This is a genomic window from Mesorhizobium vachelliae, assembly GCF_033977325.1.
In the GTDB taxonomy this organism is placed as follows: Bacteria; Pseudomonadota; Alphaproteobacteria; order Rhizobiales; family Rhizobiaceae; genus Mesorhizobium; species Mesorhizobium vachelliae.
Genome location: NZ_JAVIIR010000017.1, coordinates 1 through 115343, shown reverse-complemented (window position 1 = coordinate 115343; position 115343 = coordinate 1). Strand labels below are relative to the sequence as shown.

Here is a 115343-nt window from a genome sequence, read left to right as displayed (position 1 = left end):
GGGCTTGCCCGTGCCGGGTGAGAGTTGCATCGCGCGACGGGCCATATCGATACCTGTTCAATGAACCTGTATAATCCTGTTCATTAGCGTATCTGAAATGAGGCGTCAACGGGCTCCAGCCCGACGCTCGTTGGGTGTCAGACGAAGAAGAATTCCTCGACGCGCTGCTTGGCCTGCCGCAGCACCGGCAGGATGTCGTGCTCCATTGCCTCGAGCGAGAAACGCGCCGACTGCGTCGAGACGTTGATGGCGGCGACGGTACGGCCGGCGCGATCGACGATCGGCACTGCGATCGAGCGCAGGCCAAGTTCCAGTTCCTCATCGACGAGGGCGAAGCCGTCCGCCCTCGCCTTGTCGATGGCTTTGCCGAGCGCGGCGCGGCCGGTGATCGTCTTCGGCGTCCGCCGCTCGATGGACGCTTCAGCAAGGAAGGTCTTCAAGTCATCCGCCGGCAGGCCCGAAAGCAGCACTCGACCCATTGAGGTGCAATAGGCCGGCAGCCGCGTGCCGACATCGAGCGCGACGCTTAAGATGCGCCGTCCAGGGATGCGCGCGACATAGACGACGTCCTCACCCGATAGCACGGCCGCGTTGCAGGCTTCGTCGAATTTGCCGGCCACCTCGCGCATGATGGGCGCCGCGAAGGTCCAGAGCGATGCGCCGCCGAGCCAGGTCCGCGCGACAGTCAAAAGGCGCGGCGACAGCGAAAACAGCCGGCCAGATTGCGTCGCATAGCCCGTGGCGACCAGCGTCAGCAGAAAGCGGCGGGCGCCCGCGCGGGTGAGATCGGCCTCCTCGGCCATCTCGGTCAGCGTCATGCCGGCCGGATGGCGCGCGAGGATCTCCATCACCGCCAGGCCGCGTTCCAGCGAACCGACATGGTCGCGTGAAATGGCTTCCTCTTCCACGAACCTCTCCAGGGCTGACGTTGACTCAATGCGAAGGCTGGAGCTAAGAGTATCTCATACAAAACAGATGTTCGCAATGCGAACTTTTCAGGGAGCCTTGAGATGGTCAAGTTCCTGCCGCTGAAAGAGGCGGTCGCGGAGAACCTGCACGACGGCGACACCGTTGCCTTCGAGGGCTTCACGCATCTCATCCCGACCGCCGCCGCGCATGAGGCGATCCGCCAGGGCTTTCGCGACCTGACGCTGATCCGCATGACGCCCGACCTGATCTACGACCAGATGATCGGCATGGGCATGGCGAGAAAAGTCGTCTTCTCCTATGTCGGCAATCCGGGCGTCGGCCTGCTCAGGCGCGCCCGCGACGCCATCGAGAACGGTTTTCCGCGCGCCATCGAAGTCGAGGAGCACAGCCACGCCGGCATGGCCAATGCTTATGAGGCCGGCGCCGCCGGCCTGCCCTGCGCGGTGTTCCGCGGCTATCGCGGCGCTGGCCTTGCCGCGGTCAATCCCAACATCAAATCCGTCACCTGCCCGTTCACCGGCGAGGTGCTGGCCGCTGTTCCCGCGATCCGGCCGGACGTCACCTTCATCCATGCGCAGAAGGCGGACCGGAAAGGCAATGTGCTGGTCGAGGGCATCATCGGCATCCAGAAAGAAGCCGCTCTTGCCGCGAAGCGCGCCGTGGTGACGGTCGAGGAAGTGGTCGACAATTTCGACGACCTCCATCCCAACCTCACGGTGCTGCCGAGCTGGACGATCGCGGCGATCTCGGTCGTGCCGGGCGGCTCGCATCCCTCCTATACGCATGGCTATTACGAGCGCGACAATGCCGCCTATCTCGAATGGGACGAGATCGCCGCCGACCGCGACCGCTTCCAGGCGTGGATCCGGAAGAACGTCATCGAGAGCAGCGCTGACGACTTCGCCGGCCGCGTCGAGCATCTGAGGAAAGCCGCATGAGCGACGCGAAGAATATGGGCTTCACCCCGAACGAGATGATGACGATCGCCGCCAGCCGCGCGTTGAAAAGCGACGATGTCTGCTTCGTCGGCATCGGCGCGCCGTCGGCCGCCTGCAACGTCGCGCGGCTGACCCATGCGCCGGATATCACCTTGATCTATGAGAGCGGTACCATCGGCACCGCGCCGGACGTGCTCCCGCTGTCGATCGGCGACGGCGAATTGTGCGAGACGGCGGTCACCACCGTCGCGGTGCCGGAGATGTTCCGCTATTGGCTGCAAGGCGGCCGCATCTCTATCGGCTTCCTGGGCGCCGCCCAGATCGACAAGTTCGGCAACATCAACACCACCGTCATCGGCGACTATGCGCATCCCAAGACCCGCCTGCCCGGCGGCGGCGGCGCGCCCGAGATCGCCACCTCGTCGAGACAGGTCTACATCACCATGGCCCAGTCGAAACGCGGCATGGTCGAGAAGATCGACTTCTTCACCTCCTTCGGCCATGGCGACGGCGGCGATCATCGCCAGCGCCTCGGCATCGACACCGCCGGGCCGACGCTTTTGATCACCGACCTCGCCATCTGGAAGCCGGACCCGGTGACCAAGGAGTTCACCGTCGTCTCGTTGCACCCGGGCGTCAGCCGCGAGCAGGTGCAGGAAACCTGTGGCTGGACGGTCAAGTTCGCGGAGGCCCTTGACGAGACGCCGGCGCCGACGGAACTCGAGCTGAAGACATTGCGCGACCTGCAGGCCCGCACCAAGGCTGCGCATCAAGGAACCGCCAAAGGGAAAGCTGCTTAGATGACCGAAGCCTTCATCTGCGATTACATCCGCACGCCTATCGGCCGCTTCGGCGGCGCGTTGTCCGCCGTCCGCGCTGACGATCTCGCCGCCATCCCGTTGCGGGCGCTCGTGGAACGCAACAAGGGCATCGATTGGGCAGCGATCGACGACGTCGTCTATGGCTGCGCCAACCAGGCGGGCGAGGACAACCGCGACGTGGCGCGCATGGCGCTGCTGCTTGCCGGCCTGCCGCAGGACATTCCAGGTTCGACCGTCAACCGCCTGTGCGGCTCGGGCATGGACGCCGCCACCATCGCCGCGCGCGCCATCAAGGCCGGCGAGGCCGAGCTGATGATCGCCGGCGGTGTGGAATCGATGAGCCGCGCGCCCTTTGTCATGCCGAAGGCCGACGCCGCCTTCTCGCGCAATGCCGAGATATACGACACCACCATCGGCTGGCGCTTCGTCAACCCGCTGATGAAGAAGCAATACGGCGTCGATTCCATGCCGGAGACCGGCGAGAACGTCGCCGAGGATTTTTCGGTATCGCGCGCCGACCAAGATGCCTTCGCCGTGCGCAGCCAGGACAAGGCGGTGGCGGCACAGGCCAATGGCCGGCTGGCGAAGGAGATCACGCCGGTGACCGTCCCGCAAAGGAAAGGCGACCCAGTCGTCGTTTCCAAGGACGAACACCCCCGCGCCGGCACCACCATCGAGGCGCTGGCCAAGCTGCCGACGCCGTTCCGCCAGGGCGGCACGGTGACGGCCGGCAACGCCTCCGGCGTCAATGACGGCGCGGCCACCCTCATCATCGCCTCCGAGGCAGCGGCTAGGAAGCATGGGCTGACGCCGATCGCCCGCATCCTTGGCGGCGCCGTCGCTGGCGTTGCGCCGCGCATCATGGGCATCGGACCGGCGCCGGCCACGAAGAAGCTTTGCGCCCGCCTCGGCCTGACGCCAGACCAGTTCGACGTCATCGAATTGAACGAAGCCTTCGCCTCCCAGGGCATTGCCGTGCTCCGCCAGCTCGGAATTTCCGAGCAGGCGGAGCATGTGAACCCCAACGGCGGCGCGATCGCCCTCGGTCATCCGCTCGGCATGTCCGGCGCGCGCATCACCGGCACGGCGGCGCTCGAGCTGCGCGAGCGCGGCGGCAAGCTGGCTCTGGCCACCATGTGCATCGGCGTCGGCCAGGGCATCGCCATCGCGCTGGAGCGCGTTTGACGGTCGATCAGTAAGGCAGTCCGACATAGTTTTCGGCAAGCGCCGTCGAAGCGGCTTTCGAATGCACGAGATAGTCGAGCTCGGCTTCCTGGATGCGTTGGCCGAACTCGCCGGTCTCGGGGAAGCGGTGCAGGATTGTCGTCATCCACCAGGAAAAGCGCACCGCTTTCCAGACGCGCGCCAGCGCCTTGGCCGAATAGGTGTCGAGCCCGGCTTGCGACCTTTCGCGGTAGAATTCGCGAAGCCCGGCAAAGAGATAGCGCACGTCGCTGGCAGCGAGGTTGAGCCCCTTGGCGCCGGTCGGCGGCACGATATGGGCGGCGTCGCCAACCAGGAATAGGCGGCCGAAGCGCATCGGCTCGGCGACGAAGGAGCGCAGCGGCGCGATCGACTTCTCGAAGGATGGACCGGTGGTGACGGCGGCCGCTATCTGCGGCGGCAGGCGGCGGCGTAGCTCGTCCCAGAAGCGGTCATCGGACCAGGCCTCGACGCGCTCGTCGGAGGGAACCTGCACATAGTAGCGGCTGCGCTGCGGCGAGCGCATCGAGCAGAGCGCAAAGCCGCGCTCGTGATTGGCATAGATCAGCTCGTGGTCGGCCGGCGGCACCTCCGCCAGCACGCCCAGCCAGCCGAACGGATAGTGCCGCTCGAACGACTTCAGCGCGCCCTCCGGCACGGAACGCCGGCTGACGCCATGATAGCCGTCGCAGCCCGCGATGAAGTCGCAGTCGATGCGATGCGTGGCGCCGTCCGTGTCATAGGTGACGAAGGGAGACGCGCCGCCGAAATCGTGCAGCGCGACATTCGACGTTTCGAAGACGGTCGGAAGCCCTGCCGCTTCGCACTTCTGCATCAGATCGAGCGTCATCTCCGTCTGGCCATAGACGGTGACATGCTTGCCGCCGGTCAGCGCGGTCATGTCGATGCGATGCGCGCGGCCGTCGAAGGCGAGCGAGATGCCGGCATGCGGCAGGCCCTGGGCATGCAGCCTGTCCGCCGCGCCCGCTTCGCCGAGCAGATCCACGGTGCCTTGTTCGAGCACGCCCGCGCGCACGCGGCCAAGCACGTGCTCGCGGGTCGATCGTTCGAGGATGATCGTCTCGACGCCGATCGTGGCGAGCAACTGGCCGAGCAGCAGGCCCGACGGCCCCGAGCCGACGATGACGACCTGCGTGCGCATCAGTGTCCGAGGCTCTCGATCTGTCCGGCCAGTTCGGCCGCAAGCCTGAGCGCGGCGGCCGTCGCCACCACCATCTGCGGCAGGATGAGCCATTCCAGCGTCCAGGCCGACCCCGAGCGTTCCTGCTCATGCACCAGCGCCTGGTGCATCCCTGAAAGCTGAGTGGCATTGAACCGCGCCAGCGCCACCAGGACTTCCGCCTTCACCGGGTTCTGCTTGTGCGGCATGGCCGACGAACCGCCGCCCCCGGACAGCCTGATGTCGGAGCCGACTTGCGCCATCAGCGCAACATCCTGCCCGAACTTGCCGAGGCTGCCGGTCACGAGCGAGAGCCAGCCGGCGAACTCGGCGAGCGCGTCGCGCTGGCTATGCCATTGCGGCGCGTCGGCAAGGCCGAGTTTGGCTGCAAGCGCCGCGCGCACGGCCGGCGCCTTGTCGCCGAGCTTGTCGAGCGTGCCGGCCGCGCCGCCGAATTGCAGCACCAGCAGCCGGCCGGAAAGCTCGTTCAGGCGCTCCTGGTGATGTTCGAGCGGAGCTCGCCACGAGACGATCCGACCCGCAACGGCAATCGGAACCGCCGGCTGCATGCGCGTCATCGCCATGAGCTCGCGGCTCCCGAACTCCAGATCCAGGCCGGTGAGACGCACGACGTTCTCGCCGAGCAGCAGGCCGATATGATCGACAACCTGCCGCAGACGCAGCACAAGCGAGGTGTCGATCACATCCTGACTGGTGGCGCCGAAATGCACATATGCGTCATGCGGCGCGGCGACGGCGGCTTTGATCTGCCGCACCAGTTCCGGCACCACGACGCCGTCCTTGGCGACCCCTGCCCTCAACTTGGCCGTATCCGGCCGGAACGGCCCCAGCGCCTTCTCGATCGCTGCCCAGGCATCGCGCGGGATGACGCCGCACTCGGCTTCCGCCTCGGTCAGCGCCCGCTCGAAACCAAGCATCGCGTCGATATCGGCTTCCACGGAGAAATGCCGCGCCGCCTCTTCGTCGCCGAGCAGGCCGGAAAGAAGCGGGTGATCGAAGGGCGAAACGGTCATGGCGGCCACGGTCAGCTGTCGAAGAAGACCGTCTCCTTTTCGCCCTGCAGATGGATGTCGAAGACGTAAGTCTCGCCCTGGCGCTCCGCGATCAGCGTCGGCACGCGCAGGCGATGCTCGATGCGGGCGAGGATCGGGTCCTCGGCATTGGCCTTCTCCTCATCGGAGAAATAGAGTCTGGTGTTGAGGCCGATATTGATGCCGCGCGCCACGATCCACAGCGTGATATGCGGGGCCATCAGCCGGCCGTCGCGAAACGGCACGCGTCCAGGCTTGATCGTCCGGAACAGGCAGACGCCCGTATCCATGTCGGTCGGCTGCCGGCCCCAACCCTGGAAGTTGGGATCGGCCGCGCCGCGCAATTCGGTCGCTGAATTGTAGAGGCCCTCGGCATCCGCCTGCCAGATCTCGATCAGCGCATCCTTGAGCGGTGTGCCGGTGCCGTCGAGCACGCGGATGCGCAATTCGATGCGCTCGCCCTTGGTCTCGCCGTTGACCATCGTCGAGCCGAGGTCGCTCGCATAGACGCCGCCTATGCCGCAGAAATTGGGCGTCAGTCCGATATGCACATAGGGTCCAGCGGTCTGCGAAGGGCTTTCCTTCAGCCGGTCGAGCGACTGCGCCATCAATTGCCCTCCGGCCTGTTCTCGAACAGCGTCGAGCGCCGCCCGCGCAGCACGATGTCGAACTTGTAGGCAAGCGCGTCCATCGGGACCGTCGAGTTCATGTCGAGCGCCGCGATCAGCGCCTCGACCGCCTCCTTGTTGGAAATGCCGCCGACGATCGGGCAGCGCCAGATCAGCGGATCGCCCTCGAAATACATCTGCGTGATCAGCCGCTGCGCGAAACCGTGGCCGAACACGGAAAAATGGATATGCGCCGGCCTCCAGTCGTTCGGACCGTTCGGCCACGGATAGGGCCCAGGCCTGACGGTGCGAAAGGCATAGCTCCCATCCTCGCCGGTGATGGCGCGGCCACAGCCGCCGAAATTCGGATCGAGGGGTGCCAGATACCCGTCCTTCTTGTGGCGGTAGCGCCCGCCGGCATTGGCTTGCCAGAACTCAAGCAGCACGCCGGGCACGCCCTTGCCGCGCTCGTCCAGCACACGCCCATGGACGATGATGCGCTCGCCGATGGCGCTCTCGCCGGGCCTGGCGAAATTGTGGATCAGGTCGTTGTCGAGCTCGCCCAGCACCGCATGCCCGAACACTGGGCCGGTCAATTCCGACAGCGTGTTGTCGAACGACAAAAGCGCTTTCTGCGGCGAGCGCAGCACCGAACTCTTGTAGTTCGGCGTGAAGGCCGGCGGATGCCACTGGCGGTCGCGCTGGAAGAAGGCGCCGGTCTCCGGAGAACGGTTCGAGCCTCGCTCAGCCATGGGCCGTCTTTGCTCCGTCCATCTGCGCGAACACCTCCTTGGCGATCTTGAAGGCGCGGTTGGCGGCTGGCACGCCGGCATAGATCGCGACATGCAGGAAGGCCTCGCAGATGTCGTCACGCGAGGCGCCCGTATTGGCGGTCGCGCGCACATGCATGGCCACTTCCTCGTCATGGCCGAGCGCCGCAAGCAGCGCCAGCGTCACGATCGAGCGCTCGCGCTTCGACCAGCCGGGCCTGGCCCACACCGTTCCCCAGGCGGCTTCGGTGATCAGCTGCTGGAACGGCCGGTCGAAATCGGTCGCGGCGTCCTCGGCGCGGTCGACATGCGGATCGCCGAGCACGGAGCGTCGGACCTCGAGACCAGTCCGGTAGCGGTTCTTCGTGACATCATCCATGAGCAGGCTTTCCCTCGGGCAACGAGGCGACGAAATCGCGGATCAACGTGACGAGCGCTTCGGGCTGCTCGATGCACGGGATATGCGCGGCATTGCGGATCACTTCGAAACGCGCGCCGGGGATCAGTCCGGCGAGCGACCGGACAAGATCCGGCGGCGTCGAACCGTCCTGGTCGCCGACGACGCAAAGCGTCGGCACCGCGATGCGCCGCGCGCTGTCGGTGAAATCGGCATCGCGCACCGCCTTGCAGGTGCCGATGTAACCAGGCAGCGCCTGCCTGGTGAGCATGTTGCGGCAGCCGGCAAGCTCCGCCGCCCGCGCGGCATGGAACTCCGGTGTGAACCACACTTTCATGATGCCATCGGCGATCACCTCGATTCCGTCGCGCTCGACAGTCGCGATCCGAGTGTTCCAGCTTTCGGCAGTGCCGATCTTATGTGCCGTGTCACTGAGGACCAGCGCCTCCACGCATTTGGGGTGGCGGGTATAGAGCCGCTGGGCGATCATGCCGCCGACGGAGAGGCCGAAGAGCACGACCTTGTCGAAGCCGAAATGGTCGATGAGGGCTGCCAGATCATCAACATGGTCGTCGATCGAGCGTACGCCGCCACCGATGTCCGACAGGCCGTGGCCGCGCTTGTCGTAGACGAGCATCGGCATTTCCCCGGCAAGCCGCGCGACGACGTCGTCCCAGATGCGGAAGTCGGTGCCCAGCGAATTGATGAAGATGATCGGACGCGACGTGCCGGCCGCCTCGATGAAGCGGTGATGCAGCGTGACGCCGCCTATGCTGATGAATGGCACGATTTCAATCCTCCAAAGCCACATTGCACCAGCGGTTTGGTTCGGTAAAATGATATTTTGCGGCGTTTCATTAACTCTGAGGTTATCGAACCATGGCCGAAAGCCGGATCCGCTTCCGCCATCTGCAGGCGTTTCTCGAGGTCGCGCGGCAAGGCAGTGTCGCGCGCGCGGCCGACTTCCTGCATGTCAGCGCGCCGGCCGTCACCAAGACCTTGCGTGAGCTGGAAGAAGCGCTGGGCGTCGCGGTGGTCGAACGCGATGGCCGCGGCATCCGCGTCACGCGTCTCGGCGAGATCTTCCTCGGACATGCCGGCTCGGCGATTTCGGCGCTGAAGCGCGGCGTCGATTCCGTGCGCCAGGACGGCGCCCTCAATCGCGACCCGATCCGCATCGGTGCGCTGCCGACCGTCTCGGCGCGCGTGATGCCGCTCGCCATGAATTTGTTTCTCGAGGAAAACACCGGCGCCGCGCTCAAGATCGTCACCGGCGAGAATGCCGTGCTGCTCGAGCAACTGCGCGTCGGCGCGCTCGATCTCGTCGTCGGCCGGCTCGCCGCTCCTGAGCACATGACCGGCTTCTTCTTCGAGCACCTCTATTCGGAGCAGGTGCTGTTCGTGGTGCGGGCCGGGCATCCCTTGTCCGAGCCGGACGCAGACATCTTCGCCCGGCTCGACGAGTTTCCGGTGTTGATGCCGACAAGGGAATCCGTCATCCGGCCTTTCGTCGACCGGCTCTTCATCACCAATGGCATGACGGCGCCGGCCACGGAAATCGAAACCGTTTCCGATTCCTTCGGCCGCTCCTTCATGCGCCAGAGCAACGCGGTGTGGATCATCTCGGCCGGCGTCGTCGCCAATGAAATCGCCAGCGGCGCCTTCGTCGCCCTGCCCGTGGAGACGGCGGAAACCAAGGGGCCGGTGGGCCTGACCATGCGCACCGACACCGCGCCCTCGCCCGCTTTCACCATCCTGTTGCAGACGATCCGCGAGGCGGCGCAGCATCACGCTTGACGGTCATGGTCCGGCAGATTTCGAATTAAACGACCTGCGCTGGGTGATGATCGAGGATCCGGGCCAGCACTACCCGTTCTGATTTTTCCTTCTCCCCCCTGTGGGAGAAGGTGGATCGGCGCGATAGCGCCGAGACGGATGAGGGGTGTTCCAGCGGAGTGAGACGATGGCTTTCGCTGGAACACCCCTCATCCGACCTCGCTTCGCGAGGCCACCTTCCCCCACAAGGGGGGGAAGGAAGAAGCCAGCTCACCCCAGCGTCAGCCCGGCCTTCTTCGCTTCCTCGCGCAGGAACGGCAAACCGACCTCGATCACGTCACGCGGATCCCCGGCCACGGGGCGCCATACGGCGAGTCCGCCGGCGATGTCGACATCGACATGGTTCATGCTTTCGAGCGTGATGGCGCCCTCATAGCCGATATCGGCGATCGCCTTCATGCAGGCGGCCCAGTTCAGCATGCCGCGCCCTGGCACGCCGCGATTGGCCTCCGACACATGCACATAGCCGAGATAGGGCGCCGCCGCCTCGAAACCGGAAGCAAAACTCTCCTCCTCGATGTGCATGTGGTAGGTGTCGAGATGGATGAAGATGTTGTCGGCGCCGACCCGCTCGATGATCCGCGCCGCGTCGATGCCGCGGTTGATCAGATGCGTCTCGTAGCGGTTGCAGGGCTCGATGCCGAGCTCGAGGCTGCGCGACTTCGCCGACTTCGCCGCGCGTTCGAGGAAGCGGCACATGCCGTCGATCTCGCGCTGCGTCGGCGCCCTGCCGGTGGTCTTGCCGATCGTGCCGTAGGTCACGCCGCCAAGCGCCTCGGCGCCCACCTCGTTGCAGACCTTGAAGGCCGGTTGCAGGAAGTCGAGCGCTTCCTCCGGCCGCTCGACGACATCGAGCGCGCGCGGCAGGCCGAGCGAGGGGATGAGCTGGACGCCATAATGGCTGGCAAAGCCACGCGTGCGCTTGGTGTCGATCTCCTCGGGACGCAGCAGCGGGATTTCCATCAGGCCGATGCCATGCTCCTTCAGCCGGTCCATCTGCGGCTCGATGCGGGCGAGGTCCCAGACCGGAGCGATGGCGAAAGTGTGCAGTCCGAAGGTGTTCATGTCAGCCTCGTTCTTCATGCGCCGCCGCTGCGGCTGTATCGCCGCCGCCGACGATGCGGCTGACGACTTCGTTCATGTTGGTGTTGGCGGTGACGAGATCGGCATCCGCCCTGCCGTGGCGCAGCACCACGATACGGTCGGTGACCGACAGCACGTCGTTCAGCCGGTGCGAGATCAGGATGACGGCTATGCCTTCCGACTTCAGCCGCCGAATGAGGTCGAGCACGCTCTGCACCTCGCGCACGGCGAGCGCCGCGGTCGGCTCGTCCATGATGACGAGCTTGGGATTGAAGGTGAGCGCACGCGCGATCGCCACGGTCTGCTGCTGGCCGCCGGAGAACGAACCGACCGACCGGTTTATCGACGGCAGATGCGCGCCCAATCGCTCGATCATCTTCGACGCCTGGCGATCCATCTCGCTTTTGTCGACGAAGCCCGGGAACAGGCCGAGCAACTTTTTCGTCGGTTCTCGCCCGAGGAAGATGTTCGAGGCCACATCCTGCTGCTTGGCCAAGGATAGATCCTGGTAGATCATCTCGATGCCGAGCCGGCGGCGTTGGCCGGGGTCCAGCGCCAGGATATCCTTGCCGTCGAATTCGATCGAGCCGGTGTCGGCCCGGTAGATGCCGGTGATGGTCTTCATCAGCGTCGACTTGCCGGCGCCATTGTCGCCGACCAGTCCGACCACCTCGCCGGCCGCGACCGAAAGGTCGACGCCATGCAGAACGTCGACCGCGCCAAAACTCTTGCGGATGCCGCGTAGCGAAAGCAGGGTCATACGCGCGACTCCTTCCGCACCTGGTACTGGTCGATGAAGACCGCGAGGATCAGCACCGCGCCGATCGCCATCTGCTGATAGTAGGATTGCACCGCAAGCAGGGTCAGCCCGTTCTGCAGCACACCCATGATCAACGCGCCGATCATCGTGCCGAGGATCGAGGCGCGGCCGCCGAACAGATTGGTGCCGCCGATGATCGCCGCCGTGATGGCGGTGAGCTCGTAATTGATGCCGGCGGTCGGATCGCCGGCATTGACGCGGGCGGTGAAGAGCAGGCCTGCCAGCCCGGCAAGCGCGCCGGACAGCGTATAGATGATGCGGCGATGATGCTCGACGCGGATGCCGGCCGCGCGGGCAGCGCCTTCACTATCCCCCAGCGCCAGTGTGTGGCGGCCGAAGCGCGTATAGGCGAGCACCGCATGCGCGACGATCGCGGTCAGCACGAAGATGATGACCGGCATCGGGATGCCGAACGGCCGCCCCTGCCCGATATAGACGATCTCGGGCGGCAACCCGTAGATCGCCCTGCCCTGCGAGATGACGAGCGCCAGGCCGCGCGCCAGGCCAAGCATGCCGAGCGTGACGATGAAGGCCGGCACGAAGGCACGGGTGACCAACTGCCCGTTGATGTAGCCAGCGATAGCGCCCGCGAGGATGCAGGCGACCACCGCGAGCACCGACGGCCAGCCGAGATTGACCGCGACGAAGGCGCCCGCGACGCCGGCCAGCCCCATCACCGAACCGAGCGACAGGTCAAGCCCGCCGGAGCCGATGACGAAGGTGGCGGCGATCGCCAGCACGCCGATCGTCGAGGTGGCGAGCAGGATGTTGAGGAAATTGCTGAGCGACAGGAAATAGGGCGACAAGAGCGCCATTGCCGTGCTCAGCGCCAGAAGCACCACCAGCGACTCCAGCCTAATGTGGAGCCTTTCGACGGATGCGCGCTGCACCCGAGCCCAGAAACCGGGCTGCGTCGTTTCGGAAGCCATATTGCCTCGCTATTGCAAGAAAGTTGGCTGGCGCAGGGTAGACCCGCGCCAGCCCGTCCGGGAGGACTATTTCACATACTGCAGCATCGGCTCCTTGCCGGCATCGATCACGTCCTTGGTCAGCACCAGTGTCGGCACGGCGATGCTGTCCTCGACCTTCTCGCCGGCCAGCGCCTTCTTGACGTTCTCGACCGCCTGCTTGCCGACCAGATAGGGGAGCTGCGCCACCGAGGCGTTGAGGCGGCCTTCCTTGATCGACTTCACCGCGTCCGAATTGCCGTCGACGCCGATGATCGTCACTTGCGGACCCTTGCCGGCCGCATAGACCGACTCCACCGCGCCGAGCGCCATGCCGTCATTGGCGCAGAAGATGGCGACGAGATCGGGATGCGCGGTCAGCGTGTCGGTGGCGATGGAAGCGGCCTTGCCGCGATCCCAGTCGCCCGGCAGGGAGGCGACGATCTGGAGTCCAGGCGCCAGTTCCTTCAGCTTGTCGGCGAATCCCTTGGCGCGCTTCTCGCCGGTGATGTTGCCGGAGAGGCCTTCGATGACCAGCACCGGACCCTTGGCGTCCTTGCCGAGCTTGTTGGCGAGATATTCGGCGCCCTGCGCGCCGGCGGCTATGTTGTCGGAGCCGATATGGAAGGTGACCTTGACGCCTTCCTTGTCGAGCACCGCCTGGTCGAGATTGTTGTCGAGGTCGACGATCTTGACGCCGGACTCCTGCGCCGACTTAAGGCAGGGCAGAAGATTGGTCGAGTTGATGGCGGCGGTGATCATCGCCACCGGCTTGCGCTCGAGCATCGTGTTGCACAGGTTGAGCTGCGGCTCGGCCGCCTGGTCGCTCTCGGCCGCCTGCTGGAAATATTTCACCCCGGCTTCCTTTGCGCCGTCCGCGACGCCCTGCGCCATCGCGCCCCAGAACGGATTGGCCAGCGTCTTCATCAGCACGCCATATTCGCCGTCCTCGGCCTTGGCCCCGCCGACGACGGAAAACGCAAGCGCGACGCCCACGGCAAGTGTAAATCGATTTATCTTCAAGAAATGCGATATCATTCGATCCTCCGTTTGATCCTTGGCGCCGGATGCCTCGGCCAGGGCCGGCGCATGCTTCCGTTCACGACAATGGGGGCTGTTGTCGGTCTCCTCCCCCGGAATGCGGGCCGCTGCCTGGCGAGCCAACGGATTCCCGCATCAACACCTGGCAGGGTTCGAGCCGCGCCGTGGGTGGTCCCATGGCGCCCTCAACCCTGCGAAACAGAAGGTTCATCGCCTCGCTGGCGATCTGGCGCACAGGCTGCACCACGGCTGCGATCGCCGGCCATGTCACCTGCATCCATTCCGCATCGTCGAAGCCGACCAGCGAGATGTCGTTCGGGCAATGCCAGCCGCGCCGGCGGAACTCGGACAGCGCGACAAGCGTGCCCTTCAAAAGCAGCGAATAAACGGCGGTCGGCCGCTCTCCCCTGGCAAAGTAATCGCGCAGCGAAGCCCTGAGCGGCTCGACACTGACTTCCGAGGTGATGACATCGATGCGCACCGACGGGTTGAGCGCCAGCGCCTGGGTGCGAAAACCTTCCAGGCGCGCCCGCACCGTCGCCGCCTGCTCGGCAAGGCCGATGACCAGTATATGGCTGTGCCCATTGCCGACCAGCATCCGCGCCACTTCGGCGCTGGCGGCGGCGCTGTCGGCCGATACCGTATCGAACGCGTCGTCGGAGAGCACGCGGTCGATCAGCACGCCGGTCATGCCGTTGGCTTTCATGAAGGCGGCCGCCGGCCCGTGCTCGTTGCGCACCGGCGCCAGCACCACGCCGGCAACGCGCCAGTCATGCATGCGGGCAAGGATCTCTTTCTCGCGCGCTTCCGATTCACGGCTCGACGCCGCGACCAGCGTGTAGCCGCGCTGCTCGGCGAGGCCTTCCAGCTCGGTGACCATAGAGCCGAAGAACTCGCTTTCGAATTCCGGCATGATGGCGCCGATGATGCGGCGTTTGGCCCTGCGCATGTCGGAGGCCAAAGGATCGACGCGATAGCCCAGGCGTTCGACGGCATCGAAGACGCGCTGCGCGTTTTCCGGCCTCACCGTGGTGACGCCGGCCAGCACCTTGGAGACGGTGGCCGCGGAAACGCCGGCATGGCTTGCCACGTCGTGGATCGACGGACGCCGCTGCTGGACTTCCCGTTGCGTCATTGAACCTCCTCCCGAGGGCAGGCAGCCAGTTTTGCTACTTCGCTAATCTAATCGATAAATCGATTTTTCGTTCTTGTAAATCGTTTCACCGGGAGTAAGACTGGAAAGATGTGATTGACGCGATCCAATCGTGTCCCGGGAGGAAAACATGTCCGACAAGACCTTGCCGCTGGTGATCAGCGCGCCCGAACCGCGCACGCTTGACCTGATCTTCACGCCGCCGCAACTGGCGTTGTTTCGCAAAAAATATCGCATCGTCGAGACAACGCCGGAAGGCGTCGCAAAGTTGCCGCCGGATGTGCTGGCCGAAGCGCGCTACATCGTTGGCCAGCCACCCATCGCCTCGGAAACGCTGCAGAAAATGACGGCGCTGCGCTGCGTCTTCAACGTCGAGACCAACCTCCTCAACAACATGCCTTATGAGACGCTGTTCGCGCGCGGCATCCATGTCGTCACCACCGGCCTGGTCTTCGCCGAACCGGTGGCGGAGCTTGGCCTCGCCATGGCGCTGAACCTTGCCAGAAACATCGTCGACGCCGACCTCGCTTTCCGCCAGGGCAAGGAATTGTGGGGCGGCGACGGCAACCAGACCGCGCGGCTGCTCTCCGGCGCCGATGTCGGCATCATCGGCTTCGGCGATCTCGGCCGCGCCCTCAATCGCTTGCTGACCGGCTTCCGCACCCGCACCAGGGTCTATGACCCATGGCTGCCGCCATCGATCCTGGTCGACAATGGCGTCGAGCCGGCATCGCTGGACGAGGTGTTGTCGCAAAGCGATTTCGTCTTCGTCGTCGCTTCCGTCACCAGCGAGAACCAGGGTTTTCTGGGTGCCGATGCCTTTGTCAAAATGCGCAAGGGCGCGGCCTTCATCCTGCTCAGCCGCGCCAGCGTCGTCGATTTCACAGCATTGATGCAAGCGGTGAAGAGCGGCCACATCGTCGCGGCCAGCGACGTCTTCCCGGAGGAGCCGCTGGCTAGGGACCATCCCGTCCGTGCCCTCCCCGGCTTCCTGCGTTCGGCGCATCGCGCCGGCGCCCTCGACATCGCCTTCAAGCGCATGGGCGACATGGTGCTGGAGGACATGGATCTCATCGACCGCGGCCTGCCGCCGCTGCGCTCCAAGCGCGCCGAACGCGAGACGGTGTCGCGCATGCGCTCCAAGCCGGTCGACAGGAACTGAGCACGGACTGCGTCTAAAGGGTGCCGAGCCGAAGCGCGCCGCGCGCGATTTTCCAGGCCGTCTCCACATGCCGCCGGGCCGCGGCCTCCGCCGCCTCCGGCTTGCGTGAGCGGATCGCATCCATGATCGCATGCATTTCGGCGATCGCCGGCTCGCGGCGGTTCTGCGACAGGATCGTCATCGAGCGCAGCTGGTTGATGCGGACATTGAGACCGGTGACGATCTCCCAGGCGATGCGCTTGTCGGCGGCTTCGAACAGCACCTCGTAGAAGCTGGCCGTCGCCCGCATCACCTCGGCCGGCACCCCCACCGCCCACGCGTCGAGCAACTTCGCCAAAGCCGCATCGAGCAGCGCGATCTGATCGTCAGTGGCCGAGGTGGCGCAGGCCTTCGCCGCAATGCCTTCCAGCAGCGCGCGCAGCTCGTAGATCTCGTCGGTCCGGCCAAGATCGGGCTTCGCCACGGCAGGCCCATGCCCGGGTATCATCTGCACAAGGCCTTCGGTCTCAAGCTGCCGCAACACCTCGCGCACGACCGAGCGGCTGACGCCGAGCTGATCGCATAACGGCCGCTCGACCAGCCTTTCGCCGGGCTGGAAATGGAAATCCATGATCGCCTCGCGCATGCGCTCCAGCGCCAGCGTCCTCAACGTCTTGGCGGAGCGGTCGATGCGAAGCGTGTCGTCAGCCATTTTCCTCAAATCCCTAGCCTCGCCACAAAAACAGATTCCATGACCGATTGACAAGGCTCGCGGTACTCCATAGCATGGTATACCATAAGACGATACAGAAATTGATGCAGCCGCGAGCGGCTCCATCCCGAGGAATTCCATGCAGCCGGCCATCCGCAAGATCGTGACCTATACCGAGAACACGCTGATCGAAGGCGGCAAGGCAGCGCCCAGACCATTGCGCCTGATCGGCGTCGCCGCTGTGCTCGCCAACCCGTGGGCAGGCCGCGGCTTCGCCGAGGATCTCTCTCCCGAGATTCGCGCCTTCGCGCCGGTGCTCGGCGAAACGCTGACCAACGAGATCATCGGTATCGCAGGTTCAGGCGACGCGATCGAAGGCTACGGCAAGGCCGCCATCTGCGGCACGTCGGGCGAGGTCGAGCATGCCTCGGCGCTCATCCACACGCTGCATTTCGGCAACCATTATCGCCGCGCCGTCGGCGCCAAGACCTATCTCGCCTTCACCAATCTGCGCGGCGGTCCCAACACACCGATCATGATCCCGCTGATGGACAAGAACGACGAAGGCCGCCGCTCGCATTACCTGACCGTGCATTTCCAGATCGGCGATGCGCCCGCGCCTGACGAACTGGTGGTGGCGCTCGGCGCGTCGATCGGCGGCCGCCCGCATCACCGCATCGGCGACCGCTATCAGGATCTGAAGGGGCTCGGAGACCTGCATGGCTGACGCCGGGACGATCCGCAGCAACGCCCCCGACGGCACCGGCTTCATCCGTGCCGGTTCGGGCGCGCCGGTCCTGCTCATCCACGGCGTCGGCATGAGCGCCGCGATCTGGCAACCGCAGATCGCCGCCATGCAGGACCGCTTCGACGTGGTCGCCATCGACATGCTCGGCCATGGCGTTTCGCCCCTGCCTCCGGAGAATGCTCAGCTGTCCGACTTCGCCGATCAGGCGATCCGCCTGCTTGATCACCTCGGCCTCGACCGCGTCGCCGTCGTCGGCCACTCGATGGGCGCGCTGGTGGCGCAGGAACTCGCGCTTCGCGCGCCCGCTCGTGTCAGCGCCCTCGTCTGTCTCAACACTGTCTTTCGCCGCCCTCCGGATCTCGCGCAAGCTGTACGTCAGCGGGCGGCCGCACTAGGCGGACCCAGCGATCCCTCGGCCATTGCCGCGACGATCGCCCGCTGGTTCGGCAATCCGATCCCACCGGCCCTGTCAGACGCAGCCGCGACGGCCCGCGCTGCGCTCGATAGCGTCGACGCCGAAGGCTATGCGCGCACCTATCGCCTGTTTGCCAACTCCGATACCGCGCATGCCGATCGGCTGGCCGATCTTGCCGTGCCCGCGCTGTTCATGACCGGTTCGGACGATCGCAACTCGACACCCGCCATGTCGGCCGCGATGGCGCGGCTGGCGCCTGCCGGTCGATGTGTGGTGCTGAGCGGCGAAAAGCACATGATGACAATCGCTTCGCCGCAAAAAGTGACTCAACGCATCACGGCCTTTCTCGACCAGGTGGCAACTGTTCCCGCGAGCGTCGAGGCGAGTCCGGTGTTCGACGCTCCCGCATTCGATGCCATGGAGTTCCGGCGCGCGCTGGGTTCCTTCCTGACCGGCGTCACCATCGTCACCACGATCGACGAGGCCGGCGATGCGCGCGGCTTCACCGCCAACTCCTTCACCTCCGTTTCGCTCGAACCGCCGCTGGTGCTGGTCTGCATCGCCAAGAAGGCGCTGGGGCATCAGGCCTTCTCGACTTCGCGGGGCTTTGCCATCAACATCCTGTCGGAAGCCCAGAAGGCGGCATCCGGCACCTTCGCATCGAAGGCCCCTGACAAGTTCGCCTCCGTGGCATGGCAGCCGGGACAGACCGGCAATCCGCTGATCGACGGATCGGTCGCGGTGTTCGACTGCGGCATGGAGCAACTGGTCGATGCCGGCGATCATTCGATCCTCATCGGCCGCGTGCACGACTTCAGCCACAATGGCGCGCAGCCTCTCGGTTACTGCCGCGGCGCCTATGTCACGCCGGGTCTGAGCCAGGAAGCGCTAGCCGCCGCCGCTCCGCCCGGGACCGAGGTCGGCGCGATCCTCGAGAACGAAGGTCGCGTGCTCTTCTTCGAGACCGCCGAGGGATCATACCAATTGCCCGCCGGGCACGGACTGGGCGCCGCGAACGAACCGCGCAGCCTCAGGGGAAAACTTGCCACCAGGGCGATCGATGCCGAGCTCGGCTTCCTCTATGCGGTGTGGGACGATGCGAAAGACGCCGCGCGCACGCATGTCTATTATCGCGGGACGGTGGACGCCCCGGTTTCCGGCGACGGTCAGATCCGCTTTGTCGAAATCGAGCGCATCGCCGAGTTGAAGATCGCCGACCCGGCTGTGCGTTCGATGCTCGCCCGCTACGCGCGCGAGCGCGCTGAGGACACGTTCGGCGTCTATGTCGGCAACGAGGTCGAAGGCGAGGTCCGGCCGCTCGCCAAGCCGGCGCGGTCGGCGCCAATCCATTCCGGCCCAATCCATTCCGGCCAGCGGTGAGATCGATGAAATTTTCGCTTTTCGTCCACATGGAGCGTACGGATCTCGGCAAGCCGCATTCCGAGCTCTTGGCGGAACTGGAGGAACTCGTGCTGCTGGCGGAAGAAGCGGGCTTCGAGACCGCCTGGATCGGCGAGCATCACGGGATGGAATTCACCATCTCGCCGAACCCGTTCATCAACATCGCCTATCTTGCCGCCAAGACGAAAACCATCCGCCTCGGCACCGGCACGATCATCGCGCCCTTCTGGCATCCGATCAAACTCGCCGGTGAAGCGGCGATGGCCGATGTGATCACCGGCGGCAGGCTGGATCTCGGCATCGCGCGCGGCGCCTACAGCTACGAATATCAGCGCGTCTTCCCGGGGCTGGATGCCTGGGGCGCTGGCCAGCGCATGCGCGAGATCATCCCGGCGATCCGAGGCCTTTGGGATGGCGACTACGAGCACGCCGGCGAGTTCTGGCAATTCCCGCCGACGACCTCCTCGCCCAAGCCTTTGCAGAAACCCTACCCACCGATCTGGGTGGCGGCGCGCGACCCGAATTCGCACGACTTCGCGGTGGCCAACAAATGCCAGGTGCAGGTAACGCCGCTTGCCTCCGGCGATGGCGAGGTGGCGAGCCTGATGGAGCGCTTCAACGCCGCCTGCCAGGCGCATCCGGACATAGCGCGGCCACAGATCATGCTCTTGATGCACACGTTCGTGGCCGAAGACGCCGCCGACGCCGATCGCCTGACGCAGGACCTGTCGCAATTCTACTGCCAGTTCGGCGCCTGGTTCCAGAACAAGAAGCCCGTCCGCCAGGGCGTCCTGGAGCCGCTGACCGAGGAAGAGATCGCGGCGATGCCGCAATACGCGCCGGACAATATCCGGCAGAACCTCGTCATCGGCGAGGCCGACGAGGTGATCGCCAGGCTGAAGACCTACGAGGCGCAGGGCTACGACCAGTACTCGATCTGGATCGACAGCGGGCTTACGCACGAGCGCAAGAAGAAGTCGCTGCAGCTGTTCATCGACAAGGTCATGCCCGCCTTCCAGAAGGCGGGGTCACGATGAGCGGCACCGCCTTCAGGAACTACATCGACGGCCAGTTCGCTGAGCCCGCCTCCACCTTCGACAGCATCGATCCGTCCACGGGCCGACCCTGGGCGACGATGCCGGCCGCGTCCGTTGCCGATGTCGACCGCGCCGTGGAGGCCGCGAACCGGGCGCTGCGCTCCGGCCCCTGGGCGGCGATGACCGCGACGGCGCGCGGTAAACTGCTGGTCAAGCTTGGCGATCTCGTCGCCGCCAATGCCGGCCGGCTGGCCGAGCTCGAAACGCGCGACACCGGCAAGATCATCCGCGAGACGCGGGCGCAGATCGCCTATGTCGGCGACTATTACCGCTATTATGGCGGGCTGGCCGACAAGCATGAAGGCGCCTTCATCCCGATCGACAAGCCCGACATGGAAGTGACGGTGCGGCCAGAGCCGATCGGCGTCGTCGCGGCCGTCGTGCCGTGGAATTCGCAGCTCTTCCTGTCGGCCGTCAAGCTCGGCCCGGCGCTGGCCGCCGGCTGCACTGTCGTGCTCAAGGCCTCCGAGGACGGCCCGGCACCGCTGCTCGCCTTCGCCGAGTTGGTTAGCGAAGCCGGCTTTCCAGCCGGCGCTGTCAACATCATCACCGGCTTCGGCCATGATTGCGGTCATCGCCTGACCAGCCATCCGCTGGTCGCCCGCGTCGCTTTCACCGGCGGTCCCTCGACCGCGCGTCGCATCGTCGCCAACACGGCCGAGAACCTCGCCTACACGACGCTGGAGCTCGGTGGCAAAAGCCCGGTCGTCGTCTTCGCCGACGCCGATCTCGACAGCGCCGCCAATGCCGTCGTCGCCGGCATCTTCGCGGCGACCGGCCAGAGCTGCGTCGCCGGCTCGCGGCTGCTGGTCGAGCGTTCGGTCAAGGACGATTTCCTCGCGCGGCTGAAGCGCAAGGCCGAGGCCATCGTCATCGGCGACCCGCAAGACCCCGCGACCGAGATGGGTCCGCTGGCGACCGCGCGCCAGCGCGAGAAGATCGAGGCGATCGTCGCGGAGAGCGTGGCAGCCGGCGGACGGCTGGTTACCGGCGGCGCGCGGCCGAAGGACAAGGCCGACGGATACTATTACGCGCCGACCATCATCGAGGCGCAGGACCAGGCTCTCGCCTGCGTCCGAGAGGAGCTGTTCGGCCCGGTGCTCAGCGCTATTGCCTTCGACAGCGAGGCGCAAGCGCTCGCTTTAGCCAACGACACGCCCTTCGGGCTCGCTTCCGGCGTCTTCACCTCGAATCTCGCCAAGGCGCATCGCATGGCGCGCGGCATCCATGCCGGCGTCGTCTGGGTCAACACCTACCGCGCCGTCTCGCCGCTGGTGCCGTTCGGCGGCTACGGCCTCTCCGGACTCGGCCGCGAAGGCGGGCTCGACGCCATCCGCGACTACACGCGCTCGAAATCGGTGTGGATCCGCACCTCGGACGACCCGATCCCCGATCCCTTCGTCATGCGCTGAAGACGAAGGTTGGACTGACAAGAACAAGAAATGGAACAACCAATCAGAGGAGAATGACATGAAACTGATTTTCGCCGGCATCCTTGCCGGATTGATGGCGACCACGGCCGCGAAGGCCGATGAGATGGTGTTCACCAGCTGGGGCGGAACGACCCAGGAAGCGCAGACCAAATCCTGGGCCGAGCCGTTCTCCGCTTCGTCGAGCATCAAGGTGCTGCAGGATGGGCCGACCGATTACGGCAAGCTGAAGGCCATGGTCGACGCCAAGAACGTCACATGGGACGTCGTCGACGTCGAGATGGACTTCGCCATCAAGGCGGCCAAGGACGGCCTGCTCGAGCCGATCGACTTCGCCGCCGTGCCGAAGGCCGATCTCGACCCGCGCTTCTCGAATGAGAATGCCGTCGGCAGCTTCTACTATTCCTTCGTGCTCGCCTGGAACAAGGGCGCCGTCTCGGGCGAGCCGGCAAGCTGGGCCGACATGTTCGACACCAAGAAATTTCCTGGCAAGCGCACCTTCTACAAATGGTCGGCGCCGGGCGTGATCGAGATCGCGCTGCTCGCCGACGGCGTGCCGGCCGACAAGCTCTATCCGCTCGACCTCGACCGCGCCTTCAAGAAGCTCGACACTATCAAGTCCGACATCGTCTGGTGGGGCGGCGGCGCGGAATCGCAGCAGCTGATCGCCTCCGGCGAGGCCGCCTTCGGCCAGCTCTGGAACGGCCGTGTCTTCGCGCTGGAGAAGGACGGCGCCGACGTCGGTGTCTCCTGGAACCAGAACCTCACCGCCGCCGATGTGCTTGTCGTGCCGAAGGGCGCCAAGAACAAGGACGCCGCGATGAAGTTCCTCGCAGCCGCGACCAGCCCGACCGGCCAGGCGAAATTCGCCGAAGCGAGCGGCTACGCGCCGATCAACACCAAGGCCAAGGCCGAAATGCCGGCCGATGTGGTCAAGGGTCTGCCCGACGCCCATGTCGACGGCCAGATCAACCTCGACATGAACTACTGGGCCGAGCATCGCGACGAGATCGCCAAGCGCTGGTACGCCTGGCAGGCGAAGTGACGCCCGCCCACAACGTTAGGGACGGCACTGGCCGTCCCGAACCACAATCCGGGACAACCGTCATGTCGGTGGAAGCACAGCAAGGGATCGCAACCCCTCGGATACCGGCAGGCCTCGGCGGCCTGCTTCCGGCGTTGATCCTGATCGGGCTCTTCTTCGTCGTGCCGGTCCTGGCGCTGTTGCTGCGCAGCGTCACCGACCCTGCCCCCGGGCTGCAGAATTATGCGACGCTGCTGGGTGACGGCACCTATGCGCGGGTGTTCTTCAATACGTTCCTCGTCGCCTTCGTCGTCACCGTCGTCACCGTGCTTGTCGCCTTCCCTGTCGCCTGGATGCTGGCGATCATGCCGCCGGCGCTCGCCTCGATCCTGTTCGGCATCATCATTCTGTCGATGTGGACGAACCTGTTGACCCGCACCTATGCCTGGATGGTGCTCTTGCAACGCACCGGCGTCATCAACCGGACGCTGATGGGCGCTGGCATCATCGATCAGCCGCTGCCGCTTATCAACAACCTCACCGGCGTCACCATCGGCATGGTCTACATCATGCTGCCCTTCATGATCCTGCCGCTGGTCGGCACCTTGCGCGCTATCGACCCGATGACTTTGCGTGCGGCCGCCCTTTGCGGCGCGAGCCCGCTGGCCGCCTTCCGCCGCATCCTTTTGCCGCTCTCGCTCCCCGGTATCGCCGCGGGCGGGCTGATGGTTTTCGTCATGTCGCTCGGCTATTTCGTGACGCCCGCGTTGCTCGGCGGCACGTCGAACATGATGCTCGCCGAAATGATCGCGCAGATGATCCAGTCGCTGCTCAACTGGGGACTGGGGAGCGCTGCCGCTTTCATCCTGCTCGTCGTCACCATGGCGCTCTACGCGCTGCAGCTGCGCCTTGTCGGCGCCAGACGCACGGCGGGAGGGGCCTGACATGCTGCTCGACTATGATCGCCTCGGCTGGCTGAAGGTCGCGCTGCTCGCCCTCACAGCGCTTGTCGCCGCCTTCCTGCTGCTGCCCGTGGTCTTCATCGTGCTGCTTTCCTTCGGCTCCTCGCGCTGGCTGGCATTCCCGCCACCCGGCTGGACGCTAAAATGGTATCAGGAACTGTTTGCCGATCCGTCCTGGATAGAGGCCGCCCTGACCAGCGCCCGCATCGCCACGATGACGGCAATCCTCGCCGTCGCCATCGGCCTGCTCGCCTCCTTCGCGCTGGTGCGCGGCCAGTTCAGCGGCCGCGAGATCCTGCGCGGGCTGCTGCTCACGCCGATGGTCCTGCCGGTCGTCGTCTTTGCCATCGCCATCTATGCCTTCTTCCTGCGGCTTGGTCTCGGCGGCACGACCATCGGCTTCGTCGTCGCCCATACCGTGCTTGCGCTGCCCTTCGCCATCATCCCGATCGCCACCGCGCTCGAAGGCTTCGACAAGTCGATCGAGGACGCAGCCATCGTCTGTGGAGCGAGCCCACTTCAGGCCAAGCTTCGCATCACCCTGCCCTCGATCCGCATCGGCATCTTCTCGGCCGCGATCTTTTCCTTCCTGGCCTCCTGGGACGAGGTGGTTGTGGCGATCTTCATGGCAAGCCCGACCTTGCAGACCTTGCCGGTCAAAATCTGGGGGAGCCTGAGATCCGACCTCACCCCCGTCATCGCCGCCGCTTCCAGCCTGCTGGTCGCGCTCACGCTGGCCCTGATGATCGTGACGGCACTCTTGCGCCGAAAGCTGCAGACATGACCCAACCCTTTCTCTCGATCCGCAAACTGCGCAAGGCATTCGGCGCCTTCACGGCCGTTCGCGATGTGACACTGGATATTCCCAAGGGCGAGTTCCTGACTTTCCTTGGACCGTCGGGCTCGGGCAAGTCGACCACGCTCTATGCCATCGCCGGCTTTCAGGACCCGACCTCCGGCGACGTGCTGCTGCAAGGCAAGTCGTTGCTGTCGGTGCCCTCGCACAAGCGCAACATCGGCATGGTCTTCCAGCGCTACACGCTGTTCCCGCATCTGAGTGTCGCTGAAAACGTCGCCTTCCCGCTCCGCGTACGCCGCCGGCCCGATGCCGAGGTCAAGCGCAAGGTAGCCGACATGCTCTCGCTGGTGCGGTTGGAAAGCTTTGCCGAGCGTCTGCCCGCGGCGCTCTCGGGCGGCCAGCAGCAGCGCGTCGCGCTCGCCCGCGCGCTGGCCTATGATCCGCCGATCCTGCTAATGGACGAGCCGCTCTCGGCGCTGGACAAGAAACTGCGCGAGGAGATCCAGGCTGAGATCCGCCGCATCCATCGCGAGACCGGCGTCACCATCCTTTACGTCACCCACGATCAGGAAGAAGCGCTGCATCTGTCGGATCGCATCGCGCTCTTCCGCGACGGCCGTATCGAGCAGATCGGTACCGGCGAGGACCTTTACCTGAGGCCCGCCACCGATTTCGTAGCCGGATTCATCGGCAACTCGAATTTCCTCGCCGCCGAGCATCTGGAAACGGTGGGCGGCGCCTCCACCATCCGCCTCGCCGACGGCGCGCTTGTCTCCGGCATAAATGCCAATGGCAGCTTCGCGCCCGGGCAGAAAACCAGGCTGATGGTCAGGCCGGAGGCATTCCGGCTGGAGCGCTCGCCGAACAATGCGGAGCTTTCGGTCGAGATCGTCGATGTCGCCTTCTATGGCGAGCGGAGGCGCATCGTCGCGCGTACCGGTGCCGGACAGGAAATCGACATTCGGCCGACCTCCGCGGCACTGGCGGCACAGGACGTCGCACCTTGCCATCGCCGGGTGTTTTTCGATCCCGGAGCGGCTTTCCTGTTTCCCGCCTGAGCAGTTGATTGTCGCTCCTGGTCGAGCCCGGACTATGAACAAATTTTGATTTTGCCGCGATGTGACGGTCAAGGCGGCCTCACGCATCCTTGAATGCCGCAGCGCAACATGACCGATCTGTAAGCTGACAGCGCCGGGTCATCATATTACCGTTCACTGATCGACGAGGTCGACCACGACCTCCAAACCATCCTGAAGAGGCTTGATATTCTCGCTCGCCAGGTGGACGGCATCATGACCATTTCCGCAATACGGCAAGCCAGCCGCGAACAGCCCGGGCGCTCCCGGCGCATCGTTTTGTTGGCCGTGCTCCTCTTGCTCGGCGGCGGCTACGGCATATGGCGCAGTCATGGCGACGAAGCAGCAAAGGCAGCCGCGAGCGCGGCGGCGGCACAGCCGCCCCCCAAGGTCCCGGTCACCGCCGCCACCGTTCGGAAGGCCGATTTTCCGCTTTACCTCTACGGCCTCGGCACGGTCACGCCGCTGAACAGCGTCAGCATCTCGAGCCGCGTCGCCGGTGTCGTCGACAAGGTTCCGGTCGAGCAAGGGCAGATGGTCAAGCAAGGCGACCTGCTTGCCGAGATCGATCCTCGCCCCTATCAGGCGGCGCTCGACCAGGCCAAGGCCAAGGAAGCGGAGGACGAAGCGACACTCAAGAATGCGCAAGTCGTCCTCAAACGCCTCTCCACGCTTCTGCAAAAGACGTTCGAAACCCAACAGGACGTCGACAATCAGCAGGCGGTGGTCACGACAACCGCCGCTACGATCGAAGGCGACAAGGCCGCGATAGAAGCGGCCCAGCTGAACCTAGATTATACGAAGATCACCTCGCCGCTGGCCGGCAAGACAAGCTTCCGCACCATCGACCCCGGAAACATCGTTCAGGCCGATCAAAGCGCCGGTCTGTTCACGGTCGTGCAGCTTGAGCCGATCTACGTGTCGTTCACGCAACCGCAGGACGAGGTTTCGACCATCAACAAGGCGTTCGCGGCCGGACCGGTTTCGATCGATGTGCTGAGCTCCGATATGAAAACCGTGCTGGCCAGCGGCAAGTTGGATGCCGTGCAGAACCAGGTGGACCAGGCATCCGGCACCATTTCGCTCAAGGCCGCCTTTCCAAACAAGGATCAGGCGTTGTGGCCGGGCCTTTCGGTCAACACCCGCTTGCGCGTCGGCATGATCGCCGGGGCGACCCTGGTCCCCGACGAAGCCGTTCAGCACGGTCCGGACGGGCTCTTCACCTATATCGTGGGGGACGACGGCAAGGCCCATCGTCAAACGATCAAGACAGGCCCCTCCGACGGTGGCAACACTGTCGTCACGGATGGTTTGAGCCCTGGACAGCGTGTCGTGGACACCGGTCAATACCGGCTGGTCGACGGCACGAGTGTCGATGCGCAGCCGGCGTCCGCCGGTGCGGCGCAGCAGCCCAAGGGAGCAAGCTGATGGCAGCCACGGGCGTTTCCGCGCCTTTCATCCGCTACCCCATCGCCACGTCGCTGTTGATGGTAGGGGTGCTGTTCGTCGGCGTGGTTGCTTATTTCAACCTGCCCGTCGCGCCGATGCCGCGCGTCGACTTTCCGACGATCCAGGTATCGACCAATCTGCCGGGTGCCGACCCGATCACCATGGCGTCCTCGGTGACCCAGCCGCTCGAGACGCAGTTCGCGCAGATTCCGGGCATTGCCGAGATGACGTCGAGCAGCCTGTCCGGTTCCAGCCAGATCACCTTGCAGTTCGATCTCAGCGTCGACATCGCATCGGCAGCCGGACTGGTGCAGTCCGCGATCAACGCCGCCGGCGGCCAATTGCCGAAGAATCTCCCCAATCCGCCGACTTATCGGGAGGTCAATCCCACCGATTCCCCGATCATGGTGATCGGGGTAACCTCGACCGACCTACCGCTGACGACGGTGAGCGACGATACCTACACCAAGCTCGCCCAGGTGATCAGTCATGTGAAAGGTGTCGCCCAGGTGCTGGTCGGCGGCCAGCAGACACCGTCGATCCGCGTCCAGCTCGACCCGGCCAAATTAGCCGCAAGGGGCCTGTCGCTGGAAGCCCTGCGCACCTCGCTGTCGAACAATACCGTGGACTTGCCCAAGGGCAACATCGAGGGGGACGTCAGGTCTTTCACCATCTTCGCCAACGACCAGATGACCGCCGCAAGCGACTGGAACAATGCCATCATCGCTTATCGTAACGGAGCACCGGTCCGGGTGAAGGATATCGGGCAGGCGGTGCTCGCGGCGCAAGACTACACCCAGGCGGCCTGGGCCGACACCACACGCGGGGTCGTTCTGATAATTTTCAAGGAACCGGGCGCCAACATCATCGATACGGTCGACAAGATAAAGGCGGAGCTGCCGATGCTGACCGCATCCTTGCCGGCTTCGCTGAAGGTGCAGGTGCTTTCCGACCGGACCCAGACCATTCGTGCCTCGGTGGCGGATGTACAGTTCACCCTGATGCTCACCATCGGGCTCGTCGTGATGGTGATCTTTCTCTTCCTTCGCAATGTCTGGGCAACAGCTATCCCTGCCTTCACGGTGCCGCTTGCCCTCTTCGGCGCATGTGGGCTGATGTGGTTTGCCGGATATAGCATCGACAATTTGTCGCTGATGGCGCTGACGATCTCGGTGGGCTTTGTCGTCGATGATGCCATCGTCATGCTGGAAAACATCGTTCGCCACATCGAGCGCGGTGAAAAACCGATGGACGCTGCGATGATCGGCTCCCGAGAGATCGGCTTCACCATCATCTCGATCAGCATCTCGCTGGTGGCGGTGCTCATACCCTTGCTCCTGATGAGCGGTATCATCGGCCGCCTGTTCAAGGAGTTCGCGATGGCCCTGGCCATGACCATCCTGGTTTCGGCCTTCGTCTCGCTGACGCTCACCCCGATGCTGGCATCACGTTTCATCAAGCCGGCCGCCGAGGCGCATCACGGCCGGCTGTACCAGTGGAGCGAACGCTTCTTCGAGGCAATTCTCAACGCCTACGAGCGCGGACTGGACCGCGCATTGCGACATCGCTTCATCACCTTGCTGGCGTTTCTCGCCTGCGTGGCGCTGACCGGCTATTTCTTCATGATCGTTCCGAGCGGCTTCTTCCCGCAACAGGACACTGGCATGCTTTACGGGCAGGCGCTCGCCGGGCAGGACGTCTCCGCTCCTCAGATGCAGTCCTATATGAGGCAATTCGCGGAGATCGTGATAAAGGACCCGGCGGTTGCGCATTTCGCGGCAGCGACCGGTGGCGGTGGAAACACGCAGAACACCGGCCGCATGTTCATCCAGCTGAAGCCGCGAAACGAGCGCGACGCTTCGGCCGACCAGGTGATCCGCCGGCTCCAGCCAAAGCTTGCGGTGGTGCAGGGCGCGCGCCTGGTCATGCAGGCCTCGCAGGACGTGCGTGTCGGCGGCAAGCTGTCCGCGTCGCAGTATCAATACGTGTTGGAAAGCGCCGATGTCGATGCGCTCGATCAATGGGCGCCCAAGCTGTTGAGCGCGTTGCAGCGTCTGCCTGAGCTGGCGGCCGTCACGACCGACCAGATGAGTTCCGGAACGACGCTGACGCTGCAGGTCGATCGCGACCAGGCTGCCCGCTACGGCCTGACGGCCAACGACGTCGACAACACGCTGAACGACGCCTTCGGACAGCGCCAGATCGCGCAGTATTTCACCCAGCTCTCGACCTACAATGTGATCATTGAAGTGCTGCCGTCGCTGCGCGGCGACCTCAAGGCCCTCGGCCAGATATACATGACGACGCCGAGCGGTTCGCAGGTGCCGCTTTCGGCCATCGCCAAATGGACGACGGCGCCCGTGCAGCCGCTGATCATCAACCACGAAGGCCAGTTCCCCTCCGTGACCATCAGCTTCAACCTGCCGCCCAACATCGCCTTGGGCCAAGCCACCGCGGCGATCGACAAGGCAGCTGCCCAGATGAGGCTGCCGGCGACCATCCAGACCATGTACACCGGCACGGCGCAGGCTTTCAACGAGTCGCTCTCTTCGGTGCCGCTGCTCATCTTGGGTGCCCTGGTCGTGGTCTACCTGATCCTCGGCATCCTCTATGAAAGCTACATCCACCCGTTGACCATTCTCTCTACCCTGCCCTCCGCCGGCCTGGGCGCGCTGGGCACGCTGCTCGTCTTCCATATGGAGTTCAACCTGGTCGGCCTGATCGGCGTCATCCTGCTCATCGGCATCGTGAAGAAGAACGGCATCATGATGGTCGACTTCGCCATCGCGGCCGAACGGGACCAGCATCTGAGCTCCCTGGAATCGATCCGCCAGGCTTGCCTGCTCAGGTTCCGGCCCATCATGATGACCACCATGGTCTCGATGCTGGGCGCGTTGCCGCTGATGCTGGAGAACGGCACAGGCGCAGAAATCCGCCAGCCGCTCGGCTACACGATGTTCGGCGGACTGCTCGTCAGCCAGGCGCTGACGCTCTTCACCACGCCGGTGATCTATCTTTACCTCGACGGCCTTTCGCATTGGCTGAGCTCGTTCGTGAAGCGCGAGGAAAGCCAGGACGAGCCGGAACTCCCGCTGGACGAGGTCAGCCTTGCCCGACGCAAGCTGGCGGCGGAGTAAATCGCCACCTTCCGATTGCACTTTGCGTCAATGCAACGTGATCGTTGACAAGGTATCATTTCGCCAATAAGTTCGGTGACAGAACGAATTAATCGAGGCGTATGTGAGCGACCTGCCGCGTATTTCCCGCCAGTTCTCCCAGCGCTCCGTCATGGAAGCGATCGTCCAGGGCGGGCCCATCTCGCGGGCCTCGATCTCGAAGCTCACCGGCCTCTCGAAGCAGACGATCTCGGAGATCGTGCGTGGCCTCGAGCAGGAAGGCTGGGTGCAGGAGACCGGACGCACCAGCGGCCATGTCGGGCGCACCGCCGTCACCTATGAGCTTGTCCATGACGCCGCCTACATCATGGCTGTCGACCTGGGCGGCACCAAGGTGCGCGTCGCGCTGACCGACCTCGCCTGCCAGATCTTCGCCGAGGCGGCGACGCCGACCGATCCGCGCGGCGGCCAGTTCGTCATCGACCAGATCGCAGCACTTGCCTTCCAGGCCGCCGCCCGGGAGCGCATCCCGCGCAAGAAGATCCGCCTTGCCGTCATCGGCGCGCCAGGCGCGCCCGACCCCACGACCGGCCGCATCCTGCTTGCGCCCAACATCGCCGGTTTCGACGCCATGAACGTGCTCGACGCCTTCGAGAAGGCGCTCGGCGTCGCGGTGATGATCGAAAACGACGTCAATCTCGCCGTGCTCGGCGAGAATTGGCTGGGCCAGGGCCAGGGCATCGACAATCTCGCCTATATCGCGCTGGGTACCGGCGTCGGCAGCGGCCTGATGCTGGGCGGCCACCTGGTGCGCGGCGCCACCCATGCGGCGGGCGAGATCGGCTTCATGCCGATCGGCGCCGATCCGTTTGCGGCGGAATCGCTGCGCACCGGCGCGTTCGAGCGGGCGGTCGCGACGCACGCGATGACCGAACGCTACAGATCCCTGACCGGCATCCAGGTCGCGGTCCCGGCAATCTTCGAGAATGCGGCCGCAGGCGACAAGGCCGCGCTCACCGTGCTCGACGAGACGGCGCGTTACCTGGCGCAAGGCATTGCGGCGATCGCCGCCGTCGCCAATCCGGAAAAGGTCATCCTTGGTGGCTCGATAGGCCTCAGGCCGGAGATACTCTCGCGCGTCAAGGCCCTGATACCGCTGTGCTTCCCCTACCCCGTCACCGTCGAGGCCGGCGAGCTGGGCGCGCGGGCGGCGCTCATCGGCGCGGCCGCCATCGGTCTCGGCCAGTTGCACAACACGCTGTTCGGCGTCGACGCGCCGGACGGCCGGATTTCACTTCCCACCGCCCAGGCGGCTGCCTTGAAGGAGGTCGTGCTGTGACCAGCGATATCACAACCCGGCTGCGCGCCGCTCTCGATCCCGACCAGACGCTGGCGCTGTTCAGGGGCGCGATCGGCCGTGAAAGCATCACCGGCAACGAGGCGAATTTCGTCGGCTTCCTCGAAGCGAAAATGCGCGAGCTGGGACTGGGCGGCTTGAGCCGGACGGATTTCCTGCCCGGCAGGCCGAACATCTGGGGCGAGCGCAAGGGTGTCGGCAATGGCAAGCGCCTGCTCTTCATCGGCCATACCGACACCGTTCATGTCGACGGCTGGCGCGAGCATTGGCCCGGCACCGAGCGCGAGGACCCGTTCGGCGCGCCCATCATCGACGGGGCGGTCTGGGGCCGCGGCTCCGGCGATCTGAAGGCCGGCATCACCGCCTCCTTGGCGGCGCTCTCGCTGCTCGACAAGGCCGGCATCCGCCTCAAGGGCGACGTCGCCTTCGCTTTCGTCGGCGACGAGGAGAGCGGCCAGCCCGGCACCGGCGTCTCCGCTGGCATCAAGCATTTCGTCGGCCGCATCGAGGCGAAAGAGGTCGAGGCGCCCGACTTCACCGTCTATGTCGAGCCGACGCGGCTTGCGGTCTACGCCGCGCAGATCGGCTTCTTCATCACCGACATCACGATTACCGGCAAGTCGGCCTATTTCGGCGTGCCGGAGCTCGGCAAGGATGCGTTGCGCGCCGCCCATGCCGCCATGACGGCGCTGTGGAAACACTCTGACGAGGTGGCGGCCCGCGCCGAGCACAAGCTGACCGGGCGCGGCTTCCTGCTGATCACCGGCCTCACCGGCGGCGGCTACATCGCCGTGCCCGAGCAATGCACGCTGTCGCTGATCCGCAAGCTCCTGCCCGGCGAGTCCCTCGACACGGCCGCCGCCGAGATCGAGGCCGCGGTGCGCGGCGCCATCACCGACCCCGAGATCACCGTGGAATTCGCCTATCCGGCCGGCCGCGACCATAGGCTGGGCGGCACCGCTGCCGAGATCGACGAGACGCGCGCCGAAGTCGCCATGCTTTCGCAATCGATGGCTAAAGCCATGGGCGGACGCGGCGCGATCGAGGGCGCGCCCTTCTGGTCGGAATCCTCGTTCTTCGTCAACCGGCTCGGCATTCCCGCCGTCTATTGCGCGCCGGGCGACATCCGCAACTGCCACACTTTCGAGGAGCACGTCGATGTCGAGGAATACCTCGCCGGCATCGTCGGCTTCGCAGCCTTCATGGCCCGCTATTGCGGCGTGGCCGACTGAGCGACCAACGAAGCAGAAAATGGGAGACTGAAACATGCTGATGAAGAGATGGATTGGCGCCGCCCTAGCCGGCGGATTGATGCTCGCCGCCGGCGCGACTCAAGCGCAGACGGTCGGACCGCAGGGCGAGACCGCCACGCCGAGTTCCAGCCTGACGCTGAGCGATGCCGACATCGCGGCGCTGAAGGACAAGGGCTACAAGGCGGCCCTTCTGTGGCACACCTCTTCCGACTTCACCAATGCCGTGACCGCTGGCGCCACCGACGAGTTCGCGCGCGCCGGCATCTCGATCGCCGTCAAGACCGACGCGCAGTTCGATGCCGCCCGCCAGCGCAGCGACATCGAGACCGCTCTCGCCGCCAAGCCGAACGTCATCCTGGCGCTGCCGCTCGACCCGGTCACTTCCGCCGAAGCCTTCCGCCAGGCGGTCAAGGACGGCGTCAAGCTGGTGTTCCTGTCGAACCTGCCGAAGGATTACAAGCAAGGCACCGACTACGCTTCGATCGTCACCGACGATCTCTACCAGATGGGCAAGCAGGCGGCCGATGCGATGGCCAAGGCCATCGGCGGCAAGGGCAAGGTCGGCTACATCTTCCACGATGCCAACTATTACGTCACCAACCAGCGCGACCAGTCCTTCAAGAAGACGATCGAGAAGGACTATCCCGACATCAAGATCGTCGCCGAGCAGGGCATCTCCGATCCGGCCCGCGCCGAGGAACTGGCCAATGCCATGCTGCTGCAGCATCCCGATCTCGACGGCATCTACGTGACCTGGGCCGAGCCTGCCGACGGCGTGCTCTCGGCGCTGCGCGGTGCCGGCAACAAGCACACCAAGATCGTGACGCTCGACCTTGCCGAGCCGGTCGCGCTCGACATGGTCAAGGGCGGCAATGTCGCCGCACTCGTCGCCGACAAGGCCTATGAGCTCGGCCGCGCCATGGCCGCCTCCGGCATGAAGTCGCTGTTGGCCCAGCAGACGCCCGCCTTCGTCGTCGCGCCGGCTCTGACCGTGACCAAGGAGAACGTCTCCCAAGGCTGGAGGGACTCGCTCAACCGCGACGCGCCGCAGTCGGTGCTCGACGCTGCGAAGTGAAGCCGACGCTCCGGCCCGGCTTGCCGGGCCGGATCTCTCTTCCTGAACAAAAAGGGGAACCGACATGCGCAAAGCATTGGGTATCATGACCGCTTTGGCGAGCCTGGTCGCCGCTCACGCCTTCGCTGCCGAAGGCGTCACCACCGGCCCAAATGGCGAGAAGCCGGTTCCGGCAGCCTCGCTGACACTGACGGCGGCGCAGGAGCAGCAGATCAACGCCGGCAAGTTCACCGCGGCCCTCGTCTGGCACGAGATGAGCGAGTACACCAACGCCGTCAATGCCGGGGCGCGCGACGAGTTCAAGCGCCTCGGCATTGAGGTGGTGGCGCAGACCGACGCGGGCTTCGACGCAGCGCGCCAGAAGGCCGATGTCGAGACGGTGATGGCCAAGAAGCCGTCGATCATCCTGTCGCTGCCGGTCGATCCGGCGACCGCTGCCTCCGTCTACGATCCGGCCCGCCAGGCCGGCGTCAGGCTCGGCTTCGTCGACAATTGCCCGGCCGGCTACAAGCAGGGCACGGACTACGTCACCATCGTCTCGGACGACCTCTTCCAGATGGGCAACAAGGCCGGCATCGCCATGGCCGAGGCGCTCGGCAAGAAAGGCAAGGTCGGCTACATCTTCCACGACGCCGATTTCTACGTCACCAACCAGCGCGACGGCGCCTTCAAGAAGACCATCGAGCAGGATTATCCCGACATGAAGATCGCCGCCGAGGCCGGCATGGCCGACCCGGCGCGCTCAGAGGATATCGCGCAGGCGATGATCACCCAGCATCCGGATCTCGACGGCATCTATGTCACCTGGGCCGAGCCGGCGCTGAGCGTGCTCTCCGCGCTGCGTGCCGCCGGCAACACGCACACCAAGATCGTCACCCTCGACCTGAACGAGCCGGCCGCGCTCGACATGGTCAAAGGCGGCAACATCGCGGCCCTTGTCGCCGACGAGGCCTACTCCATCGGCGTGACGCTGGCGCGTGCCTCGGCAGGTTCGCTGGTCGGCCTGAAGGCCGAGCCTTTCTACGCGGTCGATTCCATCGCCGTCACCAAGGAGACGGTGAAGGACGGCTGGAAGAAGTCGCTTAACAAGGATGTGCCCGCGACCATCGCGGACGCCATGAAGTAAACGGCATGGCAGGCTGCGAAGCACGCACCATCGGAGATCGAACATGACCAGCGCCAACACCGGCACCGAGGTGGGAAGCTTCGCCAGCCGGTTCAATCTGCAGCAATATGTCGTCTATCTCGGCTTCCTGGCGATCTTCCTGTTCTTCGCCTTCATGCTGAGGGACAGCGGCTTCCTCACCGTCCGCAACCTCTCCAACATCGTGCTGCAGACGGCGCCGGTAACGATCATGGCGATAGGCCTTGTCTTCGTCATGTCGGCCGGCGAGATCGACCTTTCGATCGGCTCGATCGTGGCGGTGGCGGCGCTCGCCGCCGCCGTCACCATTGCCTCCTACGGGATGGCGGCGGGCATCGTCGCCGGCCTGGGCGCCGGTATCCTGATCGGCCTCATCAATGGCGCGCTGGTCGCCTATGTGAGGCTGCCATCCTTCCTGGTGACGCTGGCGACGATGGGACTGTTCGCCGGTGTGTCGCGCTCGATGACCGATCTGCGTTCGATCTCGGTCACCAATGAGACCTTCACCGGCTTTTTCGGTTCCGGCTCGCTGCTCGGCGTGCCGTCGCTGATCTGGTGGACGGTGATCGCCATCGCCGTCGGCCACCTCGTCTACCGCGAGACGCGTTTCGGCGCGCATGTGCTGGCGACCGGCGACAACGCCCGCGCGGCGAGCGTTTCGGGCATCAGCGTGCCGAAAATCAGGCTCGCCGTTCTCACCATCAGCGGCGGACTCGCGGGGCTCGCCGGACTGCTTTACGCCGGGCGCCTGCAAGCGGCGAAATACACGCTCGGCGAAACGGATCTGATGACGGTGATCGCCGCCGTCATCGTCGGCGGCACGCTGCTCAATGGCGGCAAGGGCTCGATCGTCGGCGCCCTCGTCGGCTCGCTGATGATGGGCATGCTGAACAACGGCCTGATCCTGATGGGCCTTTCGGTCTCCGACCAGATGATCGTGCGCGGCCTGATCATCCTCACCGCTGTCGCTGTGTCGCTGCGCGACAAATCCCGCTGAAGGAATCCTTCCATGTTTCTCGACGTTCTGCGCCGCCGCAACCCTGCCTTCATCGAAGCCGCGATCGGCCTTCATCAGCAGGGCAAGCTGCCGGCCAACACCTATGTGCTCGATCTCGACACGGTCGAGCGCAATGCAAAGCTCCTCAAGCAGGAAGCCGATCGGCTCGGCCTGAAGATCTTCGCCATGACCAAGCAGGTTGGGCGCTCGAGCTCATTCTGCAAGGCGGTGATGCGCGGCGGCATCGAACGCGCGGTCGCGGTCGACATGGCCTGCGCGCGCGCCACCCGCAAGGCCGGTATGAAGCTTGGCCATCTCGGCCATCTGCAGCAGATCGCGAGATTCGAAGCGGATGCGGCGGCAAGGACGTTCAAGCCGGATTACTGGACCGTCTTCAACGACATCAAGGCCGAGGAAGCAGGCAAAGGCGCCAAGGCGGCCGGCTATGTCCAGGGCCTGCTCGCCCGCATCGCCGCCGAAGGCGATATTTTTTACCGCGGCCATGAAGGCGGCTTCGATGCAGGCGAGATCGTCGCCGTCGCCGACCGGCTCGATGCCGTTCCGGGCGGCCGCTTCGCCGGCATCACCACCTTCCCTGCCCTGCTCTTCGACCATGCCGCGCGAAAAGTGCTGCCGACACCCAATCTGGCGACCCTGAGCAAGGCCGCCGAGGCGCTGGCCAAGGCGGGCCGCAAGGAGATCGAAATCAATGCGCCGGGCACCACGTCGAGCGTCATGCTGGCCGCGCTGGCGCAAGCCGGCGCCACGCAGTGCGAGCCCGGCAACGGCCTGCACGGCACCACGGCGCTGCATGTCATGGAAGACCTGCCGGAACTGCCTGCCATGCTCTACCTGACCGAAGTGTCGCATCTATCGGGCGGCAAGGCCTACTGCCTCGGCGGCGGCTTCTATATCGATCCGATCTTCCCCGACTATGACGTCAAGGCGATCGTCTCGGCCGAGCCGACCACCGCCGCGTCGGCACTGAAAAGCGTCGAAGTGCCGCCGCCTTCTGCGATCGACTACTACGCCATGATCGACGCTTCCGGCGCCAGCGCGCCGAGGCCCGGCGACAGCGCCGTCTTCGGCTTCCGGGGCCAGGCCTTCGTCACGCGCGCCTATGTCGCCGGCGTCTCAGGCATCTCGAAAGGCAAGCCTGTGGTCGAAACGATCGAGAACGGCTTCGGCGAGCCCTATGCCTGGCCTGTCTAGAGCATGATCCCGAACCGAAGGACCGCGTCAGCGAAAAGTGGGAACCGGTTTTCGGACAAGATCATGCTCCAACGAACGAGATGACGATGAGCGCCCCCATTCTTCAGCTTCAGGACATTCGCAAGAACTTCGGCGGCATCACCGCGATCGAGAACTTCTCGCTCGAGGTCCTTCCTGGCGAGATCGTCGCGCTTGTCGGCGACAATGGCGCCGGCAAGTCGACGCTGGTCAAGATCATCTCCGGCGTGCACACCCCCTCCTCGGGCACGATCACGATCGAGGGCAAGCCGGTGACGATGTCCAACGCCACCATGGGGCGCGCGCACGGCATCGAGGTGGTCTATCAGGACCTCGCTTTGGCCGACCAGCAGACGGTCTATATGAACATGTTCCTCGGCCGCGAGCCGCTGAACCGCTTCGGCCTGCTCGACCGCCGCCGCATGATCGCCGAGACGGAGAAACTGGTGAAGGAGCTCGACGTGCGCATCCCTTCCGCGCACGCCACCATCCGTGACCTCTCCGGTGGTCAGCGCCAGGGCGTGGCGATCGCCAGGGCGACGCACTGGGCGAGCAAGCTGATCCTGCTCGACGAGCCGACGGCCGCGCTCGGCGTTGCAGAAACCGCCAAGGTGGAGGCGATCGTTCAGTCGCTCAAGCAGCGCAATGTCGGCATCCTGATCATCAGCCATAGCCTCGACCAGGTGTTCAAGCTCTCGGACCGCATCTGCGTGCTGAGGCGCGGGAAGCAGATCGGCGTGCGCGAGACGAAGAAGACCGACAAGAACGAGATCATCGCCATGATCACGGGCCTGCAGCAGCAGTAGCCGCCAGCGCCTTGCTCAGGCAACGAGATTGCGGCTGGCCGTTTGCGTGGCCGGCTCCGCAAAATTGGCTTCGAGCCAGGCGAGAGCGCTGGCGACATCCTCGATGGCGAAGCGGGCAGCCGTCTCGCCCTGCGGTTTGACGCGGATCGAGATCCCGCCGGCGGCATTGACCGTGTCGAAGCCGTTCTCGTCGGATGTGTCGTCGCCGAGGAACACCGGGCGCCTGCCGGTGAACGGATCGAGCTGCATGAAGCGCCGGATCGCGGCGCCTTTGGCGGCCTCGAGCGGCATCAGCTCGACGCCTGCGTTGCCGGCGATGACGCGGTAGCCTTGAGGCAAGCGCGTGAGCGCTGCCTCGACCAGCTCTGTCGCCCGTGCCAGAAGCTGCGGTGCTGCTCTCGTGTGGATGGCGAGCACCGGCCCCTTGCGCTCGACATAAACGGCCTTGCTTGCCAGCTCCAGTTCGATCTCGTCGGCGAGCGCCGCCATATCCGCCGGCTCGTCCGCGGCTTCGATCTTTCCATCCGGCAGAAGCCTGTGCTCCAGCCCGTAGAGGCCGGCGATCCGCAGCTTCAACGGCGCGAACAGATGGTCGACGGCAGCTATCGAGCGCCCGGTGATGAAGGCGAGCGCGCCGTCGAGCCGCCGCTCGATCCTCTCCAGGAGAATGCGCAACTCCTCGCTGACCGAGACGGCGTCTGGATGCGCCGCGTGCTCCAGCAAGGTGCCGTCGATGTCGAGGAAAAGCGCCCACCGGCCTTCTGGAAGCGGCGGCGTAAGGTTTGCCTGACTATTCATCGGAATCCGACTGCCTGTTTGCGTTCGAACATGGAAACGACATTGTCCCCGGTGGGGCCTGGCGGCCGCTCGTATAAGGCAGTGACCCGATCCAAGTCGCCGCGCTTCCTGAGCCGCGCCGCGTCGAGCAGCATGCTGCCGGCCCAGCGAAAGACATTGTTGTCACGCACGATCTCACGCATGCGCCGCATGCGCTCGTGCTGCTCGTCCGGCCCCATGGTCAGCGCCTGCAGCATGGCCTCGCTCATCATCGCTGCATCGTAAGGATTGACGATCAGCGCCTCCAGCAACTCGCGCGAGGCGCCGGCGAAGGTGCTGAGCAAGAGCACGCCCTGCTCGTCGTCGCGCGATGCGACGAACTCCTTGGCGACGAGGTTCATGCCGTCATGCAGGCTGGTGACCAGGCAGATGTCGGCGGCGCGATAGAGTTCATAGACCGCCGCTTGAGAATGGTGCTCAGCCACCATCACGACCGGCCGGTAGGACTCGCTTCCGTAGCGCTGATTGATCTCCTCGGCACAGCGCACGCATTCCTCATGCAGATGCTTGTAGGCCGGTAGTGTCCCGCGGCTCGGCGCGGCGATCTGCAGGAACACGACATTGCCTACCGTTTCGGGATGGCGAATGAACAGCTCCTCCAGCGCGTGGAAGCGATCGAGGATGCCCTTGGTGTAGTCGAGACGCTCGACACCAACGCAGAGCTTTGCGCCGGCTGGAATCCTGAACCGCTTGCGAACGCGCAGCCGGCATTCCTCGACGCTGGGCAGAGCTTTCAGGAGCTCGGCCGGCCATTCGATCGATATCGGATAGGAATGCACCAGCGTCACCTGACCGCCATAGGAAATGGCGGCATCGGCACGCTCGATGCGGCTTTCCATGAAGCGGTCGACGCTCTCGGTGAAGTTGTTGGCGTGGAACTGGGTGTGGAAGCCCACGATCGAACTGCCGAGCAGGCCGTCCAGGATGCGCTCGCGCCAAGGGCAGATGCTGAACACTTCCGAGTTCGGCCAGGGGATGTGCCAGAACGTGATGACGATCGCCTCGGGCAGACGTTCGCGGATCATGCGCGGCAGAAGCGCGAAGTGATAGTCCTGGACGAGGACGATCGGCCGCTCGTTACGAGCCTCGGCAACCACCGTCTCGGCGAATTTGCGGTTGACCGCTTCATAGGCCTCCCAGTCCGACTCGCGAAAGATCGGCCGCGTGAAGGCGATATGGCAGAGCGGCCACAGGCCTTCATTGGCGAAGCCGAGATAGTAACCTTGATACTCATCGTCACTGAGCCAGACCCGGCGCAGCGTGTAGGAAGGATGGCCAGGCGGCACTTGCACGCGATCGTTTCCGTCGACCACCGTCCGGTCGGCGCTGCCGCCGCCATAGGCGATCCAGGTGCCGGCGCAGGCGCGTGTAATCGGCTCCAGCGCGGAAACCAGTCCGCTCGCCGGCACGACAAGCTCGACGTCGCCATCCCTTGTCTCGTTGTGGATGTAGGGTTCGCGATTGGAGACGACGATCACCTGCGCTTCCGGCAGCTCGTCGGCGAGGATCTTGCGCAGCGTGTCCGGCGACCATGTCACCAGGGCAGCGTCGACCGACTGCCCGTTCTTCTCGAATTCGCGCAGCACCTTTCGCGCCGCCTCGGCGGCAAAGTCGTCGCCGGAACCCGGCATGGCCGATGCCCTCGGGTGATTGCGGCGGTACCGGGATATCGAAATGAAAATCGCTAGTGCGGACAGTCCGAGGCTTGCGAGAATAAGGACCAGTAACAGGTCGGCGCCATATTGTGTCATTGAAATGCCAGGTTGCCTCCGGCCGTCCGTTCATTGTTTTCGTTCTTGCCGGCCGCGGGCGGGCAAGCCGGGTTAGGTTGGGAACGCGCAAGCCAGCGATCAGTTCCGACATTTTTCGATTGTTGAACGCGGGGTTGCAGCGCTTTATTTACGTGCGCACGATGAGCGGCACCTGGCCCTCATGCCGGTCGGACAGGAAAGCGGCGACGCGGTCGCCGACCCGCTGGAACGTGAGATCGATCGCCTTGTCGCCGACCGTCAGATGCCTGATCGTGAGCGTGTCGATGCCGATCGGCAACCTTGGCCGCGTGACATGCAATTCGCCCTCCCAGCCATCGATCTCCAGCCCCAGGCAGGCCTGCATCAGCATGAAGGTGGAGCCAGCCGACCAGGCCTGCGGCAGGCAGGCCACGGGATAGGCGATGGGCGCCTCGCCCGGCGCCCGGGCGAAGCCGCAGAAGAGTTCGGGAAGCCGCATGTTGAAATGCACGGCCGACTCGAACGTGCCGCTCATCAGCCGCACCACGCTGTCGCGCTCGCCGTAGCGCGCGAGGCCGACGCCGCAAAGCGCCGTGTCATGCGGCCAGATCGAGCCGTTGTGGTAGGACATCGGGTTGAAGAACACCGCGTCGTCGGCCAGCGTCCGCAAGCCCCAGCCGGAATGGAAGGAGGCCGACAGCAACTGGTCGGCGACCAGCCTGGCGCGCTCGGGTTGCGGCAACCCGACGAAAAGCAGGTGCCCCGCATTCGATGTGCGCACCTCGCAGGGCTGGCCCTCGCCATCAATGGCCAAGGCGTAGAAGTTCATGTCGTCCAGCCAGAAGTCGCGTTCCACGGCGACCCGCATTTCCTCGGCGCGGCCCTCCCAGTGCTCGGCGTCCGCGAATTCGCCGCGGCGGCGGGCGAGCGCCGCCATGCCGCGGAAGGCAGCAAACACATAGCCCTGCACCTCGACCAGCGCGATCGGTCCCTTGGGGATGCGGCCGTCGGCATGGAAGACCGAATCGAAACTGTCCTTCCAGCCCTGGTTGGCAAGGCCCGACTCGGCGGCGCGCTGGTAGGTGACGAAGCCGGTGGCGCGGCTCGCCTCCTCCGTCCATTCGGCGGCGGCCTTGAGCGAAGGCCACAATTTGTCGATGAAGGCCATGTCGCCGGTGCGGTCGGCATAGGCGGAGGCCAGATGGATATAGAGCGGCGTGGTGTCGACGCCGCCATAATAGCGGCCGAAGGGAAGCTCGCGCAGCGCCGCCATCTCGCCCTTGCGCGTCTCATGCATGATCTTGCCGGGCTGGGAATCCCAAAAGGGTGACGTTTCGGTTGCCTGGTGCTCGGCCAGAAAAGCCAGCACCCCGCGCGCCAGGCCGGGATTTAGCCAAAGCATCTGCAGGCTCGAGATCACGCCGTCGCGGCCGAACGCCGTCGAGAACCACGGGATGCCGGCATAGGGATAGGGCCCGGTCGGAAGCTCGGTGGTGAGCAGCGCCACATCGGCGCGGGCACGCTCGACCCAATCGTTGAAGACGCGGCCCGAGCTGTGCACGGTGGCGCCATGACGCCGCTTGGCGCGCATGCCGAAGCGGGCCCGTGCCGCCGCGGCCCGAAACCGGTCGCGATTAGGAGCCTCGGAAGCTTCCGGGCCGACTTCGACATAAAGCACTTTGCTGCTGCGCTTGGTCACCGCGATCAGGAAGTCGGCGCGGTTGTCGCTTAGTTTGTCGGGAGCCTGCGAGAACGAGATCGCCGACAGGCGCGGCAGTCCGTCAAGACCGTCATAGCCGAGCATGACGGATTCCTTTTCCGTCTTGGCGACATGCGTCGTGCCGCGCTTCGCCCGGGTCGAGCCGCGCACCTCGAACATGTCGCGAAAGTCAGCGGCAAAATGCAGCGAGGCGGTGATGGTCGAATGCTCGCGGCTGTAGTTGGAAAGCGTGATGCGCTCGAACAGCCTGTCCTGCCACAGCAGCCTGACGCGTTCGATGTGGATCGCGCCCTGCGGGATATCGCGGCCTGCGGCACTCTGGATCGGCAGGTTGGTGAGGTTGGACGTGAACAGGACATTGTCCTGGCTGAGCGAGGCGCCGAGCAGCGACATCTGCCTGCCGCCGATGGTCAGTCGGAATTCGGAAAGCACGCGCGTGTCGTCGCGGAAGAACCCGTCGCCCGAGCCCCTGATGTCGCCATAGGCGTCGGCGACGGCGAAGCAGTCGCCCTGCTTGAGGGCGAACAGCCGGTGCGGTTCCCGTGGCGCCGTTTCGTCGAGCGAGGAAAGGGCCACGGCGGGATCGAGCTTGCGCTCGTCGAGCTCCATCATTCGTCACCTCTTCGTTTGCCCCGCCCTAGAGCATGATGCCGAAAAGTGTGAAGCGGCTTTCGGACGATATCATGCTCTCTCTCTTTGACTTAGAGCCGCATTCAGTTTTCAGCTCGTACCGGCCTGAAATCACCCGGCTCCAGGCATCAAGGTCAGGAGGCCTCGGCCTCCGGCATGCCGGTCAGACGCATATAGGCAGCAAGATAGTCGCGTGCCATTCTTGTCGCCGAGAACCTCTTCTCGAAGGCTGCCCTCACCTGCCGCCGATCCAGATCGAGCAGCGCGGGCATCGACGCGACCGCGCCGTCCACGCTGTCCACGACGAAGCCGGTGACGCCATCGTCGACGATCTCCGGCAAGGCGCCCTGGTTCCAGGCAATCACCGGCGTGCCGCAGGCCATGGCCTCGATCGCGACGAGGCCGAACGGCTCGGGCCAGTCGATGGGAAACAGCAAGCCAGCCGCGTTGCCGAGAAACTCCGCCTTCTCCTCCTCCGTGATCTCACCGACATACTCGATCTGCTTGCCGTCGATGAGCGCCTCGATGCTGTCGTGGTAATAGGCGCGGTCGTCGTCGCCGATCTTGGCCGCCAGCTTCAGCTTCAACCCGGAACGGCGCGCGATCTCGATGGCGCGGTCCGGCCGCTTGTCGCGCGACAGGCGGCCGAGAAAGGCGAGATACGGTTCTTCGGCGCGCGGCTCATAAGTCGCTTGGTAGGCATCGAGCGGCAATCCATGATGGATGGTGGCCAGCCAGTTCGCGTCGGGCAAGCCGCGCTTCTGGCTGTGCGAAATCGAGATCATCGGGAAGCGCGGGAAGCGTTTATACGCCGGCGCCAGGTCGACATAGTCGAGCCGGCCATGCGGCGTCGTCACCGTCCGCCCCGCGATCTGCTCGAAGAAGGGAAAATGCACGAAGTGGCTAAGATGGAAATGGATGACATCGAACTCGCTGGCGCGCGCTCGCACATCGGCAAGCATCGCCAGATGCGCGGCGATCTCCGATTTCTTCGGCCGCGGGTCGAGGCGTATCGCCTGGTCGCGCCCCGGCACCAGCCGCGCCGAGGTCTCGCTGTCGCCGCTCGCGAACAGCGTCACATCGTGGCCGAGCCCGACCAGCGCTTCGGTGATGTAGAAGACGATCCTCTCCGTGCCGCCATAGAGTCTCGGCGGCACGGACTCATAGAGCGGCGCGACATGGGCTATGCGCATCTGGTCCCTCGGCTGTTGACGCGAAGCAAAAATGCGTCAGCCGCGAGATCGTTCCTGCCCAATTGGTCGCGGGTTAAGCTGGGGCCTTCCGCCCACGCCGCGCCAGGATGTTCGCGACCAGGAGCAACAGGATCGACAGCCCCATCATCAACGTTGCCGCCGCGGTAATTGCCGGGCTCAATTTCTCCCGCAACCCGATGAACATTTCGAGCGGCATGGTGCGCTGGCTGGCGCTGGCCAGGAACTGCACGACGACCACCTCGTCGAAGGAGGTGACGAAGGCGAAGGCCGCGCCAGAAAGCACGCCGGGCAGGATCAGCGGCAGCATGACGCGGAAGAACGACGTCAGCGGCCTAGCGCCCGAGATCGCCGCGGCGCGCATCAGGTTGCGGTCGAAGCCGGTCAGGCTGGCACCGACCGTAACCACCACGAAGGGACTGGCCAGGGCAGTATGCGCCAGGATGATGCCGGCATAGGTGCTGGCAAGCCCGACGCGGGCGTAGAACAGATACGAGCCGACGGCGGTGATCACCACTGGCACGATCAGCGGCGACAGAAGCAGTGGCATGATGATGCGCCGTCCAGGAAATTTCTCATCGGACAGCGCGATCGCCGTCAGCGTGCCGAGCGTTGTGGCGACCACCGTCGTCCCAAGGGCGACGATCAGGCTGTTGCCGATCGCCGACTGCCAGCGCTGCGTGCCCAGCACCACCTCGTACCAGCGCGTCGATATTCCCTCGAGCGGGAAGATGAAGAAGGCGCCGCTGTTGAAGGAGAGCGGCACCGGGATGAGGATCGGCACCAGCAGGAACAGGATGACCAGCCCGCACCAGATCCACAGCAGCATGATGCGGATGCGTTCGCCTGTTGTGGGATAGGGAGAGAGCAGCATGGGCTACACCAGCTTCAGGCGATCGAGGCCGAGGACGCGGGCAAAGATGCCGAACAGCGCCAGCGTGAAGACGAGCAGGATGAAGGACAGCGCCGCCGCCATCTCCCAGTTCAGCTCGACATTGACGTAGTTGGCGATGAAATTGCTGATGAGCTGATCGCTCGCCCCGCCGATCAGCGCCGGGGTTATGTAATAGCCGAGGCACAGGATGAAGGTGAGCATGCAGCCGGCCATCACCCCCGGGAACACCTGCGGAATGTAGACGCGGCGGAACGCGGTGAACGGCCTGGCTCCCAGCGAATAGGCGGCCTTCATCTGCGAGGCCGGGATGGTGCGCATGACGCTGTAGATCGGCAGCAGCGTGAACGGCAGCTGGATATGCGTCATGGCGATGATCAAGCCGATGCGGCTGTACATCAGGTCGAGCCGGTCGCTGGTGACACCGATCAGAAGCAGGAAATCGTTGACCAGTCCGAACTTCTGCAACAGCACCGTCCAGGCGGCGGTGCGCACCAGGATCGAGGTCCAGAACGGCAGCAGCACCGCGACGATCAGGATGGCGGCCAGCCCCTTCGGCACGTTGGCGATGAGATAGGCAAGCGGAAAACCGAGGATCAGCGTTGCCAGCGTCACCGACGCGGCGACGAAGAAGGTGCGCAAAAACACCTGGATGAAGATCGCCTGTTCGGGCGGCACCCGCTCGATGCCGCCATCGTCGTTCCAGCGCAGGTCGAGCGCGCTGAGCAGATAGAACGACGTGAGGCTGCTTGTGCCGCTCCGGATCGCTGGCCAGGTCGTGGGCGCCGACCAAAACGGCACCGATTTCATGGCGTCGAGCGCGGCCGGGCCGTCCGCGCTTTCCAGCTTGCGCACCGTCTTCAGCACCTGGCTGCGGGCGCCAGGCAGCCGCGCGTTCAGGCCCTTCGCCAGCTCGTAGGCCGTGCCCTTCGCCTGGTTTTCCTTCAGGTCCGCCGCTAGCGCCGCGAACGCATCGTCGCCGGGAAGGCCCTGGCCGTTCCAGCCGGCCAAGGCCGCGGTCGTCCTGGGCAAGGCATCCGCGATGGTCGGATCATAGACCGCGCGAGACAAAAGCAGCACGATCGGAATGCCGAAGCTCAGCGCCAGAAGGATGAGAAGCGGCGCCGCCAGAAGCAGCGAGCGCATCCGGTCGCCGAATTCCGCGCGGCGGAGCGCCGCCGACACGGATTTCAGGTCCGCGTCGGCGGCTGACCGGTCGCGAGCCAGCGTCGGCCGGTCGAGTTCGCTGGGCTGGAGCGCCGACATTTCGCCGTCCTACTGGGCGAGCCAGGCGTTGAAGCGCTTGACGAGGTCTTCGCCATAGTCGCCCCAGAACTCGGTGTCGGCCACCAGATAGGCGCCCTTGAGATGATCGGGAGCGTTGGGCAGCTTGGGTAGCGCGTCGGCCGCGACGAAGGACGCCGCATCGGTGCGCACCGGCCCATAAGTGATGTAGCTGGCGAGCTTGGCGTTGTTCTCCGGCTTGCTGATATAGGCGAGATATTTGTAGGCAAGCTCCGGATTGCGCGCGCCCTTCGGGATGCTGATCATGTCATATTCGAGGATCTGGTTGTTCCAGACGATCTTGAACGGCTTCTTGTCGGTGTCGATGGCGTTCTGGATGCGGCCGTTCCAGGCGGTGGTCATCACCACTTCCTTGGAGGCCAGCAACTGCGCCGGCTGCGCGCCGGCATCCCACCAGACGATGTCCTTCTTGATCGTGTCGAGCTTCTTGAAGGCGCGGTCGACGCCTTCCGGCGTGGCCAGCACCTTGTAGACGTCGGCCGGCGCGACACCGTCGGCCATCAGCGCCCATTCGAGATTCTGCGCCGGGAACTTGCGCATGGCGCGCTTGCCCGGAAATTTGGTCGTGTCGAAGAGGTCGAGCACCGAGGTCGGCGCTTCTTTCAGCACGGTCGGGTCATAGGCGAGGATGTCGCCGTAAGCATCGAGACCGACTCCACAATCCAGCGCCGAGCCTTCGATGAATTTGTCGCGCGGACCGATCTTGGAATAGTCGAGCCGCTCGAGGATGCCGGCGTCGCAGCCCTGCAGCACCGTCGCGGTCTCGACCGTCACCAGGTCGATCGGCACATTGCCGGTCTCGACCATGGCTTTGACCTTGCCGAGATCGCCGAGATATTCCTGCTCGAGGATCTTGGCGCCGGTTTCCTTGGAAAACGGCTCGAACCAGGCTTTGCGCTGTGCGTCCTGCCAGGCGCCGCCGCTCGCCATGATCGACAATTCGTCGGCGAAGGCGGCTCCGGCAATGGTCATGCAGGCCGTGGCCGCCGCGAGCGCGAATAGGCGTGTTCTCAACTGTGTCATTGCGTTTTCCCCTGTTTTGGAATGGCGCCGCCCGTTCCGGCATCGGCCGGAAAGGCGCGGCAATCGTTGGGCGCGCAGGAGACCGTCACGGTCTCGCCGTTTGCCATCGTCGCTTCGGGGCCGACCTTGACGGTCAGCACCTGGTCGTTGGCGAGCCTGGCCAGCAGGCGCAGGTGATCGCCGAGATAGATGCGCCCATCGACGGTTGCCGGCAGCGCATTGCCATCATTGGCGGACGCCGTCAGGCTGAGCCGCTCGGGGCGGATGGCGACATGGCAGGCGCTGCCTTGCGTCACGCCAACCGCCAGCGCGGTGATCTCGCCGCCGCCATTCAGCCTGACGCGGCATTGTTCTCCCGAAATGCGGTCGACCACGCCTTCCAGCGTGTTGTTCTCGCCGATGAAGCTCGCGACGAATGAGCTTTGCGGAGTGTTGTAGAGATCGTCCGGCGAGCCGAGCTGGGCGATGCCTCCATTGTTGAACACCGCGACGCGGTCCGACATCGTCAGTGCCTCGCTCTGGTCGTGCGTGACATAGACGATGGTGACGCCGAGCATGGTGTGGATCTGCTTGATCTCGAGCTGCATGTGCTCGCGCAGTTTCTTGTCGAGCGCGCCGAGCGGCTCGTCCATCAGCACCAGGCTCGGCTGGAACACCAGCGCGCGGGCGAGCGCCACGCGCTGCTGCTGGCCGCCGGAAAGCTGCGTCGGGCGGCGGTCGCCGAATTGCTTCAACCGCACCATGTCGAGCGCGCGGCCGACGCGGGCCGCGATGTCGGCCTTGCTCACCTGGCGGACGGAGAGCGGGAAGCCGACATTCTCCTCGACCGTCATATGCGGGAACAGCGCATAGTTCTGGAACACCATGCCGATATTGCGCTGGTAGGGCGGCAGGCGGTCGACCGGCTGGCCCTCGAGCGTGATCGTGCCATGGGTCGGTCGCTCGAAGCCGGCGAGCATGTTGAGCGTCGTCGTCTTGCCCGAGCCGGAGGGGCCGAGCAGTGTCAGGAACTCGCCGCGCGCGACGGCAAGGTTCATCCGCGTCACCGCGAAGCTGCGCCCATCATAGGATTTCTCGACGTCGGCGAATTCAACGAAGCCGCGGTTGGCGCTCGCCAGCGCGACGGTCTGGCCGGCGGTCATCGTGCGCAATCCCGGCCACGGGGCGATTCGGTCTGATGTTTGCGATCCATGCCTAGTCCTCCCGGTACCGGCCCGCTCAAGCAGCACGCCGTCCGACTTGTATGGTCACACAATTAGATTGAAAGCGACCTTAGATGCGGACAACTTTGTCCGTCAAGCTGAAAATTGCAGCATTGTGTGATAATTTTAGTCGGATTGAGTGTCATACAACCTCTATTGTATGGATCGTTGTCTTATGCTAGATGCCCGACAAGTGAGACGTCAGCCGCAGTTCGAATCCCCTATGCTCGAAGATCTTCGCCTCACCGAGGATGAAAGCCCGGTCTATCGCCGTCTTGCCGACGCGATCGCTGAACGCATCGCCGCAGGCACGCTTGCCGTCGGCGACCGGCTGCCGCCGCAGCGCGAGATCGCGCGCGCATTGGGCATCAATGTCACGACCGTGACGCGGGCGCTGTCCACCCTGCAGGAGCAAGGCCTTCTGGAGGCGCGTCCCGGACGCGGCACGACCGTCGCCGCCCGCGACATCGTCGAGCGCCCGGGATTCGTGTCCGCGCCAAGCGACCAGAGCGGCATCATCGATCTTTCCGTCAACAGGCCGCCCACGTCAGCTTATCTCGACGCCGTCGCGGCGTTGATGCCGCGCCTTTCAAAGGATCGCCATTACGCCTCGCTGCAGGACTATCATCCGCCGGAGGGGCCGCTTTGGGGACGCGTGGCGGTCGCCGATTGGCTGAAGCCGGTCGCCGGCGATGGCGATCCTGGCCGCGTCGTGCTCGCCGCCGGCGCCCAGCATGGCCTCGACTGTGTGCTCGGCGCCGTCACCAGGGACGGCGAGGTGATACTTGCCGACGAAGTGACCTATCAGGGCATCAACGCGCTGTGCCGTGTCCATGGGCTCGACTTGCGCGGTGTTGCCATGGATCGCGGCGGCATGCGTCCCGACGCTTTCGAGGCAGCTTGCGCGCAGCTTCGCCCGCGTGCCGTTTTCCTGGTGCCGACGCTGCACAATCCGACGACGATCACGCTCAGCGAGCAGCGCCGGCATGAATTGGCGGCGGTGGCGCGGCGCCACAATGTGCTGATCATCGAGGACGACGTCTACCGGCCGCTGGCAGACGATGCGCCACCCTCCTTCGCCAGCCTCGAACCGGAGCTGACGATCCATCTCGGCGCGCTGTCCAAATGCCTGGCGCCCGGCCTGCGCCTCGGCTTCGTCATCGCCCCGCGTCCGATTGCCGGCCAGGTCGCTGCCGCGCTGCGCATCAATTGCTGGAGCATCAGCCCGTTGACGGCGCTGATCGGCGCCAGGCTGATCGAGGAAGGCGCGGCCGCCCGCATCATCGACATCCAGAAACAGGAACTGCGCCAGCGCCAGGCGATCCTGAGCGAAATCCTCAGCCGCTTCGACATCCAGAGCCATCCGACTTCGACACATGCCTGGCTGCGCCTGCCTGAACCCTGGCGCGGCGCCGGCTTTGCCCGCACCTGCCTGGAGCGCGGCGTCGCCGTGCTGCCGGGCGACGCCTTCGCCGTCGGCCGCGAGCCGGTGCAGCACGGCGTGCGCATCAATGTCGGAGCGGCGCGATCGCAGGAAGACCTGCGCTCGGCGCTTACCACCATGGCCGAGCTGCTCGCCGCCGGCCACCTGCAACTGCCGGGCTTTGTGTAAGGCCATGACCGCCGCACCAAAATCAGTCGAGATCGCGATTATCGGTGCCGGCGTCGTCGGCCTGGCGACGGCTTTGCGCCTTGCCGGCGAGGGCCGCGAGGTCCTGCTTATCGACCCGAACGAGCCCGGCTCGGGCGCTTCCTTCGGCAATGCCGGGACGATCGCCGAATATGCCTGCATGCCGGTCGGCAATCCCGGCGTGCTGCGCGCGCTGCCAAAGCTGCTGCTCGATCCCGACAGCCCTTTTTCGCTGCGCTGGGCAGCACTCTTCCAGCTCGCGCCATGGCTGGTCCGCTTTGTCCGGCAGTCGCTGCCGGCGACAACCCGGGCCAATGCGCTGGCGCTCGCCGGCCTGCTCGCCGAAGCTCTGCCGGCCTGGGGCGAAATGGTCCAGGAGGCCGGACTTCAGGATCTGATGCGCCGCAACGGCTGCCTCTATGTCTACCGCCGCGCCGGCGATTTTGCTGCCTCCGAGGGCGGGCGGGCTTTGCGGGCCGAGCTCGGTGTCCATCAGCAGGTCCTGACCGCCGATCAGGTGGCCGCGCTGGAGCCGCGGCTTGCGGCGTTCGAGGCCCAAGGCCTCTATTTCCCGGATTCGATTAACGTCAGCGATCCCAGGAGGGTGATGGCGCGGCTGGCGGCTGCCGCTGCTGCTCGCGGTGCTCAATTCATGCGCGCGAGCGTGACCGGCCTCGCAGCGGGTGCCGGCGGCGTGCGGCTGAGCGGCCCGGGCCTCGCCGTCACGGCGCAAAAAGCGGTGATTGCGGCCGGCGCCCGATCCCGCCCCCTCGCGGCCCAGGCCGGCGACCGCATCCCGCTGGACACTGAGCGCGGCTATCATCTGGAGTTTCCCACCACGACGCCTTTGCTCAACCGCCCGGTCTGCCCGGTCGATCTCGGCTTCTACATGACGCCGATGGACGGCAGGCTGCGGATTGCCGGCACCGTCGAGCTCGGCGGGCTCAAGGCGCCGCCCAATCCGCGCCGGCTGGCGCTGCTCGATCGCGGCGTGCGGCAGTTCTTCCCCGACCTCGGCCAACCATCGTCGCAATGGCTGGGCTTCAGGCCCTCGCTGCCGGACTCGCGCCCGGTGATCGGACCCTCGACGAAATCGCCAGACGTGATCTATGCCTTCGGTCACGGCCATCTGGGACTGACGCTGGGCCCGGCGACAGCGCGCTGGATCGCCAACTTCGTCGCAGGCCGAGCCGTGCCGTCAGCCGCCGATTTTTCCGCGGCGCGCTTCGGCTGAACGGCCGAGCCAGGCAGCCGATTTTCCGATGCGTCGAAAAGCGAGCTTGCTGGCCCAAGCTTTTGGCCAGCTACCGATAATTAAATCAACTTGATCTTCTAGAGCAATTCCAGGAAAAGTGCGTATCGGTTTCCGTCCGGAATTGCGCAAAAACAAGGGCTTAGAGCGGTTCGGCGATTCCGTGAATGCTGAACCGCTCTGAAGTGGCGATCTACAGTTTCCGTGACTGGCAACGACCGCATGACCCTCAAGAAAGTCATCTCCGGCACAAATCTCGAGCAAGCGAAATCGCACAACCGGCGTGTGGTGATCGAGGCGATCCGCACCAACGGCGCGCTGTCGCGGGCGGCGATCGCCAGGCTGACGGCGTTGTCGTCGCAGACCATCTCCAACATCGTCGAGGAACTGGAGGCAGCCGGGCTGCTGCGGCCTGAAGCAACGCTCAAAGGCGCGCGCGGCCAGCCAGCGGTCCCCTACTCCATCAACCCCGACGGCGGCTATTCGATCGGCCTCCAGCTCGACCACCAACTGGCCGTCGGCGTCGTCACCGATCTCTCCGGCACGCTGCGCGCCCGCATCGAAAGAAATGTCGACCGGCCTGCGCCCGCCGAGGCCATGCCGCTGCTTGCCGCTCTATCCAGCGACCTGATCGCTACCTCTCGACTGGAACGGAACAGACTGCTCGGCATCGGCATGGCGATGCCCGGGCCGTTCGGCGTCGAAGGCATGACTTCGGTCGGCCCGACGGCCCTTCCCGGCTGGCAGGATTTTCCGGTGGCCGATGAATTGGAACGGCTGACCGGTATCGCCGTCACCGTCGAGAATGACGCCACCGCGGCGGCAATAGGCGAGCGGCTTTATGGCGTCGCTCGCAAGCTCGGCAGCTTCGTCTATCTCTTCATCGGCACGGGCCTCGGCGCCGGCCTGTTCCTCGACGGCCATCTCTACAAGGGCAGCCGCCACAATGCCGGCGAGATCGGCCACATCATCGTGCGGCCAGGCGGCCTCGCCTGCGACTGTGGCAAGCGCGGCTGCCTGGAGCGCTACGTCTCGCTGCGCGCGGCCTATGACAGACTCGACCTGCCCGATCCCGACCATGCCTCTCCCGACTTGCTGGAAAAGCTTCTGGCAAGCGGCGACATCCGCTTCGAAGCCTGGCTCTTGGAGGCGGTCGAGCCATTGCGACAGGCGATCGATGTCCTCGAAATGGCGCTCGATCCCGAAACCGTCGTACTCGGTGGCTTCATGCCGCTGCCGGTGATCGAGGCTTTGGCCAGTAGGCTGGAACCGCTCCACCTTTCGGTCAGTGCGACCAGCGCCCGCGCCACGCCGCGAGTCCTGGTCGGCGCCGCGGGCAAGGACACGTCCGTCCTCGGCGCCGCGGCCCTGCCGATCTTCTCGGAAACCAACCCGCAATTCGACGTGCTGCAGAAGCCGATTGTCTGACGCGTGACGGTCCGGTCGATCATAAAGTTCCCCGATCCTCTGCTGCGCGCCGTCGCGGCTCCCGTAGACCAGTTCGATGACGAACTGCGCAATCTGGCCGGCGATCTCATCGACACCATGCATGCGGCGCCCGGCATCGGCATAACCGCCCCGCATATCGGCATCTTGAAACGCCTTGTCGTGATCCAGGTGCCTCCGGCCGCAAAGCCGGCGATCTATGTAAATCCGTCGATTGTCGAGGCCTCGCCCGAAATGATCCGTCATCCGGAAGGCAGCGTTTCGATGCCTGGCGTCACGGAAGAGATCGAGCGGCATGCCCGCGTTGGGGTTCGCTATCAGGATCTCGAGGGCAAGGAGCGGTTCGAGGACGCCGAGGGGCTGCTGGCGGTCTGCCACCAGCACGAGATCGACCAGCTCGACGGGCTCTTCTGGACGCACAGGCTATCGCGCTTGAAGCGCGAGCGTCTGATCAAACGCTACGGCAAACTGATGCGGTCGTCCTAGATTGGCGAGGGCTACGACCTCGTCTGGCGCCCGGTGACCCGTTCGAGCCCGAGCAGCAGCGCCAGCGTCACGGCAACGAGCACCATGGTCAGCGCGGCACCCGCAAAGACATCGCCGCGATCGGTCAGGCTGAAGATAGATACCGGCAGCGTCACCCAGCCCGGCGGATAAACCATGACGGTGGCGCCGAGCTCGCCCATCGACAGCGCGAAGCTCAAGCCGAAGGCGGCGACAAGGTAAGGCGCAAGCAAAGGCAGCGTGACATGCCAGAGCCGGTAAGCGGGACGCGCCCCGAGGCTTGACGCCACCTGCTCGAAATCGGGCGAAAGCCGCGCCAGCCCGGCCGAGACATTGCCGAAGGTGAAGGCCGAGATCAGCACGAAATGCGCGACCATGACGATGGCGATCGTCCCGTTGAGCAGCAGCGGCGGGTGGCTGAAGGCCACCAGCAGGCCAAGACCCACGGACACCGACGGTACAGCGCTGGGGATGAAAAACAGCACGCCGAGCACCCTGGCCAAAGTTGCGCCCTGGACGCGCAGCGCAAGCGCTGCCCAGGTGCCGCTGACCAGCGCCAGCGCGCTGGCCAGGAAGCCGGTGACCAGGCTTGCCTTCACCGCCCTCCACGCCGCCCCTTGCGCGACATCGCTATAGTGCCCGACGGTGAATCCGCTGGGCAGCACGCCATTCCACTGGTCAGCGAGGCTCGAGAGCAGGATCACCGCGAGCGGGGCGAGGAACAGCACGCCGAACAGCAAGGCGAAGACTGCCCAGATCAAGATGCGACCGGGACGCGACCAGACCAGCATCCCTATGCTCCCAGCCGGCCGGCGGCAAACCGGTAGAGACCGAACAGCCCCAGCGAAAGCGCGATGTTGATGACCGCGATGATGCAGGCGACCTGATAGGCCGATTCCTGGATGGCCTTGCTGTAGATGAGCAGCGGCAGCGTGATGACGCCCTTGGCGCCGATGAACAGCACGATGCCGAACTCGTTGACCGTCAACAGCAGGCAGAGACTCCCGCCGGCAATCAGCGCAGGCACGGCGGCCGGCAGGATCACCTGGCGCACGATCCGGAACGGGCGCGCGCCGAGCACGCTCGCTGCTTCGATCTGGCCGCGATCGACCAGCGAAAAGGCGGCAAGCAATGGACGCAGGACGAAGGGCGAGTAAACGGTGACCTCGGCCAGCACCACGCCCCAGGTCGAGTAGAGGAAGTTGACGGGCGGCGCCGACAGAGAAAACGCCTCCATCAATCCGGCATTGAGCATGCCGGCCGAGCCGTAGAGGAAGGTGAAGGCCAGCGTCACCAGGAATGTCGGCAAGGCAATGAAGGTGTCGATCAACCGGGCGATGACGCCGCTGCCCGGAAACGGCACGAAGGCGAGGATCAGGCCCAGCACCAGCCCGACGATGAGGCACCCGGCCGTCGCCGCGACCGAAATGGTGATCGTGTTGATGAGCGCGTTGAGGAAGAAGCGTGCATGCAGCACCCGCGCGAATTCAGCGACATTGGCCATGCCGCTGTCGTCGGTAAAGGCCTGCTGGACGATCAGCACCAGCGGATAGAAGAACAAGAGCGCCAGCAGCGCCGCCGGCGGCACGATCCAGAGCCGGCCGGGCACTCTTCTCACAGCCGGTGTGGCGGGAAGGACGGCCGCGTCAGCCACGGACGTCTTCCGGAACGAGCGAGGTGTCGCCGGGTGTGAAGAAGAGCGGCATGGCCGAGCCGCGTTCCGGCAGGCTCACCGGCAGCCTGGTCGCCGAGACGCGCACCGGCGTGCCGTCGACATCGAGCACCAGATGGGTGAGCTCGCCCTGCCAATGCACTTCCTTCAGCGTGCCGACGATCCTGTTGGTGTGTTCCGCGTCGCCGGTGAGGCTGAGATGCTGCGGCCTGATGCAGAGCAGGGTCTTGTCGCCAGGCTTCTCGCTGCGTCCCGCGCCGGCAAGCACGGCATCGCCGAGCCTCGCCTTGGCGAACCCTTTCGGCCCGTCGGCGCCTTCCGCGACCGTCACCGGCAAAAGGTTCGCGCGGCCGAGGAACTCAGCCGTGAAGCGGTTCGGCGGCCGTCGGTAGAGTTCGGCGGTCGGGCCGTGCGAGGACACCCTTCCGTCGCGCATGATGGCGATCTTGTCGGCAAGCGTCAGCGCTTCGGTCTGGTCGTGGGTGACATAGAGGATCGTCAGCCCCGGCAGGTCGCGATGCAGCTTGGCGATCTCCTCGACCATGTTGCGCCTGATCTGCGCGTCGAGCGCCGAAAGCGGCTCGTCGAGCAGAAGCACGCGCGGCCTGACCGCAAGCGCCCGCGCGATCGCGACACGCTGCTGCTGGCCGCCGGAAAGCTCGCGCGGATAGCGCTTGGCAAAGCCCGACATGCCGACCGTCGCGAGCGAGTCCTTGACGCGCTCGGCAATCAGCGCCTTGTCGGCGCCTTGGGCCCTCAGGCCAAAGGCGACATTGTCCTCGACCCGCATATGAGGGAACAGCGCGTAGTTCTGCACCACCATGCCGAGCCCGCGCTCATAGGGCGGCAGATCGGTCACGTCGGTGGCGCCGATGCGGATGCGGCCGCTTGCCGGCCTGACGAAACCGGCGACGGCCCTGAGCGCCGTCGTCTTGCCCGAACCGGAGGGCCCGATCATCGCCAGGATCTCGCCGGGAGCGATGTCGAGCGTCAGCGGATGCAGCACGACATGCGCGCCATAGGCGACGCTGACCTTGTCGAAGTGGACATTGGAGCCGGCGCCGCGAATTTTCGCGGCGTCGACGTCCATGACATTGCTTCCCGTGAAAGCGGGCACCGACATGGTTGCTCCTCCGGATTTGCTCACCAGGAGATCAACTTCCCGTCGCTTCGTTCCACTTCTTGACGTAGTCGGGCAGCTTGGTAAGCGCATCGTCCCAGTTCGGCGCCCAGATGGTCACGCCCTTCATCGCTTCCTGCGCCTTGGCGAAATTCGCGTCGTCCGGCTTCACGTCCTTGCGGGCCGGCAGGCCGAGCGCCACGGAGCTCACCGTCGATTGCGCTTCCTTTGAAAGCAGGAACTCGATCAGCTTCTTGCCATTGTCGCTGTTGGGCGCGCCGGTGACCAGGCCGATCTCGTAAGGCAGCGCGAAGGTGGAGCGGGTGCCGTCGGGGCCGGCGGGCCAGAACACCTTGATGTTCGGATTGTCGGCCATCTGCGACAGGTTCATCTGCAGGTCGCCATTGGCGACATGCAGCTCGCCCTTGTTGACCAGCGCGGTCAGCTTGCCGGTCGAGGCGGACGGGCCGACATTGTTGTCCTGCAGCTTCTTCATGAATTCGAAGCCCGCATCCTCGCCGCCGAAGGCGTGGATGATCTCGAGCATGACGGCGGTGCCGTCGCCGGCCTGACCGGGCGTCGAATACTGGATCTTGCCCTTGAACTTCGGATCGAGCAGGTCGTTGTAGCTCTTCGGTGCTTCCGAAAGCGCCGAGGCGTTGTAGATGAAGTTCATGTAGTTGTTGACCAGCGGCCGGTATTTGTCGGTGCCGCCATCGATCTGGTCGGAGCCTTGCGGCTTGAAATCCTGCAGCAAGCCGTCGGCGGCGGCGCGCTGGATGAAGGGCGGCAGCGTGACGAGAACGTCGGCCTGCGGGTTCGACTTCTCCTTGGCGACGCGCTCGACGACACCGCCCGAGCCACCCTCGATATACTGCACGGTGATGCCGGTGGCCTTGGTGAAGGCGGCGAACTCGGTTTCGTACCAGCTGCCATTGCCGTCATGCAGGCCGTCGGCCGAATAGATGGTGACGACGCCATCGGCGAAGGCCGGCGCGACGAGCGCCGATGAACCCAACAGTGCCGCGGTAAAGGCCATAACTACGGTGAGATTTCGCGATTTCATGGTCAGTTCCCCTTTGATTGAAAGGCACAATCTGCGACGCACTCGTGGTGGCGTTTGTCGGCCGCTAAGGGCTCAGTTAGCGCTGGTGCATGTCGTCGTTGTGTCAACTTTGAGCGCCGCCAATCGATAAGTAAAATCTATTTATTTTATGACAGACAAGACTCGGCTGATATTTGTCACGGAACTGTCGCACGGCCGTTGCAGACGTGTTTTCCTGCACGCCTGGTTGCGATTCCTCACGGAACTGACGGATACGTCAGCGAAATTCGATGCCGGTCGCCTGCGCGCGCAAGCGCGGGTCGTGCGAGCGGACCGTCACAGGCCGACCTTCGAGCACTTCGAAACAGCGGGCCAAAGTGTCGTCCTCGAGCCGGCGCATCGCCTCTTGCGTGAAGAAGGTGAGGTGCGGAAACAGGATCACATTGTCGCGATCGAACAGCGCGCTCATCGGATGGCCGGATCTGGCCAGCGGCTCCAGCGAATAGACATCGAGCCCCGCCCCGGCGATGCGCCCGGCAACGATCGCTTCGACAAGTGCGGCCTCGTCGATCAGCGCCCCGCGAGACACGTTGATGAGGATGGCCGAGGACTTCATGCAGGCGAGTTCTTGGCGCCCGATCAGGCCGCGCGTCTCATCGTTCAGCACGCAGTGGACCGAGATGAAATCGCAACCGCCGAGCATGGCCTTCAGGTCGTCGACCTTCTCGATCCCCGCTTCCTGCATCGTCGCCGCGTCGACGCCGGGATCGAAGCCAAGCACCCTGGCCCGGAACCCTTGCCCCGCCATGCGCGCCATGCTGCGGCCGATCTTGCCGCAACCGACCAGCCCAAGCGTTGCGCCGGCAATATCGCGCCCCAACCAGCGCTGCTCGGGCCAAATCCAGCCGTCGCGCGAAACCGCTGCTGTGATCGCCGGCAGCCGCTTCGCCAGAGCGATCATCAGCGCGAAGGCGCCTTCGGCAACCGTCTCTTCGGCATATTCGGGGACATTGACGACGGGAATGCCGCGCCGCATCGCCGCCTGGATGTCGATGGCGTCGATGCCGACGCCATATTTGACGATGCCCTTGAGGTTCCGCGCGGCCTCGATGACACGCGCGGTGATCGGCGTGTAGCACATCAGGATGAGGTCGACATCGGCGACCGCCGCCATAAGCTCTGCTTCCGGAATGCCGTCCGGCAGGGTGACGAACTCCACGCCGCGCGCCCTCAAGCCGGCGTCTATGCCCGGACATTCGAGCTCGCGATCGGTGCGAACCGCCTTCACCGGGCTCAGGCCGCCAGCACGGCGGCCTCGACGATGTCGAGCGCCCGGTCGAGATCGGCGCGCGCAATTACCAGCGGCGGCGACAGCGTCAGCACGTTGCCCTGGCTGATCTTGAAGCTCAGCCCCTGGTCGAGGCAGCGATAATAGATCTTCTCGGCAAGCGCGCGCGCCGGCATGCGGCTCGCCTTGTCCTCGACCATCTCGACGCCGAACATCAGCCCCCTGCCCCGGACGTCGCCGACGAAAGGCGAGCGCCGCATGAGGTCGTTCATGCGGGCGAGCGCATGGGCGCCGAGCTCGGCCGACCGCTCGACGAGGCCTTCCTCGCGAATGATGGCGATGGTGGTCAGCGCCGCCCGCGCGGTGACCGGGTTCTTCTCATGCGTATAGTGGCCGATCGCATAGTCGCCGGCGACATCGAGGTCGCGCCGCGCGATCACCGAGGCGATCGGCAGGATGCCGCCGCCGAGCGATTTGCCGAGCACGATGATGTCGGGCGTGACCCCATCATGCTCGGAAGCAAAGAACTTTCCGGTCTTGCCGAGACCGGTCGGGATCTCGTCGAAGATGAGCAGCGTGCCGTGCCGGTCGCAGGCTTCGCGCACCGCTTTCCAGAAGCCCGGCGCGGGCACCAGCGGCGTCGCGCGCATCGGCTCGGCGATGAAGGCGGCGAAGTCGCCCTCACGCCCCAGCACGTAAGCGATCATGTTGGCGCAGGCTCGAGCCGACTCCTCCAGCGAATTGGTGCCGTATGCGCAATTATGCGGCGCCCAGGGCGCGACATGCTCGGTGCCGGGCAAGAGCGGCCCGGCGATGCCGGAGCGGAACGTCGCCTCGCCGCCGACGCTGGAAGCGCCGAAACCGGCGCCGTGGAAGGCATCCCAGAAGGACAGCGTCTTGAACCGGCCGGTCGCCGCGCGCGCCAATTTCAGAGAGACCTCGATTGCGTCGGAACCGCCGGTCGTGAACAGCACCTTGCCAAGGTCGCCCGGCGCCAGCTTGCCGAGCGTTTCGGCCAGTTCCACCGCGGGCTGGCAGGTGAAGCGGCGCGGCGCGAAAGGCAATTCATCCATCTGCCTGCGGATGGCTTCCTTGAGCCGCGGATGACCATAGCCGATATGGTGGACGCTGTTTCCGTGGAAATCCATGTAACGGCGTCCGGCCGTGTCCTCGATCCAGATGCCTTCCGCCTTGGCGATGGCCGAGACGCAAGGGCTGGAAAGGCTTTGGTGCAGGAAGGCATCGGCGTCGCGGCGCAAAAGCTCCTGCGAAGGCGCGTGGCTCTGCCTGGCGCTCCATTCCTGTCGTGCCGCGGCCTTGTTGGATTCGCCTTCTGTATGGACGAGCGTCATTGGCCGAACATCTCCACGATGGCCTCCTCGCCAAGCCCAAATCCGGTACTGGCGCCGGTGCCGCTGGTGACGATCACCAGCCGCACGTCTTCATGCGGGGCGTCGCGCAGCACCGCATTCTTGGCCGAAGCGTAATATCCCGTCCAGCGCGCAAGCACGTTCGGCACCCTGCCGAACAATGTCTTGAACTCATCGAGGATCAATTGGTCGACGGCTTCCGCTCCGAACGGATCGAGCGTCAGCCCATAATGATGGGAATCGCCGACGACCAACGAACCGTCCGCGCTCTGCACGACGATCAGGTGAACGCCGTTGGCCAGCGCGGCCCCGCGTTCCTCGCTCAATTTCGCCCGCAACGCGCCGGCTTCCGGCAATGCGGCGAAACCGCCATAGCGTAACAGGCTGAGATCGGACATCAACGCCGACTGGAGCCGGAAGCCCGGATCGGCGAGGCGCAGCATCTGCAGCTTGCAACGCTGGACGCCGTGCTTGCCGATCAGCTCCGGATAGAGCGAGGAGAAATCGTCGCCGGGACAGACGACCACCTTTTCGGCGTGAACGCGTCCGGCGCTGGTTTCGACGAAGGGCGGAGCGATCTCGGTCACCGAAACGCCGGTGCGAAACGCGACGCCATGCTTCTCAGCCAGGAACGATGCCAGCCGCGGCAGCACCTCGCGCGACTCCACGCGCAACTCGAACGGGCTATGGAGCCCGCCGATGATCGCTTCCTCGTCAAGCCCGGCCTGATGCTCGAGCGCCTCCCGCGCGGTCAGAAGCTTGCACGCGCCGCCATGCTCGCCGGACTTGAACGTCTCGAGCAGTGCCAGCGCTTCAGGCCGCTGCGCCGCGATCAGCTTGCCGCGATGCAGGATTTCGATCCCCGCCTCTTGCGCAAGCTCGAGCCAGATTTCCCGGCTGCGCTCCGCCAGCCGGTGCGACGGCCCCGGCTCCTGTCCGGTGACGACGACGAGGCCGAAATTGCGGATCGAGGCACCGTTGGCCTGACGGTCGCGATCGATGACGACGACTCGCAAGCCGCGCCGCGCGGCTGCCAAGGCATGGGCCAGCCCGATGATGCCGGAGCCGACAACGGCAAGGTCGAAACTGTCCGTCACGGCGCTTACCAGGGCAGAGAGAAGGTCTTGACGTTGGTGTAGCTCTTCATCGCCTCGATGACGCCTTCCTTGTAGCCGTTACCGGAATCCTTGATGCCGCCGAAGGGGCTCATCTCGATGCGGTATCCCGGCACTTCCCAGATGTTGACGGTGCCGACCTTCAAGCCGGTGATGTATTTCTGCATGCGGCGGAAATCGTTGGTGCACACACCGGACGACAGGCCGAACGCCGTCGAGTTCGACAGCTTGATCAGCGCCTCGTCATCGTCGGGCGCGCGCACGATCGGCACAATCGGCCCGAAAGTTTCCTCCATCACCAGCTCGGATTGATGCGGCACGCGATCGACGACGATCGGCGGCAGCAGCGCGGCCTTGCGACCGGGATCGTAGAGCACCTCCGCGCCCTGCTCGGCGGCCATGTAAACACGCTTCTCGAACAGCGCCGCAGCCTTCTCATGCACCACCGTGCCAAGCTGCGTCGCCGGGTCGCGCGGGTCGCCGAATTTGATGGCCTTTGCCCGCTCCAGCACCATCGGCACGAAGCGGTCGGCGACTTTCTCCTGCACCAGGATGCGCTTCACCGCCGTGCAGCGCTGGCCGGAATTCTTGGTCGCGCCGGCAACGGCGAGATCGGCCGCCTTGGCCAGGTCCTCGTCCGAAAGATCGTTGAGCACGATCAGCGGATCGTTGCCGCCAAGCTCCAGCACCTGGCGCTTGTAGCCGGCCTTGGACGCAATCATCTTGCCGACAGGCACGCCGCCGGTGAAGGTGATCAGGTCGATATTGGGGTTGGTGATCATCTCGTCGCCGATATCGGCCGGCCATCCAGTGACGACCGAAAGCATTTCGGGCGGCAGGCCGGCCTCATAGAGGATATCGGCCAGCATCAGCGCCGTGATCGGCGTCAGCTCCGTCGGCTTGACCACGACGCAATTGTTGGTGGCGATCGCCGGCGCCACCTTGTGCGACACCATGTTGAGCGGATGGTTGAACGGCGTGATCGCCGAGATCGCGCTGAGCGGCTCGCGGATGGTGAAGATCTTGCGCTGCTTGCCATGCGGGGTGAGATCGCAGGAGAAGATCTGCCCGTCATCCTGGATGGCCAACTGACCGCTGAGGGTAAACACGTCGAAGGCGCGCCCGACCTCGTAGAGCGAATCCTGTTTTGAGATGCCGAGCTCCAGCGTGATGAGGTCCGACAGCTCGTCCTTGCGGGCATTGAGCAGCTCGGCGGTCTTGAGCAGTATCTTCTGCCGCTCGTAGCGCGTCAGCTTCGGCTGGTAGGCAGCGGCGATCTCAAAGGCGCGCCTGGCATGCTCCGCCCCGCCCGCCGGCACGGTGCCGATGACGGTGTCGTTCCAGGGAAACCGCACCTCCAGCCTGCGCTCGGCGTCGACCTTCTGGCCGGCGATGCGCATCGGCTCGTGGCGGACTTTGATGGCGGGGTCGAGTTGGGTCATCGGTTGGTTCCAGTCTTGGATACGTCGCGGGGTCGACCCCCCACTCCGGCCCTTCGGGCCACCTCTCCCCCGATCGACGGGGAAGAGGAAATCAGTCAGCGTCGGCGCTTGATCCTTCGCAGTCCAAAGCGCTGCGGAATCGACTGGGCGCCTTTCCTCTCCCCCGTCAATCGGGGAAGAGTTGCCGGGCGAAGCCCGGCGGAGTGGGGGTCGACAGCGCCGGCCTCAAGCCAGCGCCGCCGCCATCGTCGCGTAATAGAACGCATCGAAATTGCGCAGCTTAGGCTCGTTCGGCAGGTCCGGCAGCACGCGGTTGACGATGAAGGGCACCTCCTGCTCGGTCAGCCCGCCATGCGAGCGCAACGGCTCGTCGAGCGCCTTCAGATTGTGCCGGTGCTCCGAAGTGCCGATCGTCTTGTTCTCGCCCGAGATCAGGACGACGTCGCCCATGCGGTCCTCGGGCAGCTCGAAGCGGGCGCAGCCTTCCTCGCGGCCGAGCACCAGGATGATGTCTTCCACCTTGCGCAGCTCTTCCATCACAGCCTCGCGGTCGGCGCCCTTGGGAAGGTAGGCGGTGGCGAAGGAACCCAGCGCGCCGTGATGCACCACATAAGGGTCGGTGATCGGCAGGATGACACGGGCCGCGTCCTTGCCCAGCCATTCGTCGAGCAGGTCCTGCACATAGACCACATTGGGCGATCCATCGGCATGGTGCTTCGGCTTCATGCCGTGGTCGGCGGTGACGACGATTGCCGCGCCCATCGCATCCAGCTGCGCCAGATATTTGTCGAACATCTCGTAGAAGGCGTTGGCCTGGGGCACGCCGGGCGCATATTTGTGCTGCACATAGTCGGTGGTGGTGAGATACATCACGTCCGGTCTGAACTCCTTCAGGAGTTGCACGCTGGCGGCGAAGACGAATTCCGAAAGTTCCGCGGAATAGACCTCGGGCACGGGCAGGCCGAAATGCTTCGAGGCGTTGTCGATCCCGTGCTCGGCTTTCGTGGTGGTGTCGGACCTCTCGGCCGAGAAGCACATCGCCCTACCGTCGTCGAACTTCAGCCCCTTGCCGAGCAGCGCGCGCAGCTTGTCCTTCGCGGTCACCACCGCCACCTTGGCGCCGGCATCGTAGAAGCCCTGGAAGACGGTCGGCGCGCGCAGGAATTTCGGATCGTTCATCATCACCTCCTCGCCCGTCTCCGGGCTGTAGAGGTAGTTGCCGCAGATGCCGTGAACGGCCGGCGGACGGCCGGTGGCGATCGACAGATTGTTGGGGTTGGTGAAGCTCGGGATCACCGAATGGGCGAAGCGCACTGTGCCCTTCTTCTTGATCCTTTCCAGCGCCGGCATCAGCCCGGCCTTAATCGCTTCATCGAGATAGGCCGGCTCGCAGCCGTCGAGGCAGATGGCGATCGCCGGCACGCGCGGCCAGGCATAGGAACGGCCATTGGCCGTGACGTTGACGGGAGACATCTGGTTCATCGCAAAGACCTTTCAGGCGGCGAGCTTGGCGCGCTCGGCGATAGCGGCGGGGGACGGGGCGGCGGTGTCGACGCCCATTTCATTCAGTGACTGGGAGGCTGCTTCGACCACACGGCGCATGACATGCTCGTCCATCTGGCCGATGCAGCCGATGCGGAAGGAGTCCACGACCGTGAGCTTGCCCGGATAGATGATGAACCCCTTGTCCTTCATCAGCTCGTAGAAGCGGTCGAAGGCGAAGTTCGGATGCGCCGGGTTGAAGAAGGTGACGATGATCGGCGACAGCCAGCGATCCTTGAGCAGCGTCTCGAAACCGAGTGCGCGCATGCCGGCCACCATGACGTCGCGGTTCAGCGCATAGCGCGCCCCGCGGCCGGCGACGCCGCCCTCCGCCTCGTGCAGCCGCAGCGCCTCGAGGAAGGCAGCGACCACATGCGTCGGCGGCGTGTAGCGCCACTGCCCGGTCTTGTTCATGTTCGCCCATTGCGCATGCACGTCGAGCGACAGCGAATGGCTGCGTCCCTTCGCGGCCTCCAGCTCGCTCTTGCGGGCGATGACGAAGCCGAAGCCCGGCACGCCCTCGATGCACTTGTTGGCCGACGACACCATCGCCTCGTAGCGGATCTCGTTGACGTCGAGCGGGATGGCGCCGAAGGCGCTCATGGAATCGACCAGCAGCTTGCGGCCGTTGGCATAGACGGCTTCCGAGATCTCGGCGACCGGATTGAGGATGCCGGAGCTCGTCTCGCAATGGATGGCGATCACATGGGTGATCGCGGGATCGGCCTTCAGCGCCGCCGCGACCTCGTCGCCGCGCGGTGGCAGGTAATCGCCCTTGTCGATCAGCGTGTAGGCGCGGCCGATATACTGCATGGTCTGCGCCGCGCGCAGCCCGTAGGCGCCGTTGGCCAGAACCAGCACCTTGCCGTCCTTCGGCACGAACGAGCCAAGCATGGCCTCGACGCAGAAGGAGCCGCTGCCCTGCATTGGCACGCAGTCGAATTCGTCGCGGCTGTCGCCGGTCAACGCCAGGAGGCGGCGGCGCAGTTCGGCGGTCATGGCGCGGAAATCGCCGTCCCAGGAACCCCAATCGCGCAGCATCGCCTGCTTGACGGCGTAAGCCGTGGTGAGCGGCCCGGGCGTCAGCAGATAGGGTTCACCGAGCGCCGGCGCGTCCAACGGCTTGGTCGCCGCAAATTTCGTCTCAGCGAGCATGCTGCCCTCCCACTTCGATCCTGTCATTGGAATATGACAGTCATTCTCGGTCGGCCTGACATATTTGTAAAATCGTTATTTTGTATTGATGTATAGATCGGATTGATGATAAGAGCCTGCCGCTCAGGCGCCAATATGGGAGCATACGCATGCGTTATGTCCAGCTCAGAGCGTTTCATCAGGTGGCCATCTCAGGCGGCTTCTCGCGCGCCGCCGAGGCGCTTTTCCTGACCCAGCCGGCGATTTCGGACCAGGTGCGCAAGCTGGAGGAAGAGTATGACGTGCTCCTGTTCAACCGGAACAAGAAGCAGGTCACGCTGACCACGCAGGGCCAGAGGCTGCTCGAGATCACCCACCGCATGTTCGAGACCGAGCAGCAGGCGTTGGAGCTTCTAACCGAATCGCGCGCATTGCGTTCCGGCACGTTGCGCATCGTCGCCGACGCGGCGCATCATCTCCTGCATATTCTCGGCGCCTTTCGCGCCCGCTACCCCGGCGTCCAGGTGTCCGTGCGCTCCGGCAACACCGAAACGGTGATCAGCAGCCTCTACAGCTATGAGGCCGATATCGGCGTTCTCGGCGAAATGCCGGGGGGACGCGATTTCGAGATGTTGAGACTCAACTCGACGCCGATCATCGCCTTCGTGTCCGCCGATCACCCGCTGTCGGACCGGAAATCGCTGACGCTCGGACAGCTCGCGCAGCAGCCGCTGGTGATGCGCGAGCGCGGCTCGAAAACACGCAAAAAGCTGGAGGATCTCGCCACGGCTTCCAATGTCGAGCTGAAGCCCGCCATCGAGGCGGAGGGCCGTGAGGCGGTACGCGAGATCGTCGCCTCCGGCGCCGGCATCGGTTTCGTCTCGGCCGCTGAGTTCGGCCACGATTCGCGGCTGGTGCCGATCACCATCGACGCACCGGAGACCCTGATGGACGAAGCGCTGATCTGCCTGCGCGAACGCAGCGGCGGCAAGCTGGTGCGCGCCTTCCTCGACATGGCCCGCTCGATGTCTGGGGATTGAGCCCGGCTTTTACGCGGACCTGTTCAGCGTCGCGGATGAACCTGTGGCGAGCCTACGGCACGCGCACCTTACAGGCAAATCACCCAAGGCGGCTGGCATGCCACTTCAAATGGTCGTCCATGAAGGTCGAGATGAAATTGTAGGAATGGTCGTAGCCGTCCTGCATGCGCAGGGTGAGGTTGATCCCTGCCTTCTTGCACGCTTCTTCCAGCAGCCATGGGCGCAGACCGTCCTGCAGGAAGCCGTCCGCCGTGCCCTGGTCGACGAGGAATTCGGGGAAGCGCTTCCCGTCTTCGATCAGCAGCGTGGTGTCATAGGCGCGCCAGCTTTTTTCGTCCGATCCGAGATATTTCTCGAAGGCCGGCCGCGACCAGCCGGCCGTCGAGGGTTGCACGATCGGCGCGAAGGCCGAGCAGCTCCGGTAGCGCTCTGGATTTTTCAACGCGATCGTCAGCGCGCCATGTCCGCCCATCGAATGGCCGAAGATGGCCTGGCGCGACAGGTCGACCGGGAAGTTGGCAGCGACGAGCGCCGGCAATTCCCCGGTGATGTAGGAATACATGCGATAGTTCTTCGCATAGGGTTCTTGCGTCGCATCGAGGTAGAAACCGGCGCCGCAGCCGAACTGCCAATTGTCCTTCTCATCGGGAACATCGGCACCGCGCGGGCTGGTGTCCGGACAAACGACGATAAGCCCGAGTTCGGATGCCATCCGCCGATACTCGCCCTTGTCCATGACGTTTGCGTGGGTGCAGGTCAGGCCCGACAGGTACCACAGGACCGGGAGCGGCCCGTCCTTGGCCTGCGGCGGCACGAAGACGGCGAAGGTCATGTCGCAGGCGCAGACTTCGGAAGCGTGCGAATAGACGCCTTGGATGCCGCCATGCGATTTGGAGGTGGAAACGACCTTCATCGGTTCTGCCTTTCGTCAGGAAATCATAACCCGGCATAACCGCCGGGCTCGATCGGCGCAACCTCGCGCCTCGGCAAACTACGCGGGCGGCGCGATGAAGCCCACGTCCGGTCAGCCCGCCGGAGCAATCAAGCTTTCCTTGTTTGAGGTCGCCGGCAGTGGGAGTAATAGTCGCATCGGAATTCGTGAGGAGGAGAAGGATGACGCTGAACTTCGACCCGAGGGCGAAGGCCACCACGCTCTACCATGGCGAATTCCGTCCGATGTTCATCGGCGGCAAGTGGGTCGCGGCGCAATCCGGCGAGGAAATGCAGGCGCTGAACCCGGCGACGGGCGACGTGCTGGCCACCGTGCCGCGCGGCGGAGCCGCCGATATCGACGCCGCGGTGGCCGCCGCGCGGGCCGCGTTCGAAGGGCCTTGGTCGAAATTCTCGCCCTACGAGCGACAATGCGTGCTTCTGCGGATCGCCGACCTGTTCGAAAAACATTGGGAAGAGCTCAGCGTCTCCGACACGCTCGACATGGGCCTGCCGATCACCCGCACACTGGCCAACCGGCGCCGCGTCATCGGCATGCTGCGCTTCTACGGCGGCATGGCGACCGCGCTCCATGGCGAGACGATCGACAATTCGATCCCCGGCGAGATCGTCTCCTTCACCCGCCGCGAGCCGATCGGCGTCGTCGGCGCGATCATCCCCTGGAATGCGCCCACTGCCGCTTCGATCTGGAAGATCGCGCCGGCTCTGGCCACCGGCTGCACCATCGTGCTGAAGCCGTCGGAGGATGCATCGCTTACGCCGCTGCTGATCGCGAAGCTGATGCAGGAAGCGGGCGTCCCCGACGGCGTCGTCAACATCGTCACAGGAACCGGCGCCGAGGCCGGGGCTCGGCTTGCGGAACATCCCGATGTCAACAAGATCGTCTTCACCGGCTCAACGCTGACCGGCCAGGCCATCGCCCGCGCCAGCATCACCAACCTCAAGCGCGTTTCGCTGGAGCTCGGCGGCAAGTCGCCGATCATCGTCTGCCGCGACGCCGATGTCGACAAGGCCGTGCCGGTCGCGGCGATGGCGGTGTTCGTGCATTCGGGCCAGATCTGCATCGCCGGCTCACGCCTGTTCGTGGCGCGCGAGATCCATGACGAGTTCGTGCGCCGGGTCGCCGAGTTCGCCGGCAAGCTGCGCATCGGCCATGGCATCGAGGTCGACACGGAAATCGGGCCTCTGATCAACGCAAGGCAGGCCGGCAAGGTGGAGGGCTACATCAAGGCCGGCAGCGACGAAGGCGCCCGGCTGGTCGCCGGCGGATCGCGGCTGACGGGCGAGCTCTATAACCGCGGCAACTTCATCGCGCCGACCGTCTTCGGCGCGGTGTCGGACAAGATGACCATCGCGCGGGAAGAAATCTTCGGACCGGTCATCTCGGCCATGCCCTTCGACACGCTGGATGAGGTTGTCGCGCGCGCCAACGCGACGCCTTACGGCCTGGCGGCTGGCATCTTCACCACCAATCTCGGCACCGCGCACAAGCTCGCGCGCCGCGTCAAGGCCGGATCGGTCTGGGTCAACATGTACCACGCCATCGACCCGGCGGTGCCGTTCGGCGGCATGAAGATGTCCGGCTATGGCCGCGAGGGCGGCGTCGAGCATCTGCACGAATATCTGGAGACCAAAGCGGTCTGGATCCAAACCGACTAAAGCGCGTCGCGATCTTTCAGATTCGCTCCATGCGCTTTAGGTTTTAGATTTTACGCATGTCTTTGTCCCGAAACCGGTTCTCACTTTCGGGAGACATGCTTTGGAGCAATTCCAGGAAAGGTGACAAACGCCGCGGCAGGATCGCCAGCCTCAGGCGATCCGCTGCTCGAACTGCGCGATGTCCGCGCTCTTGCGCAGGCCGGTCGCGACGACGGACACGCGGAACTTTCCCGCCAGGGCCTGGTCGAAGATGGCGCCGACGATGATGTCGGCATCGGCGTCGACTTCCTCGCGTATTCTTGTCGCGGCTTCGTCGACCTCGAACAGCGTCATGTCCATGCCGCCGCAGATCGACACGAGCAGCCCTCTGGCGCCGGACATCGAGGCCTCGTCGAGGAGCGGATTGGCGATCGCCGCCTCGGCCGCGATCTTGGCGCGCCCCTCCCCGGAGGCCTCGCCGGTTCCCATCATGGCGCGGCCCATATCCCGCATCACCGACTTCACGTCGGCGAAATCGAGATTGATCAGCCCTTCCTTGACGATGAGGTCCGTGATGCAGCCGACACCCGCGTAGAGAACGCGGTCCGCCATCGCGAAGGCATCGGCGAAGGTGGTTTTGGCGTCGGCAACCCTGAAGAGGTTCTGGTTCGGGATGACGATCACGGTGTCGGCGCTCTCGCGAAGGCGTTCGATGCCTTCTTCGGCCGCCTGGGTCCTGCGCTTGCCTTCGAACACGAAAGGCTTGGTGACGACGGCCACCGTCAGGATGCCGGCATCGCGCGCGGCACGCGCGATCACGGGCGCCGCACCGGTGCCGGTACCGCCACCCATGCCGGCGGTGATGAAGCACATATGCGTTCCCGCCAGATGATCCATGATCTCGTCGATGGATTCCTCCGCCGCGGCACTGCCGACCTGGGGCAGCGATCCGGCGCCCAGTCCCTCGGTCACATGCGCGCCCAGCTGGATCAGCCGCGACGACTTCGACATGGTGAGCGCCTGCGCGTCGGTGTTGGCGACGACGAACTCGACGCCTTGCAGCCCCTCGGCGATCATATTGTTGACGGCGTTGCCGCCGGCGCCGCCGACCCCGACGACGGTGATCTTGGGTCTCATCTCCAGGATTTCCGGCTTGGCGGTCATTTCTTCATCTTTCTACCAAAGCACCTGCTGCCCTGCCGCACGACAATGCGGACCCGGAACAAGTATGCGAATCAGGCGACCCCCACCAAACGCAGGGAATCAGAGCAGGCGCCTCCCTGCAAGGTCCGCTGACATTCTGCAAGCGCAAACGCCCCGCCGAGAGCTGGAAAGCGCCTGGCTAATCGAGTGATCCGAGCCGAAGTCGTTGCGGGAAATTCTATTGCGTCACCGAGGTCGAGGTGCCCCAGGTGTCCGACAGCACATAGCCTTGCGGATACGGATCCGTCGGATCGAGATAGTAGTTGTGCTCGCCCGTGATCCAGGCGCGGCCCGTTATCTGCGGCACGATCGCTTTGCGCCCGGCGACTTCGGTGAGCTCGAGGATCTTGCCGGTGAAGCGCGAGCCGATGATCGATTCATGGATCAGCACGTCGCCTTCCTTCATCTGGCCCCGCGCCTGCAGCACCGCCATGCGGGCCGAGGTGCCGGTCCCCGTCGGGCTGCGATCCGAGCGTCCGGGCGAGACGATGCAGGTGTTGCGCGTGACTTTGCCCGGCCCCTGGAACGGCATGGCGAACTGCACGATGGAGACGCCGCGCACATTGTCGAATTGCGGGTGCACGACATCGAGCTGCTCGCGCGCCGCGCGGCGGGCCTTCTCGCCGGCCACGGCCAACTCGCGAGCCTCGTCGGGCGTGACCGAGAAGCCAAGGGCCTTGGCGTCGACGATCGCGTAGAACATGCCGCCATAGGCGATATCGACTTTCAGCGTGCCAAGCCCTTCCACCTCGATATTGGCATCGAGGCTATGGGCGAAGGCGGGGGCATTGCGAAAAGTTATCGACAGGCATTTGCCGTCCTTGCATTCGGCGCGCACCTCGATGACGCCGCCAGGCATGTCCAGCTTGAAGCGCGTCTCGGGCTCCTGCATCGGCACCATGCCGGTCTCGAGCAGCACCGTGGCGATGCAGATCGTGTTGGAGCCGGACATCGGCGGATATTCGGTCGGCTCCATGATGATGGCGCCCGCGGCGCAATCCTCGCGCGTCGAAGGCACCAGGAGATTGACATGCCGGGCAACGCTGCCGCGCGGCTCGCAGATCAGCATGCGCCTGATATGGTCGTGATCGCGTTCCATCGTGATCATCTTTTCCATCATCGTGCGGCCTGCCGGCGGCAGCACGCCGCCCACGATGACATCGCCGATCTCGCCCTCGGCATGGCAACCGACGACGCGGATGCTGGTTTTGGTGCGCATTGCTTTTTCTCCCTGTCCGCCGCGGCTATCCGCCTGGCAAGTGGCGTGCTTCGGGACAAACTGACCAAATCCGAGCGCCCGCCTCAAGGAGAATCCGAGAATAGCCGCCAACGTTTCCGGCTGCAGTTCCTCGTCGTTGGGTTGTCCAGTCGGCCAAGCTCTTGCGTGGGTGATAAAAATTATAATAGCATACCATTATGCTAGCACGCTGCGGCGCTGAACAATCGAGGGACGACAGACAGATTTTCCATACGTCTTCGCGTGAGATGCGCCCTCGCGCGGACGATATCGACTTGAAGGCGCCAAATGCATGGGAGGAAAACATGCGGACTGTCTTGAGAGGGGCCGGCGCCTTGCTGACTGGCATGGTACTGATGCTCTTGGTGCTCATGCCTTCGATCGCCTCGGCGCAAACCGTCGACGAGATCATTTCGCGCGGCAAGCTGGTCGTCGCGATCGACACCACCACGCCGCCTTACGCCTTTCTCGACGCCAATCTGAAGCCGACCGGCTTCGATATCGAGGTCGCCAACAAGATGGGCGAGGCGCTTGGCGTTCCGGTCGAATTCGTCACCGTGACATCGCCCGGCCGCATCCCGGCGCTCTTGACCAAGCAGGTCGACGCCGTCATCTCGATCTTTTCGATCACGCCTGCACGCGCCATCCAGATCGATTTTTCGATCCCTTATGCCGGACAGTCGGCCGTTGTCATCGCGCCGAAAAGCACCAGCATCAAAGGCGTCGCCGACCTCGTCGGTAAGAAGGTCGGCCTGACGCGGGGCACGGGCGAGGACGGCCTGCTGACGGCGGCCGCCGCCGCCAATCCCGGCATCAACATCCTGCGCTTCGACGACTACTCCTCGCTGCTGCAGGCGATGGTATCGGGCCAGATCGACGCCATGGGCGGCGGCGACTATGGCGAGATCTACCTGAAGAAGGCGCAGAACGGCGATGCCTTCGAGCAGAAATATGTGCTCAAGACGTTCTATTTCGGCATCGGCGTCGCCAAGGGCAACGACAATTTTCGCCAGTGGATCAACACCTGGCTGTTCGCCATGAAGACCGACGGCACGCTCGATGCGCTGTCGATGAAGTATCGCAACCAGCCGCTGCCTGCGCTGCCGGTTTTCTGATCACACCTTCCATGAAACCGCGGGGCCGGTCGGCCCCGCTTTCTTGACGGAATGCCTATGCAAACCGCCCTGCAATTCGGCCCCGTCCTGGCGCATCTTGACCTGCTGCAGCGCGGGCTGGAAAAGACCATCGAACTGGCGACGCTCTCGATCCTGTTCGGCGCCGCCTTCGGTATCCTGGGCGCCGTGGGTCGCAGTTTCGGGCCGCGCTTTCTATCCTGGCCGATAGGCGCCTATGTCGAGCTGATCCGCAACACGCCGCTGCTCATCCAGCTCTATTTCGTCTTCTTCTCGCTGCCGCTGTTGGGCTTCAAGCTATCGAGCAACGCGGCGGCGGTCGTCGCGCTGTCCATCCATCTCGGCGCCTATGCCACCGAAATCCTGCGCGCCGGCATCGAGGCCGTCCCGGAAGGACAGATCGAGGCCGCCAAGTCGCTCGGGCTCAGCCGCTACCGCATCATCCGCCACGTCGTGCTGGTGCCGGCGGCGCGCGCCGTCTACCCATCGCTGTCGGCGCAATTCATCCTGCAGATCATGGGCACTTCGATCGTCGGCGCGATCGCGGCGGAGGAACTCACCGCGGTCGCCAACAACTTGGTCATGCAGACCTTCAGGAGCTTCGAGGTCTATATCGTCATCGCGGTCGTCTACTTTGTGCTGGTGCAGGCAGCGAGCCTGCTCTTTGCCGGCATAGGCAAGCTGATGTTCCGCTGGAAGGCCTAGCCCATGAGCCTGCGCGACTTCGGCCCCAACGAACTGATGTTCCTGCTCCTGGCGACACGCTGGACGATCCTGCTCGCGCTGATCGCCTTTGCCGGCGGCGGCTTGGTCGGGCTTGTCGTGGCAGCGATCCGGGTGGCGCCCGCTCGCCCGCTGCGCTGGCTCGCCGCCGGCTACATCCAGTTCTTCATGGGCACGCCGATCCTGATCCAGCTGTTCATGGCCTATTACGGCTCGTCCCTGCTCGGCTACCGCCCGGATCCATGGACGGCCGCGGCGGTGACGTTCTCGCTCAATGGTGGGGCGTTCTTCGGCGAGATTTTTCGCGGCGCCATCGAAGCGATCCCGAGGGGGCAGTGGGAAGCCGCGACCGCGCTCGGTTTCCGCTTCGTCAGGACGCTGCGGCTGGTGATCGTCCCGCAAGCAGTGCGGCTGATGCTGCCCCCGACGGTCGGCTTCATGGTGCAGATCGTCAAGACGACGTCGATCGCCTCCCTGATCGGGCTCACCGAGCTCGCTCGCGCAGCCACGCAGGTCAACACGGTCACCTTTCAGCCGGTGACGGTCTTCGGAACGGTGTCGCTGATCTATTTCGCGCTGTGCTGGCCGCTCTCGCTTTATGCCGGCTATCTTGAGCGCCGGTTCGCGGTGGGCGTGAAGCGAAACACCGGGACGCCGCTGGTCATGTCGGCGGCCTGAACTTCCGGGAAAGCGTGGGCCAAGGGTAAAGGCGCTATCCCTTGAACGCCGGCAGCGTCAGGCCCTTGACGCCGACATCGAGCGCGAACAGCCCGCCCGGATGCTTTTGCCCGACGAAATGGCTGGCGGGACGCCGGAGCACGGCTGAGGTGACATAGAGGATGTCGAGGTCCTTGCCGCCGAATTCGCAGCAGGTCGGCAGGTCCGTCGGCAGCACCACCGTCTGCATCAGCCTGCCCGTCGGATCGTAGCGGCAGACCTTGCTGGTCACCGGGATTGTCACCCAGTAGCAGCCTTCCGCATCGACGGTGGCGCCGTCGGCGACGCCGCCGGTAGTCGTCATGTCGATGAAGGTGCGGCGGTTCTCGATGTCGCCGGTGGCGGGGTCGAAATCATAGGCCCAGACAGCGCCGGCATGGCTGTCGGAAAAATACATGGTCTTCGAATCCAGGCTCCAGGCAAGACCGTTGGAGCAGCCGATGCCGTCGATCATCTTGTGCACCGAGAGATCGGGATCGAGCCGGTAGAGCGCGCCGATGAATTCGAGCTGGCCCGGCGCTTCGAACATCGACCCCGACCAGAACCGCCCCTGCCGGTCCGGCTTGCCGTCGTTGAAGCGGGTCTTGGGCATATGCGCTTCCGGGTCGACGATCGCCTCGAACTTGCCGGTCGCCGGGTCGAAGAAATGAAAACCGTCGGTCATGGTTAGCACCAGGCCGCCCTTCTCGCGCAGGCCGAGGCAACCGAGATATTCCGGCGTCTCGAACACCTCGTCTCTGCCGGTCGCCGGATCGTAGCGGTGGATCAGCTTCTTCCAGATGTCGATCCACCAGAGCACACCTGCTTTCGAATCCCAGAGCGTGCCTTCGCCAAGCTCCGCTCCCGCATCGACGACGCACGTGATCTCGACCATGTTCAAGCCCTTCTGCCGCGAATTCTGACGCCGAGCCCGGCGAAGGTCTCGCTGCCGATCGATACCGTGATCAGGATCACCGCGCCATAGACGACGAGCAGCGCGCCGCTCGACAGGTTGAGCGCCGGCAAGAGCCCGGTGAGGATGGTCAGCACCATGGCGCCCGCGACGGTGCCGAGATAATGCCCGCTGCCGCCGAGGATCGAGGCGCCGCCGATGGCGACCGCCGCAATCGACGTGAACAGATAGGCGTCGCCCATGCCGAGATAGGCCTGGCCGGAATAGCCGGTCAAAAGCATGCCGGCGAAGGCGGCGGTGAGGCCGGAGACGACATAGGTCAAGATGGTGGTGCGCGCCGTCGGCACGCCGGAGAATTCGGCGACTGTCGCGCTGGTGCCGAGCGCATAGAGATGACGCCCGAACGCCGCCTTGGAGAGCAGCAGCGTGGCGACCAGCGTCAGCGCGAGCCAGATCAGCGCGATGACCGGGAAGCCGCCGATGCGCCCAACCGAAAGGAACTGGATCAGCGCCGGCGCTGAAGGCGTCGGCGAGCCGCCGGTCAACACCAGGATCAGGCCCTGCAGGATCACGTTGGTGGCCAGGGTCATGATGATCGGTGGCACGCCGAACTGGGCGACGCCGACGCCGTTGATCAGCCCGACGAAAGCGCCGCCAGCAAGCAGCAGCGGCAACACCCAGACAAGCGGGAGATCCTGCCCGCCACAGAGCAGCGCCATGACGATCGCAGCCGAATTCAGCACCCAGGGCACCGACAGGTCGATGCCGCCGCCGATGATGACGAAGGTCTGGCCGAGCGCGACGATGCCGACGAAGGCCGCCAGCACCACGGTGGAGCGCATGTTGGAGACCGACAGGAAGCCCGGCGAGAACATCGCGGTGACCAGGAGCAGCATGACCATGCCGGCATAGGCGAGCACGATGAGGCGGTTGCGGGCGAGGAAGGCGCTCATTGGACACGGTTCCTCGCGGCCTTTTCGGCGACGGAGCTTGCCAGCACCGAGAGCAGCAGGATGACGCCCGACGCGACCGGCTGCCAATAGCTCGACACATGCAGGACGAAGACCAGATTGCCGATGAGGGTAAGCACGAAAGTGCCGATCAGCGTGCCGGCGAGATGGCCTCGGCCGCCGAACAGGCTGACGCCGCCGATGACCGCGGCAGCCACCGAAGGCAGGATATAGTCCTTGCCGATGGTCGGCGAGCCGGCGCCGGTCTGTGTGATCAGAAACAGCGCGGCACCCGCGGCGAACAGGCCGGACAGGCCGTAGGTGACGACGTTGACGCGGGTGATGGAAACGCCCGACAGGAAGGCCGATTTCTCGTTGGAGCCGGAGGCCTGGATGGTGATGCCGACGCGCGTCGCGCGGAACCACCACCAGAACACGAGCAGCGCCAGCAGCATCCAGACAGGGCTCGTCAGGCCGAGGAGCTGTGCCGAGGCGAAGCCGACCCACCAACCGGGGACGCTGCCGCCATCGGTCGGCAGGATGATCATGGCGACGCCGTTGAGGATCGACCAGGTGGCGAGCGTCACCAGGAAGGGCTGCAGCTTGAGCAGCGAGATCAACAGGCCATTGAGCGCGCCGATGAGGAAACCGAGCGCCAATATCGTCAGCGCCCAGAACGCGGTGGTCGACGGGTCGTCGGTGAAACGCGTCGCCGCGATCACCGTGCCGAGGCTGATCATGCCGCCGATCGACAGATCGATGCCGCCGCGCACCAGGACGATCGTCTGTCCGGTCGCCGCCAGCATCAGCGTCATCGCCGCAGCCGTGTCGAGGTTGAGCTCGTCCAGGCTGAAGACGCCCGACTGCAGGCCGCCATAGATGGCGACGATCAAGGCCAGCATCAGGCAGGCGACGAGGAACGGCGCGCGGTCGAGCGCGCGGCCGCGCCAATCGATGCCCGGGCTGATCTCCTTCGTGTGCGCCGGCATTTGCGCCCTCTCCACAGTTTGCTCCGCGGACATCACCATGCCTCAAGCCGCCCTGGTTTCAAGCATGGCGGCGCGCAGGATCCCCTCCTCCGAAATATGATCTCCCTCCAGCGTCGCTGCGATGCGGCCGTTGCGCATCACCAGCACGCGGTCGGCGACATGGACGAGCTCCGGCATGTCGCTTGAATGGAACAGGATCGCGTAGCCCTTGGCGGCGAGATCGCGCATCAGCTGGAAGATCTCACCCTTGGTGCCGACATCGACGCCGCGCGTCGGATCGTAGAGCAGGAGCACGCGCGCTTCCGTCAGAAGCATCTTGCCGAAGATCACCTTCTGCTGGTTGCCGCCGGACAGCGTGCCGGCAAGCTGTTCAGGCGTGCCGGCCTTGATGCGCAGAAAATCGACCATCTCCTTGACCAGCGCCTCTTCCTTCTGCCGGCTGAGCAGACCGTTTTCGGTGAAGCGCTTGATGACTGACAGCGTCAGGTTCTCGCGCACGCTCTTGGTCAACAGCAGGCCCTGGCCGCGCCGGTCTTCCGGCACCAGCGCGATGCCGTCCTTGCCGGTCAGCGCCTGGCGCGGATTGCCGATCGCAGCGGGCTTGCCCCAAAGCTCGATCGCGCCGCTCGCCTTCGTGGCGCCGAACAGCGCCTGGAACAGCTCGCGCTGGCCGTGGCCCTGCAGGCCGCCGACGCCGAGCACCTCACCCCCGCGAAGCGAAAAGTCCACGCCCGACAGGCGGCTGCCGCTGATGAGGTTTGCGACCTTCAGCGCGATGCGATCGGTCATCGTCGGCACGCGCTCGGGATAGAGCCGGTCGAGATGCCGGCCGATCATCTGGGTGACGATCTCGTCGTCGGAGACGGCATTGGCCTCATGCGCGGCGACGGTGCTGCCGTTGCGGAAGATCGTCAGCCGGTCGGCTATGGCGCGCACCTCGGCCATGCGATGCGAGATGAAGATGACGAGCCTGCCCTCGGCGGCCAGCTGCCGGGTGAGCTTCAACAGCCATTCGGCTTCCCGCGCCGGCAGCGCCGAAGTAGCCTCGTCGAGGATCAGAATGCGCGGGTCCTTCGCCAGGCCCTTGGCGATCTCGACGATCTGTCGTTCGGCCAGCGTCAGCCGCCGCAATTCCTGCTCGGGACGCAGCGCCGGGAAATCGTATTTTTCGAGCAGCGCCAGCGTTTTGCGGCGCATCTCCGCGCGGTTGACGGTGCCAAGCCATGTCCGTGGTTCGTGGCGGAACCAGATGTTCTGCTCGACGCTGAGATCGGGAATGAGTGACAGTTCCTGGAACACGGCGGCAATGCCGCGCGCTTGGGCGTCGTCCGGATTGGCGGGGCGATAGTCCTGCCCGTCGACCAGGATCGAGCCGCCGTCATGCTGCACAGCACCCGACAGTATCTGGATGAAAGTGCTCTTGCCCGCGCCATTCTCGCCGAGCAGCGCATGCACCTCGCCGGCGCGGGCGCTGAATGCAGCCTCGCTCAGCGCGACGATGCCGCCGTAACGTTTGGACAGACCGTTGACGGTGACGAGATCCATGGGTCGCTTTCTAGAGCGTTTCACCGTTTCAAGGAAACGGCGAACCCCTCTATCTCTTTGTTTTTACGCAATTCCGGACGGAAAACCGCTCACACTTTCCTGGAATTGCTTGAACAGGTCTCCCGGCATCGCTCGATGCCGGGAGATAGGATCGTGAAACAGCACGTTACTTGCTGCCGGCGGCTTCCGCGGCGGTGATCTCGACCCAGTCGGGCGTGATCGGCAGCGTCAGGCCAGGCGCCTGGTCGGGGAAGGCATTCTCGCCGACCGCGATCTTGATCATCTTGGTGCCCGGATAAAGCTTTGACTCGAAAGGATCGGTCGTCACGAAATCGCCCTTGACCGACACTGAGCGTTCGGCCGGCTTCTTGCCGGTGTCCAGAATATCGACCGCTAGCTTGATCGCTTCCGAGGACAGATAGGCCGGGTTCGAGCCGAGGATGCACTTGGCGCCTTGCGTCTGCGCGCAGGTGACGGCCGCGACATTGTAGGAGAAGCCGACGACCGGGACGATCGGCCGGCCGGCGTCCTTCAGCGCCTGGATGGCGCCCGAGCCGTAGCCTTGCGTCATGATACCGTCGATCTTCGGATTGGCGGCAAGCAATGCCGCCACGCCGGACTGTTCCGGCCCGAGCGCGTAATTGCCGTTGTAATAGCCGACCACCTTGATGTCGGGATATTTGGCCAGCACTTTCTCATAGCCCTGCTGGAGTTGCGCCGAGATCGGCGCGCCGGCGAGGCCGCGGTCGAGGATGATGTTGCCCTTGCCGCCGAGTTGCACGGCCATCCACTCGGCCATGACGGCGGGGATGCGGTCCCAATCGGAGGCGACCGCATAGGCGCAAGGCTCGGTCACCACCTGGTCGAAGCTGATGACGACGATGCCGGCGTCGCAGGCCTTCTTGAGGGTGGGGTTGAGCGCCGAATCCGAACCGGCATCGACGAGGATGGCGTCCGGCTTCTGGCGGATGATGTTGTTCAGCGAGTTGATCTGCGCCTGGACCGTGTTCTCGACATTCTCGATCTTGAGGTCGACGCGGCCCCTCAGCGGCCCCTTGTTGACCGACACGGTGGCGACGCGCTCCATCTGCTGGCGCCAGTCGTTGCCGACGAAATTGTTGGAGAGATAGATGGTGTAGGGCTTCTTGTCCTCGGCATGGCCAGCCTGCATGCCGACCGCCATCATGGTGGCGGCAAGCGCTGCGAGGCCGGTGTAACGGCTCAATAATTTCATGATTTTTCTCCTCCCGTTTTTCGTTTCGAAATCGTGGCGCCTCACTGCGGCGCCCTTCCTCATCAAATCAGCTTCCCGAGGCCTCCTTGGGCGTGATCTCCACCCAGCTTGGTGATACCGGAAGGGAAAGGCCGGGCGCCAGATCGGGGAACACGGTCTTGCCGAGTTCGATCTTCACGGCCGAGGAATTCGGCGCGTATTTGGCATCGACCATGTCCGTAGTCAGGCCGGGCGAATTGAACAGCACGGTCGTGTCTACCGGCTTCTTGCCGCTATCGAGAATGTCGACGGCGAGCTTGATTGCTTCCGCGGACAGCGACGGCGGATTGGCGCCGAGCCAGCATTTCGCGCCCTTCGTCTCGGCGCAGGTGACGCCGGTGCCGTTGAAGGCGGCGGCGACGACCGGCACCATCGGCCGGTCGGCATTCTGCAGCGCCTTGATGGCGCCGGTGCCGTAGCCTTGCGAGAAGATGCCGTCGACCTCCGGATGCGCCGCAAGCAGGCTTGCTACGCCTTCCTGTTCGGGCCCTGCGGCGTAGTTGCCGTTGAAATAGCCGACGATCTCGATGCCGGGATATTTCTTGAGCACGGCGCCGAAATTCTTCTCGAACTGCTCGGATATCGGCGCGCCGGCGAGGCCCCGATCCATGAAGACCTTGCCTTTGCCGCCGAGCATGGAGGCCATCCATTCGGCCTGGTTGTTGGCCATGATGTCGAAATCGGAATGCATCTTGTAGGCACATTCTGCCGACACGGTCTGGTCGAAGCTGACGACGATGATGCCGGCGTCGCAGGCCTTCTTGATCGTTGGATTGAGCGCTTCGGCCGACGACGCGTCGATCAGGATGGCGTCGGGTTTTTGCCGGATGATGTTGTTCAGCGAGTTGATCTGCGCCTGGACCGTGTTCTCGGCATTTTCGATCTTGAGGTCGACGCGGCCTTTCAGCGGTCCCTTGTTGACCGCGACATTGGCGACGCGCTCCATTTGCTGGCGCCAGTCATTGCCGACGAAATTGTTGGAAAGGTAGATGGCGTAGGTTTTCTTGGCTTCGGCATGGCCGGATGTCGCTCCAACGCAGACTGCGAATCCGGCAAGCGCCATCAGGCCGACGCACAGGCTCCTCGATTGCATAGTCTCCTCCCTATGTTCCTCCCCGGCCGGCGATGGACTGCGCCATCTTGATCGGACACCGGGCCTTTCGGCAGGCCGCGGCGGCGACGGAATTCGCGCGCAACCTCGCTTCCCGCCGGCATCCCAGCCTAGCTATCATGCTATTATAATTTTATAGGCCTGTCTATGCACCCGTCGGCAGAAATCGCACGTCCGGGCAGCCTCAGGACAGGTCGTTGGGCGCGTCGTAGGTGATGCTGAAAATATCGGCCGGATGGCGCGCGACGGAGAACTCGATGCTGCGCTGGTCGGCGGACTGATAGAGCATTTCCACCGTCAGCACCGCGCTGCCCAATGCGATGCCGAGATCAGCGGCAACCGCCTCGTCTGCGATCTCGGCGCGCACGGTGACATGCGCCACATCGAGACGCAGGCCGAGATGCTTCTGCACCGAGCGGAAGATCAGGACGTCGGAGAAGTCTTCGCGCTTCAGCCTGGCGCCGACGTCTGGGGGAAAGTAGGTGGTGATCTGCGCCTTCCTCTGCTCGCCGATCGACAGCACGCTGCGCAGGCAGTAGCCCGCCTCCTCCTTGCCCATGCCGAAATGGCGCTGGAGCACGGGGGAGACCTCCTTGCGATAGGATTTCACTGTGAGCTGCGCATCCTTGGTGAAGGCGGCCATGTCGGCGAAGTTCTTGAACTTCCAGCTCAGATTGACCGACGGGCTGCGCGCCGCGACCACCGCCGGTTTCGCCGAGCGCTTCTTGATCAGCCCGTCCGCCTCGAGATCGCGCAGCGCCTGGCGCACGGTGATCAGGCTGACCCCGAAATGCTCGGCGATCGCCGCCTCCTTCGGCAATTCCCCACCGACGGGAAAGGTGCCGTCGCCGATCGGTACCCGCAATATGTCGGCGAGCTGTCGATAGAGCGGCCCGTTGGAGCGTCCAAGCGTGCGCCTGGGAAGACTGTCGATGGTGGGAACGGTGTGGTCCATGAGCCTCGTCGCGTCTGTATCGAAGCTTTTATAATAGCTTCCGCCGCCCGAGGCTATCGTATGACGCGCAAAACTGCGCAGCGGTTTTGCTGCGCCGTTTAGACGAAAAGCCGAAGCGGATGCTCGACCGCCGATTTCAGCGCGGCGAGCCACGCCGTCGAGCTTGTCTCGTCGAAACTTGCCGTGTCTGCCGTCACCAGGCATTCGGCCTGATCGCCCGCGGTGCCGACCGAGACTGTCAGGCGCATGGCCCGTCCTGGCAACAGCGGCATCATCACCGGCCTGATATCGCTCGGCGGCAGCAGCCGTACGGACAAGGCAGCGGGTCTTTGCGAATCGTCGCGTGCGTCCGCTTGCGCCGCGAGCCGCATCGCGCGCAGCGATGTCAGCGGCATTCCCGAGGTGGTCGCGAACAACACTTGCCGGTTGCCGAGTTCAAGCGCCACCGGCGACTCACCGGCCTTGGCCGCGCCCGACATCTCAATGAACGCGCTACCCGCGGCGCGCAGCAGGATATCGTCGATGTCGAACACCTTGCCCGAGCTCTCCAGGGCAGCCAACAATTCACGCAAGGCGCCCAACGCGATCGATGTCGCGAAGGCGGCGACGCTGGACGCGGCTATCGAAGGCGCCGGGGCGGCGGCCGGAAGCTCCCCCGGCGCATCAACGGGGATGAAGCCAAGCACGTCCGCGGCCAGGATGCGGCCGTCCGGACCGCTGCCGCGAAGGGCTTCAAGCGGAAGGTTGCGGTCACGGGCAAGCCGGCGCGCATAGGGCGAGACAGCCAGCCGCGATGCCACCGCAACGTTCATTTCAGATACTCGGAGTTGACGCAGTTGGTCAGCCGGCCTTCAGCGAGATAGGCATGCACGACTTCGATCGATTTCAGCCTGAGATCGCGCATCGCCGCCGGGCTGTAGAAGGCCGCATGCGGCGTCACGATCAGCCGGTTGGCGATCCACGGCTCGCGGCGTCGCCACGCCGCCAGAAGCGGATGGTCGAGATCGCCGGGTTCGTTCGGCAGGACATCGAGACCCGCGCCGGCAACCGCGCCGCTGCGCAGCGCCGCTTCCAGCGCGTCGAGATCGACGATCGGACCACGAGCTGTGTTGACGAGGACAAGGCCGGGCTTGGCGACCGCGAAGGCGTCCGCGCCGAGCAGCTTGCGGGTTTCCTCGCTCAACGGCGTGTGGACGCTCACCACATCGGCTCGCCCCATCAGCTCGGCCAGCGAATGCACCCGCTCATAGCCGGTCGACAGGTCGACCCCGGACAGAAGATGCGGATCGTAAAACACCACCTTCATGTCGAAGGCGGCGGCGCGGCGTGCCGCTGCAAGCCCGATGCGGCCCAGCCCTACGATGCCAAAGGTCGCGCCCTTGTGACGGCGCACCAGCGGCGCCTTGGAGAAATGCCAGCCCGCGGCGCCGTTGCCCGAAAGCTCTGCTCCATAAGCAGACGTGCCGCGCGTCAGCGCCAGCATCAGGCCGATGGCATGGTCTGCAACCTCGGTGGTGCCGTAGTCCGGCACGTTGCAGGCGGGAATCTTGCGCGCGCCCCAGCCGGCCGTATCGATGTTGTCGAAACCGACGCCGGATCGCACCGCGATCCTGGCCTTGGGAAAGGCGGTCGGCACGGCGGCGACATTATGGGTCGGCGAATAGTTGATGACCGCATCGACCGCCTGGCAAACCGCCGGATCGAGCGCGGCGGCCTTGTCGTTGGTCGAGCGGGCGAGGATGAACTCGATGTCGGGATAGTGCTCGCGTTCGAGCTCGGCCTCGTCGGCGGCTTGCCAATTGGCGCACAGGATCTTCATGCTTGCCCTTCGGATTTCAAGGAAGTTGGTGACTATTTCTTGATGCCGCCGATCCGTCCGCCCATCGGCACCACGGCGCCGACCGGCTGGTCGATCGCGCTGAGCGTCCCGCTGACCGGCGCCTCGATCTCGACCACGGCCTTGTCGGTCTCGATCTCGGCGATCAGCTCGCCCTCCTTCACCGTCTCGCCGACCGCCTTCAGCCATTTGACGACCTTGCCTTCGCTGACGGTGAGATCGCCGAACGGCATCGTCACCGGCTCATCGTCGCTGGCGGTGGCGGCGGGAGCGGCGGGCTGCGGCTTGGCTGGAACAGGCGCGGGCCTTGCCGGCGCGGCACTTTTCAGGCCAACCGTGTACCAGTGATCCGGCACCGGCGGCTTGCCGGCAATCACATCGCGAGCGCCCTCGGCGATGCGTGCCGTGTCGATCAGCATGGCTCGCTCCAACACCGGCGCGAAGGGATGCGAGGTCGGCGCGCTGTGCAGCCTTCCGGGCGGGGCGTCGAGCTCGTCGAAGGCGAGCTCGTTGATCGCCTGGGCGATCTCGCCGCCAAGGCCGCACATGGCCCATGCCTCGTCGACGATGAGCAGGCGATGCGTCTTCCTGACGCTGGCCACGATCGCGTCGATATCGAGCGGCATGATGGTGCGCGGGTCGATCACTTCGGCCTCGATGCCTTCGGCCGCCAATGCCTCGACTGCCTCAAGCGCGCGCTGCACCATCTGCCCGGCCGCGACGATGGTGATGTCCGTTCCTGCCCGCGCGATCCGCGCGACGCCGAACGGTACATAGTGCTCGCCGACCGGCACCTCGCCCTTGGACGCGAACAGTGCCTTCGGTTCGAGCATGATGACGGGATCGCCGGCTCTCAGCGCCGTCTTCATCAGGCCCTTGGCATCGGCAGGGTTCGAGGGCACGCAAACGATCAGGCCCGGCATGTGGGCGAAGACCGGGTGGTAGATGCCGCTGTGATGCGGGCCGGAACTGCGCAGCGCGCCGGCGCCGACGCGCACCACCATCGGCGCGCTCATCACACCGCTGGTCATGTAGCGCAGCTTCGCCGCCTGCAGGAAAATCTGCCCTGCGGTCTCGAAGGCGAAGTCGGCGAACATCAGGTCCGAGACGGTGCGCGCGCCGGTGGCCGAAGCGCCGACGGCGGCGGCGGTGAACCCCTGCTCGGAGATCGGCGTGTCGACCATGCGATCAGGGCCGAACTCCTGCCACAGGTTCTTCGTGTGGGCGAAGCTGCCGCCGCGCTCGCCGGTGCCCTCGCCGAAATAGAGGATCGCCGGATTGGCGCGCATCTCTTCGGCAATGCCATCGCGCACCGCCTCGAGCCAGCCCTGGGTTTTCGTCTCGCCGACGGCGCGTGGCTGCAGGGCGGCCGGCGGATTGATCGGATCGGCAAAGACATGCAGGCGCACCGTGGCCGGATCGGGCTCGGGCGAAGTGCGGGCGAAGGTGAGCGCCTCCTCGACCACCTTCTCGATCCGCGCCTCGATGGCGCCGAGCGCCTCGGCGTCGGCAATGCCATACTCCTCGATCAGCCGCTTGCGGAACATGTCGATCGGATCGCGCTTGATCCAGGCGTCGAGTTCTTCCTGCGTTCGGTAGTTGCCAATGACAGGATCGCCCTCATGGTGGCCGACGGTGCGATAGGTCTTGGCTTCGATCAGCGTCGGGCCCTTGCCCGAACGGGCGCGTTCGGTCGCTTCCTTCATGGCCAGCCAGACGGCAAAGACGTCGTTGCCGTCGACGGCTACGCCGGGCATGCCGTAGGACGCGGCCTTGGTGGCGATCTCGGGATTGAGCGTGATCGATTTGAGCGGGGTCGCGGTGGCGTAGAGATTGTTCTCGCAGATGAAGACCGCCGGCGCGCGCTGCACGGCGGCGAAGTTGAGCGCCTCATGGAAGCCGCCATGGTTGGCGGCGCCGTCGCCGAAGAAAGCCACGCCTATGTCGTCGCGTCCCTGCCGGCGCGCGCTCATGCCTATGCCGACGGCATGGCCGATGCCGGCGGCGACGATGCCGTTGGTGCCGAACAGGCCGACCGAGCGGTCGTAGAGATGCATGGTGCCGCCGCGGCCGCCGCAAATGCCGTCGGCCTTGCCGAACAGCTCGGCCATAACGCGCCCGGGATTGGCGCCCTTGGCCAGCGCATGCCCGTGGCCGCGATGGGTCGATGTGACCCAGTCGGTCGGCCGCAAATGCGCGCAGATCCCGACGCCGGTCGCTTCCTCGCCAATGTAGAGATGCAGAAAGCCAGGCGTTTCGCCCTTGCGGCAAGCGATCTGGGCAACGCTTTCGAAGCGGCGCAGCAACACCATGCGTTCGAACAGGTCGAGCAGGATTTTTCGGTCGGGCAGATTTGGCGCACCCTTGAAATCCTCGCGTGCGCGCGCCGCAGAAATTGCCACCAAAGCCTCCCATGGATCCGTCTGGCGCCGCGCGAGAACGCGCCGGCGGCGAGCTTGTGGCTGCTCGCTTCGGGCTGATAATAGATTATAATAGCATAATGTCTACAGGCTGTAAGCAAAGCGTGCGAGACGCAAGCGCGTCCGCCGTTTCGCCGAACCGGTGAAACGCTCTATCGCCTTGTTTTGACAAAGGTCCTGACGAAAGCCGTGCTCTAGATCTTGGTGATCCGCACCGTGGCGTCGGGCCGCTGGAAAAGCTCCGGTCGGAGGCTGAGACCTAATCCCGGTCCATCGAGCGGCGCGACATGGCCGTCACTCACCGGCGGAATATCGGCGACGATCTCGGTGTACCATCCGGTGAAATAGGCGCGCACGGCTTCCTGGTAATTGACGTTCGGCAAGGTGGCCGAGAGCGCGCAGCTGGCGGCATAGACGATCGGCCCCGTGCAGTCGTGCAGCGTCACCGGCAATTCGCTGGTCTCGGCCATGTTGGCGATCTTGCGAGCTTCGGAAAGGCCGCCGCACCAGGCAAGGTCGATCATGATCACCGAGGCCGCGCGCTTGTCGATCAACTGCTTGAACATCTGCCGCGTGGCCAGCCGCTCGCTGGCCGCGATCGGGATCGAGGTGTGGCGCGCCAACTCGGCCATGGCGTCGAGCTCGTTGTAGCGGATCGGCTCTTCCAGCCAGGCGACGTCGTAGGCTTTCAGCGCCTCGGCGATGCGCAGCGCCGGCGGCAGGCTCCACAGCCCATGCAGCTCGACCATGATCTCCATGTCGCGGCCGACGGCGTCGCGGATCTTCTGGAACGGCTCCAGCGCCTTGTCGAGGTCGGCAAGCGAGATGCGGGCGCCGTTCGATGCCTCGGCGGCAATGTCGAACGGCCATATCTTCATGGCGCCGATGCCTTCGGATTTCAGGCTCCTGGCGAGGTCGCCGGCATTGTAGCGCCATGCTAGCAGGTCCTCATACGGGCCTTCGTTGGAATCGCCCGATTTGAGCGACCAGTCCTCGCCGCGCTCGAACAGCGCGTTCTTCTTGCTGGCGCGCACATGCTTGTAGCCCGCGCAGGTGTTGTAGATCGGCACGCTTCTGTGCGTGCGGCCGCCGAGCAGCCGCCAGACCGGCTCGCCAAGCGCCTGGCCATAGATATCCCACAGCGCGATGTTGACAGCGGAATTGCCGCGCACCTCCGCGCCGGAATCGCGCGCGCCGACATAGACGCTGCCCAGCGTGCGGTCGTGCAGTTCGATATCCCGAGGATCCTTGCCGATAAGGTAGGCAGCGACGTTGTCGTGGATGTAGGAGGCGACCGGCCCTGGCGCCCAGAAGGTTTCGCCGGTGCCGATGATGCCGGCATCGGTATGGACGCGAAGCCAGAACAGGAATGGGAATTCCGCCAGCTGCAGCGTTTCCAGCGCGACGATCTTCAATTTTTCCTCCCGGCTCCTGGGCCCGCGAACAGTAGCACAAGCCCGTTGACAGCCATCTATGGATACCGGTATCCATCGCGTCAAGATGGCCTTGGGAGGAGGTTGGCTTGCCTGCTGAAATTCCAGACACCACGACGCGACGGGCACTTGTCACCGGCGCCGCGGGAGGGCTTGGCCGCGAGGTGGCGCTGCAACTGGCCAGGCGCGGCTGTGCCGTCGCCGTCACCGACATCAATGGCGAAGGCCTAACCGAGACGGCCCGGCAGATCGGCCAGACCGGCGCGGAAGCTGAGACCATCATCGGCGACTTCACGCTCGAAGGCGCGCCGGAAGCAGCGGTCGACAAAGTGGTCGCGCGCTGGCGCGGCATCGACATCCTCGTCAACAATGCCGGCTATGGCGTGATCGAGCCCTTCCTCGACGCCACCTTCAAGGCCTGGACGCGCACGCTGGCGCTCAACGTCACAGCGCTTGCCATGGCCTGCAAGGCGGCCGGCCGGGTGATGCGCGAGCAGCGCTCGGGGCGCATCGTCAACATCACCTCGCCCGGCTCGCGCATGGCACTGCCCGACTACACCGCCTATACGGCGAGCAAGGCCGGCGTCGATTCCATCACCCGCGCCGCGGCCGTCGCGCTTGCGCCCTATGGCGTGCTGGTCAACAGCCTGGCGCCGGGCATGATGGACACCGAGATGCAGCGTTCGACCGAACTCGATCTTGCCCGCGCCAATGGCCGAAGCGATCTGCAGGCCTTCCTCGACGAACGCACGCGCCGCATTCCGCTCGGCCGTCGCGCCGAGATTTCCGAGGTGGCCGAAGCCGTCGTCTGGCTTTGCCTCGATGCGCCGCAATACATGACCGCCGAGCGGCTCAACATGTCGGGCGGGCTGGACAAGGACTAGGCATCAAATGCTGCGAAACTCCCCTCCCGGCAGCGCCGATGTCGCCGCGCTGGAACGCAAGGCGACACGGCTGCGCCGCCACATGCTGACCATGGCGCGCGGCCAGGGCCAGGGCTATATCGGCCAGGGCCTCGGCATCGCCGACACGCTGGCGGCGCTGTATTTCCACGAGCTGCGCTACGATCCGCACAATCTGGCATGGCCGGATCGCGACCGCTTCCTGTTGTCAACCGGGCATTACTCGATCGCGCTTTGGGCCGCCCTGGCCGAGGCCGGCATCATCCCAGTCGAGGAGCTTGTCACCTATGGCGCCGATAACAGCCGGCTGGAGATGTCGACGCTCGACACCACGCCGGGCGTCGAGGTCATTGGCGGCTCGCTCGGCCATGGCCTCGGGCAAGGCATCGGCCAGGCGCTGGGACTTCGCCTCGATCGCTCGGACGCGCGCGTCTTCGTCGAGCTTTCCGATGGCGAGATGCAGGAGGGCTCAACCTGGGAAGCGGCGATGTCGGCCAGCCATTTCGAATTGGACGGGCTGGTGGCGCTGATCGATTGCAACGGTATCCAGGCCGACGGACCCGTGGTGCTCAACATGGAGCCGGTGGCTGACAAATGGCGCGCCTTCGGCTGGGAAACGACGGAGATCGACGGCAACGACATGAAGGCCGTCCTCGACGCGCTGGCCGGCGCGCGCAAACGCAATGGCAAGCCGAAGGCGATCGTGCTGCGCACCCTGCCCGGCAAAGGCGTGCCGCGCATCGAGACCAGCGAGAAATCGCACTTCTTCCGCATCGACGTGGCGCAATGGGACGGCATCATCGCCGAGTTCGACAAAAGCATGGGAACTCACCAATGAGCGGCGGCGTGCAAGCCGGACGGACCCTGGCCATGGGCCAGGACGAGGCTGTCGGCGGCGGCCGGCAAAGCGTGGAAGCACCGTTCGGCCGGGCCCTGGCCAGGCTCGGGCATAGCCGGCCTGATATCGTCGGGCTGACCGCCGACCTTGGCAAATACACCGACATCCTGCCGTTCAGGGACGCCTTTTCCGACCGCTTCTTCAATGTCGGCATGGCCGAACAGAACCTGGTCGCCGTCGCCGCCGGGCTCGCCCGCGCCGGCAAGGTTCCCTTCGCCACCACCTATGGCGTGTTCGCGACGCGGCGCGCCTATGACTTCGTCGCCATCGCGCTTGCCCACTCCAACCTCAACGTGAAGATCGTCGCCGGCCTGCCGGGATTGACGACCGGCTACGGCGGCACGCATCAGGCGATCGAGGATCTGGCGCTGATGCGCATGATCCCCGGCCTGACCGTCATCGACCCTTGCGACGCGACCGAGATCGAGGCGGCGACAGAGGCGGTCGCCGAGTATCCAGGTCCGGTCTACATGCGGCTGCTGCGCGGCAGCGTTCCGGTCGTGCTCGAGCCCGGCTACAAATTCGAGATCGGCAAGGCGCGGCGGCTTCGCGAAGGTTCCGATGTCGGCATCATCTCGACCGGCTTCATGACCGAGCGGGCGCTGGACGCGGCGGAGGCCTTGCAGAAACAAGGCATCTCCGCCGGGGTGCTGCATGTGCCGACAATCAAGCCGTTCGACACTGCGGCCGTGGCCGAATTTGCCGGTTCCGTGGATCATATCGTTACCGCTGAAAACCATGTCATGGTCGGCGGGCTCGCCAGCCTTGTCGTCGAGAGCCTGTTCGGGGCCGGCATCGCCAAGAAAGTGACGCGCATCGGCCTGCCCGATCGCTATGTCGAATGCGGCGCGGTGCCGACCCTGCAGGCGAAATACGGCCTCACCACCGAAGCCATTGTCGCCACGATCACCGGGTTGGGGTCCGCATGAAGATCACCGACATCGAGACCTTTGCCGTCGGTGCCGGCTGGAAGAACTGGCTGTTCGTCAAGGTCCATACCGACAAGGGCATCCATGGTGTCGGCGAAGGCACGCTGAACGGTTTCATCAAGACCACGGAAGCCGGCGTGCACGAGCTCAAGCATCTCGCCATCGGCCAGGACCCGCGCCGCATCACCGCTTTGGCCAAGCGCATGCTGGACAGCGTTTCGCTCGACGGCGGCCATATCCACCGCACGGTGATCGCGGCGATCGAAGTCGCCTGCTGGGACATTCTGGGCAAGAGCCTGGGCGTGCCGATCCACCAGCTTCTCGGCGGGCAGGTGCGCGACACGGTGCTTGGCTATGCCAATGGCTGGTATCGCACCGAACGCACGCCGGAAGCCTTTCTCGAAGCCGCGAAGGCTGTGCTGGCCAAGGGCTTCAAGGCGTTCAAGCTCGACCCCTTCGGCACCGCGCAAGGTTTCATCTCGCGCGAGGAGCTGGACCTTTCCTACGCGATCTGCCGGAAACTGCGCGATGAGCTGCCGGGCGACACGCTGATCCTGATCGACGTGCATGCGCGCTTCACCGAGATTGCCGCGCTTCAGGCGGCGCAGAAATTCGCCGATCTTGACATCTACTGGTGGGAGGAGCCGACCTCGCGCGACCGCCAGGAGACGGTGCATGAGGTGGCGCATCGCTCGCCCATCCCGGTGGCGACCGGCGAGATGTACGACACGGTCGGCCAGTTCTACACGCTGGCGGCGGGCGGCGGCGTCAACATCTTCCAGCCCGAGCCGATGTCGCTCGGCGGCATCGCGCCATCCATGCAGGTCGCCAATCTGGCTTTAGCCCATGGCAGCCACATCGCGCCGCATCAAAGCGGCGGACCGGTGGCGACGGCGGTGTGCCTGCAACTTGCTGCGGCGGTGCCGAATTTCCTGATCCAGGAGCATTTCGACGCGTTCAACGATCCGTGGACCCGCGAGCTGGTGACCTGGCATCCGACCATCAACCCGGACAACGGTCATCTGTCGCTGCCGCAGGCGCCGGGGCTCGGCATCGATCTCAACCTCGATGCGATCAAGGATCATCCTTACGACCCCAACGCCTATCTCAACGTTCATGCCGAAGGCTGGGAGAAGCGCCTGGGCCGCCGCGAGCAGCCGGCGACAAAGGCCTGATCAGGCGCTTTCGCGGTCGATGATCTCGAAGCCGAGGCTGGTGACGGTCGGCACCTCGACGTCGCCGCCCAGCCTCGCCAGCAATTGCCGCACGGCGCGGCGGCCCATGTCGTAGCGATTGACCCTCACTGTGGTCAGCCGCGGATAGAGCTGCGCGGCGAGGTCCATGTCGCCATAACCGGCGATGGCGATCCTGCCGGGCACCGCCCAGCCCCGCCGGTGGCATTCCTGCACTGCGCCGACGGCCAGCGTGTCGCTGGAAAAGAAGATGGCGTCGATGTGCTTGTGTCGGGAGGTAAGCGCAACCAGCGCCTCGGCGCCGCCCTGTGCGGTGATCGGCACCTCGACCTCCATGCCGTCATGATTCTTGATGCCGAGCTTAGTCAGCGCCGCGTGGTAACCGGTGCGGCGCTGTTGAAGACGGTCATTACCGTGGATCGGCGTCGAGACAAAGCCGATCCGCCTGTAGCCTTTGGCCGCCAGATGCATGGTCATGGCGTAGGCAGTCTCGAAATTGGAGATGCCGACCACCATGTCGATCGGATCGCGACCCTTGACCTCGGAGATCTCGACCACCGGCGCGCCACTGCCCTGCAGTAAGGCGCGCGCCGTTTCGCTCTGCACGAAGCTTTGAAGGATCATGCCGGCCGGGCGCCAGCCGAGCAGCGTGCGTATCGCTTTTTCCTCGGCTTCCCGCGTGAATTCGCCCTGCACGAGGAGCATCGAATAGCCGCCCTCATGGCATTCGTCGGACATGCCTTGCACCTGCTCGGCGATGCCCGAATTGATCAGCGGCGGCACCACCGTCCCGATCATGCGGCCGTTGCCGCGCATGCTGGACGCAAGCTGGTTGGGCACGAAGCCGATTTGCTCTATCGCCTCAAGCACCCTGGCGCGCGTCTCCGCCGAGACCCTGCCGGGATTGGACAGGGAACGCGACACCGTGATGGGCGCGACACCGATGCGCCTCGCGATCTCGCGAACCCCGAGACGCTGCGACGGTGTGTTCCCGCCGGGATCGTCCCCTGACCCATCGGTCATCGCCAAGCTCCACAAAGCATGATGCGCGAAGGGAAAAACCAGCTCCGGATCGCACGACCAGCGCCATTCATAGCGGCTGCGGCGAGCGCTTTCCAGCGACGTGCCAGACCTAGCCTAACTCCTGAAATTTCGCCGTTGACAAGTTATAATATTATAATCTTAATGGCACCGAGGAGCACGCCGGGATCGGCGTGGGCGCGATGGTGCCGGTTGCGGGAGCCGGCGGCGTGCGCCGCCAGGGAGGTCAGGATGGAAAGCGCGGCTGACGTGAGCTCGCCGCCCCGGGATAGGCAATCGTTCCGGCGGCGGCTGATCGGCTTCATCGCTATCGGCGAAGTCGGCGTGCTGGCGGCGATGGCTCTGCTGATCGTCTTCTTCTGGCTGCTCGAACCGGCTTTCCTGTCGGAGCGCAACATCCGCGCCATTCTCAACGTCGTCTCGTTCGTCGGCATCATCGCCATCGGCCAGACCATCCTGCTGGTCGCCGGCGAATTCGACCTGTCCGTCGGCTCGGTGGCCGGACTGTCCGCGGTCGTCGCCGCCAAGCTGATGACCGCGGCCGCGCTGCCGGTGACCGTCACCATTCTGGGCGGGATCGGAGTCGGCGCGGCAATCGGACTGCTCAATGGCGTGATCGTCGTCAGGCTCGGCATCCCTGCCTTCATCCAGACGCTCGGCATGCTGTTCATCGGCCAGGGCCTGATCCAGGTGGTGACGGGCGGCTATCCGGTCTATCCCCTGCCGGAGGCGATCAACGCGATCGGCGGCGCCGACCTCGCCTTCGGCCTCGGCTGGAGCTTTGCCTTCTTCATCGTCGCGGCGATCGTCGCCGATTTCGTCCTGCGGCGCACCGTGCTCGGACGCAACATCTACGCCACCGGCGGCAATCAGGAAGTGGCGCGCCTCGTCGGCATCAACACCAGCGCCTACAAGATCGGCGCCTTCATTGTCGTCGGCGCGCTGTCGGCGATCGCCGGCATGTTCGTCATGGCCGATCTCGGCAGCGGCGGTACCTCGATCGGCAGCGGCTGGGAACTGACGGTGATCGCAGGGGTCGTGGTCGGCGGCGTCAGCCTCTTCGGCGGCGCCGGCACGGTCGCCGGCGGCGTCGTCGGCATCCTGATGCTGAAGGTGGTGCAGAGCGGCCTCGTCGTCATCGGCGTCAACTCCAACTGGCAGCAGATCGCGGTCGGCGTGATCATGGTCATGGCCGTGGGACTCGACATCGTGCGCCGCCGCTACTTCATCGCCGGCGCATAGCGAGCCGCTAGGGAGCCGCCATGTCAAACGACGAACGACGGCGGGCGACGGACAATGGCTGGAATAGCAATTTTTGCGGCGGCAAAACGCCGGTGAAGCAAGGGAGGTAGGACATGAAGATCGATCTGAGAAAGGGACTGATCCGCACGGCTTTTGCGACCGTCGCGGTTGCCGCTTCGCTGGGTTCGGCGAGCTTCGCCCAAGCTGCCGACATCCACCTGCTCTGGGTGCAGGCGATGAAGGATCACCCTGTCCACCGGCTGATGCAGGCGGGCTTCCTCAACAAGTGCAAGGAGCTCGGCTATAGCTGCGAAGTCGTCGGCGACCCGAGCGCGACGAATTGGGACATTCCGGCGACACTGCCGCTTGCCGAAGCGGCGCTGGCGCGCACCAAATACGACGCGATCGGCGTCTATGGTCCCGATCCGGCGATCTACTCCTACATTTCCAAGCTGGCCAAGGAGGGATTCCCGATCGTGACCTGGCATGTGCTGCCGCCGGAAGGCACGGTCCAGGGGCTGAAGGCAGCGACGGGCGAGGACATTGCCGGCGCCGGCCAGAACGCGGCCGTCGCCATCGGCGAAAAGCTTGGTGGCAAGGGCACCGTGGCGCTGACTCAGGGCGCGTCCAACGATACCGAGAACGCCATGTCGGCCGCGTTCCGCCAGACCATCGCGGAGAAATATCCCAACATCAAGGTGCTCGACACCCAGATGGAGGGCTTCGAGCCATCGGCGGCCGAGGCCAAGGCGGTCGCGATCCTTCAGGGCAATCCGGACGTGACCGCGGCCTTCGGCACCACCGGCAACAGCATCCAGACCTGGTCGGGCGCCGCCCGCAAGGCCGGACGCGACGTCGTCATCGTCGGCATGGACTATATCAGGCAGAATCTCGACCTGGTGAAATCGGGCGCAGCCTACGGCATCGTCGCGCAGCCGCTCTATGAAGAGAGCGCCAAGGTTGCTGAACTGCTCGGCGATCTCGCCCAGGGCAAGAGCGTGCCCTACAGCAACCCGTTGCCGGCCAAGGTGATCACCGCCGCCGACCTCGACCCCTACTACAAGATGCTGGACAGTGCCGGCCAGTGACGCCCATCGCCGGGTCCGTGATTTCTCGGACCTGGCATCCGCCGAGAGGATAGCCGTGCCCAACGCCGCCCAAGAACCGCTGTTGTCGGCCACCGCAATCGCCAAGAGTTTCGGCGGCGTGCAGGCGCTGCGCGGCGTCGATTTCGATGTCATCCCGGGCGAGATCCACGCTTTGCTTGGCCAGAACGGCGCCGGCAAGTCGACACTCGTCAAGATCCTCAACGGCGTGCATCCGGCCGGCTCCTATGCCGGAACCATCCAGCTCGACGGCCGGCCGGTCAGCTTTGCCTCGCCCGCCGATGCGCGGTCGAACGGTGTCGGCTATGTGCCGCAGGAGATCGAAGTGCTCGAGCAGCTCTCGGTCGCCGAGAATGTCTTTGCCGGCCGCACCGGACTGGGCGATGGCGTGCTGGTCAACCAGCGGAAGCTGGAACAGCGGGCGGGCGAGATCTTTGCCGATCTTGGCATCGGCATCGATCCCCGGGCCTATGTCGCGTCGCTGACCTCGGCGCAGCGCCATCTGGTGATGATTGCCCGCGCCATCGTCATGAAGCCGCGCGTGCTGATGCTGGACGAGCCGACCGCCTCGCTCTCCGGCGCCGAGGTCGACGCGCTGTTCAGCGTGCTCAGACGCCTCAAGGCGCAAGGCGTGGCGATGATCTACATCACCCATCGCCTGCCGGAAGTGCTCGCCATCTGCGACCGCGCCACCGTGCTGCGCGACGGGCAGGTGGCGGTGCGCATCGCAAGGGAAGATTTCGATGCCGAGACCTTCATCTTCTCGATGTCCGGCCAGAGGCTGCAACGGCTGTTTCCAGAGCACAAGGCTCCCATCGGCGCCCCAACCGCGCTGGAGGTTCGCAATCTGACCGTCGCCGGTCATAGCGGCGCGGTGCATGGCGCCAAAGACATCAACCTGTCGGTGGCCGCCGGCGAGATCGTCGGGCTTGCCGGCCTGCTCGGCTCCGGCCGCAGCGAGATATTGCACGGCATCTACGGCCGCGTCCCGGCGGAAGCTGAAATCCGCGTCGCCGGCGAGCCCGTGGCGATCGGATCGCCAGGCGACGCCCGTGCCGCAGGCATCGCGCTTTTGACCGAGGACCGCAAGCGCGACGGCCTGTTGTTCAATCTGCCGGTCGGCGCCAACATCACCATCGGCAATCTGGCGCCCTTGTCGCGGCGGGGCATCGTGCGCGGTGGGCTCGAACGCAGCTCCATCCTGGCCGCCATGCGCGCGCTCAACGTCAAGGCATCATCGCCGCAGGCTTCGGTCAATCATCTGTCGGGCGGTAACCAGCAGAAGCTTCTGTTCGCCCGCGTGCTGATGCGCGCGCCGAAAGTGCTGCTGCTCGACGAGCCCACCAAGGGCGTCGACGCGGCCACGCGGCACGAGATCTACCGGCTCGTCGTCGACCTCGCCGAAAAGGGCGTGGGCTTACTGATCGTCGCCTCCGAGCTCGAGGAGCTGATCGGTCTTTGCGACCGTTGCCTCGTCGTTGCCGACGGCCGCATCGTCGACGAATTCGGGCGTGGCGAAGGCGGCGAGGATCGCGTTCTGCGCTCCGTTGCCGCGGCGCAAGCCGAACGCCACGCAAGAGCTTCGCAGGTTTCAGCATGATGTTTGCAGGCAAGCGAATTCTGGTCACCGGGGCGGCCACCGGCATCGGCCGGGCGACGGCCGAGCATCTCGTGGCTCAGGGCGCGATGGTTTTCGGCGCCGGGCTGGACGGCGAAGAAGGCAAGGCGCTCGCTGCCCGTTACGCCGGCGACAAATTTATCTTTCGCGAGACGGACCTCACCCGCGAAATCGAGGTGCGGGCGGCCGTTGCGGAGGCGGCGGAGCGGTTCGGCGGGCTTGACGCCGTCGTCAACTGTGCCGGCATCTATCCGACGGGCAAGCGGCTCGAAGAGCTTTCCGACGAAGACTGGGACAGGACCGTTGCCGTCAACCTGACCGCGATCTTCCGCATCTGCCGCGCGACCTTGCCGCTGCTGCGCGCGGCCGGCGGCGGCTCGATCGTCAACATCGCCTCGGTTCACGCCGATGCCACGGTTCCCGGCGTGCCCGCCTATGCGGCGACAAAGGCGGCGGTCGTCGGGCTGTCGCGACAGATGGCGCTCGACTATGCCGTCGATCGCATTCGCGTCAACGCCGTGCTTGTCGGCTCCGTCGCCACGAGAATGACCCTGGACGGACTGGAAGCGGCCGGCGGCGCGGAAGCGCTGGGCCTTTCGTTCGAGCCCAACAGGATCGCGCGTATCGCCAATCCTTCCGAGATCGCCACCGCCATCGGCTTCCTGATCTCGGACGCCTCGTCCTTCGTCACCGGCAGCGCCATGCAGGTGGACGGCGGGCTCCTTGCCCGGCTGCTCTAAGCTGCTGGGAATGTAAGCGCGAAGGGCGCGAACGAAACTGCGCCAGCCGCGCTGGCGCCCGGGGCAAGAACGATCACACCTTCATCCGGATCGTTCCATCGGCCACGGTTGAAGGCGCCCGAGGCATTCGTCTGCGGTTCCAGGCAGAAACAAGGTTTGGTCGGATCGGCATAGAGCATCAGATGCTTGAAGACGGGATCGGCGACGATCCGCAATCCGGCGCCGCGCGACGGATAGCGGATGATCGCTTCGCCGGTCCAGCCGCCATAGTCATTGTTGCGCCAACCGCCCGGCAGCGACCCACCCTTCGCGAAGTCCAGTTCGGGCGGCAGCGTGATCGGATCGCCCGAAACGCCTTCGGGCTCTTCGAGATGGAAGCGCCGGGCGCTGAATTGCAGCGTCACGTCGCGATCGCGATCGAACCAGGGGTGCAGGCCAAAGCCGAACGGCATGGCAACCGGCCCTGTGTTGGTCAGCGTCATGGTCACGCTGAGCCCCTTCTCCGAGACAGCGAAGGCCTGCTCGGCGCGATAGGAATAGGGTTCCGCCCCGCCGGTAACCTCGAGCGCCAGCGTCGCCGCGCCGGCATTGCTTCTGGCGACGGTCCATGACTGCTTCCAGCCGCTGCCATGGACGTTGAACCTCTCGGGCGGATTGTTGGGCAGGACCTGCCAGCGCCTACCCTCGAAGTCGAATTCGTTTCCGGCGATGCGGTTGGCGTAGGGCACCATCGGGAACATCGCGACGCCCAGCACGTTGCCTGCGTCGCGGTCGTCATCCGAAAGCCGGCGCATGAGGTCGATGCCGTGCCAGCGCATCGCGCCGACGCTGCCGCCGATTGCCGGCGCCAGCACGACCTCCAATGCTCCTGCGCTGAGCGTCAGCGCCTCAGAAATTGCGGCCATAGCCCGCCGCCCAGCCGCCGTCGACGCCCAGCATCTGCCCGGTGGTGTAGCTGTTCAGCGGATCGCAGAAGAACAGCACCGCGGCGACCGCTTCCTCGACGCTGCCGGCGCGGCCGACCGGCGTGTGGCTGAGCATCGCCTTGTCGCCCGAAACGATGGCGCCATCCTCGACGGCGCCGAAGCCAACCGCATTGACCAGGATTTTCGGTCCGAATTCCATGGCAAGCGCACGCATTCCGGCAAGGATCGACGCGCTCTCCATGGAAAAGCGCGGATGGCGGCGCATCGGCATGCCGGCGACCGCCGAGATCAGGAAGACGATGCGGCCGCCGCGCTCGGTCATCATCAAGGCAGCCTTGCGCGCGTCGGCATACAGGGAGCGCGGATCTCCGGCTTTCGTTCCTGGACGCAGCGGACAGGATACCAGCAGGATATCGGCGGCACGCGTCGGGGCGCCCTCGACAATATGCCCGCCATTGGCACGCAACGCTGCCAGCACCGCGCCGACGATCGCATTGGTTTCGCCGTCCAGGGCGATCATGGCGCCGGCGAGATCGATTTCCATGGCGGCGCTCACATCATGTATCCCGCGGTCCAGCCGCCATCGACGGCCAGCACCTGGCCGTTGATGTAGCTGGCGGCCGGAGAGACCAGGAACAGCACGGCCTCGGCGATCTCGTCGGGCTGGGCCGGCCGGCCGAGCGGCACATGGGCGAGGAACTCCTGCGTGCGGCCGGCGAACTTGCCGTCGTCGCCGTAGAACAGCTTGGCGGTCAGCGCCGTCATCACCGAGCCGGGCGCGATCGCGTTGGTGAGGATTCCCCTGGCGCCCAGTTCGATCGCCATCGACCGCGTCAGATGGACGATGGCGGCCTTGGCGGCAACGAACGGGCTTTGCAGGCGCATCGCGGCAAGGCCGACGACCGAGGCGATATTGACGATACGCCCGCCCTTGCCGGCCGCAAGCATCGTCGCCAGCGCGGCACGGCTCATGATGTAGAGGCCGTCAAGGTCGATGCCGGTGATGCGGTCCCATTCCTCGGCAGGGAATTCGTCGATGGTGACGCGATGCGCCAAGGTGTTGACGCCGGCATTGTTGACCAGGATGTCGAGCCGCCCGTAGCGATCGGAAACCTTGGCGATCGCGGCGTCGACCGATTGGCCGTCGCGAATGTCCAGAGCGCAGGCCATCGCATTGCGCAGGCCGGCCGCGACGCGCTCGGCGCCTGCCATGTCGATGTCGGCGACGACAACCGCGGCCCCGTTATCCGAAAGCCGTTTGGCGATGGCGCTTCCGATTGCGCCCGCCGCCCCTGTGACCAAGGCGACCCGATCCGATAAGTCACACCGCATTGCTCGCCGTCATCATTATTCTACGACAGGAAGCTATTATAATAATATCAAAGGTCAAGGAAGCCCTAAACGGAGCCGATGATAACGAAGTATCGGATAAGGAACGATAGTGGTCGACCCGTTCCTAAGCGGGTACCGACTATGCGGCGCTACCCGCCCGCCAGCGCCGTCACCTCGCGCCGGAAAGGCAGCGCGTCGCCGATACCGGGTTCGTCCAGCTCGCGGGCGAAGCGGTGGCCGGCATAGGTCGCCCAGGCGATCGGCCCCGGCGCTTCCGCGTCGCCGATCACCTTGACCGTACGGACGCCGTTATCGGCCCACTCGTTCTCCCGGGCTTTCAACTCGCGCCAGACGGCATCGTCTTGATCGCGCGACGTGACCAGGACGACGGCATCGGCGGCCAGCTCCTGTCGCGCGCCGGTGTAGACGCAAGCCGTCTCGACGCCGCCTGAAGCGATGTTCGTGACTGTCCTGTTCAGGACGATATCAACCCCCAGCTCCGCCAGCCGGCGGTGGATGGCGCCCTGCTCCAGCGTGTTTCTTGTCCAGTCCGAGACATAGGCGGACGGCGTCACCAGAGTTACCTTCGCGCCCCGGCGCGCCATCAGCTCCGCCAGCACGCCGCCCATATAATAGTGGTCGTCGTCGAACAGCACGACATTGCCGGACGGCACCTTGCCGCCCATCAGATCGTCGGGCGTGTAGACCGGCATCGCGCCATCGATCGGCATCGGTACGACATGGGCGCGCGCGACACCGTCGCGCCGCCAGGTCGATCCAGTGGCGATGGCGACGTTCTGGAAGCCGAAGGACAGGATGTCGTCCGCCGACAGCCGGCTTTCGAAATAGATGTCGACATTCGGCATCTGGCTGAGCTGGTACTGGCGGTAGTCGCGCACCCTGCCCCAGGCCGACAGCCCCGGCAGCAGGCACTCGCGCGCCACGCGCCCGCCAAGCTCCGTGCCCGCTTCCGCAATGGCCATCTGATAGCCGCGCAGGCCGAGCGCGCGGGCGGCCTCCAGCCCGGCCGGCCCAGCGCCGACGATCAGCACGCTGTCGCTGTCGCCCTTGGCCTGCATGCGCTCCGGATGCCAGCCCTTGCGCCATTCCTCCATGAAGGTCGGGTTCTGCGTGCAGCGCGAGATCGACATCGTCATGTCGCCGGTGATGCAGATGTTGCAGCCGATGCACTCGCGGATGTCCTCGATGCGGCCTTCTTCGACCTTCCGCGGCAGGAAGGGATCGGCGATCGATGGGCGCGCGCAGCCGATGAAGTCGAGCGTGCCCGACTTGATCATCCTGACCATCACGTCCGGCGAGGTGAAGCGGCCGACACCGGCGACCGGCTTCGACGTCAGCTTCTTGATGCCGGATACAAGGCTTTCCTGCGCCGCCTCTTCCTTGAAGCGCGACGGCCCGGAACAGTCCTCCCAGGCACCATGGGCAAGGTCCCACAGATCGGGCAGATCGGCATGCATCTCGATCATGTCGCGGACTTCCGAATTGGCGAAGCCGAGGTCGCCGATCATCTCGTCCAGCGACAGCCTGAGCGTCAGCCCGCACGTGTCGCCGATTGCGTCGCGGCCTTCCTCGATCAGCTCGCGCATCAGCCGCGAGCGGTTTTCCAGCGAACCGCCATATTCGTCGCTCCGCTGGTTGGTGGCCGTGGACAGGAAATGCTGGATGATGCCGAAGCCATGCGCGCCGTAGAGGCAGACCAGGTCGAAGCCCGCCTGCTTCGCGCGTTTGAAGGCATTGCGGTGCCAGCGGCGCAGGTCGCGGATATCCTGTCTGTCCATGGCGCGCGTCTGCACCGGATCGTTGGTGAAGGTGCGGATCGGCAGCGCCGACGGCCCGCGCGGGACCTCCTTGGTGTAGAGGTTGGGACCGTTGATGCCGGAATAGGCGAGCTGGATGCCGGCGAGCGCTCCGTATTCGTGCATGGCCTTCGCCATCTTGGCCAGGGCCGGAATGTCGGCGTCGTCCCACAGGCGCAGCTCGATGAAGGGCGTGATCTCGGAGGTGTGGTGCATCTCCGTCTGCTCGGTAAAGATGACGCCCCACCCACCTTCGGACTTCATCCGGCGCATCTCGGCCGCGGCCGAAGGATCGCGGTAGCCGCCGCCATTGCAATGTGGAACCTGGTAGAAACGGTTCTTGGCCGTCACCGGTCCGATCTTCATCGGCTCGAACAGAATGTCGTAGCGTGGGTCGCGCATAATAGCTTCCTTCATGCCGGCTGCTCTGGAGATTACCCATAAGTTGGCGCGTGCGCGGGAAAACTACGGATTTCTTCCGCGCGGATTAGGACGCGCCTAATCTTGTGTCGCGTGGATTAGCCTCAGATGAAGCGAGGCTGAGCCAAATGCGACTTCAGGACCGCAGCGCCACGATGTAGACAACGGCTACGGCAACGGGACCAGAGACAAGAATGGGCAGTATCAGCATCCTCGAACGGTTGATCGCCTTCCCGACGGTGAGCCGCGACTCCAACCTCGATCTCATCGGCTATGTTGCGGAGCTGCTCAAAGCGAGCGGCATAGCCAGCCAGCTCATCCACAGCGCCGACGGGCACAAGGCCAACCTCTTCGCCACCATCGGCCCGGCCGATAAGCCCGGCATCATGCTGTCCGGCCATACCGATGTCGTTCCCGTCGACGGCCAGAACTGGACGCTGCCGCCCTTCGCGATGACCGAGCGCGACGGCAAGCTCTATGGGCGCGGCGCGGCGGACATGAAGGGTTTCGTGGCCTCAGCGCTCGCGGCCTGCCTCAACACCTCGAAAATGGCGCTGCGCACGCCCTTGCATCTGGCGCTCTCCTATGACGAGGAGGTCGGCTGCCTCGGCGTGCGCGACCTGATCGAGATGCTGAGCGCGGCACCGCAACGCCCGCTGCTGTGCATCGTCGGCGAGCCGACCAACATGCAGGTGGCGACCGGTCACAAGGGCAAGCTTGCGGCGCGCGCGCTCTGCAAGGGACGCGAAGGCCACTCGGCGCTTGCCCCGCTGGCGCTCAACGCCATCCATCTCGGCTGCGACTTCGTGCGCGCCTTGCGCGACGAGCAGGACCGGCTGGCCCGCGACGGCGCGCGCGACGGCGATTACGACATTCCCTACACGACGGTCCATGTCGGCAAGATCAATGCCGGTATCGCGCTCAACATCGTACCCAATCTTTGCGTGGTCGACTTCGAGATCCGCAACGTTGCGGCTGACGACGCGAACGCCATTCTCGACCGGCTTCGCGACGCCGCGGCGCGCATTGCCGCCGACGCAGCCTCGATCGCGCCCGAAGCGGCGATCGACATCGAGATCACCAACATCTATCCGGGCCTCGACACGCCGGCCGCCTCAGAAGCGGTCGCCTTCGTCAAATCGCTGACCGGCGCCAACGACACCATGAAAGTCGCTTTCGGCACGGAAGGCGGATTGTTCAGCCGCGATCTCGGCACGCCCGCCGTCGTCTGCGGACCGGGCTCGATGGCGCAGGGGCACAAGCCGGACGAATTTGTCAGCGTCGAGCAATTGCGGCGCTGCGACGAGATGCTGGAGAGGCTGCTGTCGCGGCTCGCCGATGGCTGGCCGTGAATCTTATTTGACGATGCGTTCGGTGCCGAAGACGCCTTGCTCGACAACGAAGCGTCGGCAATGGTCGATGAAGGCCTGCACCGTGAGTGTGCGGTGCTCGGCGTTCGGCAGCGCAATTCCCATGGTCAGCGGTCTGATATCTCCCAACAGGGGCACGAAGACCAGCAGCTTGCCGTCGGGTGACATCGTGTTGAGCGGCCGCATATTGGCGATACCGTAGCCGAAACCGTTGGCGACCATCGAGCGCATCACGGCGATGTCGCCGGTGCGCTCGGCGATCCTGGGCCGCAGCCCCTGGAAAGCCGAGAGAAAATATTCGCGGCTGTAGGGCAGATCGAGCAGCACCATCGGCTCGTCGACCAGTTCCTCCGGCGTGATGCTCGCCCTCGCCGCCAGGCGATGCGCGGCCGGCAGCATCACATAGGCCGGCAGTTGCATCAGCGGCTCGAACGTCATGTCCTGCGACAATTCGAGGTCGTAGGTGAGTGCTGCGTCTATTTCGCCACGCTGCAGCATTTCGAACAATTGCCCCTGGTTGCGCTCGAACTGCCTGACGCGCACATCCGGATAGGCGTCCTCGAATTTCCGGCGCAGCGCCGGCAGCACGATCTGCGCGAAAGTGAGCAGGCAGCCGACCGCCAGCGGCCCGCGTACCTTCTCCGCGATATCGCCGGCAATGTCGTGCAGCGCATCCGCGTCGTTGAGCAGCCGCGCGGCTTCCTTGAGGAACAGGCGCCCGCCCGCCGTCAGCGCAAGCGCGTGCGAGTGCTTACGCACGAAGAGCTGGACGCCGAATTCCGCTTCGAGCTGGGCGATCGAGGCCGAGATCGACGGTGGCGATACATTCACCTGCTCGGCGGCCTTGGCAATAGAGCCTGCCTCGCCGACGGCGACGAAGTACTCGAGCTGTCTGAGCGTGAAGCGAAGCGGCATCGTTCTATGTTGCCGGTTTGCACCTTGTGATCAAGTCGCGGCCGCTCCTCAGTACTTGATCCAGGTGGTTTTCAGCGCGGTGTATTTGTCGAGCGCGTGCAGCGACAGGTCGCGCCCGAAGCCGGACTGCTTGAAGCCGCCGAAGGGCGTCATCGGGCTCAGCGCGTCGACGGTGTTCACGGAAACCGTGCCAACGCGCAGTCTTTCCGCGATGCGGTGGGCCCGCGACAGGCTGTCGGTCCAAAGCGATGCCGCCAGGCCGTAGACGCTGTCATTGGCAATGCGGATTGCCTCCTCTTCGCTGTCGAAGGCAATGACCGACAGCACCGGGCCGAAGATCTCGTCGCGGGCAAGCGGATCCTCGGGCGAGACCTCGTCGAAGATTGTCGGCTGCACGAAGCTGCCGCGCCCGTCGACCGCAACCTGGGCCCCGCCCGCCACCAGCCGGGCTGACTTCCGGCCGCCATCGATGAAACGCATGACATTCGCGGCATGTCGCGCGTCCACCATCGCGCCCATCCTCGATGCCGGGTCGAGAGGGTCGCCGGGTTGCGTCGCCACCGCGCGCTCCGTCAGCCTCTCGACCAGCGCGTCCTTGATGCCGCGTTCCACCAGAAGCCGGGAATTGGCCGAGCAGACCTGTCCCTGATTGAAGAAGATGCCGAAGGCTGCCATGTCGGCGGCCGCATCCAGGTCGCCGCAATCCGCGAACACCAGATTGGGGCTTTTTCCCCCGGTCTCCAGCCAGACCTGCTTCATGTTCGACTGGCCGGAATATTGCAGGAACAGCTTGCCGACGGCGGTCGACCCGGTGAAGGCGAGGCAATCGACATCCATATGGCGGCCAAGTGCCTGGCCGGCGGTCTCGCCGAGGCCGGGCACCACATTGAGCACGCCGGCGGGCAGCCCCGCCTCCATGGCGAGCTCCGCCAGCCTGAGCGCCGAGAACGGCGATTGCTCGGCCGGCTTCAACACCACCGAATTTCCCGCCGCCAGAGCGGGCGCGCATTTCCACGTCGCCATGTCGAGCGGGAAATTCCATGGCACGACGGCGCCGACGACTCCGAGCGGCTCGCGTCGCACCAAGGCAAGATCGCCTGGACCCGTCGGCGCCACCTCGTCATAGACCTTGTCGATCGCCTCGGCGTACCACTGGAAGATCGCCGCCGAGCCCGGCACGTCTATGGTGGCGGCGTCCTTGACCAGCTTGCCCATGTCGAGCGATTCCAGCAGCGCCAGCTCCGGCAGGTTCTCGCGCAGCAGCTGCACGAGCCGCAGCAGCACCTCTTTGCGATGCTGAGGGCTCGTCCGCGACCAGACGCCGGCTTCAAAACTGCGCCGCGCCGCGGCGACGGCCAGATCGACGTCCTCTTCGCCGCAGGAGGCGACCTCGGCGAGCGTCGCTCCCGTGGCCGGATTGATGCTGGCGAACGTCCGGCCGGAGCGCGCCGGCACCGGCTTGCCATCGATGAACGCCTTGTCGCGGAAGCGGATCGCGGACGCCTTGCCGACCCACTCCTCGTGGCTGAGTTCGCTCATGCTCGCTCCAGAACTGGTCGGACTATTCGTCACCGGGAACGCCGTAGCTCGGCGCGTCGGACGGATTGAGGGCGCGGGTGACATAGGCATCAAGCTGGGGCTTGTAGATCTCCCATAGCCCTGCCAGCTGCTCGATCGGACAGTCCTCGGTCCAGTCGCAGCGCAGGTCGGCGACGGGCCAGGACACATCGCGCACCAGCTTCATGCCGGCGGACCGGACCGGGCCTGCCTCGCCGCCTGCTTTGAGAGCGGCGCGCATCGTGGCGATCAACCGGTCGCCGAGATGGCCTTCGGAAGCAAGGAAAGCGTCGACCATGGCCTGCGGGATGCCGTCATTCGCGAGCAGGTTGCCGCCGCAGGCAACATCCTCGCCGCGCGCCTCGGCCCAGACGCCGAGCGCTTTCGGTCCCGAATGGATTGCGCTGCCGCCCGCGGCGTCGACCGCCAGCACCTGACGGTATTCGCTGAAGGCGGCCGTGCGCTTGATGATCGCGACCGCCTCGGCGGCGGAGGCGCCGCGCGCCATCAGTTCCAAGGCCCGTGGCCCGAGCGTCGGGTCCGTGACGTTCTGGCTGGCGACCGCGCCGACGCCTGCCTGCGCATAAGCGCAGCGCGCCGCGACCGCGGGAGACGATGAGGACACCGCCACGCCAAACATGCCTGTGCGCCTGCAGCGCGCGACGATGGAGAAGGTCATGGCGCTTCAGTCCGGAATGACGGCTGTGCCGTCGATCTCGACCAGCCAATCCGGCCGCGCCAGGGCCGACACGACCAGGCCGGTCGAAACCGGATGCACGCCCTTGATGTATTCGCCCATCGTCCGGTAGACGGCTTCGCGGTGGCGGACGTCGGTGATGTAGACGACCACCTTGACCAGATGCTCCATCGTGCCGCCGCACTCCTCGATGAGCTGCCTGATGTTCTGCATGACCTTGTGGGTCTGCTCGACCGGATCGTGGCTGTCGATGTTCTTCGCCGTGTCGAGATCCTGCGGGCACTGCCCGCGCAGATAGACGGTCCGGCCGCCACGCGTGACGACCGCGTGGCAGAGATCGTTGTCGAGCTTCTGCTCGGGATAGGTGTCCTTGGTGTTGAACTTGCGAATTCGCGTATGCGCCATCTTGGTCTCCATGAGATCGGGCTTGCAGCGTCGGCTTTGGTCAGGCGTCCACCGGCTCGCGCTTGGCGGCGGCATGGTAAGCCAGGTATTTGCGCTGCGTCGAAATACGGTCGGCAACGTGCTTGGCATCATGCCAGACGCCCCAGATGAAGCTCGACCCCCTGCGCGACTGCCAGGGCAGCCCAAGGAAATAGATCCCCGGCTCGACCGAGACGCCGCGCTGATGCCTTGGCCGGCCCTTCTCGTCGAAGGCGTCGACCTTCAGCCAGCTGTAATCGACGGCGAAGCCCGTCGACCAGATGATCGCTGTTATCCCGGCCTCGGCGAGATCGAGCTCGCTGATCGGATTGGTCACGCAGTCCGGGTCCGGGCCAATTTTGCGGAGCGCGGGCTCTTCCGGAAGGTCGAGACCGTTGCGGGCGACATAGGCGTCGGCCTCGTCCAGCAGCGACATCAGATTGGCGTCGCCACGGGCAATGTTCTTCGCAAGGTCCGGCGCGAAGCTCATCACGCCGTCCTGGTATGTCTTTGTCATGCCGACGAGCGTAAGCCCCTGCGCGGCCAGGCGGCGGAAATCGATCGTCTCGCCGCCGCGCGCACCGCTCACCGCGATCGTGACATGTTCGGTGCCGGGTCCTGGCGTCTCCAAGTCCCATTTGCCGAGAACGCCCAGCCACCAGCAGAAGTCGCGGCCGCGATAGGCGCGCGGCGGGCGGTCGTGCGGACCGACCGAGAGGTAGACGCGCCTGCCTGAGCGCTGAAGTTCATCCGCGATCTGCACGCCCGAGGACCCTGCCCCGACCACCAGCACCGCGCCCTTCGGCAACTGCGCCGGATTGCGGTAGGCGCTGGAGTGGATCTGCAGGATGCCGGCATCGGCGGGAACGAGAGGCGGGATGACGGGAACCTGGAAAGGCCCGGTCGCGGCAACGATGCTGTTGGCCTCGATCACGCCGTCCGACGTTTCGACGCGAAATCCCGGACGGCCGACATTCCTTTGCACCAGCTTGACCTCGACGCCGCAGCGGATCGGCGCGTTGATCTGCTTTGCGTAGGCGACGAAATAGTCGGCGACCTCCTCCTTGGAAGGAAAGCCGTCCGGGCCCGTCACGGGAAACTCCATGCCCGGAAACCGGTCATGCCAGGCCGGACCGTTGGCGACCAGCGAGTCCCACCGCTGCGAGCGCCAGCGCTCGGCGATCCGGCCACGCTCGAGGACGAGATGAGGCACCCCGCATTTACTGAGATGCTCGCTCATGGCCACCCCCGCCTGGCCGCCGCCGACGACGAGCGTGTCTACCTTCTCAACCGACATATCCACGTCTCTTCCGATGGGGCTTTCGCCGCTGCGATGGAGGTCCGGTTTGCTTTTAGTGACGGGCTGGCGGAGCGAAAATTATGATTTCATGTGTCAGTGCTTAGCTTATCCCTAAACGCTGGGGCGGGATCGCCGAGGGCGCCAAATTCGAGCGGTCCAGATCGGCAGGACGACCTCTGGCACCACCGAGAAAAGCTTAGGCGGACCCTAAGCACGGGTGCTGGAAAAAGTAATTCTTGCGCCTTGGATTTGGTGGTTCCCTGCGTCACCTGGATCAGAGCGACGATCGCTGGGAGTGAGATGGCGCGAGAGACCCTTTACGCAAACGGCGCGCTATACACTGTTGATGCGGCGAACCCCGTTGCCGAGGCGATGCTGGTTCGCGGCGAACGTGTCGTGGCTGTCGGCTCCTGGTCCTCGGTCAGGGCGCAAGCATCCAAAGACGCCGAAATCATCGATCTCCAAGGCCGGTTCGCCATGCCGGCCTTCATCGACTCCCACCTCCATTTCGCCTGGGGAAGCAAATACCTCGATGAGGTACGGTTGCGGGAAGCAAAGACGTTCGGCGATGTCCTCGATCGATTGAAGGCCTACGCGCAGGCACATCCCGACCGCGCATGGATCGTGGGCAGCGAATTCAGCTACGGCTACCCCGATCTTCCCGAAGGCGGCTTCCACAAATCGCTTCTTGATCAAGTCGTTGCCGATCGCCCCGTTTTCTTCCGTTCCGGCATGGCGCATGCCGCTTGGGTGAACAGCAAGGCGCTGGAACTTGCCGGCATCATCCGGGACACGCCCGATCCCGCAGGTGGCGAGATCGTGAGGGATGAAAGCGGTGAGCCGACCGGGTGGCTGAAGGAGAAAGCGTGGTCCACGTTTGAAGCGCTGGTCCCCCAATCCTCGCAATCCGATCTGCGATCGGCGCTGCTCTCCGCCATCAAGGAAGCGAACCGTCTGGGACTGTCGCGGGTCCAAAGCGCGGGAATGGATGACGAAGCGGTCCCCCTGCTGGCTGAGATATTCGCCAACGGTGAGCTGAGCCTGCGCTTCACGCTTTCGAGCATTGTAAATCCGGATTCGAACCTCGACGAGGTGATTGCGCGCGTCTCCGGATGGAGGGGTGCCCTCGACCCTGACTCTCTCGACGGGCGCGTCATCAAATTCTTCCTGGATGGCGTGCTGGAATCCCACACCGGCTTCATGCCTCAGGGCTATGCCGACAAACCAGGCGAAACCGGAACATGCCTGTGGACGGCAACCGCCTATAACGCGGCCGTCAGCCGCGCGCAGCGGGAAGGCTTTCAGGTCTGGACGCATGCGATCGGAACGGGTGCCATCGAAATGGCGCTCGACGCCTATGCCGCGGACGGGGAGCGCTCGCGGCAGCGCCGGCCGCGGGTAGAGCATTGCGAAATACCCACCGCGCGCGACATCGAACGTTTTGCCGAGATAGGAGCGATAGCCAGCTTCCAGCCCGCCATGATCTATCCACGCGACCAGTGGCTCGGAATGGAAGGGCTTTGGGAAGTGCGTGTCGGCTCCGCATCCCTGCCGCGGGCCTTTCCCGTCCGCTCCATCCTTGAGGCCGCGGGCGCCGTCGCCTTCGGAACCGATTGGCCCATCGTCGACCTCAATCCGCTCATTGGCATTCGCAATGCCGTGCTGCGCCAGAGCCGGGACCACCAGCCGGAAGACGGCTGGGTCCCGCAGCAGCGGATCACCGTCGCGGAGGCGCTCCATGCCTATACGCTTGGGGCAGCCTTTGCCGGCCACCGGGAAAATGACGAGGGCAGTCTGGCGGCGGGGAAGCTCGCCGACTTCATCGTCCTTTCGGATGATCCGCTGCGCGTCGAGCCGGACAGGATCGCGGACATCAGAGTGCTGCATACGATCGTCGGCGGCAAACCGGTCTGGGAAGAACGAGCGGCTTGAGACCGCGTCTTGGGGGTTGCATGGAAGCGGCGGAATTCGACTACATCATCGTCGGCGCGGGTTCGGCCGGTTGCGTGATCGCCAATCGGCTGAGCGCCGATCCATCGGTCAAAGTGTGCCTGATCGAGGCCGGCGGCAGCGACAATAGCCTGCGGGTCAAGGTGCCGGCGGGCATCCTCTCGCTCTACGGCAACCCGAACTACGACTATTGCTTCACCGGCGTGCCGCAGCCTCAGCTCAACAACCGCAGGATTCCGGTCAACCGCGGCAAGGCGCTCGGCGGATCGAGCTCGATCAATTCGATGGTCTACATTCGCGGCACCGCCGAGGATTATGACGAGTGGGCCGGGCTCGGCTGCGCCGGCTGGGCTTACAGCGACGTGCTGCCGGTGTTCAAGAAACTGGAGCGCAATCTGCTCGGCCAGGACCCACGCTACCATGGCACCGACGGCGAGTTGCTGGTCGACAATCCGCGCGATCCGAACGTGCTTTCCGGCATGTTCGTCAAGGCCGGCAGGAACGCCGGCCTGCCTGCCAACATGGACTTCAATGCCGAAAGCCAGTTCGGCCTTGGCATCTACAACGTCACGCAAGACAGGGGCCAGCGCTTCAGCAGCTTCAGCGCCTTCATGCGCCCGGTGCTCGACCGGAAGAACCTGACGCTGCTCAGCCAATGCGAGGTGATCGACCTCGTCATTGCCGAGGGCCGCGCCAAAGGTATGCGCGTGCGGCATGACGGCCAGCAGAAGACGCTCACCGCAAACCGCGAGATCGTGCTCTCGGCCGGCGCTATCAACTCGCCCAAGATCCTGATGACGTCCGGCATCGGGCCGGCAGACGAGCTCAAGCAGATCGGCATCGCGCCGGTCCTCGACCTGCCGGGCGTCGGCAAGAACCTGCAGGACCATGTCGACGGCATGATCACCGTGCGCTCCAGGAGCACCAGGACGCTCGGCCTATCGCTCGCCAACCTGCCGCGCATGGCGGCGGCGCCCTTCCAGTATTTCGCGCGCCGCAAGGGCATGCTCACCACCAACTATGTCGAAGCCGGCGGCTTTGCGAAGACCAGGCACGCGAACGGCCTTCCCGACATTCAGTTCCATTTCGTGCCGGGCTATCGCAGCCATCGCGGCAGGCTGATCGAATACGGCCATGGCTACGCCATTCACACCTGCGTGCTCCGGCCGAAAAGCGTGGGCGAAATCCGTTTGTCGCGCGACAGTTCCCGCCGCGACGTCCTGATCGACCATCGCTTCTTCACGCATGAAGATGACGCCATGGTGCTGGTGGAAGGCATCAAGATCGCGCGCCGGATCTTTGCCTCGTCCGAGCTCGACGCGGTGCGCGGCAAGGAGATGCTGCCGGGCAAGGATGTCCGCAGCGACGACGAGATCCTGGCCTATCTGCGCGCCGAGGCGCTGACCGTCTATCACCCGGTCGGAACCTGCAAGATGGGAACGGATGACATGGCTGTCGTCGATCCGGCGACGCTCAAGGTGCGCGGCGTGAAAGGGCTCCGGGTCGCCGATGCCTCGGTCATGCCGAAGCTGATCGGAGGCAACACCAACGCGCCGAGCATGATGATCGGCCAGAAGGCTTCGGAGATGATCCTCGGGTCGGCGCATCGCGGGCAAAGGTAGGGATCCCTCCACCCTTCGACGTTTGGGCAGTTCAGCGTTTGCACGCGGAACTGTCCTCAACTATTTGAGATTGCTCTCAGTGATCCTCGTCGATCTCGTCGTGCAAAAGGCCGAGGATGCGGCGCTTGAGCGCGATGAAGTCGGGCTCGAGAATCACGTCCATCGAGCGCGGCCGGGGAATGTCGACCTTGATCTCGGCCTTGATCTTGCCGGGCCGCGCCGTCATCACCAGGACGCGATCGCCCAGAACCAGCGCCTCGTCGATGTCGTGTGTGACGAAAAGCACCGTCTTCTGCTGCCGCTCCCATACGCGCAGGAGCAGCTTCTGCATGGTGCCGCGCGTCTGGCTGTCGAGAGCTCCGAACGGCTCGTCCATCAACAGGACGGCCGGGTCGTTGGCGAGCGCGCGCGCGATCGCCACGCGCTGCTTCATGCCGCCTGAGAGCTGCGCGGGATAGTGGTCGGCGAAGGGCGCAAGGCCGACCTCGTTGAGATACTGGTCGACGATCTGCCTGCGCTGCTCCGCGGGCAGCCCCTTGCGCTTCGGCCCGTATTCGATGTTGGCGCGCACCGTGAGCCAGGGGAACAAGGTATAGCTCTGGAACACCATGCCCCTGTCGGGGCCGGGCTCGATCACCTCCCTGCCGTCGACCTTGATGACGCCCGAGGTCGCGTCGTTGAGGCCGGCGGCGAGATAGAGCAGGCTGGATTTGCCGCATCCCGAAGGGCCGACGATGACGCAGAATTCGTTCTTGGCCACCTTCAGCGACACATCGTCCAGCGCCAGCACGCCATTGGCGTCGCCATAGCGCAGTGTCACGTCCTCGATGGCCATCGTGGTCCCGGCGGCATGCGCATCGACATTGGCGGAGGCCATGCCGGCCAAATTGTTCGCCTTGACGGTTTCGGTCATCACTACCCTTGATCCGGCTGCGGTTTGCGAGGATGCGTTCAAGATCAAGGTGCCCATGGCGCGACCCTTGCCCGGAGAATGCGGAATGCCGTGTCGGTGATCAGGCCCAGAAGCCCGATCGCGGCGATCGCCATGAAGATCACGTCGACCTGGAAGCCGCGCATCGCCTTGAGGCTGATATAGCCTAGGCCGCTCGATGCGGCGACAAGCTCGGCCACGACCAGATAGGTCCAGGCCCAGCCCATGGTGACGCGAAGCGTGTCGAGGATCGCGGGAAGCGCGGCCGGAAAGATGACGTGCCACACGGCTTCGCTGCGCTTGGTTCCCAAAGTGTAGGAGGCGTTGACCAGATCCCTGGAGACGCCGCGCGCGCAGTCGGAAATCATCACCAGCTGCTGGAAGAACGTGCCGAAGAAGATGACCGCTATGCGCTGCTCGATGCCGATGCCGATCCACAGGATGAACAGCGGCACGAAGGAGGTCACGGGCAGATAGCGGATGAAGTTGACCAGCGGTTCAAGCGGCGCCTGCACGGCACGGTAAGTGCCCATCCACAGCCCCAGCGGCACCGCGATCACGGATGACACGATGAAGCCCAGGATCACCACCTTGGCGCTGGTGAAAGTGTGGTAGAAAAGGCTGCCGTCGAGCGACATGCGGTAGGTCGTATCGAGCACGGTTCCGGGCGTCGGCAGGAACATGTTCGGCACGACGCGGCCATAGGACAGCAACGCCCAGCCGCCGATCACGGCCACCCACATCGCAAGCGCGAGCGTGGTTGCCGTGCCGGCGGGGATGTTGGCGAATGGGGTCGTCAGGCGTGTCCACGCCGTCCGCCTCTGTGCCATAAGATGGCCTCCGTAGATCTGAACGCGAAAACCTGGCTTCGAGAAAACGGGACCGGCCCGAATAGGCCGATCCCGGCGGTCCCGAAGGCTCACTGTTCCTTGATGAAATCGGTGTCGAGGATGGTCTTCGAGTCGATCGTCATCTTGAGCTTGCCGGCCTTGCCCCAGATGTCCTGCGCGAAGTTCACCAGGTCGGCCGCTTCGCTCTTCTGAGGCGTGCCGAAGAAGTCCAGGTTGCGGGCGCGGTCGTAGTAGCGCACGCCCTTGGCGCCGGCCGCGAAATCCTCTGGCTTCTCGAGATAGCCGCCAATGCCCTTGGCCATGATCTCATAGGCCTTGTCGGGGTTGGTCTTGATGTAGTCGACCGCCTTGTAATAGCCCTTGATGAGAGCTTTCACATCCTCGGGATGCTTCTCGATCAGGTCGCATTTGAGCGCGATCACATCGACGATCAGGCCGGGCGTGGTCGTGGAATCGATCAGCACCTTGCCCTTGCCGCCCTTGCGGACTTCGGTGAGGTGCGGCTCCCAGGTCACCGCGGCGGGAACCTGGCCGGCGATGAAGGCGGTTGCCGCGTCATCGGCGGTCATGTTGGTGATGGTGACGTCGTCCTCCGTCAGGCCTTCCTTTTTCAGGAGCACGTTGAACCAGAATTCGGAAATGGAGCCCTCGTTCAAGGCCACCTGCTGGCCCTTCAGGTCCTTGAGCGACTTGACGTCGGGCTGCGTGACGACGCCGTCGCCGCCATGGCTGTCGTCAAGCGCCACCACATATTTGAAGCAGAGCTCGTCGGAGCGGTACTTCATCAGCTCGTCGACGGTGGAGGCGGCGCCGTCGAGGTCGCCGCCGGCGACCGCTGCCATGTAGAGCGCTGATTCCTCTATGATCTTCAGGTCGACATCGACGCCGGCTTCCTTGAAGTAGCCGAGGTCACGGGCAAGAAACAGCGGCCCGTAGCCCACCCAGGTGGTCATGCCGAGGCGGATGGCGCCGGCATTGGCGGGAGCGGCAAGCCCCAGGCCCAGCAGGCCTGCGCCGACCGCCGTCATCAGGCAATTTCGGAATGTCTTCATTGTCGTGGTTCCCCATGGCTGTTGCCGGCATCGGTCCATTCAAATGGCCTGAGCCAAGCGGTGTTTTTGGCAGCCGCTCTCTTGTTATGCGTCGCCTCCCAGGCGGGCCTAGCGTGTTCTAGGCCTGCAGGAGAGCATCCGGGCCGGATCGCAAAAAGAAGTCTTTTTCTGTCTTTTGCTTCGCTGAAACCGAAGCAGCGGGTTGAGCTTGGCTAATGAGCTTGGACAGACGGCGCCGAGCGACTGCAGCTCCGGTGGCGCCGGCAGATGCGTCAATGACCGTGAGCGGCCTGCTGGCCAAAAGGGATTCTTGTAGGGTGATTACCCAATCGAAGTCGTTTTCGGGCCACCGGGAAAATCAACGGCGGCGCCAAGATGAATGGCAAATTCAGATGTTTCGAGGAGCAAGCGAGGGATGCGGCCTCATCGGCCGCATCCCGGAGATTTTCGGCGCAAGCCGCGCCCTCGGCGCGGCAAGGCGACCTAGGCGGCCAAGGCTCCCGACTTCTTCGCCGTCCAGGTGGCGATATAGTCCATCAGGCCGGGGCTGAGGCAGTCATAGGGCTCGAGCCCGATCGACTTCAGCTGGCCGCGAATGCCGGCCATGCGGTTCGGATCGACGCCGGATTCGATGATCGAGGAGACGAAGGCGGCAAAGCCCGGCGGCGACCAGCCGTCCTCCTCGAAGCGCTCGGGATGGATGAAGGACAGGCCCTTGAAGGGATGGTCGCGCTCGACCGGGCCGTACATGTGGACGCCACAGCCGGTGCAGGCATGGCGCTGGATCAGCGCCGAAGGATCGACCACCTTGAGCTTGTCGCCGTTCTCGGTGACGGTGACATCGCCGGTGCCGGCAACGGCCACGACCGAGAAGATCGCGCCTTCCGGCTTCCAGCACTTGGTGCAGCCGCAGGCATGGTTGTGGGCGATCTGGCCCTTGACCTTCACCTTCACCGGCTTGCTGGTGCACAGGCAAACCAGCGTGCCGCCGGCAAAGCTCGCGCTTTCCTTGGGCAAGCCGTTGTCGATCGAGTGATGCAGTTTCTCGGCCATTTACACTTCCTCCTGTTTGACCACCAGGCTCGCGGGCGTCCGGCCTGCGACCCGGTGGCTTTCCTCACCAGTGGGTTTGCTCTGTCTCTCTGTTCTTGCGCGATTCCGGACGGAAAATCGCGCACACTTTTCCTGGAATTGCTTCAGTAAACCACGACGCTCCTGATCGACTTGCCCTCATGCATGAGGTCAAAGCCCTTGTTGATGTCCTCGAGCTTCAGCGTGTGGGTGATCATCGGGTCGATCTGGATCTTCTTTTCCATGTACCAGTCGACGATCCTGGGCACGTC

At 64.9% G+C, this 115343-nt stretch carries 102 protein-coding genes and 1 pseudogene (1 of these 103 running past the window's edge); 42 read left to right on the top strand and 61 right to left on the bottom strand.

The features are described from left to right. Positions 1–45 carry the 5' end (the start) of a GntR family transcriptional regulator gene (locus RFM41_RS28510; RefSeq protein ID WP_320252738.1) on the bottom strand. The gene continues 681 nt to the left of window position 1, outside the view, so 45 of the gene's 726 nt are visible here — the first part of the coding sequence; the start codon lies at positions 43–45; its stop codon lies off the left edge, out of view. 92 nt (positions 46–137) lie between these two features. Continuing rightward, positions 138–908, bottom strand: coding sequence for an IclR family transcriptional regulator domain-containing protein (locus RFM41_RS28505; RefSeq protein WP_320252737.1), 771 nt, complete (start codon positions 906–908; stop codon positions 138–140). 102 nt (positions 909–1010) lie between these two features. On the opposite strand from RFM41_RS28505, the gene RFM41_RS28500 reads away from it, so the two are divergent. The 3 genes from RFM41_RS28500 to pcaF are packed head-to-tail and all read left to right on the top strand — an operon-like array spanning position 1011 to position 3874. Next, entirely contained in the window at positions 1011–1868 is an 858-nt protein-coding gene (locus tag RFM41_RS28500) for a CoA transferase subunit A (RefSeq protein ID WP_320252736.1), read from the top strand. Then, positions 1865–2668, top strand: coding sequence for a CoA-transferase subunit beta (locus RFM41_RS28495; RefSeq protein WP_320252735.1), 804 nt, complete (start codon positions 1865–1867; stop codon positions 2666–2668). Before RFM41_RS28500 ends, RFM41_RS28495 begins: the two co-directional genes overlap by 4 nt. Further along, positions 2669–3874 carry a 3-oxoadipyl-CoA thiolase gene (gene pcaF / locus RFM41_RS28490; protein WP_320252734.1) on the top strand — a complete coding sequence of 402 codons (1206 nt, stop codon included), beginning with the start codon at positions 2669–2671 and terminating at the stop codon, positions 3872–3874. A 7-nt stretch (positions 3875–3881) separates the two neighbouring features. Here pcaF and pobA read toward each other — a convergent pair whose 3' ends face one another. Genes pobA through pcaD form a run of 6 tightly spaced genes read right to left on the bottom strand, consistent with a single transcriptional unit; the run spans position 3882 to position 8686 of the window. Continuing rightward, a complete protein-coding gene (gene pobA / locus RFM41_RS28485; RefSeq protein WP_320252733.1) occupies positions 3882–5054 on the bottom strand; it encodes a 4-hydroxybenzoate 3-monooxygenase in 1173 nt (390 codons plus the stop codon). Beyond that, positions 5054–6106: a 3-carboxy-cis,cis-muconate cycloisomerase gene (locus tag RFM41_RS28480; RefSeq protein ID WP_320252732.1), complete on the bottom strand. Its 1053-nt coding sequence runs from the start codon at positions 6104–6106 to the stop codon at positions 5054–5056. The genes pobA and RFM41_RS28480 overlap by 1 nt, the downstream gene beginning before the upstream one ends. Before the next feature lie 11 nt (positions 6107–6117). Then, the gene (pcaG, locus tag RFM41_RS28475) at positions 6118–6732 is read right to left on the bottom strand and encodes a protocatechuate 3,4-dioxygenase subunit alpha (RefSeq protein ID WP_320252731.1); all 615 of its coding nucleotides are present in this window, start codon (positions 6730–6732) and stop codon (positions 6118–6120) included. Beyond that, entirely contained in the window at positions 6732–7484 is a 753-nt protein-coding gene (pcaH, locus tag RFM41_RS28470; protein WP_320252730.1) for a protocatechuate 3,4-dioxygenase subunit beta, read from the bottom strand. The genes pcaG and pcaH overlap by 1 nt, the downstream gene beginning before the upstream one ends. Continuing rightward, positions 7477–7881, bottom strand: a complete 405-nt coding sequence (gene pcaC / locus RFM41_RS28465) for a 4-carboxymuconolactone decarboxylase (protein WP_320252729.1) — start codon at positions 7879–7881, stop codon at positions 7477–7479. The genes pcaH and pcaC overlap by 8 nt, the downstream gene beginning before the upstream one ends. Next, entirely contained in the window at positions 7874–8686 is an 813-nt protein-coding gene (pcaD, locus tag RFM41_RS28460; RefSeq protein WP_320252728.1) for a 3-oxoadipate enol-lactonase, read from the bottom strand. The genes pcaC and pcaD overlap by 8 nt, the downstream gene beginning before the upstream one ends. A 92-nt stretch (positions 8687–8778) precedes the next feature. Between pcaD and pcaQ the strand changes: the two genes are divergently transcribed. Further along, positions 8779–9696: a pca operon transcription factor PcaQ gene (pcaQ, locus tag RFM41_RS28455; protein WP_320252727.1), complete on the top strand. Its 918-nt coding sequence runs from the start codon at positions 8779–8781 to the stop codon at positions 9694–9696. Positions 9697–9945: 249 nt separating this feature from the next. Here the strand turns inward: pcaQ and RFM41_RS28450 are convergent, their stop codons facing one another. The 5 genes from RFM41_RS28450 to RFM41_RS28430 form a co-directional block, all read right to left on the bottom strand. After that, complete coding sequence (locus tag RFM41_RS28450) at positions 9946–10800, bottom strand: sugar phosphate isomerase/epimerase family protein (RefSeq protein WP_320252726.1); 855 nt, start codon at positions 10798–10800, stop codon at positions 9946–9948. 1 nt (position 10801) lies between these two features. Next, positions 10802–11578, bottom strand: coding sequence for an ATP-binding cassette domain-containing protein (locus RFM41_RS28445; RefSeq protein WP_320252725.1), 777 nt, complete (start codon positions 11576–11578; stop codon positions 10802–10804). Beyond that, complete coding sequence (locus tag RFM41_RS28440) at positions 11575–12567, bottom strand: ABC transporter permease (protein ID WP_320252724.1); 993 nt, start codon at positions 12565–12567, stop codon at positions 11575–11577. The genes RFM41_RS28445 and RFM41_RS28440 overlap by 4 nt, the downstream gene beginning before the upstream one ends. A gap of 66 nt (positions 12568–12633) precedes the next feature. Next, positions 12634–13623, bottom strand: a complete 990-nt coding sequence (locus RFM41_RS28435; protein WP_320252723.1) for a sugar ABC transporter substrate-binding protein — start codon at positions 13621–13623, stop codon at positions 12634–12636. Positions 13624–13684: 61 nt separating this feature from the next. Then, positions 13685–14761, bottom strand: a complete 1077-nt coding sequence (locus tag RFM41_RS28430) for a LacI family DNA-binding transcriptional regulator (RefSeq protein ID WP_320252722.1) — start codon at positions 14759–14761, stop codon at positions 13685–13687. 148 nt (positions 14762–14909) lie between these two features. On the opposite strand from RFM41_RS28430, the gene RFM41_RS28425 reads away from it, so the two are divergent. Continuing rightward, positions 14910–15941 carry a hydroxyacid dehydrogenase gene (locus RFM41_RS28425; RefSeq protein WP_320252721.1) on the top strand — a complete coding sequence of 344 codons (1032 nt, stop codon included), beginning with the start codon at positions 14910–14912 and terminating at the stop codon, positions 15939–15941. 13 nt (positions 15942–15954) lie between these two features. Here RFM41_RS28425 and RFM41_RS28420 read toward each other — a convergent pair whose 3' ends face one another. After that, complete coding sequence (locus tag RFM41_RS28420; RefSeq protein WP_320252720.1) at positions 15955–16632, bottom strand: GntR family transcriptional regulator; 678 nt, start codon at positions 16630–16632, stop codon at positions 15955–15957. Positions 16633–16771: 139 nt separating this feature from the next. On the opposite strand from RFM41_RS28420, the gene RFM41_RS28415 reads away from it, so the two are divergent. The 17 genes from RFM41_RS28415 to RFM41_RS28335 all read left to right on the top strand — a co-directional run bounded on the left by RFM41_RS28415 (position 16772) and on the right by RFM41_RS28335 (position 38011). After that, a complete protein-coding gene (locus RFM41_RS28415; RefSeq protein ID WP_320252719.1) occupies positions 16772–17359 on the top strand; it encodes an amino acid synthesis family protein in 588 nt (195 codons plus the stop codon). Then, the gene (locus RFM41_RS28410) at positions 17352–19175 is read left to right on the top strand and encodes an alpha/beta fold hydrolase (protein ID WP_320252718.1); all 1824 of its coding nucleotides are present in this window, start codon (positions 17352–17354) and stop codon (positions 19173–19175) included. Before RFM41_RS28415 ends, RFM41_RS28410 begins: the two co-directional genes overlap by 8 nt. 5 nt (positions 19176–19180) lie before the next feature. Next, the gene (locus tag RFM41_RS28405) at positions 19181–20233 is read left to right on the top strand and encodes an LLM class flavin-dependent oxidoreductase (RefSeq protein WP_320252717.1); all 1053 of its coding nucleotides are present in this window, start codon (positions 19181–19183) and stop codon (positions 20231–20233) included. Further along, a complete protein-coding gene (locus tag RFM41_RS28400; protein WP_320252716.1) occupies positions 20230–21705 on the top strand; it encodes an aldehyde dehydrogenase in 1476 nt (491 codons plus the stop codon). Before RFM41_RS28405 ends, RFM41_RS28400 begins: the two co-directional genes overlap by 4 nt. Before the next feature lie 58 nt (positions 21706–21763). Continuing rightward, positions 21764–22768 carry an ABC transporter substrate-binding protein gene (locus RFM41_RS28395; protein ID WP_320252715.1) on the top strand — a complete coding sequence of 335 codons (1005 nt, stop codon included), beginning with the start codon at positions 21764–21766 and terminating at the stop codon, positions 22766–22768. A 62-nt stretch (positions 22769–22830) separates the two neighbouring features. Continuing rightward, positions 22831–23691, top strand: a complete 861-nt coding sequence (locus tag RFM41_RS28390; protein WP_320252714.1) for an ABC transporter permease — start codon at positions 22831–22833, stop codon at positions 23689–23691. Position 23692: 1 nt separating this feature from the next. Beyond that, positions 23693–24493, top strand: a complete 801-nt coding sequence (locus RFM41_RS28385; protein WP_320252713.1) for an ABC transporter permease — start codon at positions 23693–23695, stop codon at positions 24491–24493. Further along, on the top strand, positions 24490–25566 hold the full coding sequence (locus RFM41_RS28380) for an ABC transporter ATP-binding protein (RefSeq protein WP_320252712.1): 1077 nt from the start codon (positions 24490–24492) through the stop codon (positions 25564–25566). Before RFM41_RS28385 ends, RFM41_RS28380 begins: the two co-directional genes overlap by 4 nt. A 222-nt stretch (positions 25567–25788) precedes the next feature. Further along, complete coding sequence (locus RFM41_RS28375) at positions 25789–27012, top strand: efflux RND transporter periplasmic adaptor subunit (RefSeq protein ID WP_320252711.1); 1224 nt, start codon at positions 25789–25791, stop codon at positions 27010–27012. Next, positions 27012–30170: an efflux RND transporter permease subunit gene (locus RFM41_RS28370; protein ID WP_320252710.1), complete on the top strand. Its 3159-nt coding sequence runs from the start codon at positions 27012–27014 to the stop codon at positions 30168–30170. The genes RFM41_RS28375 and RFM41_RS28370 overlap by 1 nt, the downstream gene beginning before the upstream one ends. Before the next feature lie 103 nt (positions 30171–30273). Then, positions 30274–31488, top strand: coding sequence for an ROK family transcriptional regulator (locus RFM41_RS28365; RefSeq protein WP_320252709.1), 1215 nt, complete (start codon positions 30274–30276; stop codon positions 31486–31488). Beyond that, entirely contained in the window at positions 31485–32738 is a 1254-nt protein-coding gene (locus RFM41_RS28360) for a M20 family metallopeptidase (protein WP_320252708.1), read from the top strand. The genes RFM41_RS28365 and RFM41_RS28360 overlap by 4 nt, the downstream gene beginning before the upstream one ends. A gap of 40 nt (positions 32739–32778) precedes the next feature. After that, complete coding sequence (locus RFM41_RS28355) at positions 32779–33834, top strand: substrate-binding domain-containing protein (RefSeq protein ID WP_430691569.1); 1056 nt, start codon at positions 32779–32781, stop codon at positions 33832–33834. A gap of 64 nt (positions 33835–33898) precedes the next feature. Beyond that, positions 33899–34960 (top strand): substrate-binding domain-containing protein, encoded by a 1062-nt coding sequence (locus RFM41_RS28350; RefSeq protein WP_320252706.1) that lies wholly within the window; start codon positions 33899–33901, stop codon positions 34958–34960. Positions 34961–35003: 43 nt separating this feature from the next. Beyond that, a complete protein-coding gene (locus RFM41_RS28345) occupies positions 35004–35975 on the top strand; it encodes an ABC transporter permease (protein WP_320252705.1) in 972 nt (323 codons plus the stop codon). A 12-nt stretch (positions 35976–35987) separates the two neighbouring features. Then, positions 35988–37187: an alanine racemase gene (locus RFM41_RS28340; protein WP_320252704.1), complete on the top strand. Its 1200-nt coding sequence runs from the start codon at positions 35988–35990 to the stop codon at positions 37185–37187. Between the two features lie 80 nt (positions 37188–37267). Next, the gene (locus RFM41_RS28335; protein ID WP_320252703.1) at positions 37268–38011 is read left to right on the top strand and encodes an ATP-binding cassette domain-containing protein; all 744 of its coding nucleotides are present in this window, start codon (positions 37268–37270) and stop codon (positions 38009–38011) included. A 15-nt stretch (positions 38012–38026) separates the two neighbouring features. Here the strand turns inward: RFM41_RS28335 and otsB are convergent, their stop codons facing one another. The 8 genes from otsB to RFM41_RS28295 all read right to left on the bottom strand — a co-directional run bounded on the left by otsB (position 38027) and on the right by RFM41_RS28295 (position 48501). After that, the gene (gene otsB, locus RFM41_RS28330) at positions 38027–38809 is read right to left on the bottom strand and encodes a trehalose-phosphatase (protein ID WP_320252702.1); all 783 of its coding nucleotides are present in this window, start codon (positions 38807–38809) and stop codon (positions 38027–38029) included. Then, complete coding sequence (locus tag RFM41_RS28325) at positions 38806–40599, bottom strand: alpha,alpha-trehalose-phosphate synthase (UDP-forming) (RefSeq protein WP_320252701.1); 1794 nt, start codon at positions 40597–40599, stop codon at positions 38806–38808. Before RFM41_RS28325 ends, otsB begins: the two co-directional genes overlap by 4 nt. 148 nt (positions 40600–40747) lie before the next feature. Continuing rightward, on the bottom strand, positions 40748–42910 hold the full coding sequence (locus tag RFM41_RS28320) for an amylo-alpha-1,6-glucosidase (protein ID WP_320252700.1): 2163 nt from the start codon (positions 42908–42910) through the stop codon (positions 40748–40750). A gap of 152 nt (positions 42911–43062) precedes the next feature. After that, positions 43063–44121: a glycosyltransferase family 4 protein gene (locus RFM41_RS28315; protein ID WP_320252699.1), complete on the bottom strand. Its 1059-nt coding sequence runs from the start codon at positions 44119–44121 to the stop codon at positions 43063–43065. Between the two features lie 73 nt (positions 44122–44194). After that, positions 44195–45013 (bottom strand): ABC transporter permease, encoded by an 819-nt coding sequence (locus RFM41_RS28310; protein ID WP_320252698.1) that lies wholly within the window; start codon positions 45011–45013, stop codon positions 44195–44197. Between the two features lie 3 nt (positions 45014–45016). After that, entirely contained in the window at positions 45017–46297 is a 1281-nt protein-coding gene (locus RFM41_RS28305; protein WP_320252697.1) for an ABC transporter permease, read from the bottom strand. A gap of 9 nt (positions 46298–46306) precedes the next feature. Further along, positions 46307–47359: an ABC transporter substrate-binding protein gene (locus RFM41_RS28300; RefSeq protein WP_320252696.1), complete on the bottom strand. Its 1053-nt coding sequence runs from the start codon at positions 47357–47359 to the stop codon at positions 46307–46309. Continuing rightward, positions 47356–48501 (bottom strand): ABC transporter ATP-binding protein, encoded by a 1146-nt coding sequence (locus tag RFM41_RS28295; RefSeq protein ID WP_320252695.1) that lies wholly within the window; start codon positions 48499–48501, stop codon positions 47356–47358. Before RFM41_RS28295 ends, RFM41_RS28300 begins: the two co-directional genes overlap by 4 nt. 283 nt (positions 48502–48784) lie before the next feature. Between RFM41_RS28295 and RFM41_RS28290 the strand changes: the two genes are divergently transcribed. The 4 genes from RFM41_RS28290 (at position 48785) to RFM41_RS28275 (ending at position 53375) form a co-directional block, all read left to right on the top strand. Continuing rightward, positions 48785–50173: an aminotransferase-like domain-containing protein gene (locus RFM41_RS28290; RefSeq protein WP_320252694.1), complete on the top strand. Its 1389-nt coding sequence runs from the start codon at positions 48785–48787 to the stop codon at positions 50171–50173. Positions 50174–50177: 4 nt separating this feature from the next. After that, positions 50178–51425: an NAD(P)/FAD-dependent oxidoreductase gene (locus tag RFM41_RS28285; RefSeq protein ID WP_320252693.1), complete on the top strand. Its 1248-nt coding sequence runs from the start codon at positions 50178–50180 to the stop codon at positions 51423–51425. A gap of 240 nt (positions 51426–51665) precedes the next feature. Further along, on the top strand, positions 51666–52871 hold the full coding sequence (locus tag RFM41_RS28280; RefSeq protein WP_320252692.1) for an ROK family transcriptional regulator: 1206 nt from the start codon (positions 51666–51668) through the stop codon (positions 52869–52871). 3 nt (positions 52872–52874) lie between these two features. Next, positions 52875–53375, top strand: a complete 501-nt coding sequence (locus RFM41_RS28275) for a peptide deformylase (RefSeq protein ID WP_320252691.1) — start codon at positions 52875–52877, stop codon at positions 53373–53375. An 11-nt stretch (positions 53376–53386) separates the two neighbouring features. Here the strand turns inward: RFM41_RS28275 and RFM41_RS28270 are convergent, their stop codons facing one another. The 10 genes from RFM41_RS28270 to RFM41_RS28225 form a co-directional block, all read right to left on the bottom strand. Continuing rightward, positions 53387–54184 carry an ABC transporter permease subunit gene (locus RFM41_RS28270; protein WP_320252690.1) on the bottom strand — a complete coding sequence of 266 codons (798 nt, stop codon included), beginning with the start codon at positions 54182–54184 and terminating at the stop codon, positions 53387–53389. A 2-nt stretch (positions 54185–54186) separates the two neighbouring features. After that, on the bottom strand, positions 54187–55047 hold the full coding sequence (locus RFM41_RS28265) for a 2-aminoethylphosphonate ABC transporter permease subunit (protein WP_320252689.1): 861 nt from the start codon (positions 55045–55047) through the stop codon (positions 54187–54189). Next, complete coding sequence (locus RFM41_RS28260) at positions 55040–56188, bottom strand: ABC transporter ATP-binding protein (protein WP_320252688.1); 1149 nt, start codon at positions 56186–56188, stop codon at positions 55040–55042. The genes RFM41_RS28265 and RFM41_RS28260 overlap by 8 nt, the downstream gene beginning before the upstream one ends. Before the next feature lie 31 nt (positions 56189–56219). Continuing rightward, positions 56220–57251, bottom strand: a complete 1032-nt coding sequence (locus RFM41_RS28255) for a 2-aminoethylphosphonate ABC transporter substrate-binding protein (protein ID WP_320252687.1) — start codon at positions 57249–57251, stop codon at positions 56220–56222. A 256-nt stretch (positions 57252–57507) separates the two neighbouring features. Next, positions 57508–58518, bottom strand: a complete 1011-nt coding sequence (locus RFM41_RS28250; RefSeq protein WP_320252686.1) for a 2-hydroxyacid dehydrogenase — start codon at positions 58516–58518, stop codon at positions 57508–57510. A gap of 5 nt (positions 58519–58523) precedes the next feature. After that, positions 58524–59870, bottom strand: a complete 1347-nt coding sequence (pbfA, locus tag RFM41_RS28245; RefSeq protein WP_320252684.1) for a (R)-1-hydroxy-2-aminoethylphosphonate ammonia-lyase — start codon at positions 59868–59870, stop codon at positions 58524–58526. Beyond that, on the bottom strand, positions 59867–60985 hold the full coding sequence (locus RFM41_RS28240) for a TIGR03364 family FAD-dependent oxidoreductase (protein ID WP_320252682.1): 1119 nt from the start codon (positions 60983–60985) through the stop codon (positions 59867–59869). The genes pbfA and RFM41_RS28240 overlap by 4 nt, the downstream gene beginning before the upstream one ends. Before the next feature lie 5 nt (positions 60986–60990). Then, positions 60991–62445, bottom strand: coding sequence for a phosphonoacetaldehyde dehydrogenase (gene phnY, locus RFM41_RS28235; protein WP_320252680.1), 1455 nt, complete (start codon positions 62443–62445; stop codon positions 60991–60993). Positions 62446–62670: 225 nt separating this feature from the next. Beyond that, entirely contained in the window at positions 62671–63927 is a 1257-nt protein-coding gene (gene phnA / locus RFM41_RS28230) for a phosphonoacetate hydrolase (RefSeq protein WP_320252678.1), read from the bottom strand. Positions 63928–63939: 12 nt separating this feature from the next. Beyond that, entirely contained in the window at positions 63940–65142 is a 1203-nt protein-coding gene (locus RFM41_RS28225) for a 2-aminoethylphosphonate--pyruvate transaminase (protein ID WP_320252677.1), read from the bottom strand. Between the two features lie 149 nt (positions 65143–65291). Here RFM41_RS28225 and RFM41_RS28220 point away from each other — a divergent pair, with 149 nt between their 5' ends. Further along, positions 65292–66161: a LysR substrate-binding domain-containing protein gene (locus RFM41_RS28220; protein WP_320252676.1), complete on the top strand. Its 870-nt coding sequence runs from the start codon at positions 65292–65294 to the stop codon at positions 66159–66161. A 79-nt stretch (positions 66162–66240) separates the two neighbouring features. Here RFM41_RS28220 and fghA read toward each other — a convergent pair whose 3' ends face one another. Then, positions 66241–67074, bottom strand: coding sequence for an S-formylglutathione hydrolase (gene fghA / locus RFM41_RS28215; RefSeq protein ID WP_320252675.1), 834 nt, complete (start codon positions 67072–67074; stop codon positions 66241–66243). Positions 67075–67274: 200 nt separating this feature from the next. Between fghA and RFM41_RS28210 the strand changes: the two genes are divergently transcribed. After that, entirely contained in the window at positions 67275–68771 is a 1497-nt protein-coding gene (locus RFM41_RS28210) for an aldehyde dehydrogenase family protein (RefSeq protein WP_320252674.1), read from the top strand. 150 nt (positions 68772–68921) lie between these two features. Here the strand turns inward: RFM41_RS28210 and ftsZ are convergent, their stop codons facing one another. Beyond that, complete coding sequence (ftsZ, locus tag RFM41_RS28205) at positions 68922–69914, bottom strand: cell division protein FtsZ (protein WP_224514728.1); 993 nt, start codon at positions 69912–69914, stop codon at positions 68922–68924. 217 nt (positions 69915–70131) lie between these two features. Further along, a complete protein-coding gene (locus RFM41_RS28200; protein WP_320252673.1) occupies positions 70132–71172 on the bottom strand; it encodes a proline racemase family protein in 1041 nt (346 codons plus the stop codon). 323 nt (positions 71173–71495) lie between these two features. On the opposite strand from RFM41_RS28200, the gene RFM41_RS28195 reads away from it, so the two are divergent. The 3 genes from RFM41_RS28195 to RFM41_RS28185 are packed head-to-tail and all read left to right on the top strand — an operon-like array spanning position 71496 to position 73724. Next, a complete protein-coding gene (locus RFM41_RS28195; RefSeq protein ID WP_320252672.1) occupies positions 71496–72305 on the top strand; it encodes a transporter substrate-binding domain-containing protein in 810 nt (269 codons plus the stop codon). Between the two features lie 57 nt (positions 72306–72362). Then, positions 72363–73028: an amino acid ABC transporter permease gene (locus RFM41_RS28190; RefSeq protein WP_320252671.1), complete on the top strand. Its 666-nt coding sequence runs from the start codon at positions 72363–72365 to the stop codon at positions 73026–73028. Positions 73029–73031: 3 nt separating this feature from the next. Further along, positions 73032–73724, top strand: coding sequence for an amino acid ABC transporter permease (locus RFM41_RS28185; protein WP_320252670.1), 693 nt, complete (start codon positions 73032–73034; stop codon positions 73722–73724). A 34-nt stretch (positions 73725–73758) separates the two neighbouring features. On the opposite strand, the gene RFM41_RS28180 is transcribed toward RFM41_RS28185, so the two are convergent. From RFM41_RS28180 to RFM41_RS28130, 11 genes are all read right to left on the bottom strand, one after another. Further along, positions 73759–74637 carry an SMP-30/gluconolactonase/LRE family protein gene (locus tag RFM41_RS28180; protein ID WP_320252669.1) on the bottom strand — a complete coding sequence of 293 codons (879 nt, stop codon included), beginning with the start codon at positions 74635–74637 and terminating at the stop codon, positions 73759–73761. Between the two features lie 2 nt (positions 74638–74639). Beyond that, positions 74640–75608, bottom strand: coding sequence for an ABC transporter permease (locus RFM41_RS28175; protein WP_320252668.1), 969 nt, complete (start codon positions 75606–75608; stop codon positions 74640–74642). Further along, positions 75605–76594: an ABC transporter permease gene (locus RFM41_RS28170; RefSeq protein WP_320252667.1), complete on the bottom strand. Its 990-nt coding sequence runs from the start codon at positions 76592–76594 to the stop codon at positions 75605–75607. Before RFM41_RS28170 ends, RFM41_RS28175 begins: the two co-directional genes overlap by 4 nt. Positions 76595–76636: 42 nt before the next feature. Then, entirely contained in the window at positions 76637–78139 is a 1503-nt protein-coding gene (locus RFM41_RS28165) for a sugar ABC transporter ATP-binding protein (protein ID WP_320252666.1), read from the bottom strand. A gap of 166 nt (positions 78140–78305) precedes the next feature. Next, positions 78306–79373 (bottom strand): substrate-binding domain-containing protein, encoded by a 1068-nt coding sequence (locus tag RFM41_RS28160; protein WP_320252665.1) that lies wholly within the window; start codon positions 79371–79373, stop codon positions 78306–78308. A gap of 67 nt (positions 79374–79440) precedes the next feature. Next, a complete protein-coding gene (locus RFM41_RS28155; RefSeq protein WP_320252664.1) occupies positions 79441–80505 on the bottom strand; it encodes a substrate-binding domain-containing protein in 1065 nt (354 codons plus the stop codon). A 202-nt stretch (positions 80506–80707) separates the two neighbouring features. Beyond that, complete coding sequence (locus tag RFM41_RS28150) at positions 80708–81478, bottom strand: GntR family transcriptional regulator (protein WP_320252663.1); 771 nt, start codon at positions 81476–81478, stop codon at positions 80708–80710. A gap of 98 nt (positions 81479–81576) precedes the next feature. Continuing rightward, positions 81577–82290, bottom strand: coding sequence for an E3 binding domain-containing protein (locus RFM41_RS28145; RefSeq protein WP_320252662.1), 714 nt, complete (start codon positions 82288–82290; stop codon positions 81577–81579). Further along, positions 82287–83297 carry a C-terminal binding protein gene (locus tag RFM41_RS28140; RefSeq protein ID WP_320252661.1) on the bottom strand — a complete coding sequence of 337 codons (1011 nt, stop codon included), beginning with the start codon at positions 83295–83297 and terminating at the stop codon, positions 82287–82289. The genes RFM41_RS28145 and RFM41_RS28140 overlap by 4 nt, the downstream gene beginning before the upstream one ends. Positions 83298–83329: 32 nt before the next feature. Continuing rightward, complete coding sequence (locus RFM41_RS28135) at positions 83330–85717, bottom strand: thiamine pyrophosphate-dependent enzyme (protein ID WP_320252660.1); 2388 nt, start codon at positions 85715–85717, stop codon at positions 83330–83332. Between the two features lie 212 nt (positions 85718–85929). After that, positions 85930–87150, bottom strand: a complete 1221-nt coding sequence (locus RFM41_RS28130; RefSeq protein ID WP_320252659.1) for a mandelate racemase/muconate lactonizing enzyme family protein — start codon at positions 87148–87150, stop codon at positions 85930–85932. Positions 87151–87257: 107 nt separating this feature from the next. On the opposite strand from RFM41_RS28130, the gene RFM41_RS28125 reads away from it, so the two are divergent. From RFM41_RS28125 to RFM41_RS28110, 4 genes are read left to right on the top strand one after another with little or no spacing between them, the layout of a single operon-like run. Continuing rightward, positions 87258–88052: an SDR family NAD(P)-dependent oxidoreductase gene (locus RFM41_RS28125; protein ID WP_320252658.1), complete on the top strand. Its 795-nt coding sequence runs from the start codon at positions 87258–87260 to the stop codon at positions 88050–88052. Between the two features lie 7 nt (positions 88053–88059). Further along, the gene (locus tag RFM41_RS28120; RefSeq protein WP_320252656.1) at positions 88060–88908 is read left to right on the top strand and encodes a transketolase; all 849 of its coding nucleotides are present in this window, start codon (positions 88060–88062) and stop codon (positions 88906–88908) included. Beyond that, positions 88905–89897: a transketolase family protein gene (locus RFM41_RS28115; protein WP_320252654.1), complete on the top strand. Its 993-nt coding sequence runs from the start codon at positions 88905–88907 to the stop codon at positions 89895–89897. Before RFM41_RS28120 ends, RFM41_RS28115 begins: the two co-directional genes overlap by 4 nt. Then, complete coding sequence (locus tag RFM41_RS28110; protein WP_320252653.1) at positions 89894–91072, top strand: mandelate racemase/muconate lactonizing enzyme family protein; 1179 nt, start codon at positions 89894–89896, stop codon at positions 91070–91072. Before RFM41_RS28115 ends, RFM41_RS28110 begins: the two co-directional genes overlap by 4 nt. On the opposite strand, the gene RFM41_RS28105 is transcribed toward RFM41_RS28110, so the two are convergent. Then, entirely contained in the window at positions 91073–92113 is a 1041-nt protein-coding gene (locus RFM41_RS28105; protein WP_320252652.1) for a substrate-binding domain-containing protein, read from the bottom strand. A 249-nt stretch (positions 92114–92362) separates the two neighbouring features. Between RFM41_RS28105 and RFM41_RS28100 the strand changes: the two genes are divergently transcribed. The 4 genes from RFM41_RS28100 (at position 92363) to RFM41_RS28085 (ending at position 96837) form a co-directional block, all read left to right on the top strand. Continuing rightward, positions 92363–93373 carry an ABC transporter permease gene (locus RFM41_RS28100; protein WP_320252651.1) on the top strand — a complete coding sequence of 337 codons (1011 nt, stop codon included), beginning with the start codon at positions 92363–92365 and terminating at the stop codon, positions 93371–93373. Positions 93374–93486: 113 nt separating this feature from the next. Beyond that, positions 93487–94461, top strand: a complete 975-nt coding sequence (locus RFM41_RS28095; protein WP_320252650.1) for a sugar ABC transporter substrate-binding protein — start codon at positions 93487–93489, stop codon at positions 94459–94461. A gap of 82 nt (positions 94462–94543) precedes the next feature. Further along, a complete protein-coding gene (locus tag RFM41_RS28090; protein ID WP_320252649.1) occupies positions 94544–96079 on the top strand; it encodes a sugar ABC transporter ATP-binding protein in 1536 nt (511 codons plus the stop codon). After that, a complete protein-coding gene (locus RFM41_RS28085) occupies positions 96076–96837 on the top strand; it encodes an SDR family NAD(P)-dependent oxidoreductase (protein ID WP_320252647.1) in 762 nt (253 codons plus the stop codon). Before RFM41_RS28090 ends, RFM41_RS28085 begins: the two co-directional genes overlap by 4 nt. Here RFM41_RS28085 and RFM41_RS28080 read toward each other — a convergent pair. The 4 genes from RFM41_RS28080 to RFM41_RS28065 form a co-directional block, all read right to left on the bottom strand. Further along, a complete protein-coding gene (locus RFM41_RS28080) occupies positions 96834–97742 on the bottom strand; it encodes an aldose 1-epimerase (RefSeq protein ID WP_320252646.1) in 909 nt (302 codons plus the stop codon). The two genes, RFM41_RS28085 and RFM41_RS28080, sit on opposite strands and share 4 nt — an antisense overlap. Then, on the bottom strand, positions 97726–98319 hold the full coding sequence (locus RFM41_RS28075; RefSeq protein ID WP_320252645.1) for an SDR family oxidoreductase: 594 nt from the start codon (positions 98317–98319) through the stop codon (positions 97726–97728). Before RFM41_RS28075 ends, RFM41_RS28080 begins: the two co-directional genes overlap by 17 nt. Then, the gene (locus tag RFM41_RS28070) at positions 98316–99095 is read right to left on the bottom strand and encodes an SDR family NAD(P)-dependent oxidoreductase (protein ID WP_320252644.1); all 780 of its coding nucleotides are present in this window, start codon (positions 99093–99095) and stop codon (positions 98316–98318) included. Before RFM41_RS28070 ends, RFM41_RS28075 begins: the two co-directional genes overlap by 4 nt. Before the next feature lie 149 nt (positions 99096–99244). Continuing rightward, on the bottom strand, positions 99245–101314 hold the full coding sequence (locus tag RFM41_RS28065) for an oxidoreductase (protein ID WP_320252777.1): 2070 nt from the start codon (positions 101312–101314) through the stop codon (positions 99245–99247). Positions 101315–101526: 212 nt separating this feature from the next. Here RFM41_RS28065 and argE point away from each other — a divergent pair, with 212 nt between their 5' ends. Beyond that, positions 101527–102684 carry an acetylornithine deacetylase gene (argE, locus tag RFM41_RS28060; RefSeq protein WP_320252643.1) on the top strand — a complete coding sequence of 386 codons (1158 nt, stop codon included), beginning with the start codon at positions 101527–101529 and terminating at the stop codon, positions 102682–102684. A 3-nt stretch (positions 102685–102687) separates the two neighbouring features. Here the strand turns inward: argE and RFM41_RS28055 are convergent, their stop codons facing one another. The 5 genes from RFM41_RS28055 to RFM41_RS28035 are packed head-to-tail and all read right to left on the bottom strand — an operon-like array spanning position 102688 to position 107591. Further along, entirely contained in the window at positions 102688–103617 is a 930-nt protein-coding gene (locus RFM41_RS28055) for a LysR family transcriptional regulator (RefSeq protein WP_320252642.1), read from the bottom strand. Positions 103618–103665: 48 nt separating this feature from the next. Then, positions 103666–105156, bottom strand: coding sequence for an aldehyde dehydrogenase (locus RFM41_RS28050; RefSeq protein WP_320252641.1), 1491 nt, complete (start codon positions 105154–105156; stop codon positions 103666–103668). A gap of 22 nt (positions 105157–105178) precedes the next feature. Beyond that, complete coding sequence (locus tag RFM41_RS28045; protein WP_320252640.1) at positions 105179–105853, bottom strand: DUF1028 domain-containing protein; 675 nt, start codon at positions 105851–105853, stop codon at positions 105179–105181. A 6-nt stretch (positions 105854–105859) separates the two neighbouring features. Beyond that, the gene (locus RFM41_RS28040; RefSeq protein ID WP_041007797.1) at positions 105860–106276 is read right to left on the bottom strand and encodes a RidA family protein; all 417 of its coding nucleotides are present in this window, start codon (positions 106274–106276) and stop codon (positions 105860–105862) included. 40 nt (positions 106277–106316) lie between these two features. Then, positions 106317–107591: a flavin-containing monooxygenase gene (locus RFM41_RS28035; RefSeq protein ID WP_320252639.1), complete on the bottom strand. Its 1275-nt coding sequence runs from the start codon at positions 107589–107591 to the stop codon at positions 106317–106319. Positions 107592–107894: 303 nt separating this feature from the next. Between RFM41_RS28035 and RFM41_RS28030 the strand changes: the two genes are divergently transcribed. Both RFM41_RS28030 and RFM41_RS28025 read left to right on the top strand, forming a co-directional pair. Next, positions 107895–109526 carry an amidohydrolase gene (locus RFM41_RS28030; RefSeq protein WP_320252638.1) on the top strand — a complete coding sequence of 544 codons (1632 nt, stop codon included), beginning with the start codon at positions 107895–107897 and terminating at the stop codon, positions 109524–109526. Positions 109527–109546: 20 nt separating this feature from the next. Then, positions 109547–111166, top strand: coding sequence for a GMC family oxidoreductase (locus RFM41_RS28025; RefSeq protein ID WP_320252637.1), 1620 nt, complete (start codon positions 109547–109549; stop codon positions 111164–111166). A 76-nt stretch (positions 111167–111242) separates the two neighbouring features. Here the strand turns inward: RFM41_RS28025 and RFM41_RS28020 are convergent, their stop codons facing one another. The 5 genes and pseudogenes from RFM41_RS28020 to RFM41_RS28000 all read right to left on the bottom strand — a co-directional run. Continuing rightward, positions 111243–112043 carry an ABC transporter ATP-binding protein gene (locus tag RFM41_RS28020; RefSeq protein WP_430691568.1) on the bottom strand — a complete coding sequence of 267 codons (801 nt, stop codon included), beginning with the start codon at positions 112041–112043 and terminating at the stop codon, positions 111243–111245. 80 nt (positions 112044–112123) lie between these two features. Next, positions 112124–112927 carry an ABC transporter permease gene (locus RFM41_RS28015; RefSeq protein ID WP_320252636.1) on the bottom strand — a complete coding sequence of 268 codons (804 nt, stop codon included), beginning with the start codon at positions 112925–112927 and terminating at the stop codon, positions 112124–112126. Between the two features lie 89 nt (positions 112928–113016). Continuing rightward, positions 113017–114000, bottom strand: a complete 984-nt coding sequence (locus tag RFM41_RS28010) for an ABC transporter substrate-binding protein (RefSeq protein WP_320252635.1) — start codon at positions 113998–114000, stop codon at positions 113017–113019. Positions 114001–114483: 483 nt separating this feature from the next. Then, positions 114484–115053, bottom strand: a complete 570-nt coding sequence (gene gfa, locus RFM41_RS28005) for an S-(hydroxymethyl)glutathione synthase (protein WP_320319317.1) — start codon at positions 115051–115053, stop codon at positions 114484–114486. A gap of 143 nt (positions 115054–115196) precedes the next feature. Continuing rightward, positions 115197–115343, bottom strand: a pseudogene (locus RFM41_RS28000) (S-(hydroxymethyl)glutathione dehydrogenase); the annotation flags it as partial.

Excerpts from the sequence above, each read along its gene's own strand:
- RFM41_RS28335 (WP_320252703.1), top strand. The coding sequence starts at position 37,268 with ATGACGATGAGCGCCCCCATTCTTCAGCTTCAGGACATTCGCAAGAAC.
- RFM41_RS28415 (WP_320252719.1), top strand. The coding sequence starts at position 16,772 with ATGCAGCCGGCCATCCGCAAGATCGTGACCTATACCGAGAACACGCTG.
- RFM41_RS28180 (WP_320252669.1), bottom strand. The coding sequence starts at position 74,637 with ATGGTCGAGATCACGTGCGTCGTCGATGCGGGAGCGGAGCTTGGCGAA.
- pcaC (WP_320252729.1), bottom strand. The coding sequence starts at position 7,881 with ATGGATGATGTCACGAAGAACCGCTACCGGACTGGTCTCGAGGTCCGA.
- RFM41_RS28085 (WP_320252647.1), top strand. The coding sequence starts at position 96,076 with ATGATGTTTGCAGGCAAGCGAATTCTGGTCACCGGGGCGGCCACCGGC.
- RFM41_RS28435 (WP_320252723.1), bottom strand. The coding sequence starts at position 13,623 with ATGATATCGCATTTCTTGAAGATAAATCGATTTACACTTGCCGTGGGC.
- RFM41_RS28080 (WP_320252646.1), bottom strand. The coding sequence starts at position 97,742 with ATGGCCGCAATTTCTGAGGCGCTGACGCTCAGCGCAGGAGCATTGGAG.
- RFM41_RS28055 (WP_320252642.1), bottom strand. The coding sequence starts at position 103,617 with ATGCCGCTTCGCTTCACGCTCAGACAGCTCGAGTACTTCGTCGCCGTC.
- pobA (WP_320252733.1), bottom strand. The coding sequence starts at position 5,054 with ATGCGCACGCAGGTCGTCATCGTCGGCTCGGGGCCGTCGGGCCTGCTG.
- RFM41_RS28140 (WP_320252661.1), bottom strand. The coding sequence starts at position 83,297 with ATGAAGATCCTGTGCGCCAATTGGCAAGCCGCCGACGAGGCCGAGCTC.
- RFM41_RS28420 (WP_320252720.1), bottom strand. The coding sequence starts at position 16,632 with ATGGCTGACGACACGCTTCGCATCGACCGCTCCGCCAAGACGTTGAGG.
- RFM41_RS28340 (WP_320252704.1), top strand. The coding sequence starts at position 35,988 with ATGTTTCTCGACGTTCTGCGCCGCCGCAACCCTGCCTTCATCGAAGCC.
- RFM41_RS28325 (WP_320252701.1), bottom strand. The coding sequence starts at position 40,599 with ATGACACAATATGGCGCCGACCTGTTACTGGTCCTTATTCTCGCAAGC.
- RFM41_RS28165 (WP_320252666.1), bottom strand. The coding sequence starts at position 78,139 with ATGGATCTCGTCACCGTCAACGGTCTGTCCAAACGTTACGGCGGCATC.
- RFM41_RS28395 (WP_320252715.1), top strand. The coding sequence starts at position 21,764 with ATGAAACTGATTTTCGCCGGCATCCTTGCCGGATTGATGGCGACCACG.
- RFM41_RS28025 (WP_320252637.1), top strand. The coding sequence starts at position 109,547 with ATGGAAGCGGCGGAATTCGACTACATCATCGTCGGCGCGGGTTCGGCC.
- RFM41_RS28500 (WP_320252736.1), top strand. The coding sequence starts at position 1,011 with ATGGTCAAGTTCCTGCCGCTGAAAGAGGCGGTCGCGGAGAACCTGCAC.
- RFM41_RS28300 (WP_320252696.1), bottom strand. The coding sequence starts at position 47,359 with ATGACACAGTTGAGAACACGCCTATTCGCGCTCGCGGCGGCCACGGCC.
- RFM41_RS28410 (WP_320252718.1), top strand. The coding sequence starts at position 17,352 with ATGGCTGACGCCGGGACGATCCGCAGCAACGCCCCCGACGGCACCGGC.
- argE (WP_320252643.1), top strand. The coding sequence starts at position 101,527 with ATGGGCAGTATCAGCATCCTCGAACGGTTGATCGCCTTCCCGACGGTG.
- RFM41_RS28405 (WP_320252717.1), top strand. The coding sequence starts at position 19,181 with ATGAAATTTTCGCTTTTCGTCCACATGGAGCGTACGGATCTCGGCAAG.
- RFM41_RS28390 (WP_320252714.1), top strand. The coding sequence starts at position 22,831 with ATGTCGGTGGAAGCACAGCAAGGGATCGCAACCCCTCGGATACCGGCA.
- RFM41_RS28020 (WP_430691568.1), bottom strand. The coding sequence starts at position 112,043 with ATGGCCTCCGCCAATGTCGATGCGCATGCCGCCGGGACCACGATGGCC.
- RFM41_RS28385 (WP_320252713.1), top strand. The coding sequence starts at position 23,693 with ATGCTGCTCGACTATGATCGCCTCGGCTGGCTGAAGGTCGCGCTGCTC.
- RFM41_RS28495 (WP_320252735.1), top strand. The coding sequence starts at position 1,865 with ATGAGCGACGCGAAGAATATGGGCTTCACCCCGAACGAGATGATGACG.
- RFM41_RS28350 (WP_320252706.1), top strand. The coding sequence starts at position 33,899 with ATGCGCAAAGCATTGGGTATCATGACCGCTTTGGCGAGCCTGGTCGCC.
- pcaH (WP_320252730.1), bottom strand. The coding sequence starts at position 7,484 with ATGGCTGAGCGAGGCTCGAACCGTTCTCCGGAGACCGGCGCCTTCTTC.
- pbfA (WP_320252684.1), bottom strand. The coding sequence starts at position 59,870 with ATGACGCTCGTCCATACAGAAGGCGAATCCAACAAGGCCGCGGCACGA.
- RFM41_RS28260 (WP_320252688.1), bottom strand. The coding sequence starts at position 56,188 with ATGTCGGTGCCCGCTTTCACGGGAAGCAATGTCATGGACGTCGACGCC.
- RFM41_RS28160 (WP_320252665.1), bottom strand. The coding sequence starts at position 79,373 with ATGAAATTATTGAGCCGTTACACCGGCCTCGCAGCGCTTGCCGCCACC.
- RFM41_RS28295 (WP_320252695.1), bottom strand. The coding sequence starts at position 48,501 with ATGACCGCCGGCCAGACCGTCGCGCTGGCGAGCGCCAACCGCGGCTTC.
- RFM41_RS28095 (WP_320252650.1), top strand. The coding sequence starts at position 93,487 with ATGAAGATCGATCTGAGAAAGGGACTGATCCGCACGGCTTTTGCGACC.
- phnY (WP_320252680.1), bottom strand. The coding sequence starts at position 62,445 with ATGACCCAACTCGACCCCGCCATCAAAGTCCGCCACGAGCCGATGCGC.
- otsB (WP_320252702.1), bottom strand. The coding sequence starts at position 38,809 with ATGAATAGTCAGGCAAACCTTACGCCGCCGCTTCCAGAAGGCCGGTGG.
- RFM41_RS28145 (WP_320252662.1), bottom strand. The coding sequence starts at position 82,290 with ATGAACGTTGCGGTGGCATCGCGGCTGGCTGTCTCGCCCTATGCGCGC.
- RFM41_RS28010 (WP_320252635.1), bottom strand. The coding sequence starts at position 114,000 with ATGAAGACATTCCGAAATTGCCTGATGACGGCGGTCGGCGCAGGCCTG.
- RFM41_RS28345 (WP_320252705.1), top strand. The coding sequence starts at position 35,004 with ATGACCAGCGCCAACACCGGCACCGAGGTGGGAAGCTTCGCCAGCCGG.
- RFM41_RS28305 (WP_320252697.1), bottom strand. The coding sequence starts at position 46,297 with ATGTCGGCGCTCCAGCCCAGCGAACTCGACCGGCCGACGCTGGCTCGC.
- RFM41_RS28050 (WP_320252641.1), bottom strand. The coding sequence starts at position 105,156 with ATGAGCGAACTCAGCCACGAGGAGTGGGTCGGCAAGGCGTCCGCGATC.
- RFM41_RS28285 (WP_320252693.1), top strand. The coding sequence starts at position 50,178 with ATGACCGCCGCACCAAAATCAGTCGAGATCGCGATTATCGGTGCCGGC.
- RFM41_RS28425 (WP_320252721.1), top strand. The coding sequence starts at position 14,910 with ATGTCCGACAAGACCTTGCCGCTGGTGATCAGCGCGCCCGAACCGCGC.
- RFM41_RS28270 (WP_320252690.1), bottom strand. The coding sequence starts at position 54,184 with ATGCTGGTCTGGTCGCGTCCCGGTCGCATCTTGATCTGGGCAGTCTTC.
- RFM41_RS28380 (WP_320252712.1), top strand. The coding sequence starts at position 24,490 with ATGACCCAACCCTTTCTCTCGATCCGCAAACTGCGCAAGGCATTCGGC.
- pcaF (WP_320252734.1), top strand. The coding sequence starts at position 2,669 with ATGACCGAAGCCTTCATCTGCGATTACATCCGCACGCCTATCGGCCGC.
- RFM41_RS28400 (WP_320252716.1), top strand. The coding sequence starts at position 20,230 with ATGAGCGGCACCGCCTTCAGGAACTACATCGACGGCCAGTTCGCTGAG.
- RFM41_RS28355 (WP_430691569.1), top strand. The coding sequence starts at position 32,779 with ATGAAGAGATGGATTGGCGCCGCCCTAGCCGGCGGATTGATGCTCGCC.
- RFM41_RS28320 (WP_320252700.1), bottom strand. The coding sequence starts at position 42,910 with ATGATGGAGCTCGACGAGCGCAAGCTCGATCCCGCCGTGGCCCTTTCC.
- phnA (WP_320252678.1), bottom strand. The coding sequence starts at position 63,927 with ATGAACCAGATGTCTCCCGTCAACGTCACGGCCAATGGCCGTTCCTAT.
- ftsZ (WP_224514728.1), bottom strand. The coding sequence starts at position 69,914 with ATGACCGCCAAGCCGGAAATCCTGGAGATGAGACCCAAGATCACCGTC.
- RFM41_RS28370 (WP_320252710.1), top strand. The coding sequence starts at position 27,012 with ATGGCAGCCACGGGCGTTTCCGCGCCTTTCATCCGCTACCCCATCGCC.
- pcaQ (WP_320252727.1), top strand. The coding sequence starts at position 8,779 with ATGGCCGAAAGCCGGATCCGCTTCCGCCATCTGCAGGCGTTTCTCGAG.
- RFM41_RS28310 (WP_320252698.1), bottom strand. The coding sequence starts at position 45,013 with ATGCTGCTCTCTCCCTATCCCACAACAGGCGAACGCATCCGCATCATG.
- RFM41_RS28450 (WP_320252726.1), bottom strand. The coding sequence starts at position 10,800 with ATGAACACCTTCGGACTGCACACTTTCGCCATCGCTCCGGTCTGGGAC.
- RFM41_RS28115 (WP_320252654.1), top strand. The coding sequence starts at position 88,905 with ATGAGCGGCGGCGTGCAAGCCGGACGGACCCTGGCCATGGGCCAGGAC.
- RFM41_RS28440 (WP_320252724.1), bottom strand. The coding sequence starts at position 12,567 with ATGGCTTCCGAAACGACGCAGCCCGGTTTCTGGGCTCGGGTGCAGCGC.
- RFM41_RS28200 (WP_320252673.1), bottom strand. The coding sequence starts at position 71,172 with ATGCGCACCAAAACCAGCATCCGCGTCGTCGGTTGCCATGCCGAGGGC.
- RFM41_RS28195 (WP_320252672.1), top strand. The coding sequence starts at position 71,496 with ATGCGGACTGTCTTGAGAGGGGCCGGCGCCTTGCTGACTGGCATGGTA.
- RFM41_RS28110 (WP_320252653.1), top strand. The coding sequence starts at position 89,894 with ATGAAGATCACCGACATCGAGACCTTTGCCGTCGGTGCCGGCTGGAAG.
- RFM41_RS28445 (WP_320252725.1), bottom strand. The coding sequence starts at position 11,578 with ATGACCCTGCTTTCGCTACGCGGCATCCGCAAGAGTTTTGGCGCGGTC.
- RFM41_RS28190 (WP_320252671.1), top strand. The coding sequence starts at position 72,363 with ATGCAAACCGCCCTGCAATTCGGCCCCGTCCTGGCGCATCTTGACCTG.
- RFM41_RS28100 (WP_320252651.1), top strand. The coding sequence starts at position 92,363 with ATGGAAAGCGCGGCTGACGTGAGCTCGCCGCCCCGGGATAGGCAATCG.
- RFM41_RS28225 (WP_320252677.1), bottom strand. The coding sequence starts at position 65,142 with ATGCTCGCTGAGACGAAATTTGCGGCGACCAAGCCGTTGGACGCGCCG.
- pcaG (WP_320252731.1), bottom strand. The coding sequence starts at position 6,732 with ATGGCGCAGTCGCTCGACCGGCTGAAGGAAAGCCCTTCGCAGACCGCT.
- RFM41_RS28280 (WP_320252692.1), top strand. The coding sequence starts at position 51,666 with ATGACCCTCAAGAAAGTCATCTCCGGCACAAATCTCGAGCAAGCGAAA.
- RFM41_RS28040 (WP_041007797.1), bottom strand. The coding sequence starts at position 106,276 with ATGGCGCATACGCGAATTCGCAAGTTCAACACCAAGGACACCTATCCC.
- RFM41_RS28065 (WP_320252777.1), bottom strand. The coding sequence starts at position 101,314 with ATGCGCGACCCACGCTACGACATTCTGTTCGAGCCGATGAAGATCGGA.
- RFM41_RS28070 (WP_320252644.1), bottom strand. The coding sequence starts at position 99,095 with ATGCGGTGTGACTTATCGGATCGGGTCGCCTTGGTCACAGGGGCGGCG.
- RFM41_RS28220 (WP_320252676.1), top strand. The coding sequence starts at position 65,292 with ATGCGTTATGTCCAGCTCAGAGCGTTTCATCAGGTGGCCATCTCAGGC.
- gfa (WP_320319317.1), bottom strand. The coding sequence starts at position 115,053 with ATGGCCGAGAAACTGCATCACTCGATCGACAACGGCTTGCCCAAGGAA.
- RFM41_RS28290 (WP_320252694.1), top strand. The coding sequence starts at position 48,785 with ATGCTCGAAGATCTTCGCCTCACCGAGGATGAAAGCCCGGTCTATCGC.
- RFM41_RS28185 (WP_320252670.1), top strand. The coding sequence starts at position 73,032 with ATGAGCCTGCGCGACTTCGGCCCCAACGAACTGATGTTCCTGCTCCTG.
- RFM41_RS28210 (WP_320252674.1), top strand. The coding sequence starts at position 67,275 with ATGACGCTGAACTTCGACCCGAGGGCGAAGGCCACCACGCTCTACCAT.
- RFM41_RS28030 (WP_320252638.1), top strand. The coding sequence starts at position 107,895 with ATGGCGCGAGAGACCCTTTACGCAAACGGCGCGCTATACACTGTTGAT.
- RFM41_RS28170 (WP_320252667.1), bottom strand. The coding sequence starts at position 76,594 with ATGCCGGCGCACACGAAGGAGATCAGCCCGGGCATCGATTGGCGCGGC.
- RFM41_RS28480 (WP_320252732.1), bottom strand. The coding sequence starts at position 6,106 with ATGACCGTTTCGCCCTTCGATCACCCGCTTCTTTCCGGCCTGCTCGGC.
- RFM41_RS28430 (WP_320252722.1), bottom strand. The coding sequence starts at position 14,761 with ATGACGCAACGGGAAGTCCAGCAGCGGCGTCCGTCGATCCACGACGTG.
- RFM41_RS28120 (WP_320252656.1), top strand. The coding sequence starts at position 88,060 with ATGCTGCGAAACTCCCCTCCCGGCAGCGCCGATGTCGCCGCGCTGGAA.
- RFM41_RS28150 (WP_320252663.1), bottom strand. The coding sequence starts at position 81,478 with ATGGACCACACCGTTCCCACCATCGACAGTCTTCCCAGGCGCACGCTT.
- fghA (WP_320252675.1), bottom strand. The coding sequence starts at position 67,074 with ATGAAGGTCGTTTCCACCTCCAAATCGCATGGCGGCATCCAAGGCGTC.
- RFM41_RS28035 (WP_320252639.1), bottom strand. The coding sequence starts at position 107,591 with ATGTCGGTTGAGAAGGTAGACACGCTCGTCGTCGGCGGCGGCCAGGCG.
- RFM41_RS28315 (WP_320252699.1), bottom strand. The coding sequence starts at position 44,121 with ATGCGCATAGCCCATGTCGCGCCGCTCTATGAGTCCGTGCCGCCGAGA.
- RFM41_RS28175 (WP_320252668.1), bottom strand. The coding sequence starts at position 75,608 with ATGAGCGCCTTCCTCGCCCGCAACCGCCTCATCGTGCTCGCCTATGCC.
- RFM41_RS28015 (WP_320252636.1), bottom strand. The coding sequence starts at position 112,927 with ATGGCACAGAGGCGGACGGCGTGGACACGCCTGACGACCCCATTCGCC.
- RFM41_RS28255 (WP_320252687.1), bottom strand. The coding sequence starts at position 57,251 with ATGAAATCGCGAAATCTCACCGTAGTTATGGCCTTTACCGCGGCACTG.
- RFM41_RS28155 (WP_320252664.1), bottom strand. The coding sequence starts at position 80,505 with ATGCAATCGAGGAGCCTGTGCGTCGGCCTGATGGCGCTTGCCGGATTC.
- RFM41_RS28045 (WP_320252640.1), bottom strand. The coding sequence starts at position 105,853 with ATGACCTTCTCCATCGTCGCGCGCTGCAGGCGCACAGGCATGTTTGGC.
- RFM41_RS28105 (WP_320252652.1), bottom strand. The coding sequence starts at position 92,113 with ATGACCGATGGGTCAGGGGACGATCCCGGCGGGAACACACCGTCGCAG.